Raw genomic sequence first — 96,287 nt, forward strand, 5'->3', positions numbered from 1 at the left:
GTTACCCCCTCCCGGCCGCCGGAGGCATCCGCCTCTTTTTACTTGCTAAACAACACTTCGACCTGCTCGGCTCCGTCTTTGCGGATGTCGATGCGGCCGATGATGCGGGCGTATTCGTGCAGGGCCTTTAAGCGTTGCATGACATCGTCGGCAATCTCCGGGGCCACCACCAGCATGAACCCCACGCCGCAGTTGAAAATCTGCAGCATCTCCGGCCAGGTGAGCTTGCCCTGCTCTTTTAACCAATCAAAGACCGGCAGCATCGGCCAGGACCCGAACCGGATATGGGCGGCCACGCCTTTGGGCAGGATGCGGTTGACGTTGTCGTAGAAGCCGCCGCCGGTGATGTGGACCATGCCCTTGATGTCGAAATCGCGCAGCAAATTGAGCACGGTCTTGACGTAGATGCGCGTGGGGGCCAGCAGGGCCTCGCCCACGGTCTGGGTGGAATTGGGCAGGGGATCGGTCGGGGACAAGCCGGAGTCGGCCAGGATCTTGCGAATCAGCGAATAGCCGTTGGAGTGCGGTCCCGAGGACTCGATGCCGATGATGACGTCATCGACGCCAATGCTCGAGCCGTCGACGATTTTGGCGTTGTCCACCAGCCCCACGCAAAAGCCGGCCAGATCGTAGACGCCGTCGGGATAAAACCCCGGCATCTCGGCCGTCTCGCCGCCAAGCAAGGCGCAGGACGACTCTTTGCAGCCGTCGGCAATGCCGGAGACGACCTGGGCGGCCAGATCCACCGAAAGTTTGCCGGTGGCAAAATAGTCCAGGAAAAAGAGCGGCTTTGCCCCCTGAACCAATATGTCGTTGACACACATGGCCACAAGGTCGATACCGATGGTATCGTGCTTTTCCATGTCGTGGGCGAGTTTGAGCTTGGTGCCCACACCGTCGGTGGAGGCTACCAGCACCGGGTCGGCCATGGCTCCGGCGTCGAGTTTGAATAGGCCCCCGAAGCCGCCAATGTCGGAGAGCACGCCCTTGCTGTAGGTTCCGGCCACAATGGACTTGATGCGCGAAACCAGGGAGTTGCCGGCGTCGATGTCAACGCCTGCGGCTTTGTAGGCTGCCGATCTGTCGGCCATGGGGTCGCTCCTTGCGAGAAATGCAAATGAAAACACGTCATGCTAGCCGTTTTATCGGCGAAGTTCAAGGGAAGCCCGCCCCCGGCCGCCGGACTGCGGCCCTGGCCCTGGCCCTGGTTGTCGCCGCCACCCTGCTTGCTCCAAGGCCGGCCCCGGCTGACGGCATGGACGGTTCGCCGCCGGTCGAGTACGGCCCGCCGCCGGCTGCGCCCTCGGACTCCGCCTGGGACAACAACGACGAGTCCCGCCGCGATGTGCGCCTGGGCAATGTGGACCACATGCGCCTTGGCCGCGAAGATGACGGCAGCGTCATCATGGAAGTCCGGCCACGCCCCAAACAGACCCAGGACCAGCAGCAAGTCGGCCCCTTCTACATCTATCCGCAAATCGGCAACATGCCCGGCCAGCAGACCGGCCAGCAATCCGGACAACAAGCTGGACCGTCGCGTGGACAACCCGGCCAGCCCGGCTCTATGGGCCAGCCAGGACAATCAGGCCAGGGACGAGGCCAGCCCGGACAGCAAGGCCAGCCCGGCCAGCAGCCGGGGATGTCCCGGGCGGCTCCCGGCAGTCAGGGCAATCCGGGAAATTTCGGCAATACTGGCGCCAATTCCGGGTTCGGCCAGTCCCCTGGTTCGCCATCCGGCCAGGGAACCGCAACCGGCCAATGGCCGGCCGGCTCCGGTTCCTAGTGCCGCAGCCTTCAAAAATCCGGTCGCAATTTTTATTACCGCTTGTTGTGATACAGCCCTTTCTCGTTCCTTGATGCAGCCACTGCCCTCGTGGCTGCGACACGGGTCCCAAACCCAAGGAGGCCGCCATGCACCCTGCCGCCCTCTGGAAAGCCCTGCCTGACGGGCGCGTGTCCTGCCGGCTGTGTTCGCACTTCTGCCGCATTGATGTTGGCCGCCGGGGCCTTTGCGGGGTACGCGAAAACCATGACGGCGCGCTTTATACCCTGGTCTACGACCGGGTGGCCGCCGCCAATCTCGATCCGGTGGAAAAAAAGCCGCTGTACCACTTCCTGCCCGGCACCACGACCTTTTCCTTTGGCACCATGGGCTGCAACCTGTCCTGCTCCTTCTGCCAGAATTATTCGTTGTCCCAACCGCCGCGCCAGGGCAAGGCCATTACCGGCGAGCGGGCCAGTCCGGCCGATCTGGTGGCCGCAGCCCGCCGTAGCGGTGCGGCCTCGGTATCCTACACCTATTCCGAGCCCACGATCTTTTTCGAGCTGATGGCCGATACGGCCGATCTGGCCCGGGCGGCGGGCCTTAAAAACATCCTGGTCTCCAACGGCTTCCAGAGCCGGCAGTGCCTTGACGCCCTGGCCGGGCGCATCGACGCGGCCAACATCGACTTAAAGGCCATGCGCCCGGATTTCTACGAACGCATCTGCGGGGCGAAGCTGGCCCCTGTGCTCAAAAACCTCGTGCGCATCCGGGAGCTTGGCTGGTGGCTGGAAGTGACGACCCTGCTCATACCAGGCGTCAACGACAGCCCTGGGGAGCTTTCGGAGCTGGCCGGTTTCCTGGCCAAGGAGCTCGGGGTGGACACGCCCTGGCATATCTCGCGGTTTCATCCCGATTTCGCCATGCGCGACCGGCCCCCGACGCCGCCGGAAAGTCTGGCCCAGGCCTACGACCTTGGGCGCGAGGCCGGCCTTCGCTACGTGTATGTCGGCAATGTGCCGGACCAGGAACGCAGCACCACCTTCTGCCCGAACTGCGGCGAACGGCTCATCGAGCGCCAGGACATGGGACTTCAGGCGGCGCGAACGGCAGGCGGCCGCTGCTCCTCGTGCGGCGCGCCCATCGCCGGCATCGGCCTGCCATGACGGTTTGTCGTGGCGACGGACGGGCAGAATAGGCTGCCGCTCACGATTGTGCCGCTCCTGCCCTTGCCAGGGCCAGGAAGTTGCAGTAACCAATGCCCTCTTCCGTCGGGGCGTGGCGCAGACTGGTAGCGCGCCTGCTTTGGGAGCAGGATGCCGGGTGTTCAAATCACCTCGCCCCGACCAGTATATTTCAAGGGGGATAGACCGTCTTTGGCCTGTCCCCCTTTTTTTGGCTAGCCGGGCTGGACAACCTATTGACCAACCGTTCAGGATCACAAGATAAATCTTGGCAATATTCGGGTTGGATGCGGGCCGTAAACAGACAGACTGCGGGCTGTGCCAGGTGAAATAATCCGGCAAAACGACCCGCACAGCCGTTTTATCAACCAAATTTGGCACCTATTTCGTGATGCCGCAAATGCACACTGCCTTGCCGATGAGGCTCCCCGCAAGACCTCGGGACAAATCTGCATCTATTGATGCTGGTTAGTTGCTCTGATACCAAGCGGTATGTTCAATGCGCCACGTCGCTGCCGGGCGTGTCCGGCCCGTCAGTGATCGCCCCTTTTAAACCACCCCGACTGACGGCCCGGGAGTGGCTCGTTTGTGCAGTTGCCGCCTGGGGATTCCTCTTCGATAGCTACGAACTGCTTATGCTGCCGCTCATCATACGCCCGGCGCTCATGGAACTTGGCGGAATCCGACCCGGCTCGCCAGAATTCACGTTCTGGTTCGGAATGCTCTTTTACATCCCAGCCATAGCGGGCGGCACCTTCGGACTTCTTGGCGGCTACCTCACCGACCGCTTTGGCCGGCAACGAATACTGACGGCAAGCATCATGCTGTATGCGATCTCCTCGTTCCTGACAGGGTTCGCGACGACCTTGACCATGCTGCTTGTCCTGCGTTGCCTCGTTTTTATCGGCATATGCGTGGAATTCGTGGCTGCGGTTGCCTGGCTGGCTGAATTTTTCCCCGAACCACGCCGACGCGAGGCCGTCCTTGGAACCACCCAAGCCTTTTCTTCGGTCGGGGGACTGCTGGTGGCCCTGGCAGGAGGCGTTGCATCCTCCTTGGCGAGCGGACGCCCCATCGAGATCTTGGGATGGTTCCTCTTGCCGCCGATGGCCTTGCCGCCAATCGGCCTCCCGGATTTGTTGTCGTTTCTCGGACACATCGACAATCCCCACGCCGATTGGCGCTATACGCTCATGTCCGGCCTTCTGCCGGCCCTGCCGCTTCTTCTGGTGCGGCCTTTTCTGCCCGAGTCCCCGCCCTGGCTGGAAAAACGCCGCACCGGCCGCCTTGGCCGGCCAAGCGTAGCCGCCCTGTTCTCCCCGAAGCTTTGGCGCACCACCTGCCTGGTCACCGGCATGTTCATGCTGAGTTTCGCCGCCGCCTTTGGGGCCATGCTGCAAGCGCCGCAGATCGTGCCCGGGCTGCCCGAGACCCGGGCCGCTGTGGCAGAGGCCCACGGCAAACTGCTTTCCGCGCAAGATCAGGCGTCGCTTCGCGCCCAGTTCGCAGCGGCGGGATTCTCCGAGGACGAAATCGAGCAGAGGGTGTTCGCCGAAAAACGCCGCGTCGCCGGCCCGGTGGAACAGGGAATCGCGGCCCGGGTGACCACATTTCAGGAGATGGGGGGAATTGGCGGGCGGTGCGCCCTGGCGGTGCTGGCGGTCTGGATTGTCAGCCGCAGGAGGCTTCTGCGGTTTTTCCTGATTCCGGCAACGGTTATTTTGCCGATGACCTTCGCCTGGGCCGGCACCACGAGCCTGCCCGCCTTCGAAAGCGGTCTGTTTCTCGCGGGATTTTTTATTATCGGCCAGTTCAGCTTCTGGGGAAATTATCTCCCCCGGGTCTATCCACTGCACTTGCGGGGCACAGGGGAAAGCTTCGCGGCCAACGTCGGCGGACGCATGCTCGGATCGTGCTTCGCCGCCCTGACCCAATGGCTCGCCGCCGTCCTGCCCGTCGCCGCCGCCCATCCCGCCCGGGTCGCCTACGCCGCCGCCGGAGTCGCCTTCCTGGTCACCCTGGCCAATCTGATTGCCTCACGCTGGCTGCCCGAGCCCGCCTCAGGGCTCCTGCCCGAGGACGCGCAAGACCTTTGAGGACGGCGCGACAGCCCATGCGGAAAAATGCTGGACCATCCCGTGCCCGGCTCGCTCAGACATCCCCGCGCACCCGGCCAAGGCATTTTACGGCCAAAGCCGTCAGCTGTTGCCGGTCGGTCTTGCCCCGAGGCGTCACCGGCCACTGCGCAATGGCCAGGCAAGCCACGGGCACCGACAGAGCATCCACCCTGTCGGCGAGGTACCGGAGCAGCGTTTCGGCCCCGGGATCGGGGCCGGCCGTTCGATAAAAGGCCACAGGAACCTGCCCGGCCTCGGCATCGGGAGCCCCCACCACCACGGCCTCGGCCACCCCAGGATACCCGGCCAGGACGTCGGCCACCAGGGCGGCGGCCACCTGGACGGCATGGCGCACGATGATGTCTCCGCTGCGCCCGAGAAACCAGTAGTCGCCCTCGGCGTCGCGGCGCATGCAATCGCCCGTATCGTACCAGCCGGTTCCGATGGCCCGATGGGTGGCCATGGTGTCGTTGAAATAGCCGGCCATCATGTTCGCCGAGGTGACGAGGAGGCGTCCGGGACTGCCCTCGGGAACGCCCTGCCCGGCGTCGTCCACAAGCCGCATGGACACGTCGCCAACGGGCCGGCCGACGCAGCCGGGCTTGTCCGTTTCGCTTGGCGCGACCACGGCCACAAGGCCTGTTTCAGTCAGGCCGTACAGGTTGCAATACGGCCGGCCGGTGATTCGCCGGGACGCCTCGTAGAGGGCTTGTCCCGGCGCGTCGCCGCCGCTGAGCCAAAATCGCAGCCGCGAATGGTCAACCCGGGCGGCGGCCGGATCGGCAAACAGCTTCCGGGCGTAACTGGGCATCACGAGGCAATACCCAGGGCGGACCTCCCCATAGAGACGCCAGAACGCGGCCGGGTCCGGATTTTCGGCCAGCACGACGGTCCCGCCCTGGCGCAGCATGGCCAGCACCTGGAACACCAGGACCACTGGCCGGTGGACAGCGAAAACGGCCACGGTCGTGTCGGCCGTGACGCCCAGGGCCTGGACAAAGGCTTCCACCCGTCGTGCGAGCCGCTCCTGGGTGTGCGCGACGGCCTTGGGCCGGCCGGTGGAGCCGGAGGTGTAAACGAGCAGGCAGATCGGGTCCGGGACGGTGCTCCGGGGCACAGGGGCGCTCGGAGTATGGGCGAAAAAGGAGTCGTAGCCGACGGTTCCCGGTTCGGGCCGACCGAGGCAGACCGTGACGGCCAGTTGCTCCCGCGTCTCGGCCGGGATGGCTGCACCCAAACCGGAAGCCAGGACAAGGCCCCTGGCCCCTGTCTGCCCGATGATCTCTGCTTGCCGGGTCGGCGGCGCGTCCAGCAAAAGAGGAACGAGGACAAGTTCAGCCCGGCAGGCGGCCAGGATGACGGTAACAAGCTCGATGGAGTTCGGGAGAAGAACAGCAAGCCGGTCGCCCGGAGCAAGACCGAGGCTTGAAAGCCAGGCGGCCAGCCTGCCTGCGTCTGCCACCAGTTGGGTATAGGTGACGTGGCGCGGCCCGCAACAAAGGGCCACGGCCTCGGGTAGCTCCGCTGCCGTGGCGGCGACCATGCGGAAAAGGGGCATGGAACACTCCTTGGCATGTTCCCATGCCCGTGCCGCCGCAGGTTTTCACCTTGTAAGCCCTGGCGACGCTTTCACCGAAAGGCTACTTTTCCGAGAACTCAGCCGGATCGGCATTACTGCTTTTCCCAATCTTTTCACGCAGGGATTTGCTGTACGCAGCAGTCTTCGCCTCGCCTGTCTTGTTGTTGTATTTGAACTTGAATTCAACATCATTTGGCAAGTCACAACCATATAAACTCCATTCAGCATCGTCTTTTATGCTGGTTGGAGTGCAAAGATTTTTTTTCATGTCGGCAAGGATATCTTCTTTATCCCTGCCGACAACGCGGATAATCCTGGCGTAGTACTTCCCATCGATGAACGCATATGCGATGGCCGGCGACGCCTTCTGATGCACGGGAAGGCGGCAAATTCCAACATAATTGTAGTAGGAAACGCCTTCTTTCTCCGTATACAATATGAAATTGCCATCGTCGATATCGCTTAACTTTGCACCGAAATCAAGTTTTCCGCACTCAAAAGCCTGAGCTTGCTGGGACAGCAGAGCAGTGAAAACAAAAACTACAACAAAAATGAACGAACGCATAACTCCTCCATTGTTTGTTGGACTGAACCAATCTCCATATACCACTACACAACTCTCTTTCCACGATCAGCATCGATTCAGAATTGTCCCATAGCAATACAAAAACAGACTGATCTGGGATGGAAGCATGACTCCAGCAAAAACAGCAGAGCCATGCTTCCGCATCGTTGGCAACAAATCGAGATACGATAACAGTATTGAGAAATATCGCATGGCTTGCGGCGACAGTCAATAAAGAGAGTGATGCGCTGAGGCCCGAGACGCAATAGGCAAGGGTTCACACGTTTAAAAAAAATCCCGAATGCTTCCCCTTTGCACCGCATCGTCTCAGTGCCAAGCGGACAGACCATGCTCAACGGATATCCGGCCGGCAAAGCCCTTCGCTCGTCAATCGGAATGGCTGGTTCGCGGCGGATAAATCTCTAGGGAGGGGGAGACAGTCGCGGGCTGCCCCTGTTCCCCTCCTGCAGGCAAATCCCGAGGACTTTGGGCTGCAAGGGCTGGAGAACCGGGGACTGGACAACCGCCCAGGCTGCTCCCCCTACGGCGTGGCGCCGAGGAGTAACAGCAGGGGCCCCTGCAGATAGGCACCCGCAGGGTGATAGGAGCCGATCAGTTTGAGACTGGCGGTCTTCGAGAAATCATCACCCGAAAAGCCATAGCCTGACAGGGTCATTGTCGCATTGGAGGTGTTTCCGCTGATTTGCCCCAGCAAGGAAGTGAGCACGCCGTTACTGATCGTGTCAAACAGGACAGAGCCTTCAGGGGTTATTGACCCGAGTTGCGTAAAGAACTGGACCGCACTGCCGGTCGGGCCATGGCCTTCGCCCAGGAAAAATCCATTACTGTACTGGGTAATGGTAAAACGTCCGGGATTCTCTGATCCAAACAACGCCTGGCTTGTTATTTCCCATACCGTATTGGCTGTCCAGGCCCATTCAGGGGATGTGCCGTAAGCGGTCGACACTTCCGAGGCTTGCGGCGGCGTGAATACCGCCGGGTCATAGGGCGTCATATAGGCCCAATGCGTCAAGAGCAGGCCGGTCCCGGTGATCATTTGCATTTCCATCAACGGGATATCGCCAAGAGACTGCATCCTGCCGACGCCAAGGGTCGTCACGCCGGAGGTTGTGTCCGTGAAGGTTATGCGAATGTCTCCATTGGCAGCGACTGTCCCGGACATTGCGCTGGTGCTGGTCGATGTGGTGGCGGGCTGGGCCAGATCCGCTCCGGACGCCACATACAAGGTGGCGCTGCTTGTGCCGGAAAAAGATCCGTTCACCACCGGGCCAAGAGCCCAGAGCGTCTGATCGCCTGTAAGGATTGGCGGCGGCACGGTAAAGCTGTTGGGATTTACGGCGGCATAGGCGACCAGATATGGAACGGGAACATACCAGCTCGTGTTTGAAAGCAGGGCGTCCCATTGGGTGCTTTGGGCCAGGGCGACTCGCGGTCCGCTGTACAAAACGATGCCCAGAAGCAGCAAGCCAAGGACGGCCAGACCCGCGCACCGGTTTGCGTGGCCTGTTGTTGCTGGAGGTACTTTCATGATGCACTGTCCTTTGGCCCTGCAATCGTTCGACAATCATGGTCCGGCTTGTCCGCGGACGCAGCTGTAACGGCTTTCGCTTGCAACCCAGGATACCTGTTGCGTGCGCTTCGGGAAGGAGAGCCCGGAACCGCGCAGCAAGCCCCTGTCGGCGGGAGCCGAAACCCCTTGCCTCGAGCTTGTGTCTGCGCGTCAGACTCCCGGTTGATCGTTACCCTAAAGTGCATCCAATAACCACCCAAAGGCTCTTAAAACCAATTCTCTGCAAAATGCGCATTGGTCAGGCGGAACCGTCTCCCGGACGGCCGGGAAGCCACTCCCCCTGGCGGCGTCGGGCACCAGGACCTTCCCTCCCGGTCCCGGCCGCCGTTGCGCCCCCGGGATCAAGGCCAGACCGGTTTGCGATTTTGCTATACCATACCGGCCACCCGGACGCCGGGTTGGGTGTTCCGGTTCTCGGCTGCAGGCAAAACAACCGCCGTCAAGCGCCGCGCCTCCTGCCACACCTTGGTATGGACCGGGCGGATTGCCCTTGCCCTGTGCATCTGCATCCAGTAACAATGGAGAAACCGCTGCGAACTCTTCGCAACAACATTCTATTGCTTGGAACACTATCCCAAACGAACCACAAGAGGATAACAGCAATGAATGGATTCCCATATGAAACACAGATGATGATACGCTTATTGCTGGCCCTGATCTGTGGCTTTTGTCTTGGCTACGAGAGGGAACGGCATGGCGTCAGCGCTGGGCTTCGCACCAATATGCTCGTGTGTTTGGGCTCAGCCCTGATAATGATCATATCAAAATTTTTCATTTTCAAGACGGATGAGGCCATGGGAAACGTGGCCATGACTTTTGATCCAACGCGCATTGCGGCTCAGATCGTGACCGGCGTCGGTTTCCTCGGAGCCGGAGTCATCCTCAAAGACAAGGGCTCTATCCGAGGCCTGACCACAGCGGCCACCCTGTGGTTTAATGCGGGCGTTGGCATGGCGCTCGGGGCTGGCATGATATTTATCCCATTGTTTTGCACAGCAATGGGACTGGCCGCGTTGACTGTTCTGAAACGATTTCAGAAAAAAATACGGCGCGACACCTTCAGAGTGTTGACCGTTACCTGCCAGGAGTCGGAACGGCCCCTGGAATCGCTGTTGGCTATTTTTTTTCAGAACGGAAACTGGGCATTGAGTCTCTCAATCTGGACAAGGTCCGGGGCGGCCTGTCCACCTATCGGTTCAATCTCAGATGCGACTGGTCAGATATGGATTCCATCATCACGCTTCGCGATTTGGCTGCATTTGAGTTTGTCAGCAAAATAAAACTCACCTAGCAGCAACGCTGCATCCTCCCTCATGCCGCCTGTCTGCCCCATGTTCTTTTACGAAGCATGGTTTTGGTCGTCGAGTCGGCCAAAATGGGCCTGGGGCCTCGTCGGGTGCCCCCACGGCCGGCGGCAGCCACCGGGCTCCAGGGCCGCAATGCCGCGAAAGGCCCCCTGCGGCGGCACGACGCCGGCCAGCCGCCCCTTTGCAGACAGCAAAAGCAGGCCGGGCGGCATCGGGCCCCCTGCCCGTGCGACTTGGTGTTATAACGAGACGATAATCCTAGGCTTGGCTGTTAAATGGGGGTAATGTGAACGTGTCGGGCCTCTACAAAAAGGCCTGAAAATCGGCCACCTGTCTTCCGGAAATGACGCAGGCCGGGCGGTTTTCTGGGTGCGCCCGCCGGTTTCCGAAACAGTGCCGTACCCAGCCGGGGTGTCCTGCAGTCTGTTGCGGCGCATCATGGCATTCCTCAAGGTTTTCACAGGAGTGAAGGTCATGCCGTCCACATCTTTGAAGCGTTGGCTTCTCTATTCGGGAATCCTGGCCTGCCTCGGCGGCGCCGCCCTCGCCTGGTATTTCTATGCCAAACCCGCTGCAACCATCGGCTTTGCCTCAGGAAACGGCCGCATCGAGGCCACAGAGGTGCTCATCTCCACCAAACTGGCCGGACGACTGGCCACGGTCCTGGCCAAGGAAGGGGATGACGTCGCCCAGGGGCAGGTGTTGGCCCAGATGGACACCACGGTCCTGGAGGCCAATCTGCGCGAGGCCAAGGCCGCCATCGGCCAGGCGACGTCCAGGAAAGCCAGCGCCGTTGCCGCGGTCGACCAGCGGCAAAGCGAAATCGCTGCGGCCGAGGCCCTGGTGGCCCAACGCATAAGCCAGTTGCATCTCTCGGCCAAAGAGGAAAAGCGGACCCGGCAACTCTACCAGGGCGACTTCATCACCGGCGAAAAAATGGACGTGGACAAGACCACCACGGAAACCAACAACGCCCAGGTGATCGCGGCCAAAGCCCAGCTCCAGGGGGCCCAGGCCGCCCTGGAAGCGGCCAAGGCCGGGGTCCTCGAGGCCCAGGCCGCCATCGAGGCAGCCATGGCCCAGGCTGCCCGGTATCAGGCCGACATCGAGGACTCCACCCTGACCGCGCCAATTAACGGCAGAGTGCTCTACCGGCTGGCCGAGCCGGGCGAGGTGCTGGGTGTCGGCGGCCATGTCCTGACCCTGCTCGATTTAAGCGACGTCTACATGACCATGTTTTTGCCCACCTCCCAGGCCGGCCGGATTGCCCTGGGGGCCCAGGCGCGCATCGTGCTGGACGTTCGCCCGGATGTGTCCATCCCGGCCCAGGTCACCTTTGTGTCGCCCCAGGCCCAGTTTACGCCCAAGGCCGTGGAAACCCACTCCGAACGCGAGAAGCTCATGTTCCGGATCAAGGTCACGATCCCGCCGGAACTGTTGCTGGCCTATGCCAGACAGGTGAAAACCGGCCTGCCCGGCGTGGCCACCGTGCGCCTTGACCCCGACGCCCCCTGGCCGGCAACCATGCCGCCCCTGGTTGGCGAAAAGAAGAAGACCGGCCAATGACGTCCCCCGGCGTTGCCCGGCTGGCCGGCGTGTCCTTGCGCTATGGGAAAACCACAGCCCTGGACGCCATCGACCTGGAGATCCCGTCCGGCTGCATGGCCGGCCTGATCGGCCCGGACGGTGTTGGCAAATCAAGCCTCCTGGCCCTTGTTTCCGGCGCACGCCGCATCCAGGCCGGCACCGTGGCCGTGCTTGGCGGCGACATGGCCGATGCCGGCCACCGAAACGCCCTTTGCCCGCGCATCGCCTACATGCCCCAGGGCCTGGGCAAGAATCTGTATGCAGCCCTTTCCGTTACCGAGAACCTGACGTTTTTCGGCCGTCTCTTCGGCCAGGACCGGGCCGAGCGGGAAGAACGCATTGCCACGCTGTTGGCCGCAACCGGGCTGGCCGCCTTTGCCGACCGCCCGGCCGGCAAACTCTCAGGCGGCATGAAGCAGAAACTCGGCCTGTGCTGCGCCCTGATCCACGATCCCGACCTGCTGATCCTGGATGAGCCGACCACCGGCGTGGACCCCCTGTCCCGGCGGCAGTTCTGGCGGCTGATCCAAACCATCCGGGCCGGACGTCCGGGCATGAGCGTGCTGGTGGCCACGGCCTACATGGAAGAGGCCGAGAGCTTTGACTGGCTGGCGGCCATGGATGCCGGGCGCATCCTGGCCCAGGGCAGCCCGCAGGAGCTGTTGGACCACACGAAAACACCCGACCTTGAGACGGCTTTTATCGAACTGTTGCCCCAAGACAAGCGCCAGGGGCATAAGGCCCTGGTCGTCCCGCCGTTTGTGGTCCGGGAGGGCGAGCCGCCGGCCATTGTCGCCAAGGGCCTGACCATCCGTTTCGGCACGTTTACAGCCGTGGACCATGTGGATTTCGAGATCCGGCGCGGCGAGATCTTCGGGTTTCTCGGCTCCAACGGCTGCGGCAAGACCACGACCATGAAAATGCTGACCGGCCTTTTGCCGCCAAGCGAAGGGGAGGCCATGCTCTTTGGGCAAAAGGCCGATGCCCATAATCTGGAAACGCGCAAGCGCGTCGGCTTCATGACCCAGGCCTTTTCGCTCTACAGCGAGTTGACCGTACGCCAAAACCTCACCCTGCACGCCCAGCTCTTCCACCTGCCAACGGCCGAAATTGCCCCGCGCGTGGCCGAGATGCTGACCCGGTTTGATCTGACCGATCAGGCCGACACCCTGCCGGACCAACTGCCCCTTGGCCTGCGCCAACGCCTGTCCCTGGCCGTGGCCGTCATCCACCGGCCCGAGATGCTGATCCTGGACGAGCCGACCTCCGGGGTGGACCCCGTGGCCCGGGACAGTTTCTGGGAGCTTTTGATCGATCTCTCCCGCAACCAGGGCGTTACCATCTTTATTTCCACCCATTTCATGAACGAAGGCGAACGCTGCGACCGGATTTCCCTGATGCATGCCGGCCGGGTGCTGGCCAGCGACACCCCGGCGAAGCTGGTCGAGCAGCGCGGCAAGTCCAACCTGGAGGACGCGTTCATCGACTGCCTGGAGGAAGCGACCGGCAAGGAACAGACGGCCGTCCCGGACCGGCCTGCGGCAGCCCCCTCGCCGCCGCCCCAGGCCAGCCCCCGGACAGGCTCATACGACCTCCGTCGCAGCCTGCTGCGCCTGTGGGCCTACGCCGACCACGAGACGCGGGAGATGCTGCGCGATCCGGTCCGGCTGGTCGTTTCCCTGCTCGGGTCGGTGCTGCTGCTGTTTGTCCTGGGCTATGGCATCACCTTTGATGTGGAGAATCTCAAATTTGCCGTTCTGGATCGGGACCAGTCGCCGGAAAGCCGGGACTACATCCAAAACATGGCCGGCTCCCGCTATTTTATCGAGCAGCCGCCCCTGGCCGACGCCGCCGAACTCGACCGGCGCATGGCCGGGGGGGACCTGAGTCTGGCCCTGTCCATCCCGCCGGACTTTGGCAAGGATCTGCGGCGGGGACGGGTGGTTGAAATAGGCGTCTGGGTGGACGGGGCCATGCCCTTTCGCGGGGAAACCGTGCGCGGCTATATTGAGGGATTAAACACCCTGTACCTGCAGCAACTGGCCCTTCGCACCCAGGGCGTCGTCACCGGGATGCCGGCGGCCGGCACGCAGGTGCGCTACCGCTACAACCAGGATTTCCGCAGCCTCTACGCCATGGTTCCCGGGGTCATCCCCTTGATGCTGATCTTTATTCCGTCGATCATGATGGCCCTTGGGGTGGTGCGCGAGAAGGAACTGGGTTCCATTACCAACCTCTACGTCACGCCGGTGACCCGGCTGGAATTTCTTCTCGGCAAGCAACTGCCCTATGTGGCCGTCAGCATGGTCAGTTACTTCGGGATGATGGCCGTTTCCGTTTTCGTCTTCGAGGTGCCGCTCAAGGGCAGTTTCCTGCTCCTGAGCGGCGCCGCCCTGGTCTTCGTGACGGTCACCACCGACATTGGCCTGCTGATCTCCTCGTTTGCCAAAACCCAGATAGCCGCCCTGGCCCTGACAGCCATTTCGACCCTGCTGGTCACGGTCACGTTTTCGGGCCTGACCACCCCGGTTTCCTCCCTGCAAGGACCGGGGGCGTTTCTCGGGGCGGTCTTTCCAGTCACCTTTTTCATCAATATCTGTCGGGGAATTTTTACCAAGGCCCTGGGCTTTGGGGAGCTTTGGCCCAACTTTCTGGCCCTGGCCGCCTACGCCCCGGCCCTGACCCTGTTAAGCGTCGCGTTACTGCCCAAACAGGAGAAATGACCATGCGCCGTCTGGTCAATATCTACCGGCTGGGGACCAAGGAGTTTTACAGCCTGTGGCACGACAAGATCCTGCTGGTCGTCATCTGCTGGGTCTTTACCGGCGGCATCTATGTGATCGGCACGGCCACCTCCCAGGAATTGCACAATGCCCCCATCGCCATTGTGGACGAAGATGCCTCCAGCCTCTCGGTGCGCCTCATCCAGGCCTTTTACGGTCCATACTTCCAGACGCCCAGTCTCATCCCCTTGACGGCCATGGACCATGAGCTCGATGCCGGGCGCTCCATCTTTGTCCTCGACATCCCGCCGGATTTCGAGCGGGACGTGCTGGCCGGCAAACAGCCCGACATCCAGGTCAATATCGACGCCACCTGCATGTCCCAGGCCTTTATCGGCGCGGTCTACATTCAAAACATCCTTGCCAATGAAGTGGCGGCCTTCGTCGCCTGGGGCCAGGAGACGCCAAAATCGCCCATCACCCTGGCCACCCGCGTCAAGTTCAATCCCAACCTGACCAGTTCGTGGTTTGGCAGCGTCATGGAAATCATCAACAACATCACCCTGCTCTCCATCCTGCTCGTGGGCACGGCCCTGGTGCGCGAGCGCGAGCACGGGACCCTGGAACATCTGCTGGTCATGCCGCTTTCGGCCACGGAAATCTTGCTGGCCAAGATCTGGCCCACAAGCCTCGTCATCCTGGTGTCCGTCACGATCTCCCTGTACGGCGTTGTCCGGGGAGCCCTTGGCGTGCCGCTGGCCGGGTCCATCCCCTTGTTTCTTTGCGGAACATTGCTGCAATTTTTCGCCACCGCCTGCATCGGTATTTTCCTGGGCACGATTTCGCGCAACATGCCGCAATTCGGGCTGCTCATGATCCTGGTCATTTTGCCGCTGCAAATGCTCTCCGGCAGCATCAGCCCGCGCGAGAGCATGCCTGTTGCCGTCCAGGACATCATGCTGGCCGCACCGACCACCCATTTCGTCAATCTGGCCCAGGCGATTTTGTATCGCGGTGCGGATTTCAGTCTGGTATGGCCGCGCTTTGTCGCCATTGCCGCCATCGGCGCAGTGTTTTTCGGGCTGGCCCTGGCGCTTTTCCGCCGGAGTCTGGCCCAGTCACGCTAAGGTGCCGGCCGACGCGTTGCCTGCGACGGCAGGCGAAACAGACTTGGCCCGTTTGGCGGCCAACTCCGACAGGAGGGAGAACAGACATGCACATCGATCTGACTGGAAAATTGGCCATCGTCACCGGCTCGACTGCTGGCATCGGATTGGCAATCGCCAAGGGGCTCGCCGCAAGCGGCGCAACGGTCGTTGTCAACGGCCGCTCGAAACAGGCGGTCGAAAGCGCCCTGGAAAAGCTCGCCCGCGACCTTCCTCCGGGCCGGCTGCTCGGATTCCCCGGCGACCTAGGCGACGCCAAGGGCTGCCAGGCCCTGGTCGCCGCCCATCCGGATTGCGATATTCTCGTCAACAACCTGGGGATTTACGGACTGCAGGATTTCTTTGAGATCCCGGATTCGGAGTGGACCCGCTTCTTTGAAACAAACGTCATGTCCGGGGTGCGCCTGTCCCGGGCCTATCTGCCCCAGATGGCAAAAAAAGGCTGGGGCCGGGTGGTGTTCCTGTCCTCGGAGTCCGCGCTCAACATCCCGGCGGAGATGATCCACTACGGCTTTACCAAAACCGCCATGCTCTCCATCGCGCGCGGCCTGGCCAAGCGGATGGCCGGCACCGGCGTCACGGTCAATTCGGTGCTGCCCGGCCCGACCCTGTCCGACGGCCTGGCCGCCATGCTGGGCGATGCGGCGGCCGCCAAGGGGCAAAGCATCGAAGAGGCGGCAACGGCTTTCGTCATGGCCAATCGCCCCTCCTCGCTGCTGCGCCGGGCCGCGACGGTCGAAGAAGTCGCCAACATGGTCGTCTATGCCTGCTCCAAGCAGGCTTCCGCCACCACCGGGGCCGCCTTGCGGGTGGACGGCGGCGTGGTCGAGTGCCTGTAGGAGCCTTGGCCGGGCAACGAGCCTGCCTCTGAAAATGCAGGGCAGGCTCGCCGCGGCCTGGCGGCAGGACCGGCTGGCAGCCAGGCCGCGGCGGATCTGGCGCAGGCTTCTCCGTATGCCTTGCCCGCCGCCGTTACTCCGCCAGGGGAAAAAGGAAATCGAACGTCGAGCCCTGGCCGGGTGTGGAGCTGACCCGGATGGTTCCGCCCAGGCGTTCCACCTCGGCCTTGACCGCAGACAGCCCCACCCCGCGGCCGGACAAGGCGCTCACTTCTTCCTTGGTGGAAAACGAATCGGCAAAGAGCAGGCCGTAAACCTCCTGCGGGGCCATGTCCCGGGCCTTGGCCGGGGAGACAAGGCCCTTGGCCACGGCCAGTTGCAACACCCTGGCCGCGTCTATGCCCTGCCCGTCGTCAGACACCCGCAGGCAGACCGTATCGCCGGATTGCTCGATGACGCAGGCAATGCGCCCCTGCTCGCGCTTGCCATTCTCCAGACGGTCCTCGGGCGTTTCAATGCCATGGTCGATCATGTTGCGGATGACGTGGACCAGGGACTTGACGAATTTCTGGACGAGCTCCTTTTCCACGAACACGTCATCACCGCTGACGCGAAGCGGTTCGACCGACTTGCCCAAACGGGCGGCCAGGGCCTGGAGATAGTCCTGGTATTCGGCCACCAGGCTTTTTAAGGGGCAAAGCCGCAGCCGGCGCAGGGCCAGCAGGATGCCCCGGCGCTCGGGGCCATCCGGCAGGCCAGCCACCTGGGCCTCGACAGCCTGCACCATTTCCGCACTGACCTGGAACCGTTCGTCCTTCTCGAAAAAGGACTTGCCGAGGATATCCGCCAGGATGTTCACATCATCCCGGGCGATGGCCCGGCCATCCCAGCCGGCCACGATCCCGGCGAGCGACTCCTGGTCCGGGGCCTCGGGCCGGGCGACCAGTGCGGCCAGCTCGTCCTCAATGACGTGCAGATTGGCGGCCGTATTGTGCAGGCCCAATTGGGCGAAATCGCCCTTGTAGGTGTGCATCAAACGGAAAATCTCGGCCAGGGCCGCCCTGGGCTCGGCAATCTCCTGGGCCATGGCCCGGGCCTCGCCCGGGACGAAACGGTAAAATTCCTCAAGGGCCAGATTGACGTCGGATTGTTTGGTCAGGGCCTTGGCCACCATCTTGACGTTGTTGCGCTCCTCGGTCATGCGCGCTTCAAGCTTTCGTTTCTCGGTGACGTCCGTCAAAATCAGCATCATCTTTTTGTGGTCGCCGTGGGGAATGATCTTGTAGGCCACGCTGACGGTCTTGCCGTAGATGCCGAACTCCGGCGGCAACAGGGAGAGGTAGACCTTTTCCCGCAGGGACTTGCCCGAGGCAAAGATGCTCTCGAACACCCGGGCCATGGTCTGGATGGTTTCCGGGGAAACATGCTTGGCCATGAGCTCCAGGAAATTGCGGCCCTCCATGGGCACGCGAAAGATCTGGACGCATTCCAGACTGTATTCGCCGGACACGGCCAGATCCTGTCCGAACGACAAAAAGCCCTGGCCGGCGTTGTCCATGAGGTTTTTTATCGACTCGTTTTTCTCGCGCAGCTCCAGGCTTTTCTCCTCGATCTGCCGGCGGTTGCGGATCTCGGTCTCGTTGGCCTCGTGCAGGATCTCTTTTTGCCGCTTTAAAAGTTTGATCTCCACTTCCCTGTTCTGCGACAGCTCGATCATGAAGCGTTTGACGCTGACCACGCCGGAGAACTTCTCATTCTCGGTGATGACCACGAGGTCGTAGAGCTGGTCATGGGGTCGGTTCATGGCAATGAGGCCGATGGTGGCGATATCCACCGAGACATCCACCACCAGCGGCTGGGTGTTCATGATGAGCTTGATGGGCCGGCTCATGAACAGGTCCCGGCCATAGAGCGTGCCGATCTTCTGGTAGAAATCGTTGCGCATGATCAGGCCGGCCGGGGCGTGGTTCTCCACGATGACCACCCCTTCGGCGCTTGGATGCTCGGTGAAAAAGCGGTGCACCGCCAGACCCGGGTCAGCCGCCGCAAAGGTCCGGGTCTGCTCCACCAGATTGCCGATGGATTGGTCTTCGGCCGAGTACGCCTCCTGGTCCATGTCCAGGTCCTTCAAGGCTGTCGCTTCCATGAACCCTCCGTACGTCAGGGTTGGGGGCTTGGGGTGGCCTGGATTATTCGCTTAACAGTTCGGTCACCGCTTCCAGGACTTTTTCCGGCTCATAGGGCTTGGTGATATAGTGGCGCGCGCCGCTGTTGATCGCCTCCAGGATCTTGGCCCCCTGGCCCAGGGCGCTGATCATCATCACCCGGGCCTGGGGATCGTGGCCGAGGATGGCCTTGAGGCACTCGATGCCGTTGAGCTTGGGCATGGTGATGTCCATGGTCACCATGTCCGGCCGCAGGGACAGGTACTTCTCCAGGCCGTCCTCGCCGTTGACGCCCTCGCCCACCACTTCATGCCGGGCGCTTTGCAGGATGTTTTTGAGGCTGGTGCGGGACACGATGGAATCGTCCACAATGAGTATGCGGGCCATGGCTGGTTCCTTTTTAGCGATGATTGAAAACAGGCGAGCCGACGCCGATAAAGAAATCGAACTGCCCAAAAGACAGGGCGAAGGGAATTTTGTAGGCCGCGCCCACGGACTTGAGGCTGCCGCTGTGCTTGTATTCCGGGGGCAAAAGCTCCAGTTCGACCCATTCGTTGGACAGCTTGGAGAGGTACAGGCCATTGTGGACGTTCATGAACTCGCCCAGCGAATCCTTGGCCACCTCGTCCATGCCGGACACGGCCATCTTGGCGAAGCGGGAGGCAAATTCAGCCATGGCCGGCTCAGGTCCGGCAACACCGGTGAAAAACTTGAAGCGGCCTTCGATCTCCTGGTAGATCAGGCAGTCGAATTCCTCCAACTGGACCTTCCGGGCTTCCTCCAGCAGGATATGGTCATCAATAAAGCGGACCAGATTGCGGACGAACAGGGCGAAATAGTCCACGTACATCTTGGCGTCGCCAAGCTCGGGCAGGTGCACCAGGGCCTGGGTGACGGTGTCGATGTCGTTGGTTTTAAGCGCCTCGAACTCCTTGGCCGAAAGCCCGGAATCCTTTTTGTAGTCCTCCAGGTAGCTCTCAAAGGTCTCGAAGGTCATGATGCCCTGGTCGATAAGGGCCTGGCTGATAAACAGGTGGCGCTTGTTTTGCTGGCCAAGCAGGACCGAGAGCTTCTCCTGGTCAAGGATGCCCCTATCGATGGCGATCTCGCCGAAACGCTTGTCGATCGTGGATTGCAGGTTGTGGACCTCTTCAACCTGGGCTGCGGTCATGTACCCGGCGTCGATGGCCAGGACACCCAGTTTGACGCGCACGGAATCCTGCAACGCCAGCACGTCCCGCATCTGCTCCAGGGTGATGCAGCCGCGTTTGCGCAGGTAATTCCCAAAAAACTGACTGAACATGATACACACTCCTTGAAAATATCGGCCAGACCGCTGGCCAAATGGCCGTATTGCCGCCACACCATCGTATTCCCCGCGCGACTTATGGTCGCATGCTGACTCCTGCACTGCGTGCGCAATATCCCGGGAGCCAACCCGGCCTGTCTGAAGGCGAAGCCCCCGCGGCAGCCGGCGGCTAGCCCGCCTTTCTCCTGGCCCCGGGCTCGGACGCACAACCGCAAGCCGAGTCCTCGCGCATGATGAGATTCTTTTTCAAATCCCGGTAATATTCCAACTGGTAGGATTGCAGGAGCTTGAGCAGTTCCAGGCAGCCCTCGGCCCGGACATCCCGCCAGCGGGCCTTGTGGCCCCTGCCCAAGGCGGAAAGAAATTGCACCCCGACCTCGGGACAGGCATCGGCATCGTCGGGCACCCGGGAGTTGCTGACCTTGGCGATAAACTCATAGCCGTGCTCCTGGTCCGGCTCCTGCCCCGGAAAGGAGAGCCTGGCCAAAAGGCGACAGCCTTGTTCCAGCCACTCCATGTGCTCCTCGAACAAGGGCCTTGGCAGGGCCAGGCGCATGCCGCCTGCCGAGATGTTTTTCAACACCGCCTGCACCGCGTCCGCCTGATCGGTCAGTTCAAGCAGCAGGCGTTGCTCCACCAGCCGGGACTGGCTCTCGTTCTTGCTTTTGCTCACACCCCAGACCGACAGGCTGGGCAGATGGCGCCGGTGCAGTTTGAGGCGGATGTTGCGGCGTTGTTCGAGGACCGTGATGCTGGCCGGCATGGCCACGGTGATGGTTTTCAGGTCACCGTGGATTTCGGTGATCCGCCCTTGAAATTTGTGGAGCCTGGGGAACTTGTCGCTGTGGGTCTGCAGGAGAAAGCGGAACGGGAACTCCTGTTTTTCCCATATTTTGCAACAATTGTGATTGGGTCCGCGGCAGGCCAGGACCACGCTGTTGCCCTTAACCCCCTGGCAAACCATGTAGCGAAACGGCTCCATGGCCTTGTCCGGATCGATCGTCAGCTGGAATATGGCCTGCTGTTGCGCCGCCAGACCCAGGAGATTTGCCGCCATGGGGTCGGGCCTCTTTTGCCTGGACGAAAAAAGCGAAAGCAAACGCTTTAAGGAATCGTACATCTCCATCGCCTCCGCTCGTCAGTCGGAGGATGGTATAGGGGGTGAATATTGCGGACCGGTGAAAAAAAAGTGACCGATCAAAATGACCTGCAATCTCTATAAAACCCCTCTCCCCCGGTGCGGCAAAACCGGCGAATGCCCTGGCCGACAGGCCAGGCGCACAGAAGCCCCGGCCCGGCCTGTCGGCAGGAACGAAAAAGCCGCCTCAAAAGGCGGCGACGGCCTGTCCCAGGCCAACAACGACAACGGGGGGAGTCCTACCCGATACGGACGCCACGCCGGGCAAGCAGCGTGTAGGTTGCATAGGAACCGGCAACGGCAAAAAGCAGCGGATAGAAGAAATCATGGGCAAAGTGCGTGAACTCAAAGGCCAGCACCAGGGCGGTGACCGGCATATTGAGCGAGGAAGCAAGGAACGCTCCAGCGCCGATGATGGCCAGACTGGCCGGCTCGATGGGGGGCAGGGCAAGGTTCCAAAGGCCGGCGCTCATGGTGGCCAGCATGGCCCCAAGGGCCAGGCTTGGCGTCAGCAGGCCGCCGGCAGCGCCGACACGCAGGCTGGCTATGACAAAAAAGAATTTGAGCAGGAAGAGCACTGCGGCCAAATTCGGGGAAAGGGCATCATAGAAACTGAGTTGGATCGGGCCTCTGCCGTTTCCCAACAGTTCCGGGTAGGGAATGGCCAGTGTGCCGAGCAGGACAAAATGCACCAGGCACAAGACGATCATGCGCCAGTCTTGCGGCGCATGACGCCTTGCAGCCGCTGCGCCTCGTGAAAAGGCAAAGGCGGCCATGCCCAACAACGGCCCCATCACCAGGGACCAGGCCACAAGGGAAACGGAAATCGTTTGTTGCGAAAAATGGTATTGGGTCGCATCCCCCAATCCAATCCAGGCAATCATGGACGCGATTCCGGAGGTGGCCATGGCCGGCAGCACCGCCGAGAAGCGAAAGGTCCCAAGCAGCACTTCCAGCGTAAAGAGCATCCCGCCAACCGGCACGTTGTACACGGCGGCGAGTCCGGCCCCGGCTGCAGAAGCGACGAGAACCCTGGATTCCTGGCTGGTCAGGTGGGCAAACTGGGCAATTTTTCCGGCGCAAACGGCTGCGAGTTCCCTGGGCGCGACTTCCCGGCCAAGCGGCGAACCGAGGGCCACGGTGACAATCTGCAACAGGGCATGGCAGATTGTGGCAACGACAGGCATCCGGTGGTCGTCGTGAGCCTCGACCGCCTGCGAAATGGAGACAAGGGGCCGGCAGAACCGGCGAACGCTCCACCAGCCAAGGCCGGCGACAAGCCCGCAGACTCCAAGCACAACCACCCGACGAAAGGGGGCGGCATCGGACACGCCCTGCAAAAAGCTTTCTGCCCCATGGGGCTGGTACATGTCATAGCCAAAGGCAATATGCTGTATGGCATGCAGCAGCAAAGCCAGACCCATGCCGCCGAGGCCGGCAACAATGCCGGTCACTATGGTCACGCCCGCAAGCACGGGAAGGGATGAGCCGTGTTCTTTGGGGGCAGCACTGCCGCTTCGCGTCATCACCATAAAACGTCCCATGCCTGACTGGAATAGGGCCCATAGCGGGACCGAGACTAAAAGCTGTAGCCCAACGACAGTTGTCCGCCAAGCCCGGCGCTGCCTGCGCCGTCGCCGACAACGACATTGCCCCTGGCCTCCAGGCTGAGGGCATGGCGTCTGGCCGTGATACCCAGGCCGGCCGTCAGGAGATCGTGGCTGTCAAAGGCCGATTTCTGGCTCACGGCGAAGCCGTAGCGCGTTCCCGTGCTGGCGACCTGGGGATTGCCAAGATAGCGCTCATAGCGAAGCGTGGCCGTGGGCGCCAGGCTCCAAGCGCCGAGAATCTGCGGCTCAAGGGCTGCGTCGAGGTCAAGCAGGAGGCTTGCGGCGGTATTGTCGAGGCCATGGACGCCAAGCGCCGCTTCACTGCCGCTTTCCGTGAAAGCGCCAAGGGTCTGGCTCGTCACCCGAACCCCGGCCTGGGGCGTGAGCGTTACCGGCGAAAAAGCAATGACATCGCCCAAACCGGCCAGACCGCTGAAAAGAGCGCCGTTGGCCTGTCCGCTGGCGGCTCCCAGGCCGCCGCCCAGGGGGCGGTTGCTTCGGTAGTCCACCCAGCCGCCATCGACCCGCCCCACCACGTACGGACCGGCTTCCAGGCTCGAAAAACCGTAGCGCCCGCCGAGGGTGGCCATAACCGTATTGACCGTGGCCGTGGCCGCCGCACTCTCGACCGTGCCGGAGGTGTAGCCAAGCCCAAGGCTGGCACTCCCCCGATCACTTAAGCGGGAGGTCGCGCCGATAAGCGTGCCGGCGCTGCGTTCCGTGCTGGGGGAAATACCCGCCCGGCCCTGTGACCAGAAGCCGCTGCCCATCCCGGCCAGCCACATCCGGGCCTGCCCCGGCACGAGTTCCCGGCTGTCCGTATAGGGCGCGAGGGCCGCATCGATCCACCGGGGCTGGCGCAGCAGATACGAGGCCGCATCGGCATGGACCTGGCCGCCGACCTGCCTTTGGACGCCGCCAAGGGTGCCGGCGTCCACGGAGGACTGCAGATAGTAGTTATAGGCGGTATAACGGCCGGACAACGAGGAATTCTGCAAGGCGTTTAAGAAGGCTGCGCCGGAAGCATCATTGCCGGAATAGACGGTTTGTCCGGGCAGTATGGCATAATTGACCATCTTGCCCCGCAGCACATAGATGTCTTCCAGACTGAGGCCCAGGCCCTGGATCAGGTAGCCGTACATGGAGCCATACGAAGCCGTCACCTGATCGAGGGCCGCCTGGAGATACCCGGAATTGACGCCGAAAAGCGGGGTCAGGTCTACGCCGCGCAGTTCCGGAACCGCCGCCGCCAGGGCCGCCGCCTGGGCATCGATGGTCCCGGCCAGATAGGTATTCGAGGCCAGATAGTCGTTTAGGAGGGTGGTCGAAGACACGCCGGCAATGCTCTCCAACAGGGCCGCCACCCAGCCGGTGCGGTCCTTGCCCATGGAACAGTGGAACAGATCCGGGCCGGTGTCATGGGCCAGGGTCAAAAGGACGGTGCGAAAACCTTCCCGCTCGACCGGATTGGTCACAAAGGTCTGATAGCCGCTCTGGCCGACACTGAGGAGAGACGCCAGGGAGACGCTGGACGGGAGCATGGACGGCATGCTCGACGTGCCGATGACATTGATGTTGGTATAGACGGCTCCGGCCGGCACCACGTCGGGTGTCGCGCTGATCTCCGCAGGGGTGCGCAGGTCGATAACCCGGCCGATGCCCAGCCCTGAAAGGGTGGTCCAATCCGCGCTGTCCAGGTCAAGGACATTGGAACGATAGAACACGCCGGTACGCATCACGCCAAAGTTGCTGGTCAGGTTGGCAAAGCCGGTCCCGCCGGCACTGGCCGAAATACCGGCAATATCCCTGAAGTTCTCGGCTGTCGTGAGAATCGGCGTGCCAATGGCCTGCTGCGCCGAGGCCGTGGCCCAGGGCAGGCAGGCGCCAAGGGCCAGAGTACAAAGGACACGACGCACCCCGACAAGCATTGTACACAGAGACACGTTACCCACCTCGTTTGTTGCGATGTATCCGTTACGCCAATCGGGCCGGAGGCCTTCCCCGGCCTGACGCCCTGGCCCTGCGGCGCTCTTTGCCGCCGCCACGTGGCCGGCCTGTCAGCACAGCTTTTTCCAACATGCGCCCCCCACCCCGCCCTAACTTTGGCCAATGACGCCGCCTCACAGGCCGGGGTCGGCGTTTGGCCACGGCGCGGCGCTCAGGCTCCGGTTGCCGCCGGGGCGGCTTTGGCCGGCATCGGCGTCCCGGATGCCGCCAGTTTCGCCTGCATCTGCGGGCTAAGCGGCACCACCAGTTCCCCATTGTAGGTGCCGGTTGGCAGGTAGGGCATGGGGTTGGAGGAAATCGCCGGATTGACGATAAGCTGCATGGCGGCCACGGCATGGGAACGGGACACGGCGGCCAACGACCCGTCCTCAAGCTGGGGGCCGGCATTGACGGTCACGATGGAAACCGTGCCGTCGCTGTTGCGCACGATGTCGAAAGTGCGAAACTGCTGGGGGAAGTCGCGCAACGAGGCGGTCTCGACCTGCCAGAAGCCGAGTTCCGGACGGGTCTGGTCCGGGGAGGGAAAGGCAGTGACCGTGTTGTAATGACGATGTCCGGCGATCCACAACAGAAGATTGGGATAGCTGTGGAGCTTGGCGAAAAGCGCCTCTTCCGTGACATAGGCCTTGTCCCACCAGCTCATGAACGCGCCCGGCTTTTCCACGCCGATGGGGATGTGGGCGGCGATAATCATGAGCTTGCCCTCGGCCTGCCCCGCATCCAGTTCGCCGACCAGCCAGTCCCAGCGCTTCTTGTCCACGCTGCCGTGCCAGAGAAAGCCCCGGCCGGAAAAGTCCTCGTTTTGCTGGGTGTCGTCCAGGACGATGACCTTAAGCGGCACGTCGGCTTTGGGCTCGAAGCTGTAGCAGGCAAAGTCGGCATCGACATTGGCCTGGGTAAAGCCGTGCCCGACCGGTTGGGAGGAGGTCTTCAAAAATTCGCCCATCCACTCCCGGCGGGTCAGGGGCCGGCGGTCCGGGTCCGGGACGACCTTGGGCGGGCTGGCAAAGTCGGTCACCGGCCCGGAATCGATCACCGTGCCGTAAGGGGTGCCGCCGTCGATGGTCCCCATATAAAAGCCCCGGCTGTCCATGCCGTCGACCAGGATGTTGCCGAGGTTTAAGACCGTATCGCCGAGGCAGGCCTGACGCAGATAGTCGTCCACCGGAGCCGAGCCCAGCCAGAAGTGGTCGTGGTTGCCAAGGGCCTGGTACCAGGGAATGGACCGGTGGAGCCCGGCGGCCTGGAAGGGTTTTTGATAGTCGATGGTATCGGCCCCGGCATGGTCTCCGGAACTGGGGGTGATGGGCTTGCCGTCCAGGATGTCGACGTACCAGCGCAGTTCGTTGTAGAGCGTGCTGTTGCAGGCATCGCCCAGGGAGATGCCGAAATCGATGGGGTCCTGGGCATTGAGGGCGTTTATGGCCTGCACTGCCGCGTCAAACACCTGGGTGGTATAGAGCATGACCGGGGAATAGGCCGAGGAAATATGCCGCACAAGGCCGAGGCCGATCAACTGGGCCGGCGACTGCTTGTCCGTCAGATGGATGTCGCTGATGGTGAAAAAGCGGATCAGCCGCGCCGCCCGGGCCGCGCCCTGGCCGCTGTAGCCAGACGGCATGAGGTCCAGCCTTTTGGGGCAGTCCAGCCCCGGGGCAAACGTAAAGACGCCATAGCCATACCGGGCAAATTGGCCGATGTCCGTCGGCGACAGGGCCGGGGACGCGGCAGGCACCGGGACGGCGACCACGGTCCGCTCCAGGCTGGTCCAGGGAATGACCGCTGCGACCGCCGGTTTCGGACCGGGCATGGCGTAGACGCCGCAGGCAATGCAGGCCGCGCCGGCCGCGCCGGTCTTCAAAAAGGCTCTTCTCGACATCGCCATGGTTTTTCTCCGATGGGGCCGTAGGATTTCTGTTTGGATGCCACGCCCCAGAGCATGAAAAGCCCCCGGAAGCCGGCAGCAACGCCGCCGGGCTGCCCGCAAACCGGCCGGCTCCTGCCCTCTTTCGCGGCGGCTTGCCCGCCTTATTCCCAGGCGAAAATGCGCTTCCAGTCCTTTTGCATGCTGATGACGACCCAGCCTCGTTGCGCTGCTTCCGCCATCAGGGAATCAGGGAACGTGCCGACCTTGGACTGGGCGCCGTAGGCGTATTCCCGGGCGGCGTCATCGTGGTGCACGAGCATCATAAGGCGCACCCCGCCGCCGGCCTGGGTGTATTCGAGCATCTCCTTGTCTCCGTCCGAATTGCCAAACGCGGCCTGGGGACGCCGGCCGACCATGAGCTGGATGCCCTCGGGCTTGCCCGGACCGACATTGTTGAGCAACAGCCGCGGCTCCTCGGTGAGGATCGGCTTGCCCTTGGCGTCATAGCTGAATTTGGTGGCATTCATGGTGCCAACCACCTGCTCGGGCGGGATGCCGTAGACCGGTTCGGCGTAGGCGCGCAAAAAATCCTGGCCGCCGCCGGTGACGAAATAGGTCTTGTAGCCATTTTGGCGAAGGAGCTGCATCACTTCGAGCATGGGCTGGTAGACAAGTTCGGTGTAGGGACGATGCCAGCGCGAATCCCGGGCCGTTTCCAGCCACTGCCGCACCTGCCCCCCAGCTCCTCCACGGTCATGCCGGTCATCGTGGCGGCGTAGACCTTCACGATGTCGCTCATGGGCAGGCCAGCCAAGCGCTCCAGACTGCCGGACAGCACGGACTTGAAGGGCTCGGTGTCGGCCAGTTCCGGTTTCTCCTGGGCCAGCGCCCGCAGCCGGGCCAGACAGTAGAGCATCGGCGTATACATGGGCTGCTCGACCCAGGTCGTGCCGTCCTGGTCAAAGGTGGCGATGCGCTCGTTTGGCGGGACGTAGCCCGGATTCGAGGCATCGGTGGTGGTGCGCACAAAGGCCAGGATCGCCTGTTTGGCCGGCCCCTCGTTCCAGGATGGCAACGGGTCGGGCTGGGCCAGGGCGGCAGTGGCGGCAACAAGCAGGAAGCACAGGACCAGGGCGGCCTGGCGATATGGGAAAAGAGCCACACGCAAAGGCGTCAACCGGGTAGCCATGATATTCCTCCACTTGGATTGGTGATCGCCGACAGCCGGAGACCGGGCTAAAACAGTTCGGGAGTAATTGGGATGATGGACACTTGTGCGGGTCGCGGCCACGGCCGCAACCCGCGTAAGCAACCCGCCCCAAACGCCCCCTGCCCGATGCGCTGGCCGCAAGCGGGTCCGGCCAGTCCGGGGCAGGAAACCGACCGGACCAACCAGAAATTAAAAGCTGACGCTCAGGCCGATATCCCCGCCATAGCTGACCGTTTGCGGATTGAAGACCGTGGCCGAAGCCGCGCCCCGCACCATCACCCGCTCGCTTATCCTGTAGGTCGATCCCGCCGAGACGGTCGCCCAATCGGTTTGGACCGGGGCGGCGGCCAGGGAATACGGCGCGGCCGTGGCGGAGGTGAGGGCGGCCCGGACCTTGCGCTCGCTTTGGTCCACCAGCTCATGATTCCACTTGGCCTCGGCAAACGGCCGCCAGCCGGCCACGGCCACCGAGACGCGCCAACCGAGCTGGCTTATGGCCGAATCCCGGAGCTGCTCGCCAAACGACAGGGCGGTGACGCCGTTGCTGCCGGTCAGCCCGCCACTGGTCCCGGTTTCGGCAAAGCCTTTGAGGCGCACTCGCTGCAGCACCAGCCCGGCCACCGGGCCGGTGGCGACCGGTCCAAGCGTGATGTCGCCCCCGGCCCGAAGGGCCAGGGCCAGGGACGTTCCCGTGGTGTCGGCGCTGTTGCGGTCGGTAAAAAGGCCAAGGGCCACGTCCCGGACAATGCTGTCCTGGTACCAGCCATAGGAAGCCACGACATTGCCCCAGACCGGGCCGGCCTGATAGGCTGTGTAGAGGCTCAGGGCCTGGTCGTTTTGGTCCACGTGGCCGCCGCCCATGGAAAACTGCTGGGTCTGGGTCCCGGCCGTGAAGGCCGCGCCCAGGATCAGCCCGGACGGCGTCTGGTAATCCGCGCCAACCGATCCGGTAAACGGCGTGCCAAAGACGCCGGGAAAGCCCGAAGCATTGTGGAGATCCAAAGCGCCCGCGCCGCCGCCGAGCCAGACGTTGAATCCGGTCGGGCCGCGGTGCTGGCCGGACAGGTCGATCTGGCCCTGCAGGGTGGCTGCCCGGGCCAGCCCGCCGGCAACCGGGAGTTCGGCCAAAAGCGACATGAGGCGCGGGGCCGTCAGCAGACTGGTTTCGTAATCCGACTCGATCCGCTGGCCGGCCGTGGTCAGATGCTTGCCGTCGATAAACAGGTACGTCTGCAACTGGACCGGGGTGATGTCGGACCAGTCGGTGACCAGGGCGCTGACCGGGGACGGGGCATTGGCCGCCAGCACCGAGGCCGGGGTAAACCCGAACAGGCCGGGGTTGGTGGCCACGAACCGGAACACGCTGTCGAGGTCGGCCGGAACAAAGCGCACGCCCGCAGCCGTCAGGTCCGACCATTTCGTGGCCCCATAGGCCGTGGTCAGGGCGTAGGCGTCGAGGTTGGCCGCCGGGACGATGCCGCCCGAACCGGTGAGCACGGTTGTGTAAAACGAATTGGGAACCACAATGGTGCGCGCCCCGGCAGCCTGCAGAGCGGCCACGCCGGCCGTCAGTTCGGCCGCCACGCCGCTTAAATAGGTGGGATTGGCCGCGATCCAGGCCGAGCCCTGGTTGATGACGAAGGACACGTCGTTGTTGCCGCTGCTAACGACATACAGGCCGCCCGGGTTGGCAACGCCGCCGACCGAAGCGAGATAATTGGCGATCTGCCCGGTGGTGGACACGTTCCCGGGCAGTTGGCCGGAAGCGCCCGTGCCGCCGGCCGTGGCACTGAGCAGCGCCGTATAGGCGCTGCCGTTGGCGAAATTGGTTCCGCCGAGGCTTACGGGTGCGGCCGAGAGGCCAAACCGCCCGGCCAGCATGGTGCTGGCCATCACCCCGGGTCCGGAGAACCCGCCGCTGGCCCCGTCGGCAACAGCAGCGACGACCTGTGCATCGACGGATGCGTTGCCGCTCGACGTATAGCGAAAGTAGCCGCTATCCAGTGTACTGTCGCCCAGGCCGATAAATTGATTGAACGCTCCTGTTGCGCCGGCCGGACCGACGGCAAAAAGAGAGAAAAGGAAGAGGCCAAGGGCCAGGATAGGCGACCTGAACTGGTGCATGGCGGCGGCTCCAAGGCCGCCATGGCGGCGGCCGCTGTCTGATGCAGACCAAACGTTTTAATGACATCCACTTAAGTGTGCTGTTTTACAAGCATATCGTACTTGCGACACAGAGTAAAGCCCATACCGGGCCGCCGCCCTCAGGGGACGGGGCCACAGTCCTTTCAGAGGCCATGAACTTCAAGAGGGATTTCCGGAATAATCCACCAGCGACTCGGGCTTCCCGCAGTAAAGCCGCGCCCCGGTGTCCCTTGTCCTTTTCCGGTTCGGCCCGGCCAAACCACCCGCCGCCAACGCTGCATTCGTTTCGCGGGTCCTGGAAATGCGGACGGCCTGATTCTGACGGAATCAGGCCGAATCGGCATGGATGGTTACTGCGGGTAAAGACGGAGGGCCTGGTGCTGCGCCACGGCAGTGACGCCGGCCGGCCCGGGCACAGTGATGGTCTTCAGGTCGCGATGAATTTCCGGGATCCGTCCCAGAAATCTATTGGTACAGACTAATTGAACAAGAGGTACACGATTACCAGGATTATGGTCGGCACACCAAGGATCCAGGCCAATAAATACTTCCCCATGGTAAAACCCTCCAGGTTTGTTCTTTTGTTTGCCGCAATGAAAACGTCGGATACCTTTTTGGCGTCGTCACGGCATACAAAAAATCCTTATCAAGGCTGTTACCACAGGGATTCGTTCCCTGGGTAGTTTTATTTTTATCCAGGCATTGAAATGTGTTTCTCGCCCAGACCACTCCTGACGCAATTTTGGTCGGAAAAAAAACAAAGCCCAGGCTTTCCGGGGGAAACCGGGAGCCGTGGGCTTTGTTCTTGTTGCGAAAAAAAACGCCCGCTCCGCAACGGCACAGGACACCGTCGCGGCCGGCAGGAAGGGAACTTCCGCCTGCAGCTGCCGGAGGGTCTATTTTTTGGGTGCGGCCTTGGCCTTGGGGGCCGGTTTTTTCTTGGGCTTCGCGGGCTTTTTGGGCTTTTTCTTGGGCAGTTTGCCTTCCTCGGCCAGCTTGAAGAGCTTGCGCTTTTTCGAATCAAAGCTCAGCGCCGTGTTGATGGCCGCCAGGGCCAGGGCCGAAATGGTCAAAATGACCACCAGCCCCTTTTGCAACTGCCACTTCTGGTGCTCCACCATCTCCGCCACCCAGCCCTGGCCGAAACGCTGGAAGGCATAAACCATAAGCGGCACCAGTACGAGTGACAACCCCAGGCTCGCCACCTCCATCCACATGAAATTGCGCCCAAAAAGCATGGTGAAAAAGGTCGTGTCGCGGACAAGGCGCAGCGTGATGAGCCGGGTGCGCAGGGTCTGGATTCGCTCGTCCACCTCGGGGATGCTCTCACGGCTTTTGCGGAAATTGGCGGCCTCGTCCATGGGCGAGGTGCGCATCCAGTTAATCCGGGTGGCGCAGTAGTTGAAATCCTTGTTAAATTCGCGCAACAGCGTGGGAAACGGAAACCACGCCGCCTCCCTCTGGATGCCCTTTAAGTCCTCCACCTGCCGGTCCTGTTTGGCCCGCATGGCCGCCAGTTCCACTTCGATGGCCTTTTTGACTTCGCCCTCAAAGGCGTCCACCCCGTTGACCAGACGCTTGAAGGCCACATAGTTGCTGACCTTGCCAAGCGTCGTCAGGACTTCGGCCCTGGCCGTGGCCTCGGCCAGATACGGGTCTTCCTCGAGAAACCGGCCGCGCACCGACTCGGTCAGCTCGGCCAGGGTGGCCAGCCGGCTCCTGGCCTCTTCCCGGGCCGCGCTCCAGACCCGCCACAAGGCCGCCAGCACCTGCAACCGGCCACGTTCCAGTTCCGGGTCGAGCATCACCCGGTTAAACGTCGGCGCATCCGCCGTCACCAGGGGGAGCAGATACTGCAAGCCCTGGTCGATAAAGCCCATCTTTACCAGACACACACCCTGGCGGTAGACCGGCTCCAGCCACTTGGGATTTTCCCGAAGCGTTTCGCGGTAATGGGCAATGGCACTGTGGCTGTCGCCCTGGATTTCCGCAGCCCGGGCCTCCAGGAAATGAAAATAGCCGCGTTGCAGGGCCGTATAGCATTGCCGGCCCGACTCCTGCCAATAATAGACCGCCTTGGTCCAGTCGCCGGCTTCCATGGCCTGGAACCCTTGCAGCGACTTGGGCTGGTAGGCGCGGGGATACTTGCCCAGGGCCTGGGTCATAAGCGCTTCATAGTTTTCCGCATCGTCGCTGCGAAGGGCAGCCAGAGCGCCCCAGAAAAACTCCCCCTCGCGCTGGCCAAGCTGGGCCAGGCCATCGGGCAGGATCTTGCCCTTGCTGCGCCATACCAGCTCCAGGAAGCGGGTCTGAAACGGCATCCCGGTCTCGAAAAGGGACTGGTAAAACAAAGACGGCGCATCATTCCCGGCCAGCAGGCGGGCCGATTCCGTGGCGAAATCAGCAGCCAGGGCCGTGTCCAGGCCCTGGGACAAGGCCTCCAGCCCGCCCATGTCCACATCGCCAAAAAGCTCCCACACCTCAGGCTTGGGCGCACTGAGCAGTTTGGACGGGCAATGGCGCGGGGTGTGGTTGTTAAGCCCGCAATAGAAACACGGCTTGGCGTCCCCGCCGGACAGGGCCGAAGGGAGCGGCACGGCCAGTTCGCCTTTCGGTTCCTCGTCGGCGGCGTCTTCGGCCCCCTCCACCTGGACCAGGCTGACGTTGCACCAGTCCTCGACATTGATCCCGCGCGACAGCGCCCGGGCCTCGTGGATGATGAAGTCGTCGCCAAGCAGAAAGGCCGAGCGGTAGCTCATGTGGGGATAGTCCGGGCTCATCTGGTCCCAGTCAAGGCCGAGCCGCCTGGGCAGGTCCTTGCCCAGGGTGCGGCCCTTGGACGAGGCCGCAGCCATGACGCTTGGCCAGTAATGCCCCTGCTCCCCCTCTTCCTTAAGGCGCATGATCCGGGCGATGGTGTCGCGGGTCCAGGACCGGAACTTGCGAAGGCCCGACAACTCGAAAATGAGAAAGCCTTCGTGGCGGATGAATTTGACGCCCAGGCGCTCGACGATGTCGAGGAGTTCCTCGGCGATGTTGCGCCAGCCCTCGGCCGTGTTGCGGCTCAAGGGATCGCCCAGGGGACGCAGCACGCAGTACCAGATAAGCCCCGGATCATAGGACAGGGCGGTATCGGCCTCCAGCCGCTCGAAAGCGACCCGGGCCAGGCCCATGGTGGGCTTGGTGTGCTGGCCCGACAGCCCCGGAAGATGGGCCAACTGCTGCTTGAGGTTGGGGTGGAGCAGGATTTCCAGGGTCTCGCCCGGCGAGACATGCTGGCGCGAGAGCTCCACGGACATGGTCAGCGAGCGCTCGAATTTGGGGCTGACCAGCATGGCTGCCGGCACCGCCTCCATGAAAAGGCGCATGGCATTGACCTTGCCCCAGACCTGGATGCGCCCCAGAGCCCGCAGGCCCTCCTCGCTGAAAAAAAACCACAAGGCCTGGCCGTAGGCGTCGGCTATGCGAAAACCGCCGTAGTCCTCGAGCATGGTCGGGATGCCCGGATCGAGTTCGCCGTCCCAGACCACCCAGATGCAGATGCCGTTATGCACCATGCGCGTGGTCGGAATCTGGGGCAGCTTCTCCAGCAGATTGGCGATGTAAAACGTAGACAAGGGCGAAATTCTCCCTTACTTGCCGCTGATGGACATATCAAAAACCATTGCGGCGCTTAAGGCTCAGCCGGGCTTTCTGGAGAAAGTCGGCATGGTACTCGTGCATAACGGCATGGCCCGGGCCACATCCCGCCAGGGAGCCCCGGTGGCCTCCCTGGAAGTCCAGGTGGATGCGGACCTGGTGGAAGCCATCCGCCAGGAAGGCGAAGCCATGCCCGGCATGTTCCGGGTGCTGGTCGAAGCCAGGGCCGGCACCTTTGCCCCCGGCGACGACCTGCTTTTCATCATCGCTGCCGGCGATATCCGGGAAAACGTCCTGGCTGCCCTGACCCACACCCTGACGCGTATCAAAGCCGAGGCGATTACCAAACGGGAAGTCGCGCCCTAGGCTTTTCCCCCGGGCCGCGCCTCCCTGTAGGGAGCCGGCCGGACCAGTCAGCCGCAAGCCGCCCCGCCCTGCGCGGGCGGCCGGCTTTGGTGCGCCCCGGCGGCCAGCAGGGCCGCCTCCATCAGGGCCGACACCCGCGTCGCCTCTTCCGGCCTGTCGCGCTTGAGACAGCCCGTCACATACACCCGGACCTTGCGGCGCAGTTCTTTTTCAATGCAATCCCGATGCCAGGGCGTTATTTCCGGCCGGCCCAAAAGCCCGATCATGGACCGGATGCGAAAGAGGTCCTGGCCGATGTACATGGTCGAGAGCTGATCCCCCCGCCCGCCGTGGCGTACGGCCAGATATTCGTCCACCAGCCCAATCGGGTGTCGCAGCAGGGTGCGCAGCCACAGGTCATAGTCTTCGCAGGCCGGGAGGCTTTCGTCAAAAAGCCCGATTTCCTCAAAAAATCCCCTGGCAAACATCGTTGTCGAGGGGCTGACCAGACACATATCCAAAGCTGCCTCAAAAAAGAACCCATCCGGCTTGCCATGTCTGGCCACGGGATTGACCCGCCGGCCGCCGCGCATCCATATTTCCTGGGTCTGGCTGATGACATGGCCGCTGGCCTGCATAGAGGCCAGTTGCCGGGCAGTCTTTTGCGGCAACCACTCGTCATCGGAATCAAGCAGGGCGATATAGTCGCCGCGAGCCACGCCAATGGCGACATTGCGCGCCGCCGACACCCCGCCGGGCGTCTGGCGGCGGATGACCACCAGCCGGGGATCGTCCAGGGCGGCAAGGAGCGCCGGGGTGTTGTCGGTCGAGGCGTCGTCGACCACGATGATTTCCAGGGCCGTCCAGGTCTGGGCCAGGGCCGAGGCAATGGCCCGCGGCAGCAGCCCGGCCCGGTCCCGGGTGGGGATGATGACCGTGACCAGCGGTCCGGCCGCAGGCGACAGGGATGCATGCGTCATGTTCCCGACACTACATGGCCGGGCCGGGCCTGCCAAGGCCGCCTCTTTCCCCACGGCAGACAACCGGGCATACTGGGGCAAACGCCGCCCGCAAAGGAGCCGCCATGCCCCCCGTCCACCTCGATCCCGTGCGCGCCTACCGCCAGACCCTGGCCCCGCGGCCCGGCGAAACAGCCTTCCAGGTGGTGGTGGCCCAGACCGATCTGCTGGTCGTAGCCGAACGCGATTTGTCCAGGGAAATAGCAGATTTCGTCTCCGCCCTGCGCGCCCGGCTCTCCACCTACCTGCTGCTCCACCCTGATTTCCAGCACAGCCTCGTGCCTGTGGCCGCAACCGACGACGCCCCGGACATTGCCCGGGACATGGCCGAGGCGGCCGCGCGCTTTGGCGTCGGCCCCATGGCCGCCGTGGCCGGGGCCATGTCCCAGGCCGTGGCCGACCATTTTGCCGGGCAGTCGCCGGAACTCTTGGTGGAAAACGGCGGCGACGTGTTTTTAACCGGCCGGCGCGAACGCATCGTGGCCCTTTTGGCCAAGCCCGTGGAAGGGGCGCGCCTGGCCCTGCGCTTTGGCCCGGACGCCCTGCCGGCCGCCATCTGCGCCTCCTCGGCCACGGTCGGCCCATCCTTAAGCCTTGGCCGGGCCGACATGGTGACGGTGGTGGCCGACCGGGGGGCCATCGCCGACGCCGCCGCCACGGCCCTGGCCAATCTCTTGGTCACGGCCGATGATATGGAAGGCGTGCTGGCGGCGGCCGAGGGCATGGCCGGAAGGGGCGTTCGCGGCGCGTTTCTCCAACTGGGCGAACTGGTGGGACTGGTCGGGGACCTGGAACTGGTGGCCTTGGAGTAGGCCGATGCCGTTGCCAAACCCATTGCCTGTGCAATCAGACACCGGGCTGACCAGATTCCAGGAACTGAGGGTCAAAATGGTAACGGCGACAAACCTGACAAATTTCCTGTCCTCCAGATGCGCACGTGTGTAGATTGTAAAGAGGTTTAGCGGCAATATATGAGGCTGATATCCTTTCGCTTTAAGCTAGCACTTGCTGGCGGAGTCTTCGGGGCAGTTCTTGCGTTTTTAATCAATAGCATATTGGACCCAGAGGCGTTTGCTAAATGGCTAATTCTTGGCATAGGGATACTATCTGGATTTGAAGCTGGTTACAGTTTGGGTGAATTCAAGGCTGTACAAAAGAATCATTCCACGATGCTTGATTCAAGAACAACATCCCCAAAATTTATCATATTTCTATCCTGCGGCATGACACTTGCCGGATTATTCTGCATAATATATATTGACCGGTCTGTTAAGACGATCATTTCTACATTGTTTTTTATTTAGTTCAATATATTTAATCTTGGAAAAGAAGTGAGTCGAAATTGTCGACGTCGCAACTTAGCGCTATCCATGACGTCTTACACTTACTTGTCAAATATTGCCAATTTGTTAATTTGGGTATGGTAGGTACTGGCGAACGTTCAATGCTTGGTGGCATGACAATAATTGGAACTGGCATTGCTGCCATCGGTGCAATTTCTTCCCTCACAGCCGGGGATTCAGCAGACATTGCTGTCGTCGGGACCCTAATGATTCCTGTTTTTGTAGGTGGTTCCTTTAATACTTTACATGGTGCGCATAGCATCGTAGAGGGTTTTCCGATCACGGCACTGACCATGACAATAAACAAGACCAAGGATCAGAGCAAAATCCACCAGTGGCACCTTGTCCTTAGATTTGTGCAGTCTCTTACAGTCAACACAATAGGTTGTAACCTATATGGCAATCGATAATAAGCGCTCAGATGTTTCCGCTAAAGTATTCACTACCTCTGTGTCGTTCACAGTATCAACGATAGTTTGCAGCATGGTACTCGCCATTGAATTCGCCCTCTTTATGCTAATTCTCCCTAGGCTTAATTCACAGCCTTTGGAAATTGCAATATTCTCTACTATGGTCATTATTGCCATACTATGCGGTGTGATATCATTTACGCGTGCGCGCAAATATCTAAAAAAAACTACCCGTAACATTTGATAAAAAACGTTATAATTTCTGCAGCCCATAGCTGTTGCCTTCTTAAAGCCATAAATAAGACCTTTCCGCCGGCGATAGCTAGGCAGTGATGACTGTTTTCGTCTTAAGGCGGCACAGCACCCAACAGGGTCTACCGTTTTCCCTCTACGTCTACGACACCGTCGGCCAGCTGCCCCAGGTGACCAAGGACGGGGCGGTCGTCGAAGCGCACGCCTCCGCCGGGCCGGGCACCGGCTGCACCGTCGAGACCAACGCCCTGTACGGGCTGGCCAATCGGGCCAGCGCCTACAATCCTGGCAACCGCCCGCGACCGCGCACAAAAAAAGCAGACGCCGGACTTTTCAGTCCGACGTCTGCCCGGCCAATGGCGGCCTCCCCCTAGCTGGTGCTTGTTCTCTGTTTTCGAGTCTGCCTGCCGGCTCCACAGGGCGCCTGGTGTTGGTCGCCGGAGCGTGTGGCAGGGCTGCCCTCGAAGGGGGCCTGAAGGGGAAATCCTTGTGTGCGGCGCTCGTTAGGCCCGCATCTGGTCGATGGTGCGCTCCAACTCCCGGCCAAGCGGGGTTTTCAGGGACAGATGCTTCTCCAACGAAGTGATGCCCTTGACCACCGTGGAATGGCGGCGATTGAACCGGTTGCCGATGTCGGCCAACGACAGGTCGGTGTGCTGCCGGGCCAGCAGGAAGGCCGTGTTGCGGGCCAGGACAAGCTGGCGCTTGCGCGATTTGGACTTGAGCTGGTCGGGCGAAAGCCGGTAGACGTCGCAGACATAGGTCACGATGTCGTCGATGGTGCGCGGCGCGGCGTCCACGTCGTAGTGGCGAAGGACCTCCCAGGCCAGATCGACGGAGATGCGGCAATTGAGCAGCCGGGCCTTGAGCGCCAGATTCTGCAGGCAGCTTTCGAGTTGGCGCACATCGGCCGAGAGCTTGTCGGCCAGAAGCGTGGACACGTCCTCGGGCAGGAGCACCTGATGAATAGCGGCCTTGCGCTCCAGGATGCGCCGGCGCGTCTCCCGGTCGGGCTTGTCGATGACGGCCAGAAATCCGGAGTTGATGCGCGATAAGAGCTGGTTGTCCAGGCCGGCCAGTTCCTTGGGCAAAAAGGAGCTGGTGAAAACAAGACGGCAGCCCCGTGAATTGAGCGCCTTCAAGGTATTTAACAGCTCGTCCTGGATGCGCGGCTTGTCGCGGAAGAAATGGATGTCCTCCAGAAGAAGCACATCGACGTTTTCCCGGAACGCGGCCTTGAACTGCTCCACCTGCCGGGTCTTGATCGCCATGATGAGCCGGTTGGCGAATTCCTCGGCCGAGAGGTAGGCCACCCGCGGCTGGCGCTGGCTCGGGTCGCTGTGGCACAGCCGCCGGCCCATGGCCTGGATGAGATGGGTCTTGCCCAGGCCCGGGGCGGAACTGATGAAAAGCTGGTCCGCCGTCAGCGACATGTCGCAGATGCCCCGGCTGGCAGCGTAGGCCAACTCGTTTGAGGGGCCGACCACAAACTCGTCATAGCTGAAGCGGAAGCGGTCGGCGGCCAGTTCCGGGGCGCGCGGGGCCACGGGCAGGGTCAGCGAAGCGGCCACCGGACGGGGTCCGGCGGCTTTGGGCGTCTCCTGGCGGCGGCTGCGGGGCGCGGCGCTTGTCGGCTTGGCTTCGGCGACAAGGACCTGGGGACGGCTGCCCATGACCACGGCAGCGGCTTCGGCAATGGAATCGCTCAGTCGTTCCCGCACCCAGGAGGCCACGAAGGCGTTGGGTGCGTCGAGTTCAAGGACGCCGTCGCGGGCCCGGGCCGCAAGCGGTTTGATCCAGAGGTTGAAGAGTCCGGGGCTCAGAGTCTTTTCGAGCAGCTCTTTGGTTTGTGACCAAATCGTTTCCATGGGGCGCACACTACGGCCGGGGGGCGGTCGGGCAAAGGACGATTAGGGACCGCTTTTCCCAGGCCGCCCTTTTTGTTCTCTACAATGCAAAAGTCCGGAATCAATTAGAATTTCCGCCAAGCCAGGAGAACCGTGGGATTTTGGGGGACCGCGCCAGGCCGCCTGTGGCCTGGGTTTTGGGGGAACGGATTTTTTATGCACATCTGTGAAAGGTTTTTAAACAGGCTAATCAGCATTTATCTTGATATTGCTCAATGACAGTCAAAATATTTCATCTTCCAACATGCATGTTTTGGGTTGACCTGCCCATAAATCCGCTTGGCCCTTGCCTTTGCGCCGCACAACACCCTCTGGTGAACATGCACATGACACGAACAATCTGCTTATTTTATTGGCAAAAAAAGATTATCCCGCATTTTCCGGCCTTTTTGACGCCAAAACGAAAAAACCCGCCACTTTCGTGGCGGGTGGGAAAAAATGCTCCAGAAAGCCGGAATTCGGGAATTACGACGAAATGGAACCAGTTTGCTGAAGACGCGGGTAGCGGCCGCAGCCAAAACGCTCGGACTCCGGGCAATAGCCCAGGCGCTCGCAGCGCGCCCCGGCCCGGGCAAAGATCACCGGCAGCGCCTCCCGGCAAAGGCCCAGCATGGCCAGGGCCATGGCCCGGATCTCCCACTGGGCCCGGGTGCAGCAGCGCAGTTCGAAAAAGTGCAAGAGCGACCGGCAGTTCATGGTCACGACAACCTTCGTCTCGCAGGCATTGGGCAACACGAACCGGGCATCCTCGTTGGCCTTGTCCCCCCGGCCATGGCGGGTGAGGATCTCCTGCAGCTCGGTATAGGCCGCAGCCGCCTGCTCCATGGCCGCCTCGTAGCGCGTCCGGGCTTCAGGGAGGGCGGCAATCTGCGGCGGCAGGACATAATCAAAGCCCACCGCGTCCACATAGCGCTGGGACTGCTGGGAATAGCTGGCGATGCGGTGGCGCACGAGCTGGTGCGACAGGGCCCGGGACACCCCGGCCACGGCAAATGTGAAGGAGACGTGCTCTATGGGCGATTCATGGCCGGAATCCAGGATGCGGGCCACGAACGCGGCCTGCTTTTCCGCCGTTATCTCGCCGGACAACAGGCGCGGCCACATATCGGCCACATACCCGGGATGGTAACATTGGCGAAAGGCGGCATAGATCAGGGCCAGGGCGTCGGGGGTGTGGGCGAGCAGCTCCACGGAAAGCCGCGTTTCGGGCATGGTCGTATCCTCTGCGTCACTTAAATCAACTGCATCTTGAGATGGGCATAGGCCTTGGCCGTGGCCACCCGGCCGCGCGGCGTGCGTTTGATCAGTCCGCACTGGATGAGATAGGGTTCGTAAATCTCCTCCAGGGTGCGCACCTCTTCGCTTATGGCCACAGCCAGGGTTTTGACCCCGACCGGGCCGCCTTCATAATGGTTGATGAGCGTCTCCAAAATCTTGCGGTCCATCTGGTCCAGGCCGCTTGGGTCGACGTCCAGGCGCAGCAAGGCGGTCTTGGCCAGTTCCTCATCCAGAACGGCCGCCCCGGCCACCACGGCGAAATCGCGCAGCCGGCGCAACAGCCGGTTGGCGATGCGCGGTGTGCCCCGGGAGCGCTGGCCGATGGCCAGAGCCCCGGCCGGGGTGATGCCGATGCCGAGAATGGCGGCGGCCCGGGTGACGATGCGGGCCAGTTCGGCCGGATCGTAAAATTCCAGGCGAAAGATCACGCCAAACCGATCGCGCAAGGGCGAGGTCAAAAGCCCCAGGCGGGTGGTGGCCCCGACCAGGGTGAACGGTTCGAGGTCGATGCGCACCGTCCTGGCCCCCGGCCCCTGGCCGATAATCAGGTCGAGCTTGAAATCCTCCATGGCCGGATAGAGGATTTCCTCGACCGCCGGCGGCATCCGGTGGATCTCATCAATAAAGAGGATGTCGCCCCGGCGCAGATTGGTGACAATGGCGGCCAGATCGCCGCAACGCTCAAGGACCGGCCCGGTGGTCTGGACCAGATTGACGCCCAGCTCCGAAGACATGATCTGGGCCAGGGTGGTCTTGCCAAGGCCGGGAGGACCGTAAAGCAGGCTGTGGTCCAGGCTTCGGCCCTGCTCCATGGCGGCCTGCAAAAAGACGCGCAAATTGGCCCGCAGATCGTCCTGGCCGATGAAATCATCCAGGCGCGAGGGGCGGATGGTGTCGTCGGGAACGGGCGTGGCGGCCACGATGCCGTCCGGCGGACAGAAGTCCTTGTCCATGCTCATGCCTTGGCCGCCGCCAGCCGCTTGAGGGCCTGCCGCAGCGCCCCGGCCACATCGAGATCCGGCTCGTCGTCAAGCACCCCGGCGGCCACGCGCCGGGCGTCGGCCTCGGGATAGCCGAGATTGGTCAGCCCGGCCACCACATCGCCAAGGACGCCGCCGGGCAGGGCCGCGCCGGCGGCCGGCCCGGCGACCGGAGCCCGGCCTTCGAGCTTGTAGGACAGCTCGATAAAAATGCGTTGGGCGCTTTTCTTGCCGATGCCCGGCACCCGGACCAGGGCCTCGGCGTCGCCGGCGGCCACCACCCGCAGCAGGTCGTCGGTGGAAAACTGCGACAGGATGGCCAGGGCCGTACGCGGCCCGAGCTTGCTGATGCTTATAAGCGCCCGGAAGGTCTCGCGGTCTTCGAGGGTGGCAAAGCCGAAGAGCTCCAGGGCGTCCTCGCGCACCACGGTATGGACGAACAGGGCCGCCTGCCCGCCAGCGGCCGGCAGGGAGGCCGCCACCGGGGAGGGCAACTCCAGCTCGTAGCCCACCCCGCCCGGGGTCAGCACAATGGCGAAGCGGTCGCGCCGGGCCAGCACCCGGCCCTCGATATAGCCGATCATCGCGCCCCGCACAGGCGGGTCAGCCGCCTTTGGTTCAGATGGCACACGGCCGCGGCCAGTGCGTCGGTCGCGTCCACGGTGAAAGTTTCCCGACATGCCAGCACCCGTGTCACCATGAAGGCCACCTGGGACTTCTCGGCCCGTCCCGTGCCCACAAGGCTTTGTTTGATCAGCGTCGGCTCGTAGGAAAAGACCGGCAGCCCGGCCACGGCGCAGGCGGCCAGGGCCGCGCCCCGGGCCTGGCCGAGTTTCAAGGCCGTGGCCGCGTTTTTGGAGACGAACACGTTTTCCACCGAGGCTTCCGTGGGGGCATATTGTTTGATGAGGTCGGCCACGGCGGTAAAAATAACGCCCAGGCGGCTGGGGAAATCGGGCTGTGAGGCGGTGCGCACGACGCCGGCACCGAGCAGTTCGAGCACGCCCGAGCGTTCGCGCACAAAGCCGTAGCCTGTGATCCGCGAGCCGGGATCGAGCCCGAGGATGATCGTATCGCCGCCCTTGTGTTCCATGCCCGTGGTCCTACCTTTTGTCCGGCCTCACGGCTAGCCCCAATACACCATCGCCCCCGGCAGCAAAAGGTCCGGGAGGCGGCAACCTCCCGGACCCGTATGCGCCGTGCGGCGCAGCAACGTGCGCTGCCACATCAAACATACCCCAGGTGGGATTCCAAAGGGCTCAGCCCTTTGGCCGCCGGAGGCACTCTTTCTCTTTTCTCACTCCAGCCCGGCCGCAGGAGGCACTCTTCCTTCCCTCTCCGGCTCCTGCCCTAGCCCAACATCTCGTCGGGCAGGTCGCCGTTGCTGTGGACTTTCTGCACGTCTTCGTTGTCTTCGAGCATATCGATCAGCCGCAGGAGCTTCTGGCCGTTTTCCAGATCCAGGGCCACGACGTTGGCCGGCACCATGGCGATTTCGGCGTCGTCCGACACCATGCCGGCGGCCTCGAAGGCGACCCGCAGCGGCTCGAAATCGGCCGGGGCGCAGTGCACTTCCCAGACGTCGCCCTCGTCCATGATCTCTTCGACGCCGTGCTCCAGGCCGATTTCCATGAGCTGGTCCTCGGTGAAGGATTTGGGGAAGGAGAACACGCCCTTTTGGGAGAACATCCAGGACACGCAGCCGGATTCGCCCATGGCCCCGCCGCCCTTGGAGAGCATATGGCGCACTTCGGCCACGGTGCGGTTGCGGTTATCCGTGGCCGCCTCGACCAGGATGGCGACGCCGCCCGGACCATACCCTTCGTAGAGCACCTCTTCCAGGTTTTCGCCGGCCAGCTCGCCGGTGCCCTTCTTGATGGCCTGCTCGATCTTGTCCTTGGGCAGGTTGACGGCCTTGGCGGCGGCGATGGCGGATTTGAGCCGCACGTTCAGGGCGGTGTCGGCTCCGCCGGACCGGGCGGCCAGCATGAGTTCCTTGGTGACTTTGGTGAAAAACTTGCTCTTCTTGGCGTCCTGGACCGACTTGCGGGCCTGAATGTTGTGCCATTTGCTATGTCCGGCCATGGTTTCTCCTTGAAATATACCGGGGTTTCGCCCGGGGGATGCGTCTTTTGCTGCCTGGGGGCCTGTTCAATCGGCTGCCGTCGCCTCGCCCGGCGGCAACGGCGAGGGGGCGGGATCGTCAGGCTGCCCCACCGGCGCATGAAAACCGGTGGCCACGAAAAAGATTTCCTTGCTCTCGGGCCGGGAGCTCTTGGGCTTGGCCACGCGCACCTTGGAAAAATACAGCCGCAGCCCCTTCTGGTAGGCCTGGAAATCCGGGCCCTGGAAAATCTTGACCACGAAGGAGCCGCCGGGTTTGAGCCGGGCCACGGCCACGGACAGGGCCGCCTCGCACAGTTCAAACGACCGGGCCTGATCCGTGAACTTATGCCCGATGGTGTTGGGGGCCATGTCGCTTAAGACCACGTCAAAGGGGCCGTATTTGGCAAAGGCCTCGAGGATGTCCGGCCCGGGGTCGAGCATGTCGCCTGTGAGGTAGGTGACGTTGCCGGAAAAGGCCGTGCCGGCCGGCTTGAGGTCGATGGCCAGCACCCGGCCCTGCGGGCCGACGCGTTCGGCGGCATACAGGCTCCAGGAGCCGGGGCAGGCCCCGAGATCCAGCACAGCCGCGCCGGGAACGAGCAGGCGCGATTGTTTTTCGATCTCCTTGAGCTTATAGACCGAACGCGCCGGATAGTTCTCCTGCTTGGCCTTATTGAAATAATGATCGCGATACGTTTTCATGACGGGCAACCCCGATACCGTTTACCGAACAAGCTTTCAAGGAAAAGACGCAGCCATGGCCAGTTTAAACCGTCCAGCGCGCCCAAGCGTCATTGATGAAACAGGCGGGAAGCGCACGCTGGCCGGCGGTCCCGGGGCCTTTGCCGCTTTTGGGGACGGTGACAGATTGATTTTTCTCGGCCTTGGCCCGGACCCGGCCGATGCCGTGACCCTGGCCGACGGACGGCCCGCCGCCTATGTCGAATGCCCGGCCTTTGCCGCGGCCATGGGGCCGGCCTTTGCCGCGGCCATCCCGGACTCCTGGCCGCGCCTGGACCCGGCCGAACTGACCCCCAATCGGGTCGGCGCGTCCCGCTTCTATCTCTATCGGCAAAACACCCGGCTTTTCCCGTCGTTTTGGGGACCAATCTGGGGCCGGGTCCAACTGGCCCTGCTGCCGCGCCCGGAGACCGTGCCGGCCAGCCCGACCGTGCTGCTCTTTCGTTCCCCGTCCGGGATGCTCGAACCGCAACTGGCCCGGACCCTGGCCGGCCTTGGCCGGCCCGTGGCCGACATCCCGGCCGGGGGGAGCACTACAGCCGTGGCCGCTCTCCTTTGCCGGGAAAAACCGGCCCTGGCCCTTTGCGTCAACGGGGCGGGGCTTGACGACGACGGGCTGGCGGCCGAACTGCTCGAGGCTGCCGGGGTGCCGCTTTGCCTGTGGTTTGTGGACAACCCGTTTCATGTGCTTGGGCGCTTTGCCAGCCGGTTCTGGCAGCGGGCCCTGCTTTGCGTCACGGACGACAGCTTTCTTTCGCCGCTCAAAGCCCTGGGTGCCGCCCGCGTCCTTCATCTGCCCCTGGCCGCCTCGGACCATTTCTTCGGAGCCTCACCGGCTCCGGGCCTGTCCGACCGGGCGGTCTTTGTCGGGCGAAGCGCCTTTGCCGGCCGCGATGCCTTTTTCGCCGGCTGCCGGATTCCCGGCACGCTGGCCGACCATGCCCGGGAAATGACGCTGGCCGGGGAACGGCCGGACTTTTTCTGGTGGACGCGCTCCCTGGGCCTTGGGGCGCTATGGCCGGGAAAGGCCGCCCGGCAGGCCGGCTGCGGCGCCGAAGCCGCGGGGCTGGCCCAGCGCACGGCCGTGCTGGCCGCGGTCGGGCACGGTGCCGCGCTCACCGTCTACGGCGACCCGGGCTGGCGGGACCTGCTGCCGCCGGGAATCGAGGTGCGCCCGCCAATCGATTACTACGGCGCGCTCCCGGGGCTCTATGCCGGGGCCGGGGTGTCGGTCAACGTCACGAGCCTGCTTCTGCCCCGGGGACTGACCCAGCGCCATTTCGACGTCTGGGCGGCCGGCGGCTGCCTTCTGACCGATGCCACGCCGGGACTGGCCCTGTTCCCGGCAAAACTCACCGCCCCCATAGGCTATGCCGCGCCGGCCGCAGCCGGCCCGCTCGCTGCCGCGCTCCTGGCCGATCCGAACCGGCGCCAGGATCTGACCGCCGCCTGGCAGGAACACATCATTGCCGGGCACCGCTACGCCCACCGCCTCGCCGCCCTGCTCGGCCGCCTGTCCGACCCCTGAAATCCCGCCGACTTATTTGACCGGCAAACGCCAGGACGGATCGTAGCGCCCCTGCCTGGGCCGTCGCGAAGTGCCCCCGTGCAGGCCGCGACGCACCAGATAGAGCAGCCGCCGGCTGAACTTGGCCGCCCAGGCATCGCAGGCCTTGTCCAGGCGGATGCGCTCGACCAGCGTTTCCGCCCCGTCCGGCAACCGCTCGCGCCTGGCAATGCGCCGACGCAGGGCGTAGTGCCCAAGTTCGTCAACCAACACCATGGTTTTTCGGAAGTCGCGGATGGAACGGTTGATGAAAATATGGTAGCGGCCGTCGCGAAACAGTAAAAATCCCCAGCTATCAATGTCATCGACCTCGGTGACCACGAGATCGTCGCGCCTGCCGGCCATGTCAATCAATCGGGCCAGAAGTCCAGCCATACGCGCTCCTTTGCCGGCCCTGTCGCCGACCTCCCCCTAGGATAAACCCTTGGTCACTGCCGTCAAGCCGCCAGGGACGAGGCTTGCCCCCTGACAGGCCGCATGGTAACGCCATTGAGGCAGCGCACACCCCTGTTTGGCCCGATGTATCCAAGGCCCCCATGGCACTTCTCGAATACCGGCAATGCCCGCATTGCGGCAAAACCACCTGGCAGGAATACGTTCCCCGGGTCAGTTCGGCTGATTCCTACTGGCGTTGCCGGGATTGCGGCGACCGGCGCACGGCCAAGCGCATCTGCGTCGGCGATGCGGCCCTGCTCCACCGGGGCCGGCTGCAGGCCGAAGGTGTCTGCGCCGATGTGCTCATCGTCGACATCAGCCGCACCGGCGCAAAACTGCGCCTGGACGAAGAAATGCCCGTCGTGCTCACATGCGAGCAAAGCGTGCTGTTTAATCCCAAGCTCCAGCCCTTTGGCGAACTGGCCCAGTACATCCAATGCCTCGTGCGCTGGACGGATGGCAGTGCGTTCGGCCTGCTTTTCAAGCAACCGCTGACGATCTCGTCCAGCGACATCATGCGTATCGTCAAGAATTGAACAGTCTGCCTGCCCGGACATTGCCTCCGGTCCGGCAAGCGGCTATGGTCGCCAAGGGTCCGGAATCCTCCGGGCCATCCCCCAAGCCAAGGCGCGGCGCGGCGTATGATGGACTACGAAAAGATTCGGCACGCGGCAAAAACCGGCGACAAGATTCTCGAACTGGCCCTGTCCATCGGTCTTGACCCGGCCCGGCACACCATCAAAGAACTGGCCGATAAATTGCTGGCCCGCGCCCTGGCCGAAAGCGGCCGCGACGACGGCTGCAAGCCGTAGGACGAGAAGGACGGGAGCAAGAGAAAAAAAAGAATGCCTCCGGCGGCCAAAGGGCTGAGCCCTTTGGAATCCCACCTGGGGGTTTATTTGATTTGACCAGGTGCGTTATCGAGTCGATGCGTGAAAGTTGCACAAAAAAAGCCCGACGAATCCGCCGGGCTTTCTGCTATCCGCCACAGCGGACACACTATTCCAGATCGATGATGACCGGGCCGAGGATGTTGCCCACGGGATGGGACAGAAATTCCTCGCGTTTGATTTCCTTGCCGTCGTAAAGCATACTCTCGATATGGATGATTTTCTGCATCCAGACGTTGTTCTCGATGGTTTTCGGGATCTCCGTCTCGGTAATGCGGGCGGTGATCTTGTCGATGTCTATTTCCTCGACGTCGCTGAACGAATAGGTGTGGATATACTCTTCATTGAAGCCGAAGCAATAGAGCAGGTTGTTCTTGACGTGGGGCTGAAAGATCTTCTTGGCCGGATGGCTCTTGACCTCGCAATTGATCTTGCTTAGGCTGACCCGGAGCTTCTCCCTCTCATTGACAATGATGTAGACGACGGGACGATTGCTTTCCAGCAGGTCCTCGCCCGAAGAGTGGATGTTGTTGTCCGCTCCATGATAAATGTATTCGATGTAGCGTTCCCGGTTGGCTTCCCTGGCCTCCCGCACCACTTCCTTCTCAATGTAGGAATAAAAAATTCGCTGACCGAAACCCTTGATCTCAATGGTAAACTTCATCCTCCGCCTCCTGAGCAGATTCCGTGGTGTTCCGGCCTTGTCCGGGAAACGGCCCCAGTCCTTGCGGCCCGGCTATCGTATGGATGTTACGCCGCTTTCGCCTCGCGGTCAATTTGTCGTCAGCGGATTGGTCCTTGCCGCTGTCCTGGCCGTCGCCATCCCGGCCCTGGCCGGCGATCCGGGCGCGGCCGTCACTCCGTTGCTCGGCGTGGCCTACCGCGACGACGGCGTGGACGACCCGGCCGGCCGCCATACCCTTTTTGCCAACCAATCCGCCACGTTCCCCGACCGGGGCTACAACTGCAGCGGCTTTGTCGTGACCGCCTCCCGGGGCATCCTCGGCCGGCCCCTGCCCCTGGAGGCCATGCGCCGCGACCGCAAGGGCGATTCCGGCAAGACAGCCCCGGCCGGCGAGGACTGGGATTTCGGCTATGACCTGATCTTAAACGTCACCGACGGCCTGCCCAGGCGCGTGCTGCTGCCGGCCGGCCAGACGGCCCCTGCGGCTCCGGAAGCCCTCGACGCGGCCCGGTTTCGCGGCTTTCCCCTGCACGACGCCGCGGCCTGGGCCTCGGTCCTTGGCCAACTGCGGCCCGGCGAAATCGCCTATGCCACGCTCAGCAAGGAAATTACCGGCCGGCTCTACTATTACCACGTCGGCCTGCTCTATGCCGACGCTTCGGGCCGGGCCTATTTTGCCCACGCCACCCCGGGCAAGGGCAGCCACCGCCTGGAGCTGACCTCCCCGGCCGGCATGGCCGCCTTTAAGAAGGAATTTGCCGAAAAGCGTTTCGGCGAAAAATGGATCCTTCTCGTCGCCGCCCCCCTGCCCCGCTGATATTTCCATCGGGCGAAGGCCCCTTGCCCATTTTGGAGGGCCGAGGCCCCCGGCCACCGGAGCAACGGTGGTTCCCGTCAAGCGCAAACACCAAATGTCACGGCTCCGGCCCTTTCTCCTCTTTTCTTGCGCAACTTTCGCGCATCGACTCGGCAACGTGGCCGGTCAAATCAAACTCCCCCAGGTGGGTTTCCAAAGGGCACTGCCCTTTGGCCGCCGGAGGCATTCTTCCTCTTCCCCCTCTCTCCCTACCTACACCAACTTTCACCCCACCGGAAAAAGCCGGGCTCCGTCGGCTGCGTCTTCCACCCGGTAACCCAGGGCCTCGATGGCCTGGCGCAGGGCATCGGCCCGGGCGAAATCACGGGCCTCCCGGGCTGCGGCCCGCTCGCCGCAGAGCCGGGCCGCCTCGGCCGGCCACAGGGCGCGCGGCGCCGGCAGGCGGGTGGCGTCGAGCAGGCCCAGGGCGCTGTCGGCCTGGGCCAGGCCGGCCAGCAGCCGCGCGGCGTCGCCCGGAGGCAGGGAACCTGTGGCCAGGGCGGCATTGGCATAGCGGCAAAAGGCAAAAAGGGCCGGCCAGAAATGGTAGACCGACAGATCGTCGGCCAGGAACGTTTCCAGGGACGCCTCCAGGCGCTCGGCTTCACCGGCCGCAGCCAGTCCCGGCGCGGCGTCATTGGTGGCGGCCAGGGTCAGGTTGGCGGCCAGTTCCTGGATGCGGCTGCGGTTTCGCTCCCACATGGCCAGGGCGTCAGGGGTGGCGGAAAGCGGCTTGTGGTAGCTCGTGGACAACAGCCAGGCCCGGATGGACAGGGGATGGACGCCAAGGGCCAGCAGATCGTCCAGGCGCGGCACGCCTTCGATGCCTTCCCGGCCCGACACCCGGCCGCCGGCCAGCCAGGCCGCCGGGGGAAAGCCCGGCCCCGCCGGGCCCAGATGGCCCGGAGGTTTTCCAGATGGGGAAACGTCTTGTCCTCGTCGGCCACGACCACGGTCACGGCCGGCAGGGTCTTGGCCGCTGCCGCCGCCATCTGCAAAAACCAGCTCGGCCGCACATTGCCCCAGGGTGTCACCAGGATATCCCCGGCCTTGAGGTCTTTGAGGCTCACGCGCTTAAGCAGGGTGAAATCCCGGGGATGGTCCTTGGCGTAGGAATCGAGGTCCACGGTCTTGCCAAGGGCCAGCTTGGTCATGTCCAGGCCAAGCAGCCGGCCGTAGGCCTTGTCCCGGGCCACGTCGAAATAGACGCTGCGCAGCTTTTCGTAGGCCAGCCCCTTGTCCATGAGCTTGCGGGTCATGGACAGGGATTCCTCCAGGGCGTCGCCGGCCAGGGGAAAGACGGCCCCGGCCACGCCCAAAAGCGCTGCATAGCCGGCCACGCGCTCCCGGGCCGTGGCGGCAAATTCCCGGCACTTGAGCCCGGCCGCCCGGGAGGCTTCCAGGCAGCGGTCGTCGAGATCGGCCAGCCCCACGGCCAGGGTCGGCCGGCCCCCGCCCCGGACCAGGGCCCGGGCCAGGACGTCGAGGACGACCACCCGCCGCCAGGCGTCCAGGTCGCCGGGATCGGACAGGGGCGGACCAAAGGTGAAAAGCCCTGGCGAGGCGGCGGCCGGGTCGAGATAGACCGGCGAGGCCGGCCCGACGCTGCCAAGGGCCACGCCCTTTTTCTCGGGCGCGGCAAAAAGCGTGGTGGAGAGGTAGCGCTCGCCGCTGTCGGCCAGGATGACCACCACAAGGCCCGTGGCCAGTTCCGAGGCCAGCCGCGTGGCCGCAGCCATGGCCGCGCCGCCGCTCATGCCGATCAAAAGCCCTTCCTCCCGGGCCAGACGCCGGGCCATGGCAAAGGCCTCGTCGTCCTCAACCGGCACAATGGCGTCCAGGGCGTGCTTGTCGAAGATGCCCGGCGGATAGGACTCCTGCATGTTTTTAAGGCCCTGGATCTTGTGGCCGGGCCTGGGCTCCACGGCAATGACCTGGCAGGCCGAGTTCAACTCTTTGAGTTTCTTGACCAGTCCCATGGCCGTACCCGACGTGCCAAGGGCCGCGACCACGTGGGTGACCCGGCCTTCGGTCGCCTCGAAAATTTCCACGGCCGTGGCCGCGTAGTGGGCCTCGATGCTGGCCGGATTGTTGAACTGGTCCATGAGCACGTAGCGCTCGGGTTCCTCCCGGGCCAGCCGGTAGGCCTCCTCGATGGCCCCGTCCGTGCCGAGGTTGCCCGGGGTGAGCACGATCTCTGCGCCGTAAGCCCGCATGATGCGCTTTCGCTCCTCCGAGGCCGAGGCCGGCATGAGCAGCTTCAACTTGTAGCCCTTGACGGCGCAGACCATGGCCAGCCCGATGCCGGTATTGCCGGAGGTGGCCTCGATGACCGTGCGTCCGGGCGTCAATTCGCCGGCGCGCTCGGCCGCCTCGATCATGGCCAGGGCCACCCGGTCCTTGATGGAGCCGCCGGGGTTTCGCATCTCGATTTTGGCGCAAACGGTCACCGCCGGGTTGGGAGAAACCCGGCCCATGCGCACAAGCGGGGTCTGGCCGACCAGGGACAATACGGAATCATGAATCATGGCACGCCTCGCAGGATAAAGCCCGGTCATGGCCGGACAGGAAACGTGGTAGGCAAAAAATCGTCAACCGGCAAGAGTGGCAGGAAATTTGCTTGAGGCCAGGCAGCAAACCAAGGATGGGACCATGGAGATCAACAAGTACCTTGCCGACAATCTCGCCTGGCTGGCCGAGTCCGGCGACCCGACGGGCCGCTGGCTGGCCGGCTGCAATCCTGATCCGGCCATCGTCCACGAGCGGCTTTTCCGCAATCCGGGCGGCGTCATCGACTGGCGCATGGACGACGGGCAAAGCCTTTTTGAGAAGCTGCCGCCGCCGTTTTTCTACAAGGACTGGCGGCCCACGGAAAAGCTCGAAGGCGCAGCCACGATCATCATCGGCACGGCCCTTGGCTATGGTCTCAACCATGTGCTGACCGGCACGCCCAACTCCCACAAGGTGCTGGTAGTGGAACCGCGGCCGGAAATGCTGCTGGCCTGCCTGGGACAGACCGATTATCGGCCGTTTCTGGCCCATGGCAAGCTGCGCTTCGTGCCGCCCGAGGCCCCGGCCATCGAAGCGGCCCTGCAAACTCTCGACGTCAGCTTCCTTTTCTCACGGATTTTCCTGCGAAACGACATGGCCTGCAAGCAAATGGGGCCGGAATATTCCCGGCTCACAGCCCTGGTCAAAGCCAAGCTCGAAAGCCTGTCCGTGGAACTGACCACGCTGCGCCAGAAGCAGGAAGTCATGGTCGGCCACGAGCTTCGCAACTACGGCCGGGCCATGGACGAAGGCAGTCTGGTCCGGGTGGCCGGCATGGCCAAAGGTTTGACAGCCGTGCTCCTTGGCGCCGGTCCGTCCCTGGCCGACTTCGCCCCGCTGCTGCGCCGCCACCGGGACAAGGGCTTTTACGCCGCTGCGCTGCAGACCCTGCCGGCCCTGGAACGCCTGGGCATCAAGCCCGACCTGTGCCTGGCCATCGATTATAACGACAACATGGTAAACAGCCTGGAGAATCTGACCGACCCGGACTTTGCCGCCGACATTCCCTTCATCTATTCCACCAAGATGGCTCCGGCCGTCCTGGCCCGCTATCCCGGCCCCAAAATTCCACTGTGGACCCAGGGCGGCATCGGCACCTACGTGCTCAAGGACCAGGAGCTGGTCCTCGACGCCGGCGGCAACGTCTCCGTCACCCTGGAACGCTTTCTCACCTGGGCCGGGGCCGAACGCTTCATCCTGGCCGGCTGCGACCTGTCCTGGAAGGGGTCGAGCACCCACGTCGCCGGCCACCACAACGCCGGCTGGGTCCATACCTACAACCCGCAGGAAGACGTGAAGCTGGCCAACCAGCAGGGCGAGGCCATCTACACCCACCTCGGCTTCCTGGCCGCCAAACGGGACATCGAAAAAGACATCGCCACCTCCCGGGCCGGGTTTTTCAACCTCTACGGCGGCGGCGTCGTCATCGACGGAGCCGTCAACATCGGCCCGGACGACCTGGAGTCCGGCGAACTGCTGGCCAGCCAGGGCATTGCCAAACAGGTGTTCCTCGACGCGCTGGCCCGGGCTTCGCGGCCCTGCACCCGGCCGGTGTTTTCGCCCAAGACCGACGCCTGGGCCACATCGCTTAAAAACGCCTCGCGGCGGCTGGAAAAGCTCGTGCGCAAGGCCGACAAGCACCAGGGCGAAATCCGGCAACTGCTGTCCCAAATCCAGTTCTTCACCCGGCATGACCCGCTGTACATGCCCTATCTGTACAACGAGATCATGGACCTGGCCGGGCTGGTCCAGACCAAGGCCCGCTACGGCGTCAAGGAATTGGCGACCTTCAAGGCCATCCGCCAACGCATCCTGGCCAAGACCCGGGAAATAGACGTCTGCCTCGCCCCGTCCGGGTCATGGGCGGCGTAGAGAAAGAGGAAAGAGGGAAGAGTGCCTCCGGCGGCCAAAGGGCAGTGCCCTTTGGAAACCCACCTGGAAGACACGTTTTTTTGGGGGGGAAGTGGCCGGGCGCGACCGTTTGGAAATTTTCCCCTTTGCAGGGGTCCGGGGGGATCATCCCCCCGGCCGCCGGAGGCATTCCCCCTTCTTCCTCTTCCTCTGCTCTCACACTTACTTCACACCAGCCGCGTCCACGATGGCGCGCAGTTGACGGGCCGCAGCTTGCGGGTCGGCTGCCGAGCACACGGCTGACACCACGGCCAGCCCGGCCACGCCCGTGGCCATGACTGCGGCGGCATTGGCCGGGGCCACTGCGCCGATAGCCAGCACCGGGACCTCGGCCAGGGCCAGCATCCGGGCCAGCCCGGCCAGCCCCTGGGGCGCGCCGGCATCCTTTTTGGTCGCCGTGGCAAAGACCGGCCCGGCCCCGAGGTAATCGACCGGCATCCCCCTGGCGGCCCGGGCCTCGTCCTCGCCGGTGACGGACAGCCCGATGATCCGGTCCGGCCCGATAAGGGCGCGCACATCGGCCGGATGCATGTCGTCCTGGCCCACATGCACGCCGTCAGCCCCGGCCGCCAGGGCCACATCCACCCGGTCGTTGATGACAAGGCGCGCGCCGAGCGGACGGATGCAGGCGGCCAGCCCCCGGGCCAGTTCCACGAATTCGCGGGTGGTGGCGTTTTTTTCCCGCAGTTGCACAAGGCGCGCCCCGCCGGCCACGGCCCGGCCCACCACGTCAAACAGGTCGCGGCCTAACAGTGCCGCCCGGTCCGTGACCAGACACAGACCCAGGTCGAAAACCGGCCGGCTCATGCCAACACCCGCACGCCGGCCGCGATGTCGGCCTCGGTCAGATTGTACACCACATCGAGAAAACGCACGGCCAGACTGCCCGGTCCGGCCACACCGGCAGCGGCCAGGGTCCCGGCGGCGGCCATGACGGCCATGGCGTGGACCGTGGCCGAAAGCCGGTTGGGGTTGACCGCCAGAAAGGCGCCGACAAAGGCCGTGGCCGTGCAGCCAAGGCCCGTGACCCGGGTCATCATCACGTGGCCGCCGGCCAGCTCCACTGCATCGCGGCCGTCGGTTATAACATCGACCTCGCCGCTGACGCACACCACGCAGCCCAGGCCCTGGGCCAGGGACGTGGCCGCCTTGATGGCCTCGCGGCTGGAATGCTGGCTGTCTGCGCCCTTGGAGGCGACATTGCTGCCGGCCAGATAGAGTATCTCCGAGGCATTGCCCCGGATGGCGGCCAGGCGCACGGATTCGATGATGGTTTTCGCCACCTCCCGACGCCGGCTGGTGGCCCCAACAGCCACCGGATCAAAGGCCACCGGTACCCCGGCCTCGCCGGCGGCGGTGGCCGCCGCCACCATGGCTGCCACGTTTTCGTCGCCCGGCGTCCCCATATTGCACACCACGGACCGGGCCAGCGCAGCCAGTTCGGCGGCATCGGCCGGATGATGGGTCATGGCCGGCGACGCGCCAAGGGCCAGCAGGGCGTTGGCCGTGACATTGGTGACCACGTTGTTGGTGATGTTGACAACCAGCGGGGCCTGCTCGCGGATGCGGTTCAAATCGGAAAAAACAGCGGCAGCAAAATCCATAGCGATTATCCGGGGTTTTGAGGTTGGTGGGGGCATGACCCGGCTGAAACTAGCCTGGGCCACGCCCCTTGGCAACGCCCGCATTGACTCCGGCTTCGCATAGGCTATATTGCATCATGCCCCGCCGTGACAGCCACATTGTCCTTCTTGCGGTTCTTGCCTGGACAACGCTTCTGGGCCTTCTCTTTGCCATTCAATACCAGTCCGACCGCCAGAGTACCCAGACCATGATGTTGCAGGCAGCCCGGGGCATCTTTCAACAGATTGTCATCACCCGGGAATGGAACGCCGGGCACGGCGGCGTGTACGTGCCGGTCACCGGGGAAACCAGGCCCAATCCCTATCTTCCTGCGGAAAACCGCAGCCTGACCACCACCGACGGCCAGCAACTGGCCTGGATCAATCCGGCGTACATGACCCGGCAGATTTCCGAGGTGGCCGGCAAGCGGGACGGCATCAGCCTGCACATCACCAGCCTCAAGCCCCTGCGCCCGGAAAATGCGCCCACCCCCTGGGAAACCCGGGCACTCTGGGACTTCGAGGAAGACATCCCGGAAGCCTACACCCTGGATCAGCCTCCGGACGGGCCGGTCTTTCGCTATATGGCCCCCCTGCCGGTCACCGAATCCTGCCTGCCCTGCCACACCCGTCAAGGTTATCAGCTTGGCGAGGTGCGCGGCGGTATCAGCGTCAATTTGCCGGCCGGCTATTTCATCGCCGCCCAATCCGCCGCCCTGGGCGGCACCGCCGGGCTGTACACCCTGATCTGGCTGGTCGGGGCGATCAGCACCGGCGTCGGCACGGCCACCATCCTGTCCGGCAAAACCCGGGCCGAGGCAGCCAGCCGGGCCAAGTCCGCCTTCATGGCCATTTTGAGCCATGAACTGCGCACACCCTTAAACGGGGTCCTGGGCATGTTGGGACTGGCCCGCTCGACCGAACTGACCGAGGAACAGCAGTCCCTGCTGGCCGATGCCCAGGCCGCCGCCCAGACCATGAATCTCCATGTCCAGGAGCTGCTGGAACTGGCCGGTCTGGAAAACGGCCAGGACCTTCTACAAAAGACCTGCTTTTCCCCGGCCGTACTCCTGGCCGAGGCCACCGCCCCCTTTGCCGCCGCTGCCCGCAGCAAAGATCTGGCTTTCTCCGTCGCCCCGGACCCCGCCTTGCCGGCGCACCTTGTCGGCGACGGGGCGCGGTTTGTCCGCATCCTCGGTCTTGTGCTGGATAACGCCGTCAAATTCACCGACTCGGGGAGCATCACCGTGGCCCTGGCCCCGGGCGGCCTGGAGGACGGGCGCTACGTCCTTTCCGCCACTGTGGCCGACACCGGCTGCGGCATCCCCCCGCCGCGGCTCACCGCCATCTTCGAGCCGTTTTTCCAGGATGCCGACATCCTCACCCGGCGCTTTCCCGGCCTGGGCGTGGGACTGACCATTGCCCGCCGCCACGTCGAGATTCTTGGCGGGACGCTGACCGCCGACAGCCGCCCCGGCAGCGGCTCGACCTTCACACTGCGTGCTCCTTTTGAGACGAGAGGCGACGAGCGTAGAGAAGAGGAAGCGTGCCGGCGGCCGGGGCATGCGTGGGAGAAGAGGAGGAATGCCTCCGGCGGCCGGGGGATGATCCCCCCGGACCCCTGCAAAGGGGAAAAATGGAAAGGGGGTGATTTGCTCTTTCAGTCGGCCGGAAGTCAGAACTGCATCCCAACGCAACAGCCTGTCACCCACGACCACTCCCCATAAAAACCCTTTGCCTTTCAGGTGGGATTCCAAAGGGCTCAGCCCTTTGGCCGCCGGAGGCACTCTTTTCTCTTCCTCTTCCTCTTCACCTTCCCCTTCTCTCCCTCTATCACGCAAAAAAGGCCGCTTCCTTGCGGATGCGGCCTTTCGTTGGTCGGCAATGTGGGATCTAGACAAAGACCAGGGTATCGTCCCGGGCGTCCACGGTGACGGTCTCGCCGTCGGCCACCTGCCCGCCGATGAGCGCCTTGGCCAGCGGCGTCTCCACATGGGCCTGCAGGTAGCGCCGAAGCGGCCGGGCTCCGTAAACCGGATCGTAGGCTCCCTCGGCAATAAAGGCCTTGGCCGCGTCGGTTAAGACCAGCCCGATCTTGCGGTCGGCCAATCTGGCCCGCAGTCCGCCGAGCATGAGTTCCACGATGGCTGCGATCTGCTCGCGCAAAAGCGGCTTGAAGAGCACGGTCTCGTCCACGCGGTTCAGGAACTCCGGCCGGAAGTGCCCGCGCAGGGTGTTCATGACCGCTTCGGACACGCCTTCCTTGAACTCGCCCGAGGGCAGGATGCCGTCGAGCATGTACTGCGCCCCGATGTTCGAGGTCATGATGATGATCGTGTTCTTGAAATCCACGGTCCGGCCGTGGCTGTCGGTCAGCCGGCCATCGTCGAGGATTTGGAGCAGCGTGTTGAACACGTCGCTGTGGGCCTTTTCGATTTCGTCGAAGAGCACCACGCTGTAGGGCTTTCGCCGCACGGCCTCGGTCAGCTGGCCGCCTTCGTCGTAGCCGATGTAGCCCGGAGGCGCGCCGATCAGCCGGGCGACGGTATGCCGTTCCATGTATTCCGACATGTCCAGGCGCACCATGTTGTCTTCGGTGTCAAAGAGTGCTGCGGCCAGCGTCTTGCAGAGCTCGGTCTTGCCGACGCCGGTCGGGCCAAGGAAAATAAACGACCCGATGGGCCGCCCCGGGTCCTTGAGCCCGGCCCGGGCGCGCAGCACGGCGTCGGCCACGGCGGTGACGGCCTCGTCCTGGCCGATCACCCGGTCGTGGAGCACATCGCCCAGGCGCAGGAGCTTTTCCCGTTCGCTTTCGAGAAGGCGCGTCACCGGGATGCCGGTCCAGCGGGAGATGACCATGGCGATATCGTCCGGGGTCACTTCCTCGCGGATCATGCGCGTGCCGCCCGTGGCCTTGGTGATGGCCTCTTCCTGGCCGGCCAGATCGCGCTCCAGGGTGGCCAGCCGGCCATAGCGCAACTCCGCCGCCCGATTGAGGTCGTACTCGCGCTCGGCCACCTCAATGGCCTGCCGGGTCTTCTCGATGTCTTCCTTGAGCCGGCGCAGATCGTCCACTCCGGATTTTTCCCGCTCCCACTGGGCAACGAACCCGCCCTGGTCCTCCTTGAGATTGGCCAGCTCCTCTTCGAGCTTTTCCAGCCGTTCCCGGGAGGCCTTGTCGGTTTCCCGGCGAAGGGCCTCGCGTTCGATCTCCAGCTGCATGACCTTGCGGTTAATGAGATCAAGCTCGGCCGGCAGGGAATCGATCTCGGTGCGGATCATGGCCGCGGCCTCGTCCATGAGATCGATGGCCTTGTCCGGCAACTGGCGGTCGGCGAGGTAGCGCTGGGACAGCACGGCCGCCTCGACCAGGGAGGAGTCGCTGATGCGCACGCCGTGGTGCACTTCAAAGCGTTCCCGCAGCCCGCGCAGGATGGAGATGGTGTCCTCCACCGTCGGCTCGTCCACGAAGACGGGCTGGAACCGGCGTTCGAGGGCCGGGTCCTTTTCGATGTTCTTGCGGTACTCATCGAGGGTCGTGGCCCCGATGCAGTGGAGTTCGCCCCGGGCCAGCATGGGCTTGAGCAGGTTGCCGGCGTCCATGGACCCTTCGCCCTTGCCCGCGCCGACGATGGTGTGGATCTCGTCGATAAAAAGCAGGATGCGCCCTTGCGACGTTTCCACGTCTTTCAGCACGGCCTTGAGGCGTTCTTCGAACTCGCCCCGGTACTTGGCCCCGGCAATGAGCGCGCCCATGTCCAGGGCGAAGATGGTCTTGTCTTTGAGGCCCTCGGGCACGTCCTTGTTGACGATGCGCATGGCCAGGCCTTCGACGATGGCGGTCTTGCCCACGCCGGCCTCGCCGATGACCACGGGATTGTTCTTGGTGCGCCGGGAAAGGATGCGGATGACCCGCCGGATTTCCTCGTCGCGGCCGATGACCGGATCGAGCCGGCCCTTTTTGGCGTCTTCGACCAGATCGCGACCGTACTTGGACAGGGCCTCGTAGGTGCCCTCGGGATCGGCCGAGGTGACCCGCTGGCCGCCGCGGATTTCGGTCAGGGCGGCGAGAATGCGGTTTTTGTCGATGCCAAGGGCCTTGTTCACCTGTCCGGCCAGGGTCGAAGGCGGTTCGTCGCAAAAGGCCAGGAACAGGTGTTCGACGCTGACGTATTCGTCTTTGAGGTGCTTGGCCAGATCCTGGGCCTTGACCAGGATTTCATTGAGGCGCGGGGCGACGTAAATCTGTCCCGGAGCCGCGCCCGGACCGCTGACCTTGGGCAGACGGCCAAGGCCGCGTTCCAGTTCGGCCAGGTAGGCCTGGGTATTATACCCGGCTTTGTCCAGGATGCGGGGCACCAGCCCCTGGTCCTGGGTCAACAGGGCGTAGAGCAGATGCTCGGCGTCCACCTGCTGCTGGCTCATGCGCACAGCAACATTCTGGGCTTCGCCGATGGCCTGCTGGGATTTCTGGGTAAACTTATTGAGATCCATACAATGTCCTCCTCCGTGGCTGCATCAGAGATAAGAACGCCGGCGGAAATTGCAACAACCCAAAACAATTTTTTCTGTCAACGAGCGAAAACTTCAAAAACACTTGACCGTTTCTTGGTATGTCTCAGCTATAAGAGTCGATGCAGCTCATTGACCTTGCCTTCAAGATACTCGATACGCTCCAGCAGATCGACAACAATGCTTGCACCCAGGAGCGGCAGCTCGAAATCGCGCTTGATGCGGTCGAGCTTGCGCAATCTGTAGACGTCCCGGCTGCGAAACAAAAACGCCTCGGACGTGGTGCGTTCCGGCGTGATCCAGCCAAGTTCGATAAGCTCCCCCACCACCGCAGAATCGAGTCCGGTCAACTCCTGGACCTGGGCCAGACTGAGACGCTCGGACCGGGCGGGGAGGCTGCCGGCAATAACGATGTGCTTGATCTCCATGGCGACCTCTCTTGGCCCTAAAACGGCCGGGGGTTGAAATCAGAGGCTTGGGCCAGCTTTTCCCAGAGTTCCCGCTCCTCGTCCGTGAGGCTGCCCGGAACCTGCACCATGAGCCGCACCAACTGATCGCCGCGCTTGCCCTGGCCCCCCAGGCCCTTGCCGGCCAGACGGAGCTTGCGGCCCGACGACGAACCGGCCGGGATGGACATCTCCACGGCCCCGTCCAGGGTCGGCACCCGGACCTTGGCCCCAAGGGCGGCCTCCCAGGGGGCCAGGGGCAGATCCAAAATGACGTTGCCCTCTTCCAGCTTGAACAGGGCATGGGGCATGATCCTGACCTTGAGATAGAGATCCCCGGCCTTGCCCCCGGCCCGGCCGGCATTGCCCTGGCCGGAGAGACGGATTTTCGCCCCGTCGCGCACGCCGGCCGGAATGGACACGCTCAGGCGCTTGGTGCCCAGGCGCGGCGCACCATCAGGACCGATGGTCTGCTCCTGGAAAGCCACTTCCTTGGCCCCGCCGAGGTAGGCTTCCTCCAGGGTCAGCTCCAGGCTGGCATTGGCGTCGGAGCCGCGCGACGGTCCCCGGGAATAGCCCCCGGCCCCGCCAAAACCGCCCGCGCCGCCAAAACCGCCGAAATCCCCAAAGGACCCGCCCCGGTCCTGGCGTCCGCGAGGGCCGGCCGCCCCGCCCACGCCGCCGAAAATGGTCTCGAAAAAGTCGGAAAAGGCCCCGGCGTCGAACTGCTGGCCGCCCTGGCCGCCGAAGTTGTACTGCACGTTTTCAAAGCCCGGCGGACGCTGGAAATTCTGGCCATGCTGCCAATTGGCCCCCAGCGAATCAAAAAGCTTGCGCTTCTCCGGGTCTTTTAGGACCTCATAGGCCTCGCTGCACTCCTTGAACTTCTTTTCCGCGTCCGGATCGTTCTGATTGAGGTCAGGATGGTGCTTGCGGGCCAACTTCTTGAACGCCTTGGATATTTCTTCCTGGCTGGCAGCCTTGGTCACCCCCAGGATCTTATAATAGTCTTTGTATTCAACGCTCATAGGGGCTTTCTCTCCCGTTTTCCCGGCTGGTTTCCCGGCAAGTTTACATAATAAGCCGACATCGGACTGCGTCAACCATCCCGGTCGATTCTCCAGCCGGACCGCTGCCCTGGCAGTATTACACCAGGGCCGCGGCAAAGGCCATAGGCTCCCGCCCGGCCGGGCTTGCCGGATGCGAGCCAGGCCGGGCCCCTGGCGGCACAGGCGCCCGCCAGCCAGCACCCCGGGCCGGACCAGACTCGTCCGGCCCGGTCCCGGCTTGCCAAGGGCGATGGTTGCCTATAGCCTCTCCGGCCATGTCGAAGAAAGAAGATCCAACAGCGTTTCGTCCCTTTGCCGGCGTCTTCAAGGGCGTTAAAGTGGCCCGAAAAAAAGACCTGCCGCCGGCCGTGGCCAAGGCCGTGGCCGCCGCTTCCAAACCGGCCCAGCCGCAACAGGCCGACGAATCGGATTTTTTGCGGGCCATGAACGGCGTGGCCAAGCTCGATCGGGAGAAAAGCGGCGGCCGCGACATCCGGCCGGTGACCCCGCTGCCGCCGCCGCCCTCGCCGGCCGATGAAGAGCAACAAGCCCTGGACGCCCTGCGCGATCTGGTGGCCGGCCGGGTGGAATTCACCCTGGAATACAGCGACGAATACGTACAGGGCTTTGTCAACGACCTCGATCCCAAGATCTACCGCCAATTGCGGGCCGGCCAGTTCTCCCCCGAAGCCCACCTCGACCTGCATGGCTTTACGATTGACCAAGCCAAGCTCACCCTGCTCCACTTCGTGCGCGAACACTATATGGCCGGCAAACGCTGCCTGCTTGTCATCCCCGGCCGGGGCTCCAATTCACCCGGCGGCCTGCCGGTGCTCAAGGAAGAACTCAAATCCTGGCTCACCCACGACCCCCTCAAACGGGCGGTCCTGGCCTTCAGCACCGCCCTGCCCCGCCACGGCGGCACAGGCGCACTCTACGTGCTGCTGCGCAAATTCAAAAAGACCAAAGGAAAAGTGCGCTTCGAAAAGGACTGGCCGGACTTCGGCTAGGCGTGGCGTGAGAGAGAAGGCGAGAGGGAAGGTGAGAGGGAAGGTGAGAGGGAAGAGGAAGAGTGCCTCCGGCGGCCGGGGGGATGATCCCCCCGGACCCCTGCAACGAAAGAAGTGTGTAAAGGGGTCTTGGCGTTGGCTGGTAATTCGGTCGGCCGGGGACCGGAACAGCCGAAGCATGCCCTTGATCCGGGCCACCGTCGCTCCGGTGGCCGGACGGCGGGTCAGCCGCCCCGGCGGGGGGCAGCGGGCGGAGTCGGGGCCGGAACGCCTTTGCGGGGCGCCCAGGTGCGGGCCATGGCCTGCATGGACTCGATCTGGCGCTTGGACAGGGTGGCCTGGATCTGGTCGCGAAGGGCCGTGGCCGCAGCCTTTTCATCCTCCGGCAGGTCGGCGGCGGCAACAGCCAGCAAGGACCAGAAATAAGCCTTGACCGGGTTGGCTTCGATGCCCTTGCCGTAGAGTTGCAGGGTGGCAAGCAAATACTGGGCCCCGCCCTTGCCGCCAAGGGCCGCGTCGGTGAGCTGCTTGACCGCCTCTTCGAAATTCTGGGGCACGCCCTGGCCGTAATAGAAAAGCTTGCCCAGGCAATACTGGGCCTCGGGACTGCCGGCCACAGCAGCCTTTTTAAACCACTCCGCCGCCTTGGCATAATCCTGGGCCACGCCCTGGCCGGTATAGTACATGGCCGCGATCTGGTTTTGCACCGTCGTGTCGCCGGCCATGGCCAGGGGCAGAAATTCCTCGAAAGCCCGCGAATAGTCCCCATCCCGCCAGGCCGCCCGGCCTTCCTCCAGCCCGGCCCGCACCGGCCCGGCCTGGACCAGACAGACCACGGCCGAAAGCGCGGCAACCCCGGCCCGGATAAAACGCAACCCGGCCTCAGCCATTGCCGCCCCCCTGCTCTGCCGCCTGCGGCGTACAGGGTGGTTCCGGCACGCTGGACGAACTTTCCAGATCCACCCCGAGGATGACGTAGCGCAAAATGAAGACCGACACCGGCACGCCGAGCACCATGCCCCACAAACCGAAAAGCTTGTGCCCGACATAGAGGATCATCAGCGTAATGAGCGGACTGATCTTGAACATGGCGGCCACAATGCGGGGATTTAAAATATAGGTCTCAATGGTGTGGACGATGATGATCATGAAAATGGCCCACAGGGCATGGTTGGGCCCGGTGGTGTTGACGGCCACCAGGACGATGGGGGCCGAGGAAATAAAGGTGCCGAGCACCGGGATCAGGCCGCAAAAAAACACCACCGTGGAGAGCAGCCCCACCGGCTCGATGCCGAGAATATACATGCCAAGGGCGGTCAGCAGGGTGTTGAGGCCGGCAATCATCATCTGGGCCCGAAAGCCCATGCCGACCACGATGGCAAAACGCACCACGCTCCTGGCCGTGACGTCGTAGATGTCACGCAGCCGGGACTCGCGCAGGGCAATGGTCTTGGCCTTCAGGTTGGGGAAATCGAGCATGATGAGAAAACTGAACAGCGTGCCCAAAAGAAAGGTCGAGACGTAGGTGCTAATCTGGTTGAAGGAATTGACAGCCAGGGAAAAAAGCGTCTCGGCCTTGACCCCGACCAGGGCTTCCAGGGCTAGGTAGTCCTTGACCTTGGAGATGGGCGCAGCCATGTCCGGGGCAATCCAGGCCCAGTTGTCCAGGTGCTTGCGCAGGGTCTCCAGGGTGTCGGGCAGCTTTTTGAGGAACGACGAGGACTCGGCTCCGATCTTCGGCACCACCGTGGAAATGATGGTCAGGACCACGGCCAGAAAGACAATATAGACAACGACGGCCCAAAGCACCCGGGGCCACCGGGTCTTGGCAGCCAGCCGTTCGATGGGGCCGTTGAACAGGAAACACAGGATATAGGTGATAAAGACCAGCCCGAACAGGCCGTAGTAACTGGTCAGCCACACCAGACCGAAAAAGGCTGCCCATATGGCCAGGGTCTTGTTGGTGCGAAAAATCTGGGCGATGTCGAATGGCATAGGTCCGCCTGGGTAGCACGTTTCAGGGTGGGCGACAATCGCGGACAGGCCCGGTCTGGCGACGCCCCGGGCGTCGTGGCAGACGTTATTTTCGCAGCAGCCACAGGAGCAGACTGGCCAGGGCGCTGACCACCAGACAGCTGACCCACGGGAAATACACGGAAAACCCCTCGCCCTTGACGCGCACGTCACCGGGCAGCCGGCCCAAAGGCAGGCGTTCGAGCAGGCTTCGCACCACGCCCGGCCGCTCCGCCAGCATAAACACAAGCCCCAGGGCTGCAAGCAGCACCCCGACGATCAGAAGCATCTTGCCGGTTGTCGCGAACATGCGTATGTCCCCTTGTCCCTTTTTTCCCAGGGACGCTATCCTACATAAAAAGGACCGAAACGCCTTGAACCTACCCCCGTTTCGTCTGGAGCGTTTTTTCGCCCGCCACGAATTCACCGCTCCCTATCTGCTGTGTGTCTCCGACGGCGAATCGTTAAGCGTGGCCGAACTGCTGGCCCTGGCGCCCGGCGGGGCCGAAGGGCTTGGCGCGGTCCACCTGGGCTACACCGATTCCAAAGGTTCGCCGGCCCTGCGACAGGCCATTGCCTCGCTGTATACGACCATCGAGCCTGAGGACGTGCTGGTCCATGTCGGGGCCGAAGAGGCCATTTACACCTTCATGACCACGGCGCTGACAACCGGCGACACCCTGGCGGTGACCACGCCATGCTACCAGTCCCTGTCCGACATCGCCACCGCCCTGGGCTGCCGGGTGGCGCCCTGGCGCTGCGATCCGGCCTGCGGCTTTGCCCCGGACATGGCGGCATTGGAGCCGCTGCTAGGTGCCACGACCAAGGTCCTGGCGGTCAATTTTCCCCACAATCCCACAGGCTACCTGCCCACTCCGGAAGCCTTTGCGGCCATCGTCGCCACGGCTGCGGAGCATGGCGTACGGGTCTTTTCCGACGAGGTCTACCGTTTCTCGGAAGCCGCGGGCGTTCCCGCCCTGCCGGCGGCCTGCGACCTCGATCCCCGGGCCGTGTCCCTGGGGGTCATGTCCAAGTCCTTCGGCCTGGCCGGCCTGCGGGTGGGCTGGGTGTGCTGCCGGGACCGGGAGATGCTGGCCCGCATGGCCTCGGCCAAGGACTACCTGTCCATCTGCGGCTCGGCCCCATCGGAATATCTGGCCACCTGCGCCCTGACCGCCCGGGAAACACTGCTTGCCCGCATGGGGACGCTCCTTGATGCCAACCGCCGGCTGCTTGGGGAGTTTTTCCTGGAGCACGCCCATCTTTTCCATTTCGTGCCCCCGCGCGGGGGCCTGACCGCCTTTCCCGGGCTTTGCCAGGGCAGGGCCGATGTCTTTTGCCGGGAACTGCTGGCTGCAACCGGCGTCCTGCTCCTGCCCGGCAGCCTCTATGGCGAAGACTGGCCGGAACACTTCCGCATCGGCTTTGGCCGGGCCGATTTTGCCGAAAACCTCGAACGACTGGCGGCATTTTGCCAAAATTGGGACCCGGCGGCGGCCGGCCGGCCGGTCTGATTTACAGGGTTTTATGCCCGGCCTGTCTTGAATTTTGCAGAAGATTCGGACACAAGGGCGTGACACGTTCACGGCGTTAAGGGTACGTTCCCTTGTTATTTGTCACCTCCAACCCCCGGAGTCTTCCATGGTCAAAAAACTTGTCCTGGCCCTCGTGCTTGTCGCCATGACCGCTTCGCCGTCCCTGGCCAAAACCATTGTCTTCGCCACCGACGCCACCTGGCCGCCCATGGAGTTCGTGGACAGCAACCACAAGATCACCGGACTGGCCGTTGATCTCATGGAAGCCGCCGGCAAGGAAGCGGGCTTCACGCCCGAATTCAAGGCCGTGGCCTGGGACGGCATCTTCGCCGGACTGGCCGCCGGCAAGTACGACGCCATCTGCTCTTCGGTCACCATCACCGACGACCGCAAGAAAAGCATGGACTTCTCCACTCCCTACATGACTGTCAAGCAGGCCCTGGTCATCCCCAAGAAGTCCGATGCCAAGTGCATCGAGGACATGAAGGGCAAGACGCTTGGCGCCCAGATCAGCACCACCGGCCACTTTGCCGTGAAAAAGTCCGAAGGCGTCAAGGACAAGTCCTATGACGAAGTCGGCCTGGCCTTCGAAGACCTCTTCAACGGCCGCATCGACGGCGTTGTCTGCGACGATCCGGTCGCCAAGCTCTATGCGCTTAAAAAGGACAACTACAAGGACGCCCTGAAGATCGCCTGCATCATCCCGGCCGACGACGAGATGTACGGCGTTGCCGTGAAAAAGGGCGACAAGGAAACCCTCGCCCTGATCAACAAGGGCCTCGAAGCCGTGAAGCAGAAGGGCATCGAGAAGGAAATCCTCAAGAAGTGGCTCGGCACGGCTGAGTAGCAAACCGGCAATGCCGACACCGTCCGCCGGCCCTTTGGGCCGGCGGACGCCCTCGAGTGGACAAGGCTCATGAAACACCAAGGCAAGTGTCCTGTGGAAGAACCCCAGGTCGTCATCGACGTCGGCGACGGGGCGGCCATTCCCAAACCCTCAGACAAAGGGCTGGTTTCAGCCTGGCGGCTGTCGTTTGCCGGCGCACTCATCGTGCTCGGCTACCTGCTCGTCTTCCACCCCGATCCGTATCTGCGCATCTTCAAGTTCATCCCCGACGGCATTCTGATCACCTTCCAGGTGACCGTCTGCTCCATCGCCCTGGCCCTGGTGTTCGGACTGATCACCGGCCTTGGCCGCATTTCACGCAACAAATACGTCAATCTCGTGGCCTCGACCTATGTCGAGATCGTGCGCGGCGTGCCGCTTTTAGTCCAGCTCTTCTATATCTACTACGCCCTTGGCCGCATCGTGCAGGTGCCCGACCTGCTGGCCGCCGTCCTGTCCATGAGCGTGTGCTACGGGGCCTACATGGGCGAAGTGTTCCGGGCCGGCATCCTGGCCATCCCGGTGGGACAGACCGAAGCGGCCCGCTCGCTTGGGTTCAACCGGGCCCAGACCATGTACCACGTCATCCTGCCCCAGGCCTGGCGCACCATCTTGCCGCCGGTCGGCAACGAGTTCATTGCCCTGCTCAAAGACACCTCCCTGGTTTCCATTCTCGGCGTGGCCGACCTGCTGCGTCGCGGCCGGGAATTCGCCTCGGAGTCGTTTATGTATTTCGAGACCTTCACCATGGTGGCCGTGGTCTACCTGATCATCACCCTGGTTCTCTCCAAGCTTGTGAGCATCATGGAGGAGCGTCTGTCGCACCATGTCAAACGATAGCCCGATCATCCGCATAGCGGACGTCAGCAAGTATTTCGATGCAGTGGCCGCCTTGTCCCATGTCAGCCTGGACGTGGGACAAGGAGAGAAAGTCGTCATCATCGGCCCGAGCGGCTCGGGCAAGTCGACGCTTTTACGCACGATCAACCGGCTCGAAAACATCAGCGCCGGCCGGATTGTGGTTGACGGCTTCGATCTTGACGACAAGACCGTGGACATCAACAAGGTGCGCATGGAAGTGGGCATGGTCTTTCAGAGCTTCAACCTCTTCCCGCACAAGACCGTGCTGCAAAACCTCACCCTGGCCCCGATAAAGCTCAAGGGCATGGATCCGGCGGAAGCCGACGCCATGGCCCGGCGGTTGCTCGACAAGGTGGGCATCCTGGAAAAGGCCGACGTGTTTCCGGCCAAGCTTTCGGGCGGCCAGCAGCAGCGCGTGGCCATTGCCCGGGCCTTGGCCATGAGCCCCAAGATCATGCTTTTTGACGAGCCGACCTCGGCCCTTGATCCGGAGATGATCGGCGAGGTGCTCGACGTCATGGTCAAGCTCGCCCGGGAAGGCATGACCATGGTCTGCGTCACCCACGAAATGGGCTTTGCCCGGGAAGTGGCCGACCGCATCGTCTTCATGGACGAGGGGCAGATTCTCGAAATCGCCACGCCAGCGGAGTTTTTCACCAGCCCCCGCCATCCGCGCACCCAAAAATTCCTGGAACAGATTCTCTAGCCCGTGCGACTTTTATTCGCCAAAAGGCTGCCCCCGGAAACGGAGGCAGCCTTTTTTGCCTGGTGCGCCGCAGGGCGTCGCCGGGGCATCGGCCTGGAGCGACAGGCTTACTGCTGCCGGCTGCACGGCCCTTCGTGGCCTTCGTGGCTGCCCTGGCGTTCGTAGTCAGTGAGATAATCCAGAAGTTTTTTGGTCGTGGCCGCGGTCTGGCTGTCGCCAACGCCCTCAAAGCCGGCAATGGCCCGATTGTACCAGGACTTGGCCGCTTCCAGATCGCCAAGCAGGTGGCAGATGATGCCGAGCTGGTGGCTGGTCTTGGCCTCGCCAACGACGTTGCCGTGCTTTTCCTCGAGAGCCAGCGCCCGCACGTACCAATCCCGGGCGGCCTCGTAGTCCTCGCCAAGCTGGGCCACCACGCCGAGCTGGTGGCAGGTGACGGTCATGCCGCCGTCGAGGTCTTCGCGTTCGCTGATGGCCAGGGATTTTTCCAGCCACTGCCGGGCCTCTTCCAGGTCGCCGGCTTCCTGGCTGGTCAGGCCCAGGTTGTGGCTGGTCATGGCCACGCCGATGTCGTCGCCAAGGGCAGTGAAGGCGGCCAGGGCCTGGGTGAAGCCGTCTTTGGCGGCCTCAAGTTCCTTGCGTTCCAGGGCTTCCAGGGCGCTTTGGTGCAGGGCCTCGGCCTTGGCCGCTTCCGGGGAAAGGGCGTCGTCTGGTGTGTTCAAGGCGTCCTCCTCGCCGCTCTGGCGCGGATCAGGCGCACCGGCCGGCGGTGGTTGCGTTTATGTCTTGGCTGACCGACCTTGGTGCCGTGCAGCGGCTTGTCCGGTCAAGCCTTTTTCCGCTCAGGCTCCGGGTTCCGGCTTGGCCTTGGGCGGGCGCAGGAAATCGAGCACCCGTTTTTCCGCCTCGCCGGCCGCCTCGTCGCCAAGCCCCGCCGCCTCGTCCCGGGTGACGTAGTGGATGGCTCCGCAGGGGCACATTTCGGCGCAGGCCGGCTTTTTGCCGCGCTGGCGGCGGGAGGCGCACAGGTCGCACTTGACCACGGTCACCCCCTTGTCGGTCTCGAAAATGGCCATGTAGGGACAGGCCAGCATGCACTGGCGCGATTCACAGCCCCGGCACAGCATCGGGTCGAGCACCATGGCCCCGTCCACGTCGCGCACAATCGCCCCGCGCTTGCAGACCTTGGCGCAATTGGGTTCGGCGCAGTGGCGGCAATACAGCGGCGCCATGAACCCGGAAGCGGCCCGGATCATGTGGATGCGCGGCATATCGCCCACGAACCGGCAGACATACTCGCATGTCTCGCAGCCGATGCACTTCGAATAATCAATAAAAAGCGTCTTCCCGTCATCCATCCCGCACACTCCCCTCCCGCCTGCCGGCGCAGCACTTGCTCTTCCCGCCCTGCCCCAGGCAATAATGCAAAGGGGCGTCTTTCCCGCTGGCCGCCGCAGCCGGCGGCTCGTCCTGTCAAGCGACCGTATGCCAGCCAGGGCCAGGGCACCCTTTACAAACAACTTCCCCTTTGCAGGGGTCCGGGGGGATCATCCCCCCGGCCGCCGGAGGCCTCTTCCTGCCTTTCTTCTCTTTTCCCCACCTACCGCCCGCGTACGCGCGGCGCGTCGCGGAACTCGCCGCCGGGGAAGCGGTCGGCTTCGCGGCTTATCAGTTCATCGCCGGCGAATTCCGTCTGGCGGTTCTGGGCCTTGAGGTCGAGCCACTGGGCCAGGGACCGGGCGGCGCGCAGCCCGGAATAGATGGCCTTGCCGATCTTGCTTGGGCCGGTGAGGGCATCGCCGGCCACGAACACGTTGTCGATGGCCGTCATGTTGAGCCAGCGCACCTCGCCCTTGCGCACGGATTCGAGGCCGAGTTCCTTGGCAAAGGGCGGCGTGGCCACCTCGCCGATGGCCGCCACCAGCAGATCGGCCGGCAGTGTCTTGAGTTCACCGCCCTGGCGGTAGGACAGGCCGGCGAGAGTGGTTTCACCGAGGACGGCCTCGGGCAGGCAGCGCTCGTGCCAGGTGACGCCGGCCGCCTCCAGCCGGTCGATCTCGAGCGCCCCGCAGGGGGCTTCGCTGCGGCTGCGGCGATAGAGCATATCGACCGAGGCCGCGCCCAGGGCCACGGCTCCGTGGGCCACGTCCACGGCCGAGTGGCCGGCTCCGATGACGATGACCCGTTTGCCGGCCACATCCGGGGCCTTGACGCCGGGGGCGCAGTAGTGGGCGGCCCGGATGGGAAAGAGAAACTGCAGGCCCGAGAGCACGCCGGGCAGATCCTCGCCCGGGACGCCAAGGCGGCGCGAGCGCCAGGAGCCGGTGGCGATCATGATGGCTTCATGCTTTTTGATCATCTCGCCCAGGCCCTTGACCTCGTTGCAGAAATGGTCGCCTTCTTCCTCGAAAAGCGGCGCGCTGCAACAGATCTTGGTGTGGGTGTGGAAGATGACGCCATAGCGCCGGGCCATGCGCAGGGTGCCGGCCTCGATGCGCTCGCGCGGGATGCGGTGGCCGGGGATGCCAAAGAGCATGAGCCCGCCCGGACGCGGCATTTTGTCGTAGACTTCCACGGCATGGCCCAGGCACGACAGGTAGCCGGCCGCAGCCAGCCCGGACGGTCCGGCGCCGATGATGCCGACCGAAAGGCCGCTTGGGGGCGGCGGGTCGCCGCACAGGAAATTGAAATTCATGGGTTCCATGGCTGCTCCGGGTTTGGGGCAGCCTACGCCAAAGGCCGGGCCGGTTCAACGACGCAACGGGTGACTTTTACTCGTGAATATGCGAACAACCTCGCCCCGCAGGGAAAGGGAAGGACGCTTGCCATGACGCATATTTACGCAAAGCTTGTCGGTTCGGCCGTGCTGTGGGGCGGCACCTGGGTGGCCGGACGGCTGCTTGGCACGTACATGGGACCGTTTTCCGCGGCCTTTTTGCGTTTCGCCCTGGCCTCGGTCTTTCTCTATTTCCTCACCGCCCGTATCGAAGGCCGCTTCCCCAGACTGGCCAGACAGGACCTGCCCTGGCTTCTGACCCTGGCGGCCACCGGCATCTTCGCCTACAACGCGCTTTTTTTCGCCGGCCTGCGCACGGTCCCGGCCGGCCGGGCCGCGCTGATCGTGGCCTCGATCCCGTCGGTGGTGGCGCTTTTTTCCGGCCTGCTCTTTCGGGAAACCTTTGCGCCGCTTAAAATCGCCGGCATCGTCGTGTCCTTTGCCGGGGTGGGGCTTATCGTCTCCGGCGGCGACCCGCTGGCCCTCCTGGCCAAGGGCCTTTCCTCGGGCGACCTGTGCATTTTCGGCTGCGTGGCCGCCTGGGCCGCCTATACCCTGGCCGGCAAGAAGGCCATGGAACGCATAGCGCCCTACAGCGCCGTCACCTGGTCGTGCATCCTGGGGGCTTTGATGCTGTTGCCGCCGGCACTTTTCATGGGCCTTTCGCGCGATGTGGCCAATGCCGGCCCGGTGGCCTGGGGGCTCATCGCCTTTTTCGGCATCCTGGCCACGGGATTCGGGTTTTCCTGGTATTACGAAGGGGTCAAGGCCCTTGGGCCGACCAAGGCCGGGGTGTTTATCAATCTCGTGCCGGTGGTGGCCGTGTTCCTGGGCTGGCTTGTGCTGGACGAACCCCTGTCCCGGGCCCTGGCCCTGGGCGGCCTACTGGTGCTTTTGGGCGTGTGGCTGACCAATCGCCGGCGGCCATCAGAGAGGCGCGTCTTGCCTTCAGGCCGATGAGAGGCTAATGCAGGCCCATCCTCCCCCTCTGTGGAGTCCCCGGTCATGGAAATGCAGACAATCCCGGCAACGGTCCTCATCGTTGACGACGCCCCGTCCAATCTGGCCATCCTCACCGAGACGCTGCGCGCGGAATTTGACGTGCGCATAGCCAGCAGCGGCATCCAGGCGCTGCAGTTGGTGGATGAGAGCCCGCCGGACCTGATCCTGCTCGATATCGTCATGCCGGACATGGATGGCTACGAAGTCTGCCGCCGGCTCAAGGCCAGGGCCGCCACCCGCAATATCCCCATCATCTTTCTGACAGCCAAGGGCGACGTGTCCGACGAGACCATGGGTCTGGCCCTCGGGGCCGTGGACTACATCGTAAAACCGGTCAGCGTCCCCATTGTCCAGGCCAGGGTGCGCACCCATGTGGAGCTCAAGCGCCGGGGCGATCTGCTGGAAACCCTGTCCATGCGCGACGGCCTGACCGGCATCGCCAACCGCCGCCGCTTTGACGACTGCCTCGGCCGGGCCTGGCGGCAGTCGATGCGCGGCGCCACGCCCCTGGCCCTGATCATGGCCGACATCGACTGTTTCAAAGCCTACAACGACACCTACGGCCACATGGCCGGCGACGAATGCTTAAAGGCCGTGGCCCGCACCCTGACCGGCGCGCTCAAGCGTCCGGGCGATCTGGCCGCGCGCTTTGGCGGCGAGGAATTCGTCATGGTGCTTGAGGATACCGACATCGGCGGCGCGCTGCATCTGGCCGAAACCATGCGGGCCGCTGTGGAGGCGCTTGGCCTCGAACATGCAGGCTCCAGCGTTGCCCAGTCGCCAACCAGGGTGCTGACCATCACCCTCGGTGCCGCCGCAATCGTACCCACCCCGGCCTTCACCCCGGAAGCGCTCCTGTGCCTAGCCGACCGCAAGCTCTACGAAGCCAAGCAGGCCGGTCGCAACCGGGTGCTCGGCATCCAACTCTCCTGACCCCGCCCGGGCGGCGTCCGGAAGGCACGGCAGGGCGGGCAGACCGCCCCGGCCGGCCCGGATTCCTCTTGGCCGTCACCCCGGCAACACCGGCCGGACGGCGGACACGGACACGCCGGTCTGCCCGCCGCACCTACGGACCATCCGCCAGCCCTGCCGCCATCGGCCTTGATCGCCGGGGGCTTGTCTGTTAGTCCTTTTCGGTTCCGAATCGTTGATGCGCCAGTGCGCGCCGGACCTCCCGGCGTCGTCGGATACGGCCATGGCCCGATACTGCCACCTTCAACCCCGGGAGCGACCCATGCGCAAACGTTTTGGCCTTCTTCTGGCTGCTCTGGCCGCCTTTGTCCTGTGCTTCGGCGGCTTGGCCCAGGCTGAGGAAAAAGTCTACGTCAACGGCATCGACTTCGGTTTTCCGCCCTTCGGCTTTGTGGACAAGGCCGGCAAACCCACCGGCTTTGACGTCGAGTCCATGGACTGGATCGCCAAGAAGATGGGCTTTAAAATCAAACATCAGCCCATGGACTGGGACGGCATCATCCCGGCCCTGCTCGCCAAAAAAATCGACATCATCGCCTCGGGCATGAGCGCCACGGCCGAACGCGCCGAGAAGGTCGACTTCTCCATCCCCTACTACGAAGTCACCCAGGTGCTCGTGGTTGGCGACAAGGAAACCGCCCCCCTGGCCGATCTGCTCAAGTCCGGCAAAAAGATCGGCATCCAGCGCGGCACCGTCACCGCCAAGCTGCTTGAGGGCCTCGTCACCCAGCCCGGCTACAAGTTCGAGCTGGTGCCCTACGACTCCACCGACCTGTCCATGGAAGACGTGAAAATCGGCCGCATCGCCGGTTCCGGCATGGACAGCACCATTGCCAAGGAAATCATGAATGCCCCGGGCTTCAAGGTCGCCGGCACCTTCGACGCCGCCCCCGAGAAGTACGGCTACGCCATGCGCAAGGAAGACAAGGAGTTCCAGGACAAGGTCAACAAGGGCCTCAAACTCCTCATGGCCGATCCCTACTGGGGAGAGCTCAAGGCCAAGTACGGCCTGTAAACCACTGCCCGACGTTGCCGGGTCCGGTCCGCCCCAGGCGGCCCGGACCCGGGCGACTCCCCCCGGACGTTTTTCATGGAAGGATTTTTCAAAGCCGCCCAGGCCAGTTGGGACGCCCTGCCGTATATCCTCGGCGGTCTGTGGTGGACGGCCGGGCTCATCATCGGGGCCATGTTCGTCGGGTTTCTCCTGGGCGTGCCCCTGGCCGTGGCCCATGTCTACGGCCGGCCGCTTTCGCGCAAACTCGTCGCCGGCTATGTCTGGCTCTTTCGCGGCGTGCCCATCCTGGTCCAGCTCTATCTTTTTTATTTCGGCATCATGGCCTACCTGAGCGAACTGCCGGCCCTGTCCTTTCTGCCGCTCTCCTCAGGCTTTCTTTCGGCCGTCATCGTCCTTGGCCTGACCAGCGCCGCCTACCAGTCGCAGATTTTCCGCGGCGCCATGAACAGCCTGCCGGCCGGACAATTGCGGGCCGCCAAGGCCCTTGGCATGAGCGACGCCGTGGCCATCCGCTCCATCGTGCTGCCGCAGGCCCTGCGGCTGGCCATCCCGGCCTGGTCCAACGAGTATTCCATTTTACTCAAGGACTCGGCCCTGGCCTTTACCATCGGCGTGCTGGAAGTCATGGCCCGCACCCGGTCCGTGGCCGCCACCACCCACCAGCCGCTGCCGCTTTCCCTGTTGGCCGGGGCGCTCTTTTTCTTTCTCACCTGGGCCGGCATCAAGGCCCTCAAACGCCTCGAAGCCAAGGTGCGCATCCCCGGATACGCGCACCAGGGAAGCCTGTAGCATGGATGATCGGGTCATTTTACGCCTGGAGAACATCGTCAAGACCATCGGCGGCCAGCGCATCCTCGACGATGTCTCGCTTTCGGTCAAAAAAGGCCGGCTCAAGGTCCTGATCGGCCCGTCGGGCGCCGGCAAATCCACGCTGCTGTCCTGCATCAATTTCCTGTCGCCCCCGGACTCCGGCACGGTGTCCCTGGACGGTGTGCCGGTCAACGGCAAGAGCAAGAAGGAACTCCTGGCGCTTCGCCAGCAGGTCGGCATGATCTTTCAGGATTTCAATCTGTTCGACCACTTGAGCGCTCTTGACAATGTGCGCGTGGCCCTGATCAAGGTCAAAGGCCTGGACAAGCGCACCGCCACCAACCGGGCCATGGAAGAACTCGCCCGGGTGGGACTGGCCGACAAGCCCTCGCTTTATCCGGCCCAGCTCTCCGGCGGGCAGAAACAGCGCGTCTCCGTGGCCCGGGCCCTGGCCATGGACCCCAAGGTGCTGCTTTTGGACGAACCCACCTCGGCCCTTGACCCGGAATTGATCGGCGAGGTCTTGACCGTCATCCGCGACCTGGCCGACGAGGGTATGACCATGGTCATGGCCACCCACCAGATCAGCTTTTCAGCTTCGCTGGCCGACGAATTCCTGTTCATGGAAAAGGGCCGCATCGTGGAACGCGGCACCCCGGCCACGCTGCTCGCCCGGGAATCCGGCAGCCGCACCCAGTCGTTTTGCGCCAAGCTCAGCGAACTGGCCGGCGACGGCCACTGCGAGATCGCCCCTCCTCCCCGGGCGTAAGGAACGGCGCAGCAGCATATGGACGGTTTTTTCACCTTCGCCGCCGAGCGTATCATCCCGACCCTGGACGCGGGCCTGTGGACGAGCATCCTGATGATCATCCCGGCCTCGCTTCTGGGCGTCTTCATCGGCGTCTCGGTCGGGGCCATCCGGGTCTACGGACCACGGCCCCTGGCCCGGGCCTGCGACGGCTATGTCTCGCTGTTTCGCGGCACGCCGCTCGTGGTGCAGCTCTATTTCTGGTATTTTGCCCTGCCCTACGTCACGATAGGCGGCGTCTCCCTGGTCCTCTCCCCCATCTGGGCCGCCATCGTCGGCTTTGGCCTGTGCAGCGGGGCGTACCAGTCCGAGTACATCCGGGGCGGGCTGCTCTCGATCAAGCACGGGCAGTTGCGCGCCGCCCAGGCCCTGGGCATGACGCCCTTTCAGACCATCCGCTCCATCGTCATGCCGCAAGCCTTTCGTCGGGCACTGCCGGGCTGCGGCAACGAAATCGTCTACCTGATCAAGTATTCCTCGCTGGCCTCCATCATCACCGTCAGCGACCTGACCGGCATGGGCCGCAGTCTGGCCAAGTCGTCGTTTCGCAATACCGAGGTCTTTGTCGTGGTCGGGCTGTATTATCTGGCCCTGGTGACCGTGGCGGCCTTCGTGTTGCGGGTCGTGGAGAAAAAGCTGGAAATTCCGGGCTTTGAAGTCAAACGGGACGAACAGTCATGAGCCTGGACCCGGGGCTGCTGCACCTGCTTGGCCGGGAACTCGGCCCGGGACTGACGACCGCGCCCGAGGCCCTGACCGCTGCCGCAACCGACGATTCCGGCCTGTTTTTGCCGCCTGACGCTGTTTTTTTTCCCGAAGACGCCGCCGCCGCCAGCCGGCTTATGCAGTTGGCCGGCCGCCACGGCTTTTCCGTCACCCCGCGCGGGGCCGGCACCGGGCTGGTTGGCGGCTGTCTGGCCGAAACCGGCGGTGTGGTGGTGGATCTCTCCCGATTAAACCGCATCACGGCCATCGACACGGCCAACCTGTGCGCCGTGGTGGAAGCGGGCGTGGTGACCAAGACCCTGCGCGACGCCGCAGCGGCCGTCGGGCTTTTTTATCCGCCCGATCCGGCAAGCTATGCCACCTGCACCATCGGCGGCAACGCCGCCACCAACGCCGGCGGCCCGGCCTGCGTCAAGTACGGCGTCACCCGCGATTATGTCCTGGGACTGACCGCCGTCCTGCCTGACGGCGAGATCGTGCATACCGGCACGGCCACCCGCAAGGGCGTGGTCGGCTATGACCTGGCCAGCCTGTTTGTCGGCTCGGAAGGGACCCTTGGCATCATCACCGAACTGACGGTCAAGCTCATCCCCCACCCCCGCGAGGTGCGGGCCGTGGCCGCTCTTTTCACCGATGCCCGGGCGGCTGTCGGGACTGTTGCCGCGGTCATGGCCGGCGGGGTGTCGCCCTGCGCCCTGGAGCTCATGGACCGGGCCTGTCTTGGCATTGTCGAGGAACTTCTGCCCTTTGCCCTGCCCGGCGGCGAAGCCGCCCTCCTGCTCCTTGAGGCCGACGGCGACCCGGATCAGGCGGCCCGGGACATCGGGCGCATGGAATCCATCTGCCGCGACCGGGGGGCGCTGGCCATCCTGCCGGCTGCCGACGCCGCCCGCCGCGACGCCCTGTGGGACATCCGCCGCCAGATTTCCAGCCGCATCCACGAAAGCGCCCCGGTCTACCTGTCCGAGGACGTGGCCGTGCCCATCGCGCGCATCCCGGACCTCATCGACGCCCTGCCGGAACTGGGCCGACGCCATGCCCTGGCCGTCTACGCCTTCGGCCACGCCGGCGACGGCAATATCCACGTCAATATCACCGGCGAGGCCGGCTGCCGGGAGCGCACCCACGCCCTGGCCCACGACCTCATCGGCGTTGTGCTCGACCTTGGCGGCACCATGTCCGGCGAACACGGCATCGGACTGGCCAAACGCCCGTTTCTGTCCATGGAGTTGTCGCCGCGTTCCATCAGCCTGCAGCGCGGCATCAAAGACGTGTTCGACCCGGCCGGCATCATGAATCCCGGCAAGGTGTTTCCCTAGCCACCCCCTTTCCTCCCGAACGCCCTTGCCTCCCCGTCCTGCCCTTGGCACCACCCGGAGCAACGGCGGTTCCCGTCAAGCCCAAGCGCCGGCTGCCCCGGTCTGTAAGCGACCGGACGAACTGCGAACGCCAAGAACTTCCTTGAAAAACTTCTCCCTTTGCAGGGGTCCGGGGGATCATCCCCCCGGCCGCCGGAGGCATTCCCCCTTTCTTCCCTTCCCATCACACCCGCTGCACCCAGAACTGGTACATCTCCAAAAATGTATCCGGGTTATCCTCTTCGAATGCGTGCCAGTTGGACAGGTCGGTGGCGGCCGGGTCCTGCGGGAAGCGCGCCCGGTAGGCGGCCAGGACCGGCGGGTCCACTTCGATGCCAAGGACGGCCAGGCCGTTTTCCAGGCAAAAGCCCTTCAGTTCAAGCAGGCTCAGGCAGTGTTCCTGCACGTGGAAAAGCAGGTCGCGGCAGCCGCTGACGCTGAAAAAATCCCCAAGCAGATAGCGGCCCCAGCTCGGTTCCCAGGGCATGTCGAGGAGCTCCTGGCGAAAGGCCCGGATGGTCTTGGCCGAACCGTCGAGCCCCCGGGCCGCGATCAGCTCCCGCACCTTGGCGATGCCCCGGCGGGCGAGGCGGCTGTAGAGGCCGATACGCATGATGCCGCCCGGGCGAACCAGCGGCACGAGCGCCCGCCACCCTGCTGCCGGGTCGGCCAGATGGTGGAGCACGCCCGAGGATTCGACCAGATCAAAACGCCGGCCAAGCTCGCCAAGGCGCAGCAGGTCGGCCTGGGCGTATTCGATGTTGGCAACGCCGAGCTCCCGGGTCTTTCGCCGGGCATAGCACAGGCTGGTCAGGCTCAGGTCAACGGCCAGGACGCTTGCCCCCTGAAACACCCGGGCCGTTTCCAGGGAATGCTGGCCCGTGCCGCAGCCGGCGATCAGCACGTCAAGCGTCGGGCCGCCGGGCACATTGTCCAGGGCAGCCCGGGGAAAGCGCTCGCGCAGATGGGCGGCCAGGGTCACGGCCGCGCCGACCGGGGCCGGGCGCACCCAGCGCGGATAGGGGTTTTCCTCGTATTGCCGGCGCACCAGCCGCGACACCTCGTCCTCGATGGGGGTCAGTTGGCGAATGCTGCCGCGAAGCCGCTGCTCCTCGGCATGCCTGACAAGCTGCTGCGTCAGGACCAGGGCAACCGGCTCGGGCCAGGACCGGGCCAGCAGGCGCTCGGCCTGGGGCAGGCTGTGGAGCGGGACAAAGGCGGCCACGGCCACCAGCCACAAGGCCGGCACAGGCAGGTCCCGGTCCAGGGCCTCGGCCAGCCGCGCCGTCAATTCGGCCACACCGGCCGCTTCGGCCGCGGTGACGTCAAAGACGTATTCGTTGATCCGGCACTGCCGGGCCAGGGCCGCGTAAAAGGCGGTTTCGCGGTCATTGCAGCCGCTGTCCGCCACGGCTGGGCCGGCCTGGACAGCGGCGTCCAGCAGCACGGCCCGGGCCAGGGTGAGAAAGCGTTCCAACCCGGGCGAGGCAATGGGGGCGGCATCGAGCAGGGCAGCAAAAAGCGCATCCCCGGCCACGCTGGCCAGCCCCGTGGGGCCGTACAGGGACGTGGCATCCAGCCGGCCGGGCCAGGCAGCCAGCGCCCGGCCCACACAGCCGCCAACCACCACATCGGCTTCGAGCATGGGGGCGACGACGGCCGCCACCTCGGCGCTGCGGCCCCAGGGTTCGGCCAGGGCGCGCAGGATGCGCCCCCGGCGCACCGAGCCTTCAGGCGGCACCGGCAATCCCCGCAGACAGGCGACAAAAAACCGGCGCATCTCCGGGCACTCCCCGGCGTCGAGGGCGGCCTCGACCACAGCCAGGGCCCCGGCCGGATCGTTGCGCAAGAGCAGGCAGTTGATGAGAAGAATCCGGGCCTCGCCCATCTCCGGGGCAAGGCGCAAGGCCCGTCTGGCGCAGTCCTCGGCCTCGGCGCTGCGGCCAAGCGAAGCCAGGGCCACGCCGTAGTTGGCCAGGGCATAGGCATAGTCCGGGGACAGGGCCAGGGCGGCCCGGTAGCGGACAAGAGCCTCCTCGGGCCGGCCCAGGGCATAGAGGGTATTGGCCAGGTTATACAGGGTGTGGGGCTGGTCCGGGGAAGCGTCCAGGGAGGCTTCGTACTGGGCCGCCGCCTCTTCCAGCCGCCCGACAGACTCCAGGGCGTTGGCGAGATGGTTGTGGGCAGACACGGTGGCGGGACTGATTTCCAGGGCGCGGGTAAAGCTCATCATGGCCTCATCGGTGCGCCCCAGGCCAAGCAGCGCCAATCCAAGGTTGCTGTGTAGCCCTGCCTCGCGGGGCGACAGATCGAGAGCCCGGCGAAGCGGCGGCAGGGCCTGCTCGCTTCGGCCCTGGCGGAGCAGGGCGGAACTGAGCACGCTCCAGCCAAAGGCGTCACCGGGATAGCGCGCCGTCAGGTGCGTGGCCCGTTCAATGATTTCCGCCAGCCGGCCGCTTTGAAACAGGGCCGCGACATCCTGTTTTTCGGTCTGGCTCAACTGTCCCCGTGCCGCCTGGGTCCTGCCCGCCTGCATCATCCACCCCGCCCGGTTGCGTGTTGCCTGGGATACGCCCTGCCCACTTCGCCGCTGCCTGGTCGAATGCTGCGCCCGGAGCCTGTGCTGCCGCTACGGACGTGAAACCTGATTTTCCTGCAACCGTAACCTATTTTGCGGCCGGGACCAAGGGGGCGCAGGGCAAAACCTGCGCTCCCTGCCGGCGGAGGACAGCAGGGAGGCATCCTCCGGCGGTTGCCGACCGGGCCAAGACGGGCTAAGGATTCCCGGAACTTGCCTGACAAGGAGGCCGGAAATGGCCGCGTTGCGCTTGGCCCTTGGCCAGATCAATCCCACGGTGGGCGATGTCGGCGGCAACGCCGCCGCCCTCCTGGCCCGACTCGAGGCGGCCAGGGCCGCCGGGGCCGATATCGTTGTTTTCCCGGAGATGGCCGTTTCAGGCTATCCACCGGAAGATCTGCTGCTCAAGCCCGATTTTGTGGCCGCCTGCATGGCCGCCGCCCAGGACATCGTCCGGGCCAGCCTGGGCCTTACCGTCATTTTCGGCTGCCCCTGGCTCGACGGCGATCTGGTCAATGCCGCCATCATCGCCCACGACGGGACCATCGCCGGGGTGGCGGCCAAACGCTTCCTGCCCAACTACGGCGTCTTTGACGAGAACCGCTATTTTGCCACGGGCCGGGGCACCACGGTGTTCGACCGGGCCGGCTTTGTCTTCGGAGTGAGCGTTTGCGAGGACATCTGGTACCCAGACGGCCCGCCCACGGAACAGGCCAAACATGGCGGGGCAAGACTGCTCATCAACATCTCCGCCTCGCCCTACCACATGGACAAAGGTGCGGCCCGCACGCGGATGCTGGCCACCCGGGCGGCCGACAACGGGGCCTTTGTGGCCTATGTCAATCTTGTCGGCGGCCAGGACGAACTGGTCTTTGACGGCCAGAGTCTGGTCTTTGGCCCGGACGGCGTCCTCCTGGCCCGCGGGCACCAGTTTGCCGAGGATCTGGTCGTATGCGACCTCGACATCGACCAGCCCACCCGGCAACGCCTCCTGGACCCGCGCTGCCGCAAATGGGAGCCGCTCCTCCCGGCCTGCTGCCCGGCCCGGGTCGTCCTGCCGGGACTGCCGGACCGGGCGGCCGCGCCCCGGCCCGCGCCTGTCGGACCGGCCATCGCCCCCTGTCTCGACCCGCTCGAAGAAGTCTACCGCGCCCTGGTCGTGGCCACCCGGGACTATGTGCGCAAATCCGGGTTTTCCGGGGTGACCCTGGGCCTTTCCGGGGGCATCGATTCCTCCCTGACCGCGGTCATCGCCGCCGACGCCCTTGGCCCGCAAAACGTGCTGGGCGTGGCCATGCCCACCCGGTTTTCCTCCGATGACAGCCTGGAAGACGCCGAGGCCCTGGCCGCGCGCCTGGGCATCGCATGCAAGACCGTGGTCATCGAACCGATTTTCCAGGCGTTTCTCCAGGCCCTGGCCCCGCTTTTTGGCGACCGTCCCTTTGACGTCACCGAAGAGAACCTGCAGCCGCGCATCCGCGGCACCCTTTTAATGGCCCTTTCCAACAAATTCGGCCGGCTGGTGCTGACCACGGGCAACAAGTCGGAAGTGGGCGTGGGCTACTCCACCCTCTACGGCGACACGGCCGGCGGCTACGCCGTCATAAAAGACGTGCCCAAGACCCTGGTCTATGCCGTCTCCCGCTGGCGCAACGCCCAGGCCGGCACGGACCTCATCCCCGAACGCGTGCTGGTCAAACCGCCCACCGCGGAACTGCGGCCAAACCAAAAGGATTCGGATTCGCTGCCGGAATACGACGTCCTTGATCCGGTCTTGCGGGCCTATGTGGAGCTTGGCCTGTCGCCCACGGCCATGGTGGCCCGCGGCCTGGATACGGCGGTGGTGGACCGGGTGACGCGGCTGGTGGACCGTAACGAATACAAGCGCCGCCAGAGTCCGCCGGGACCGAAAATCACCCCGCGCGCCTTTGGCAAGGACTGGCGGCTGCCCATCGTCAACCGCTACGCCCCCGAGCGCGGTCCGGCCGGGACGGATACAAAAAAATTAAGGACGAAGCCTTGCGGCGGCCGACTGCCGTGGCTCCCAAGGGCCGGAGGCCTGTCCCCGAAAAATTGCCTCCGGACCACAACGCCAAACGCCCGGACAGGAAAACCTGTCCGGGCGTTTGGCGTTATCGGCACGGGATGCACTATTTTTTAATGCGCCGTTCCCAAAGCTTCATTTCCTTCATCTTCTTGCGGCGTTCCCGCTGCAACTCCTTGCAGACCAGGGGCATTTTCTTGGGATAGCCCCACTTCTCGCGGTAGGTCTCGGGAGTCAGGCCGAATTTGGAAAGATGCTTCTTGGTCAGGATCTTAAAGGCCTTGCCTGACTCGAGGCAGATGATGCTGCGCTCGCGCACGGCCTTTTTGGGATCAACAGCCGGTGTGGCCGCCGGTTCCTCGACAACAGGCCCAACCGAGCCGGTGGCGACGAAGCCGCGAATATCATCGGCCAGCCGACGCACCATGGAGGTGATTTCATCCTCGGACATATTGCGAACGCTAGCTTGCGCTTTAACGATTTCCAACGCTTCTCTCAAAAAATCATCCATGGGTACTCCTCGCTTGCTTTGTGGTCTCATAATGCAAGACCCACAATCATTTCAAATCCTACATCGGCCAGGGTGGTTATGCAAGAACAATATTTCGATATGATTTGAAACGCATAAGGGCCAGTCCAGCCTGTTGCTGCAAGCCTCCGCAACAGGCTGCGCGCCGACTTTGCGCACCCAAAAAGTCAATTCATAAGCAGACGATGAAGGGCCAGAAAGGGCGAACACCCTCGCAAGCAACATCTCGTGCGACACAAAGGCAACCTGGTGAAAGGATCCGAGGGCAACGAGATTCTTTCACCAGGCCGCACCCCCGTCAACAAAGGAAACGGGGGAAATCCCGAGCGCTAGACTTGAATATCCGGATCAGGAACAAGACCGGAAGTATCGCGCCGCCAGCTGCCTTGGGCGTAGCGGACGCCGAGTTGCTTGAGTTCTCGTCTGTGCCCGATGCTTTGTACACCTTCCACTGCAACATCCATCAGGAGGTTGTCGGCAAATTGCACCAGTGAGGCCATGGCTTCCTGGCGTTTGGCACCATCCCAATGCCAGGGCATCTGCCTCGGATCGACCCGCAACATATCGGCCGGCAGCACTTCCATGAACCGGGCCGGCGGATTGTCCATGTCGAAATTGTCGAGCAGCACCCGGGCTCCCCCGCGCTTGGCCGCGACCAGGGTGTCGATGGCCCGGGCCGGGTCGACCAAAAGGGCTGCAACATCGTACATGATGATGACGCGGCCGGTCTTGACCCCGAAGGATGCGCCAAGGCCGGCAGCCGAAGTGGTCAGATCGCCCCGGACCAGATAGGCGGCCGGTTCCCGGACTTCGCTGCCCCAGGCTCCCAGGACATCGTGGCCCGGGGTTTGGAGGGAAGGCAACGCCGTGCCGGCCAGGAAGGACACCGGGTCAAGCCGGGCCTGCCTGTTGCGGGCGGCCTCGATGCCGGCCACGCCGCCGTTGCCCAGGTCCACCAGAGCCCGAAAATAGATTGGCCCCCGACCGGCAGTTGCGCTGCAGGCGGAAGCATAGGGGACAGGTCTGCCCGACTGGGTTCGCGAAAAGGTATGCGCCATATGCTCCATCCAAGTGATGGGCATCCTTTTCAAGAACCAGTCCAATTCGATTTATCTGGTTTTTGGGACAGATACCAAAACCGGCCTATCCTCTTTCCAGGACAGGCTCCTGAGTTGAGGCAATTAATCCTGAAAAAAGGACAGCTCAGCCTGTGCCCGTGGTCAGCCGGGCCAGAATCGACAGCGAGGTGGTCAGCAGGCGGCCGCGCAATTCATCAGGCAGTCGCCAGATGGTCATGGCCATGTAGGCCCCAAATCCCGTCAGCGCCACAATGTCGAAAAATAAAATGATGCGCTTTTGCATGTCCGCCTCCCGGGGCAGTTTTTTCCCCATAAAGGACTCCTAGCAACCTGCGTTCCGAAACCGCGCCCGTAGACCTCCCGACCGCCCTTTGCTATGCCGCCCCCATGCCGCAATCCGCCAAACATCGCTTCTGGCTGGCCACCCTTGGCTGCAAGGTCAACCAATACGAGGCCAGGGCCCTGGCCGAAGCCTTTGCCGCCAGGGGCTATGCCCCGGCGGCCGACGTTGCCGAGGCCGATCTCGTCGTGTTGTTGTCCTGCGCCGTGACCGCCCGGGCCGAAGCCGAAGGCCGGCGCCTGACCCGAAACCTCGTCCGCCAGGCCCGTCCGGGAGTCCGGGTGGTGGTCACCGGCTGCGCCGCTGTGGTCAGCCCGCGCGCCTTTGCCGACCTGGGCGCCGTCCCGGTCCCGGACAAGGGCCTTCTGGCCCGGGCCCCGGCCGAAGCCGCCTCGCCAAGCCCCCGCCCGGCCGGCCTGTTCCCGGCCCTGGCCGTCACCGGCTACGACCGGGCCAGGGCCTTGGTCAAAATTCAGGACGGCTGCTCCCACGGCTGCTCCTATTGCATCGTCCCCAGCGCCCGGGGCGCATCGGTCTCCCGCCCCTACCCGGACATCGTGGCCGAAGCCCGGCGCCTGCTGGCCGCCGGCCACCACGAACTGGGGCTGACCGGCATCAATCTCGGCCATTTCGGCCCGGACCTGTCCCCGGCCATGACCTTCTGGCAGCTTGTGGCTGCCCTGGAAACAGATCTCACCGCCAGCCACGGCAATTGTTTCCGCCTGCGCCTGGGGTCCCTCGACCCGGCCATGCTGACGGAGGAAGGCCTGGACGTCCTGGCCGCCAGCCGCAGCGTCTGCCCCCATCTGCACATTTCCCTGCAAAGCGCCGACCCGGAAACCCTGACCGCCATGCGCCGCCGGCCGGGCGATGCCGCGGCCGTGTCCTCTTTTGTGGACAAGATGCGTATGAAATGGAATCGCCCGGCCCTGGGCCTGGATATCCTCACCGGCTTTCCCGGGGAATCCGAAGCCGCCTGTGCCGCCACCGCCGCCTTCCTGGCCGCCATGCCCATCACCTACGCCCACGTCTTTCCCTATTCCCGCCGTCCGGGCACGCCGGCCGCCGCCATGGCCGGCCAGGTGGGCAAGGAGGCCAAGACCGAACGGGCCAAGGCCCTTCGCGCCATTGCCGCAGCCAAGAGCGCCGCGTTCCTGGGCGAACTTGCCGCAGCGCCGCAGCTGACCGTGGCCATTGAGCGCACTGCGCCGGCGGCCGGGACCTGCGAGGCTTACGTGGACTGCCGTTTTGCCACTGCGCCGGATGCGCCCCTTGGTGCGCTTGTGGCGGTGCGGCCGGTCGGCATCGACGGGGAATGCCTGACGGTTGTTCCGGCGGCCGGGGAGCGGAGATGAGCCGGCCCCATGCGCCGCTGCCGGCCAAGCTGGTCGTCTCGGTCCTGTCTGCCGGGCTGGACCAGTGCTGGCAGCCGGTCCTGGCCGGTCTGGCCGAGCGCTTCGGCCCGGTGGAAATCGCCTATCCGGCCATGCCTTTTATCCACACGGCCTATTATAATGACGAGCTTGGCGTGCCGCTGGTGCGCCGGCTGTTGTGTTTTGCCGGACTTGTCCCCCAGGAGGCGCTCGGAGGGGCCAAGCAGGCGACCAATGCCCTGGAGGACCAGCTTACCCGCCCGGACGGCCGCCGCCGGGTCAATCTCGACCCGGGGCTCCTGACCTGCGAACGCTTCGTCCTGGCCACGGGCAAGAATTTCACCCACCGCATCTATCTCGGGGACGGCATCTTCGGCGACTTGACCCTTGTCTTTCAGGCCGGCTCCTGGCAAACCCTGCCCTGGACGTTTCCCGACTATGCCGCGCCGGACATGCTGGCGCGCCTGACCGACATCCGCTGCCGCTACCGCCGGGATCTGCGCGAACGCGCCGTCCACACACCGTCCCCCCAAAAGGAGCCCCCATGCCCAAAAGCATGACCGGATACGGCAAAAGCCGCCTTGAGTCCGACGCCTTCACCCAGGTCTGGGAAGTGCGCGCCGTCAACAGCCGTTTTCTCGACCTCAAATGGCGGTTGCCGCTCTTTCTGCGGCCCAGCGAAGCGGCCCTGGAGCGCGTGGTGCGCGAGGCCGTGGCCCGGGGACGCCTGGAAATCCATCTGGAATTTTCCCCCAAACGGGTGGACATGTGGAAGGCGACCCTGAACACCGGCCTGGCCGGGGCCATGCTCGACGAACTCACCGCCTTTGCCGCCGAGCGGGGCGTGCCCTATACCCCGGACCTCAACCGGATGCTGGCCATTTCCCATCTGTGGCAGGAAGACGCCGTGGACCCCGATCCCGATCTCTTCGCCACCCTGGCCGAGGGGCTGCGCCAGGCCCTGATCGATTTCAACGACGCCCGGTCCCGCGAAGGCCGCGCCCTGGCCGACGACCTGCTCACCCGGCTGGCCCGGCTCAAGGACTGGCAGGCGGCCATCGAGGCCGGCGCGCCGGCGATTGTGGCCGAGCGCACCGAGCAGCTCGTCACCCGCATCACCGCCCTGCTGGAAAAGGTCGGCCACGAGCCGACCCAGGACCGCCTCCTCCAGGAGACCGCCATTCTGGCCGACAAGCTCGATGTGTCCGAAGAGATGACCCGCCTTTGCGGCCACATCGCCCGGCTTGAGGGACTCCTTCGCGAAGGCGGCGAAATCGGCAAGAAGCTCGACTTCCTGATCCAGGAAGCCTTCCGCGAGATCAATACCTGCGGCAACAAGGCGCAAAATCTCGACATCAGCCGGCTGGTGGTGGATTTCAAGGCCGAGTTGGAAAAATGCCGGGAGCAGGTGCAAAACCTCGAATAGCCCGGCCGGTCTTTTCATCGGCCCGGTTTCCTGTATGCTCAAGCGGGCGCGCCCGGCGCGCCCGCTCCGTTTGATCCGTCAGCCAAGGGCAAGGTGACGCCATGGCCTCCGGCCTTCTCAACATCGGTTTCGGCAATTTCGTCGCCGCGGCCCGGGTCACAGCCATCGTCAACCCGGCCTCCTCGCCCATGCGTCGCCTGCGTGAAGAGGCCCGCGCCGACAAGCGGCTCATCGACGCCACCCAGGGCCGCAAAACCCGCTCGATCATCATCACCGACTCCAATCATATCATTTTGTCGGGTATCCAGGCCGAAACCCTGGGCACCCGGTTCGAAGCCCAGGAGGAAGACCATGCCGGCTAGACGTTTGGGAATGTTTCTGGTCATCTGCGCCCCGTCCGGGGCCGGCAAGTCCACCCTGATCAAAAAACTGTGCGCCGAATTTCCGGCCATCTCCTTTTCGGTGTCGGCCACCACCCGGACCCCGCGTCCGGGCGAGCGCCCGGGAGTCGACTACCACTTCCTGTCCCGGGAGGAATTTCTCGCCTGGCGCGAGGCCGGCAAGCTGGCCGAATGGGCCGAGGTCCACGGCAATTTCTACGGCACGCCGCTTGAGCCCGTGCACTGCGCCCTGGCCGAAGGACGCGACGTGCTCTTTGACGTGGATGTCCAGGGCGCGGCCCAGCTGCGCCAGAGCCTGGGCCGGGACGGGGCCTACATCTTTATTTTGCCGCCCTCGCGGACCGAGCTCTACCGCCGCCTGTCCGGGCGGGGCACGGATTCCCCGGAAGTGGTGGCCCGGCGGCTGGCTGCGGCCCAGGCCGAACTGGCCGACGCCCCCCTTTTCGATTACTGGGTGGAAAATGCCGCACTCGACGTCGCCTATGACGATCTGCGGGCCGTCTATATCGCGGAAAGACGCCGGCCGCGCTGCCATCCCGACTTTCTGCGCGACCTGCTGTCCCAGTGGGAGGCCGCCATCTAGTCCCGGGACGTGTATCCCCTGCGATAGTCGGTGCTGGCACGGGCCGTTGACCGCATTCCCCTTTCCCTGGTAATTCGGCCGAAACAGGTTATAAAACCGCCCGGAAGCCATGAATCAAAACAATCACGACGCCCCGACCAGCCCTCCAGCCGGCCGCAAGGATGCTGCTTCACCTGCGGGCAAGCCCCGGGAGCGCATCAAGGGCATCTTTTCCACCCAGGCCATCCAAAAGGTCGGCACCGGCACCACCACCCGCCGCACCATCCAGAAGATGTATTGGTTTGTGGAAGAAGACGACAAGCACGTCCTGGAAATCCAGCCGCTCAACAAAAATTACGTGCCGTCCGGTCCCAAACGGAACATTTCGCTGGACGAGTTGCTGGAAAAGTTTTCCCCGGAACCGGAATTCTACGTCTCCACGGTCTATCCGCGCCTTCGCGAACTGAACATGGTCATCCAAAAAGGCGAGCGCCACCGGGAAAAGGGCGAGTCGTTTAGCGCCGAGCTGGAATTCGGCCAGGCCCTGGCCGTGGACGAGGACAACATCCGGGCCAATTTCGGCCTGGGGCTGACCTATCTCGAACGGGGCGAAGCCAACAAGGCCGACGATATCTTCCAGCGGCTGGTCCGCCTGGATGCCGCTTTTGACAAGGACCACAAGCACCTGTTTAACGAATTCGGCATCAATCTGCGCAAGAACAAGATGACCGACCAGGCCCTGGAATACTACAATCGGGCCGAAGAACTGGCGGTTCGCGACGACAACCTCATGTTCAACATCGCCCGGGCGCATTTCGACAAGAAGGAGTATGCCCAGGCCATGGACTACCTGCAAAAGGCCCTGGCGCTCAATCCCGACCAGCCCGAAGCCAGAAAGTTTGCCGAATTTCTCGTGTCCAAGGGGCTGGTCAAGGCCGATCTGCCCGCCGCATCCTCCCCCTCCGCCGAAGCCTCGCCGGCCGAAGATGCCGCCATGGCCGAAGCTGCCGCCGATACGCCCGGCCTTGTCGCCCGCGACGACACCCTGTAGCCTCGTCCGGACCATCCGGGTCGCCACCTCGCCAAGACCCCTGCCGAACACCTTGCCTTGCCGGCCGCACCGGGGCATCCTGCCAGGCCGCCGGGTCTGCCCGGTCTGCCCTGGAGGCTTTTGTGCGCAAAAAATGGATTTTCCCCCTGGACGGGCCGCCGCTGGCCCAGGCCGCCGCCCTGGCCGACACCCTGGGCATCTCTCCGGCCATCGCCGCCCTGCTGGCCAACCGGGGCCTGGACACGCCCGAGGCCATGGACCGCTATCTTTCGCCGGGTCTGCGCCACCTCATGCACCCGGGCGAAATCCCGGGCCTGGACGCCGCCGCCGGCCTGCTGGCCCAACAAATCGCCAGGGGCCGCACCGTGGCCATCTGGGGTGATTACGACGTGGACGGCATCACCGGCACGGCCCTGCTCGTTGATTTCCTGCGCGAACACGGGGTGAGCCCCCTGTGGCGGCTGCCGGTGCGGGCCGAGGAAGGCTACGGGCTCAACATCGCCGGCATCGAGGAACTGGCCGCAGCCGGGGCCGGGGTGCTCATCACCGTGGACTGCGGCATCACCTCGGTGGCCGAGGTGGCCCGGGCCAAAGAACTGGGCCTTTGCGTCATCGTCACCGACCACCACCTGCCCGGTCCCGAACTGCCGCCGGCCGACGCCGTGGTCGATCCCAAGCTGGCCGACGGGCCGGGGACCGATCTGGCCGGCGTCGGCGTGGCCTTTTTCCTGGCAGCAGCGCTCAATCGGCTGCTTCCGGGCGAGCCAAGCGACATCCGCCGGCTGCTCGATCTGGTGGCCATGGGCACCCTGGCCGATGTGGTGCCGCTTCGCGGCCCCAACCGCATCCTGGCCAAAAACGGCCTGCTCCTTCTGGGCGAAGCCCGCCGGCCCGGCATCCATGCCTTGAAGGAAGTCAGCGGACACAATCCCAAGGCCAACCTGGGCGCGTCCCAGGTGACCTTCGGGCTGGCCCCGCGCATCAACGCCGCCGGCCGCATGGGCCGCCCGGACGCCGCCCTGGACCTGCTCCTGGCCCCGGACCTGGAGACCGCCCGGCCCCTGGCTGCCGATCTCGACGCCGAGAACACCCGCCGCCGGGCCGAGGAGGATGCCATCCTGGCCGAGGCCATGGCCCAGGCCGAGGCTGCGCCGGGGCGCTTTGGCCTGACCCTTTTCGCCCCCCACTGGCACCAGGGCGTCATCGGCATCGTGGCCTCCCGGGTGGCCGAGCGGCGCTACCGGCCAACGCTCATTCTCACCCATGACCCGGCCAAGGGCCTGCTCAAAGGCTCCGGCCGTTCCATTCCCGAATGCGATCTGCACGGCCTGCTGGAGGAAATCGCCGACAGCCTGCGCACCTTTGGCGGGCACAAGCAGGCCGCCGGCCTGTCCCTGGTCCCGGACAACCTGCCGCTGGTGACCGAACGCTTCGATGCGGCCGCAGCCCGCGCCCTGGGCCATACCGTGCCCCAGCCGTCCCTGCGCCTGGACGGGGAACTGTCCTTTGGCGAGGTGACCGCCACCCTCATCCGGGAGCTGGGGCTGCTTGAACCCTACGGCTGCGGCAATCCCGAACCGGTCTTTGCCTCGCCGCCGGTTGCGGTGCAGTCCAGGCGGACCTTTGGGGAAAACCACGTGGCCCTGACCCTGCGCGACCAGACCGCCGGCGTGACGTTTAAGGGCAAGGCCTGGCGCATGGCCCGGGACATCGGCCAGGACATGGCCGGAACCACTGTCCGGGTGGCCTACTCGCCTAAAATAACCTATTTTTCCGGCGTCCCGGAGATCGAACTGCGTCTTCGCGACCTGGCCGGGCCGGACGCCTGAGTCGTCCCGTCCCCGGGATGCCCGGCCGCGCCCGCAGTGTCTCGCCTTGAAGGCAGGCCGCCCGACCTGTCACCGTCGTTTCAGGTCGGGCGGCCTGCCTTGAACGAAAACCGTCATTGTTTTCGTTTGGTTCACCTATTCCTCCCCATTCCTGCCGCGTAAAAAAAATTTGACTGGTGTACAAAAACGCCACATTTTTCTATTGCTAAATTGTAATTTATTACATTATTGAAAGGCCAAGCCAGCGGGACGCCACTCGCCGGCGGCGTCGGATGCCTCACGCGCCTGTGAACATTTAGGAGGAAGGTTTTTATGAAGCGCATGACTGCTTGGGCCTTTATGGCCGCACTGGTTCTGAGCCTGGCCGGAGTGGCCCAGGCTGCCACGGAAGTGAAGATGACCGGCGACGCCCGTATCTATGGCGTGTTCTTTGCCAATCACAACTTCACCGGCTGGAACACCGCCAGCTGGGATGACAACAACGGCGCCTACAGCAGCGCCGGCACCCAGACCGAAGACCGTTTCCAGATCTGGGAACGTTTCCGTCTGCGTTCCGACTTCGTGGCCAACGAGGCCGTCAAGTTCCGTCTGGGCATCCTCGTGGAAGACACCTGGGGACATGGCACCCTGACCGCCGCCAACCCCACCACCTCCATCAAGGTGTACCAGGCCTTCCTGCAGTTCAAGCTGCCGGATTGCGATATCGAAGTGTCCGCCGGTCTGCAGGACCTGTCCCTGCCGGCCAACGCCTTCTTCACCGACTCCGTGGTGTTTGGCGGAGACCGCGCCGCCGCCCTGGTGGTGACCGCCCCGCTGGTCAAGGACACCCTGTCCGTGATCGCCGGCTACTCCCGGATGCTCGACACCAACCGCACCTACGACACCACCACCACCCAGGTCGACGACGAGCTGGACCTGTACTTCCTGGCCCTGCCCATCACCCTCGATGGCTTCAAGGCCACGCCCTGGGGCGCCGTGGCTGTGGCCGGCAAGAACGCCGGCTACTTCAACGCCGGTTCCGCCGACTACCTGCTGTCTGCCGGTGCTGTCTTAAACGGCCTGAGCAACGCCCAGAACACCTACTGGTGGGCTGGTTCCACCTTCGAGGTGACCGCTCTTGATCCCGTCAAGTTCTATGCCGATGTGATCTACGGCGCCGGCGCCAACTCGGATCGCAAAGCCTCCAAGCGCCAGGGCTGGTTCGTGGACCTCGGTGCCGAGTACACCGGTTGGGACGTGCTGACCCCGCAGGTCTTCGGCTGGTGGTCCACCGGCGAAGACGGTTCGGTCCGCAACGGTTCCGAGCGTCTGCCGCAGATCCTCCCCAACTGGGGTCCGGGCAACAGCTTCCTGTTCGACGATTCGCAGGAGCTCGGCAAGGAATCCAACATGGGCGCCAACCCGGTCGGTGCCTGGGGCCTTGGCGCATCGCTTAACAACATCTCGTTTATCGAAAAGCTGTCCCACATCCTGACCTTCACCTACATGCGCGGCAACAACCAGCCCGGGGCCATCCGCAAGATGAACCTGCTGCTGGGCAGCAACCCGTACTACACCATGGGTCGTGACCTGACCACCGAGGAGTCCCTCCTCTCGGTCAACTTCGACACCAAGTACATGATCTACGAGAATCTGGCCGCTGTCATGGAGACCGGCTGGGCCCACGGCGACTTCCAGTCCAGCGTCTGGGGTCATCGTCTGGCCAGCAAGGCCCGCGAAGGCGATGCCTACAAGGTTGCTTTCGGCCTGACCTACAAGTTCTAGTCTCTGTCGCGGCGCAGCATGTCATCCGACACCAGGCCGGGTCCCTTCGGGGGCCCGGTTTTTTTGCCTACTCACTGATTTGTCGGATGGGCGCCACCCGGGGAATCCTGGTAAAAAAATTTTTACTTTTGTATAAAAAGGCCCCGTCACCATATTGCCAATTTTCCGGTCCCGCTTTACAAGCGAGTGGCGTGGCAGGCGATTAGCCCTCGCTGCCCATGTGCCGGGGATTTCCGGCGACGAACCATTTTTTTGGAGGAAGGAATCATGAAACGTATTTTGACCATCGCCCTTGTCGCGGTGTTCGCCCTTGGCGCTTTCGCCAGCGCCCAGGCGGCCACCGAGGTGAAGATGACCGGCGACGCCTTCGTCTACGGCACCTTCAATGCCAACCAGAACTTCACTGGCTGGAGCACCGGCAGCTGGGACAACAACAACGGTGGCTACACCGGCGCCGGCACCCAGACCGAAGACCGCTTCCAGATCTGGGAACGCTTCCGCCTGCGCACCGACTTCGTGGCCAACGAGGCCGTGAAGTTCCGTCTGGGCATCAAGGTCCAGGACACCTGGGGCCATGGCACCTTTACGGCTGCCAACCCGGCTGTCTCCATCGAAGTCTACCAGGCCTTCCTGCAGTTCAAGCTGCCTGGCTGCGACATTGAAGTGACCGCCGGTCTGCAGGACCTTTCCCTGCCCCAGACCGCCTTCTTCACCGACTCCGTGGTGTTCGGCGGCGACCGCGCTGCCGCCCTGGTCGTCAGCTCCCCGCTGATCCCGGACACCCTGGCCGTCACCGCCGGCTTCGCCCGCATGCTCGACAAGAACCGCACCTACGACACCACCACCACCCAGGTGGCTGATGAGTTCGACGTCTATTTCCTGACGCTGCCCATCACCCTGGAAGGCTTCAAGGTCACCCCCTGGGGCGCCCTGGGTGTTGCCGGACGCGATGCCAACTACTTCACCGCCGGTTCCTACGGCCCCAACTCGAGCTTTGCTGACAGCCTGCTGTCCGCCGGCACCTTCCTGACCCCGACCGGCATGCGCAACGCCCAGAATGCTTACTGGTGGGCCGGCGGCACCTTCGAAGTGACCGCTCTTGACCCCATCAAGCTGTATGCTGACGTGATCTACGGCGCCGGCAACCAGGGTGATCGCAAAAAGGACCAGCGCAGTGGCTGGTTCATCGACGCCGGCGTCGAGTACACCGGCTGGGATGTCCTTACTCCGCAGGTCTTCGGCTGGTGGTCCACCGGCGAAGACAGCTCCAACCGCAACGGTTCCGAGCGTATGCCTTCGATCCTGTCCAACTGGGGCCCGGGCAACAGCTTCCTGTTCGACGATTCCCAGGAACTGCTCAAGCAGGGCAACATGGGCGTCAACCCCATCGGCTCCTACGGTATCGGCGCTTCGCTCAACAACATCAGCTTCATCGAGAAGCTGAGCCAGCGCGTGACCTTCGTGTACCTGCGCGGCAACAACTCGCCCAACGCCATTCGTGGCCTCAACGCGCTCATGGGCAGCAACCCCTACTTCACCATGGGTCGCGACCTGACCACCAATGAGTACGTCATGGGTGCCAACATCGACACCACCTACCAGATCTATGAGAACCTGTCGGCCGTCATGGAAACCGGCTGGGCCCACGGCCAGTTCCAGACCAGCGTCTGGGGCCATCGCCTGGCTGCCAAGTCCCGCGAAGGCGATGCCTGGAAGCTCGCCGCCGGTCTGGTCTACAAGTTCTAACAATCTGACACGTTACGCGTAAGGTCTTCTGCAAGGCCGGGTTCCTCCAGGAACCCGGCCTTTTTTTTCCTTCCCAGCCATGTCCTCCCTGGTAAAATTTTTTTTACCTTTGTATAAAAAAGACCCGTTAGCTTCTTGCCAATTCTCCAGTCCCGCTTTACAACCGAATCGTGTGGCAGGGGACTCGCCCTCCCCGGCCAAGCGCCAGCGATTTCCGGCTTCGAACCACTCTCTTTTGGAGGAAGGTATCATGAAACGTATTCTGACCATCGCCCTCGTCGCGGTGTTCGCCCTTGGCGCCTTCGCCAGCGCCCAGGCGGCCACCGAGGTGAAGATGACCGGTGACGCCCGTATCTACGGCGTCTTCTTTGCTGACCACAACTTCACCGGCTGGAACAACGCCGCCTGGACGTCGAACACCCCGACGTACACCGGCGCCGGCAGAAAGACCGAAGATCGTTTCGAGATTTGGGAACGCTTCCGCCTGCGCACCGACTTCGTGGCCAACGAGGCCGTGAAGTTCCGCCTGGGCATGAAGGTTGAAGACACCTGGGGTCATGGCACCCTGACCGCCGCCAACCCGGAAGTCTCCATTGCTGTCTACCAGGCTTACCTGCAGTTCAAGCTGCCTGGCTGTGACAACATCGAAGTGACCGCCGGTCTGCAGGACGTTGATCTGCCGATCAGCAAGATGTTCTACGGCAACCCGGTCTTCGGCGGCGATCGTATCGCGGCCCTGACCGTCAATGCCCCGATCATCGACAAGACCCTGGGCGTCATCGCCGGCTTTGGCCGTCTGGTTGACACCAACCGCACCTACGACACCACCACCACCCAGGTGGCTGACGAACTCGACGCCTACTTCCTGGCCCTGCCCATCACCCTGGACGGCTTCAAGGCCACCCCCTGGGGAACGGTTGTCGTGGCCGGCAAGAACGCCGGTTACTTCACCACCGGCGGTTCGACCTTCGGTTCGCAGTCCTTTGCTGAGAACCTGATCTCCGCTGGTTCCCTCGTCACCCCGGCCCTGTGGAAGAACGACCAGAACGTCTACTGGTGGGCTGGTTCCTCCTTCGAGGTGACCGCTCTTGATCCCGTCAAGTTCTACGCTGACGTGATCTACGGCGCGGCGCCATGTCCGATCGCAAGAAGAGCAAGCGCCAGGGCTGGTTCATCGATGCCGGCATCGAGTACACCGGCTGGGACGTGCTGACCCCGAAGGTCTTCGGCTGGTGGTCCACCGGCGAAGACGGCTCCACCCGCAACGGTTCCGAGCGTATGCCCCAGGTCCGCCCCAACTGGGGACCGGGCAACAGCTTCCTGTTCGACGATTCGCAGGAACTGGCCAAGAACTCCAACATGGGTATGAACCCGATTGGTGCTTACGGCCTGGGCGCTTCTCTTGACAACATCACCTTCATCGAGAAGCTGACCCATCGCCTGACCTTCACCTACCTGCATGGCAACAACTCGGCCAAGGCCATCCGCAACCTCAACGCGCTGATGGGCAGCAACCCCTACTTCGTGATGGGTCGCGACCTGACCATGAACGAGTACGCCATGGGCGTGAACTTCGACAACAAGTACATGATCTATGAGAACTTGGCCGCCGTCATGGAGACTGGCTGGGCCCACGGTGAATTCCAGTCCAGCGTCTGGGGTCACCGCCTGGCCGAGAAGTCCCGCGAAGGCGACTCCTGGAAGGTCGCTTTCGGCCTGACCTACAAGTTCTAAATCGGTTCTCCGGAAATCAATGGCGCAAGCCGGGACCTTCGGGTCCCGGCTTTTTTTATGTCGCCGGACAGGCCGCGACGGTTACGCCGCCGGCTGCCGCAGCCGCACAGCCCACCGACCTTGGCCGAACAGGCCCGCGTTTGGAAGCGCTACGAGGGATTTGCGGGTGTTCATGGCCGCGTGGCGCAAAAGCCGGCACCGTCGCCACCCTCTCGGCGGGAAGTTACCGGCCCGGTTTGCACACGAGCGGCAAGACCGTGCCCGAGAGCTCCTGCAACAGGCCGGCACTGTCCAGGCTGCGGCCGCCCGGCGCGGTCAGAATCGGAACCTGCCCCCGGGACAGGAAAGCTTTGACCTCGGTTACGGGCACGGCAAAGCCCACCTCGGCCATGCCCCCGCCCACCTGCCCGCGAACGGCCTCGGTATCGCGTCTGGCCCGCACCACGCCGGCCACCCGACCGCCGGCATCGAGCAGCGGTCCGCCGCTGTTGCCGGGAAGCACCTCGGCACTGATGGCCACATCACCGGGAACGCCCGCACCCGCAGCCAGTTCCCGGGTCTGCCCGGAGGTGATGCGAAGCTCCCCGGTTTTGGCCCGATCACCGGGATAGCCGGCGGCATAGACCGGCGTCCCCGGCGGCAGTTGGCTGCCTTCGCGAAAGGACAGGACCCGGGACGGGGCCACGGCCAGCTTGAGCAGGGCCAGATCATGGGCGGCATCAAGGCGCAGCACCGTTCCGGCCACGGCCTGCCCATCGACCATGGCCACAATCCGGGTGCAGCCCGAGGCCACGTGGGCATTGGTCAGGACATGGCCCAGGCGGCTCACCACAAAACCGGTCCCGGTGCGCACCTGACCGGGCGGCAGCGGGGGGGGAGAAGGTTCTTTGGCCTTGCCGCTCCCGGCCCGCAGGGACTGGGCCTGGCCGGCGGCAGCTC

General features: G+C 63.7%; 80 protein-coding genes, 1 tRNA gene and 2 pseudogenes. 41 read left to right on the plus strand and 42 right to left on the minus strand.

Annotated elements, in window-relative coordinates:
* Positions 1-38: 38 nt before the first annotated feature.
* Positions 39-1,091 (minus strand): phosphoribosylformylglycinamidine cyclo-ligase, encoded by a 1,053-nt coding sequence (gene purM, locus DVDV_RS02300; RefSeq protein ID WP_075353115.1) that lies wholly within the window; start codon positions 1,089-1,091, stop codon positions 39-41.
* 26 nt (positions 1,092-1,117) lie between these two features.
* On the opposite strand from purM, the gene DVDV_RS02305 reads away from it, so the two are divergent.
* The 4 genes from DVDV_RS02305 to DVDV_RS02320 all read left to right on the plus strand — a co-directional run bounded on the left by DVDV_RS02305 (position 1,118) and on the right by DVDV_RS02320 (position 5,042).
* Positions 1,118-1,783, plus strand: coding sequence for a hypothetical protein (locus DVDV_RS02305; protein WP_075353116.1), 666 nt, complete (start codon positions 1,118-1,120; stop codon positions 1,781-1,783).
* Between the two features lie 128 nt (positions 1,784-1,911).
* Complete coding sequence (amrS, locus tag DVDV_RS02310; protein WP_075353117.1) at positions 1,912-2,928, plus strand: AmmeMemoRadiSam system radical SAM enzyme; 1,017 nt, start codon at positions 1,912-1,914, stop codon at positions 2,926-2,928.
* A 106-nt stretch (positions 2,929-3,034) separates the two neighbouring features.
* Positions 3,035-3,111, plus strand: a tRNA-Pro gene (locus DVDV_RS02315).
* A 371-nt stretch (positions 3,112-3,482) separates the two neighbouring features.
* Positions 3,483-5,042 carry an MFS transporter gene (locus DVDV_RS02320; RefSeq protein ID WP_254845198.1) on the plus strand — a complete coding sequence of 520 codons (1,560 nt, stop codon included), beginning with the start codon at positions 3,483-3,485 and terminating at the stop codon, positions 5,040-5,042.
* 55 nt (positions 5,043-5,097) lie between these two features.
* Here DVDV_RS02320 and DVDV_RS02325 read toward each other — a convergent pair whose 3' ends face one another.
* From DVDV_RS02325 to DVDV_RS02335, 3 genes are all read right to left on the minus strand, one after another.
* Entirely contained in the window at positions 5,098-6,621 is a 1,524-nt protein-coding gene (locus DVDV_RS02325; RefSeq protein WP_075353119.1) for a class I adenylate-forming enzyme family protein, read from the minus strand.
* An 82-nt stretch (positions 6,622-6,703) separates the two neighbouring features.
* Entirely contained in the window at positions 6,704-7,207 is a 504-nt protein-coding gene (locus tag DVDV_RS02330; RefSeq protein ID WP_075353120.1) for a hypothetical protein, read from the minus strand.
* Positions 7,208-7,748: 541 nt separating this feature from the next.
* Positions 7,749-8,756, minus strand: a complete 1,008-nt coding sequence (locus tag DVDV_RS02335; RefSeq protein WP_075353121.1) for a hypothetical protein — start codon at positions 8,754-8,756, stop codon at positions 7,749-7,751.
* Between the two features lie 644 nt (positions 8,757-9,400).
* Here DVDV_RS02335 and DVDV_RS02345 point away from each other — a divergent pair.
* From DVDV_RS02345 to DVDV_RS02370, 5 genes are all read left to right on the plus strand, one after another.
* The gene (locus tag DVDV_RS02345) at positions 9,401-10,078 is read left to right on the plus strand and encodes an MgtC/SapB family protein (RefSeq protein ID WP_254845199.1); all 678 of its coding nucleotides are present in this window, start codon (positions 9,401-9,403) and stop codon (positions 10,076-10,078) included.
* A 501-nt stretch (positions 10,079-10,579) separates the two neighbouring features.
* Positions 10,580-11,671, plus strand: coding sequence for an HlyD family secretion protein (locus DVDV_RS02355; protein ID WP_075353124.1), 1,092 nt, complete (start codon positions 10,580-10,582; stop codon positions 11,669-11,671).
* Entirely contained in the window at positions 11,668-14,415 is a 2,748-nt protein-coding gene (gene rbbA / locus DVDV_RS02360) for a ribosome-associated ATPase/putative transporter RbbA (protein WP_075353125.1), read from the plus strand. Before DVDV_RS02355 ends, rbbA begins: the two co-directional genes overlap by 4 nt.
* Entirely contained in the window at positions 14,412-15,542 is a 1,131-nt protein-coding gene (locus DVDV_RS02365) for an ABC transporter permease (protein ID WP_217694114.1), read from the plus strand. Before rbbA ends, DVDV_RS02365 begins: the two co-directional genes overlap by 4 nt.
* 86 nt (positions 15,543-15,628) lie before the next feature.
* A complete protein-coding gene (locus DVDV_RS02370; protein WP_075353127.1) occupies positions 15,629-16,420 on the plus strand; it encodes an SDR family NAD(P)-dependent oxidoreductase in 792 nt (263 codons plus the stop codon).
* A gap of 133 nt (positions 16,421-16,553) precedes the next feature.
* Here DVDV_RS02370 and DVDV_RS02375 read toward each other — a convergent pair whose 3' ends face one another.
* The 11 genes from DVDV_RS02375 to DVDV_RS02420 form a co-directional block, all read right to left on the minus strand.
* Entirely contained in the window at positions 16,554-18,566 is a 2,013-nt protein-coding gene (locus DVDV_RS02375; RefSeq protein ID WP_075353128.1) for an ATP-binding protein, read from the minus strand.
* 43 nt (positions 18,567-18,609) lie between these two features.
* Positions 18,610-18,972 (minus strand): response regulator, encoded by a 363-nt coding sequence (locus DVDV_RS02380; RefSeq protein ID WP_075353129.1) that lies wholly within the window; start codon positions 18,970-18,972, stop codon positions 18,610-18,612.
* Positions 18,973-18,985: 13 nt separating this feature from the next.
* Positions 18,986-19,888, minus strand: coding sequence for a hypothetical protein (locus DVDV_RS02385; RefSeq protein WP_075353130.1), 903 nt, complete (start codon positions 19,886-19,888; stop codon positions 18,986-18,988).
* Between the two features lie 175 nt (positions 19,889-20,063).
* Positions 20,064-20,951: a PilZ domain-containing protein gene (locus DVDV_RS02390; protein ID WP_075353131.1), complete on the minus strand. Its 888-nt coding sequence runs from the start codon at positions 20,949-20,951 to the stop codon at positions 20,064-20,066.
* A gap of 320 nt (positions 20,952-21,271) precedes the next feature.
* Positions 21,272-22,564, minus strand: a complete 1,293-nt coding sequence (locus DVDV_RS02395) for a chloride channel protein (RefSeq protein WP_254845200.1) — start codon at positions 22,562-22,564, stop codon at positions 21,272-21,274.
* A gap of 47 nt (positions 22,565-22,611) precedes the next feature.
* Positions 22,612-24,585, minus strand: a complete 1,974-nt coding sequence (locus tag DVDV_RS02400) for a tyrosine-protein phosphatase (protein ID WP_083634563.1) — start codon at positions 24,583-24,585, stop codon at positions 22,612-22,614.
* Positions 24,586-24,800: 215 nt separating this feature from the next.
* Positions 24,801-26,534: a TIGR03768 family metallophosphoesterase gene (locus DVDV_RS02405; protein WP_075353133.1), complete on the minus strand. Its 1,734-nt coding sequence runs from the start codon at positions 26,532-26,534 to the stop codon at positions 24,801-24,803.
* 143 nt (positions 26,535-26,677) lie between these two features.
* The gene (locus DVDV_RS23110) at positions 26,678-27,247 is read right to left on the minus strand and encodes an HAD family hydrolase (protein ID WP_254845201.1); all 570 of its coding nucleotides are present in this window, start codon (positions 27,245-27,247) and stop codon (positions 26,678-26,680) included.
* Entirely contained in the window at positions 27,163-27,705 is a 543-nt protein-coding gene (locus tag DVDV_RS23115) for a hypothetical protein (RefSeq protein ID WP_254845202.1), read from the minus strand. The genes DVDV_RS23110 and DVDV_RS23115 overlap by 85 nt, the downstream gene beginning before the upstream one ends.
* Positions 27,706-27,915: 210 nt before the next feature.
* Complete coding sequence (locus tag DVDV_RS02415) at positions 27,916-29,850, minus strand: autotransporter outer membrane beta-barrel domain-containing protein (RefSeq protein ID WP_075353134.1); 1,935 nt, start codon at positions 29,848-29,850, stop codon at positions 27,916-27,918.
* A gap of 917 nt (positions 29,851-30,767) precedes the next feature.
* Positions 30,768-33,488, minus strand: coding sequence for a M48 family metallopeptidase (locus DVDV_RS02420; protein ID WP_075353135.1), 2,721 nt, complete (start codon positions 33,486-33,488; stop codon positions 30,768-30,770).
* Between the two features lie 28 nt (positions 33,489-33,516).
* Here DVDV_RS02420 and DVDV_RS02425 point away from each other — a divergent pair, with 28 nt between their 5' ends.
* On the plus strand, positions 33,517-33,876 hold the full coding sequence (locus DVDV_RS02425) for a molybdenum cofactor biosynthesis protein MoaE (RefSeq protein WP_075353136.1): 360 nt from the start codon (positions 33,517-33,519) through the stop codon (positions 33,874-33,876).
* 47 nt (positions 33,877-33,923) lie between these two features.
* Here DVDV_RS02425 and DVDV_RS02430 read toward each other — a convergent pair whose 3' ends face one another.
* Complete coding sequence (locus DVDV_RS02430) at positions 33,924-34,835, minus strand: glycosyltransferase family A protein (protein ID WP_075353137.1); 912 nt, start codon at positions 34,833-34,835, stop codon at positions 33,924-33,926.
* A 104-nt stretch (positions 34,836-34,939) separates the two neighbouring features.
* Between DVDV_RS02430 and DVDV_RS02435 the strand changes: the two genes are divergently transcribed.
* Positions 34,940-35,686, plus strand: coding sequence for a UPF0280 family protein (locus tag DVDV_RS02435; RefSeq protein ID WP_075353138.1), 747 nt, complete (start codon positions 34,940-34,942; stop codon positions 35,684-35,686).
* Between the two features lie 1,273 nt (positions 35,687-36,959).
* Positions 36,960-37,253: a hypothetical protein gene (locus DVDV_RS02440; protein ID WP_075353139.1), complete on the plus strand. Its 294-nt coding sequence runs from the start codon at positions 36,960-36,962 to the stop codon at positions 37,251-37,253.
* Positions 37,254-37,382: 129 nt separating this feature from the next.
* Here the strand turns inward: DVDV_RS02440 and DVDV_RS02445 are convergent, their stop codons facing one another.
* From DVDV_RS02445 to DVDV_RS02475, 7 genes are all read right to left on the minus strand, one after another.
* Positions 37,383-38,747, minus strand: coding sequence for a DnaA/Hda family protein (locus DVDV_RS02445; RefSeq protein WP_075353140.1), 1,365 nt, complete (start codon positions 38,745-38,747; stop codon positions 37,383-37,385).
* 504 nt (positions 38,748-39,251) lie between these two features.
* The gene (gene thyX, locus DVDV_RS02450) at positions 39,252-39,998 is read right to left on the minus strand and encodes an FAD-dependent thymidylate synthase (protein WP_075353141.1); all 747 of its coding nucleotides are present in this window, start codon (positions 39,996-39,998) and stop codon (positions 39,252-39,254) included.
* A 20-nt stretch (positions 39,999-40,018) separates the two neighbouring features.
* Complete coding sequence (ruvB, locus tag DVDV_RS02455) at positions 40,019-41,023, minus strand: Holliday junction branch migration DNA helicase RuvB (RefSeq protein ID WP_075353142.1); 1,005 nt, start codon at positions 41,021-41,023, stop codon at positions 40,019-40,021.
* The gene (gene ruvA / locus DVDV_RS02460; RefSeq protein WP_075353143.1) at positions 41,020-41,628 is read right to left on the minus strand and encodes a Holliday junction branch migration protein RuvA; all 609 of its coding nucleotides are present in this window, start codon (positions 41,626-41,628) and stop codon (positions 41,020-41,022) included. The genes ruvB and ruvA overlap by 4 nt, the downstream gene beginning before the upstream one ends.
* A complete protein-coding gene (gene ruvC, locus DVDV_RS02465; RefSeq protein WP_075353144.1) occupies positions 41,625-42,137 on the minus strand; it encodes a crossover junction endodeoxyribonuclease RuvC in 513 nt (170 codons plus the stop codon). Before ruvC ends, ruvA begins: the two co-directional genes overlap by 4 nt.
* Positions 42,138-42,394: 257 nt before the next feature.
* Positions 42,395-43,129, minus strand: a complete 735-nt coding sequence (locus DVDV_RS02470) for a YebC/PmpR family DNA-binding transcriptional regulator (protein ID WP_075353145.1) — start codon at positions 43,127-43,129, stop codon at positions 42,395-42,397.
* 66 nt (positions 43,130-43,195) lie between these two features.
* On the minus strand, positions 43,196-43,852 hold the full coding sequence (locus DVDV_RS02475; RefSeq protein ID WP_075353146.1) for an RlmE family RNA methyltransferase: 657 nt from the start codon (positions 43,850-43,852) through the stop codon (positions 43,196-43,198).
* Positions 43,853-43,907: 55 nt separating this feature from the next.
* On the opposite strand from DVDV_RS02475, the gene DVDV_RS02480 reads away from it, so the two are divergent.
* Complete coding sequence (locus DVDV_RS02480; RefSeq protein ID WP_075353147.1) at positions 43,908-45,419, plus strand: glycosyltransferase; 1,512 nt, start codon at positions 43,908-43,910, stop codon at positions 45,417-45,419.
* A 12-nt stretch (positions 45,420-45,431) separates the two neighbouring features.
* Here DVDV_RS02480 and DVDV_RS02485 read toward each other — a convergent pair whose 3' ends face one another.
* On the minus strand, positions 45,432-45,833 hold the full coding sequence (locus tag DVDV_RS02485; RefSeq protein WP_075353148.1) for an ImmA/IrrE family metallo-endopeptidase: 402 nt from the start codon (positions 45,831-45,833) through the stop codon (positions 45,432-45,434).
* Between the two features lie 161 nt (positions 45,834-45,994).
* On the opposite strand from DVDV_RS02485, the gene DVDV_RS02490 reads away from it, so the two are divergent.
* Together DVDV_RS02490 and DVDV_RS22645 are read left to right on the plus strand one after the other, a co-directional pair.
* Complete coding sequence (locus DVDV_RS02490) at positions 45,995-46,429, plus strand: pilus assembly protein PilZ (protein ID WP_075353149.1); 435 nt, start codon at positions 45,995-45,997, stop codon at positions 46,427-46,429.
* A gap of 105 nt (positions 46,430-46,534) precedes the next feature.
* On the plus strand, positions 46,535-46,705 hold the full coding sequence (locus DVDV_RS22645) for a hypothetical protein (protein WP_175577050.1): 171 nt from the start codon (positions 46,535-46,537) through the stop codon (positions 46,703-46,705).
* A gap of 187 nt (positions 46,706-46,892) precedes the next feature.
* Here the strand turns inward: DVDV_RS22645 and DVDV_RS02495 are convergent, their stop codons facing one another.
* Complete coding sequence (locus DVDV_RS02495) at positions 46,893-47,447, minus strand: hypothetical protein (RefSeq protein ID WP_075353150.1); 555 nt, start codon at positions 47,445-47,447, stop codon at positions 46,893-46,895.
* 79 nt (positions 47,448-47,526) lie between these two features.
* Here DVDV_RS02495 and DVDV_RS02500 point away from each other — a divergent pair, with 79 nt between their 5' ends.
* Positions 47,527-48,285: a hypothetical protein gene (locus DVDV_RS02500; protein WP_254845203.1), complete on the plus strand. Its 759-nt coding sequence runs from the start codon at positions 47,527-47,529 to the stop codon at positions 48,283-48,285.
* A 264-nt stretch (positions 48,286-48,549) separates the two neighbouring features.
* Here the strand turns inward: DVDV_RS02500 and DVDV_RS02505 are convergent.
* Positions 48,550-50,852: pseudogene (locus DVDV_RS02505) on the minus strand (cysteine synthase).
* 124 nt (positions 50,853-50,976) lie between these two features.
* On the opposite strand from DVDV_RS02505, the gene DVDV_RS02510 reads away from it, so the two are divergent.
* Complete coding sequence (locus DVDV_RS02510; protein WP_075353152.1) at positions 50,977-52,746, plus strand: motility associated factor glycosyltransferase family protein; 1,770 nt, start codon at positions 50,977-50,979, stop codon at positions 52,744-52,746.
* A 201-nt stretch (positions 52,747-52,947) separates the two neighbouring features.
* On the opposite strand, the gene thiE is transcribed toward DVDV_RS02510, so the two are convergent.
* Positions 52,948-53,592, minus strand: coding sequence for a thiamine phosphate synthase (thiE, locus tag DVDV_RS02515; RefSeq protein WP_075353153.1), 645 nt, complete (start codon positions 53,590-53,592; stop codon positions 52,948-52,950).
* Positions 53,589-54,389, minus strand: a complete 801-nt coding sequence (gene thiM, locus DVDV_RS02520) for a hydroxyethylthiazole kinase (protein ID WP_075353154.1) — start codon at positions 54,387-54,389, stop codon at positions 53,589-53,591. The genes thiE and thiM overlap by 4 nt, the downstream gene beginning before the upstream one ends.
* A gap of 116 nt (positions 54,390-54,505) precedes the next feature.
* Between thiM and DVDV_RS02525 the strand changes: the two genes are divergently transcribed.
* The gene (locus tag DVDV_RS02525; protein ID WP_075353155.1) at positions 54,506-56,134 is read left to right on the plus strand and encodes a DUF3365 domain-containing protein; all 1,629 of its coding nucleotides are present in this window, start codon (positions 54,506-54,508) and stop codon (positions 56,132-56,134) included.
* Between the two features lie 166 nt (positions 56,135-56,300).
* Here the strand turns inward: DVDV_RS02525 and clpB are convergent, their stop codons facing one another.
* The 3 genes from clpB to DVDV_RS02540 all read right to left on the minus strand — a co-directional run bounded on the left by clpB (position 56,301) and on the right by DVDV_RS02540 (position 60,393).
* Positions 56,301-58,901, minus strand: a complete 2,601-nt coding sequence (clpB, locus tag DVDV_RS02530; RefSeq protein WP_075353156.1) for an ATP-dependent chaperone ClpB — start codon at positions 58,899-58,901, stop codon at positions 56,301-56,303.
* Between the two features lie 128 nt (positions 58,902-59,029).
* The gene (locus DVDV_RS02535) at positions 59,030-59,347 is read right to left on the minus strand and encodes a chaperone modulator CbpM (RefSeq protein ID WP_075353157.1); all 318 of its coding nucleotides are present in this window, start codon (positions 59,345-59,347) and stop codon (positions 59,030-59,032) included.
* Positions 59,348-59,364: 17 nt separating this feature from the next.
* Positions 59,365-60,393 (minus strand): DnaJ C-terminal domain-containing protein, encoded by a 1,029-nt coding sequence (locus DVDV_RS02540; RefSeq protein ID WP_075353158.1) that lies wholly within the window; start codon positions 60,391-60,393, stop codon positions 59,365-59,367.
* Between the two features lie 296 nt (positions 60,394-60,689).
* On the opposite strand from DVDV_RS02540, the gene DVDV_RS02545 reads away from it, so the two are divergent.
* The gene (locus DVDV_RS02545) at positions 60,690-61,424 is read left to right on the plus strand and encodes a Smr/MutS family protein (RefSeq protein WP_075353159.1); all 735 of its coding nucleotides are present in this window, start codon (positions 60,690-60,692) and stop codon (positions 61,422-61,424) included.
* Positions 61,425-61,648: 224 nt separating this feature from the next.
* Here DVDV_RS02545 and DVDV_RS02550 read toward each other — a convergent pair whose 3' ends face one another.
* The 3 genes from DVDV_RS02550 to DVDV_RS02560 all read right to left on the minus strand — a co-directional run bounded on the left by DVDV_RS02550 (position 61,649) and on the right by DVDV_RS02560 (position 63,747).
* Positions 61,649-62,314: a tetratricopeptide repeat protein gene (locus tag DVDV_RS02550; protein WP_075353160.1), complete on the minus strand. Its 666-nt coding sequence runs from the start codon at positions 62,312-62,314 to the stop codon at positions 61,649-61,651.
* Positions 62,307-63,419, minus strand: a complete 1,113-nt coding sequence (locus tag DVDV_RS02555; protein WP_075353161.1) for an AI-2E family transporter — start codon at positions 63,417-63,419, stop codon at positions 62,307-62,309. The genes DVDV_RS02550 and DVDV_RS02555 overlap by 8 nt, the downstream gene beginning before the upstream one ends.
* An 85-nt stretch (positions 63,420-63,504) precedes the next feature.
* Positions 63,505-63,747 carry a DUF2905 domain-containing protein gene (locus tag DVDV_RS02560; RefSeq protein ID WP_075353162.1) on the minus strand — a complete coding sequence of 81 codons (243 nt, stop codon included), beginning with the start codon at positions 63,745-63,747 and terminating at the stop codon, positions 63,505-63,507.
* 64 nt (positions 63,748-63,811) lie between these two features.
* Between DVDV_RS02560 and DVDV_RS02565 the strand changes: the two genes are divergently transcribed.
* The 4 genes from DVDV_RS02565 to DVDV_RS02580 all read left to right on the plus strand — a co-directional run bounded on the left by DVDV_RS02565 (position 63,812) and on the right by DVDV_RS02580 (position 67,425).
* Positions 63,812-64,951 carry an aminotransferase class I/II-fold pyridoxal phosphate-dependent enzyme gene (locus DVDV_RS02565; RefSeq protein WP_075353163.1) on the plus strand — a complete coding sequence of 380 codons (1,140 nt, stop codon included), beginning with the start codon at positions 63,812-63,814 and terminating at the stop codon, positions 64,949-64,951.
* A 127-nt stretch (positions 64,952-65,078) separates the two neighbouring features.
* Positions 65,079-65,819: a basic amino acid ABC transporter substrate-binding protein gene (locus DVDV_RS02570; protein ID WP_075353164.1), complete on the plus strand. Its 741-nt coding sequence runs from the start codon at positions 65,079-65,081 to the stop codon at positions 65,817-65,819.
* A 69-nt stretch (positions 65,820-65,888) separates the two neighbouring features.
* The gene (locus DVDV_RS02575; protein WP_075353165.1) at positions 65,889-66,698 is read left to right on the plus strand and encodes an amino acid ABC transporter permease; all 810 of its coding nucleotides are present in this window, start codon (positions 65,889-65,891) and stop codon (positions 66,696-66,698) included.
* Positions 66,685-67,425 (plus strand): amino acid ABC transporter ATP-binding protein, encoded by a 741-nt coding sequence (locus tag DVDV_RS02580; protein ID WP_075353166.1) that lies wholly within the window; start codon positions 66,685-66,687, stop codon positions 67,423-67,425. The genes DVDV_RS02575 and DVDV_RS02580 overlap by 14 nt, the downstream gene beginning before the upstream one ends.
* 107 nt (positions 67,426-67,532) lie before the next feature.
* On the opposite strand, the gene DVDV_RS02585 is transcribed toward DVDV_RS02580, so the two are convergent.
* The 3 genes from DVDV_RS02585 to DVDV_RS02595 all read right to left on the minus strand — a co-directional run bounded on the left by DVDV_RS02585 (position 67,533) and on the right by DVDV_RS02595 (position 70,129).
* Positions 67,533-68,147 (minus strand): tetratricopeptide repeat protein, encoded by a 615-nt coding sequence (locus DVDV_RS02585; protein ID WP_075353167.1) that lies wholly within the window; start codon positions 68,145-68,147, stop codon positions 67,533-67,535.
* Positions 68,148-68,267: 120 nt separating this feature from the next.
* Positions 68,268-68,783, minus strand: coding sequence for a 4Fe-4S dicluster domain-containing protein (locus tag DVDV_RS02590; RefSeq protein WP_075353168.1), 516 nt, complete (start codon positions 68,781-68,783; stop codon positions 68,268-68,270).
* Between the two features lie 242 nt (positions 68,784-69,025).
* The gene (locus tag DVDV_RS02595) at positions 69,026-70,129 is read right to left on the minus strand and encodes an FAD-dependent oxidoreductase (RefSeq protein ID WP_075353169.1); all 1,104 of its coding nucleotides are present in this window, start codon (positions 70,127-70,129) and stop codon (positions 69,026-69,028) included.
* Between the two features lie 123 nt (positions 70,130-70,252).
* Here DVDV_RS02595 and DVDV_RS02600 point away from each other — a divergent pair, with 123 nt between their 5' ends.
* The 7 genes from DVDV_RS02600 (at position 70,253) to DVDV_RS02630 (ending at position 76,853) form a co-directional block, all read left to right on the plus strand.
* A complete protein-coding gene (locus DVDV_RS02600; protein WP_075353170.1) occupies positions 70,253-71,161 on the plus strand; it encodes a DMT family transporter in 909 nt (302 codons plus the stop codon).
* A 45-nt stretch (positions 71,162-71,206) separates the two neighbouring features.
* On the plus strand, positions 71,207-72,136 hold the full coding sequence (locus tag DVDV_RS02605; RefSeq protein ID WP_075353171.1) for a diguanylate cyclase: 930 nt from the start codon (positions 71,207-71,209) through the stop codon (positions 72,134-72,136).
* 301 nt (positions 72,137-72,437) lie between these two features.
* Positions 72,438-73,190: an ABC transporter substrate-binding protein gene (locus tag DVDV_RS02610; protein WP_075353172.1), complete on the plus strand. Its 753-nt coding sequence runs from the start codon at positions 72,438-72,440 to the stop codon at positions 73,188-73,190.
* Between the two features lie 75 nt (positions 73,191-73,265).
* Positions 73,266-73,979 carry an amino acid ABC transporter permease gene (locus DVDV_RS02615; RefSeq protein WP_075353173.1) on the plus strand — a complete coding sequence of 238 codons (714 nt, stop codon included), beginning with the start codon at positions 73,266-73,268 and terminating at the stop codon, positions 73,977-73,979.
* Position 73,980: 1 nt separating this feature from the next.
* Positions 73,981-74,769: an amino acid ABC transporter ATP-binding protein gene (locus tag DVDV_RS02620; RefSeq protein WP_075353174.1), complete on the plus strand. Its 789-nt coding sequence runs from the start codon at positions 73,981-73,983 to the stop codon at positions 74,767-74,769.
* An 18-nt stretch (positions 74,770-74,787) separates the two neighbouring features.
* On the plus strand, positions 74,788-75,489 hold the full coding sequence (locus DVDV_RS02625; protein ID WP_075353175.1) for an amino acid ABC transporter permease: 702 nt from the start codon (positions 74,788-74,790) through the stop codon (positions 75,487-75,489).
* On the plus strand, positions 75,486-76,853 hold the full coding sequence (locus DVDV_RS02630; RefSeq protein ID WP_254845204.1) for an FAD-binding oxidoreductase: 1,368 nt from the start codon (positions 75,486-75,488) through the stop codon (positions 76,851-76,853). The genes DVDV_RS02625 and DVDV_RS02630 overlap by 4 nt, the downstream gene beginning before the upstream one ends.
* A 223-nt stretch (positions 76,854-77,076) precedes the next feature.
* Here the strand turns inward: DVDV_RS02630 and DVDV_RS02635 are convergent, their stop codons facing one another.
* Positions 77,077-79,392 (minus strand): tetratricopeptide repeat protein, encoded by a 2,316-nt coding sequence (locus tag DVDV_RS02635; RefSeq protein WP_254845205.1) that lies wholly within the window; start codon positions 79,390-79,392, stop codon positions 77,077-77,079.
* Between the two features lie 313 nt (positions 79,393-79,705).
* On the opposite strand from DVDV_RS02635, the gene DVDV_RS02640 reads away from it, so the two are divergent.
* Entirely contained in the window at positions 79,706-81,631 is a 1,926-nt protein-coding gene (locus DVDV_RS02640) for an NAD+ synthase (RefSeq protein ID WP_083634566.1), read from the plus strand.
* Here DVDV_RS02640 and DVDV_RS02645 read toward each other — a convergent pair.
* The 3 genes from DVDV_RS02645 to DVDV_RS02655 all read right to left on the minus strand — a co-directional run bounded on the left by DVDV_RS02645 (position 81,621) and on the right by DVDV_RS02655 (position 83,435).
* Positions 81,621-82,025, minus strand: coding sequence for a MucR family transcriptional regulator (locus tag DVDV_RS02645; RefSeq protein WP_075353176.1), 405 nt, complete (start codon positions 82,023-82,025; stop codon positions 81,621-81,623). The genes DVDV_RS02640 and DVDV_RS02645 overlap by 11 nt on opposite strands.
* 347 nt (positions 82,026-82,372) lie before the next feature.
* Positions 82,373-83,101: an EAL domain-containing protein gene (locus tag DVDV_RS02650; protein WP_075353190.1), complete on the minus strand. Its 729-nt coding sequence runs from the start codon at positions 83,099-83,101 to the stop codon at positions 82,373-82,375.
* Between the two features lie 145 nt (positions 83,102-83,246).
* Positions 83,247-83,435 (minus strand): hypothetical protein, encoded by a 189-nt coding sequence (locus tag DVDV_RS02655; RefSeq protein WP_075353177.1) that lies wholly within the window; start codon positions 83,433-83,435, stop codon positions 83,247-83,249.
* A gap of 74 nt (positions 83,436-83,509) precedes the next feature.
* Here DVDV_RS02655 and DVDV_RS02660 point away from each other — a divergent pair, with 74 nt between their 5' ends.
* From DVDV_RS02660 to DVDV_RS02705, 10 genes and pseudogenes are all read left to right on the plus strand, one after another.
* Positions 83,510-84,817, plus strand: a complete 1,308-nt coding sequence (locus DVDV_RS02660) for a radical SAM protein (protein WP_075353178.1) — start codon at positions 83,510-83,512, stop codon at positions 84,815-84,817.
* Positions 84,814-85,395 carry a DUF4416 family protein gene (locus DVDV_RS02665; RefSeq protein WP_075353179.1) on the plus strand — a complete coding sequence of 194 codons (582 nt, stop codon included), beginning with the start codon at positions 84,814-84,816 and terminating at the stop codon, positions 85,393-85,395. The genes DVDV_RS02660 and DVDV_RS02665 overlap by 4 nt, the downstream gene beginning before the upstream one ends.
* Positions 85,380-86,261, plus strand: coding sequence for a YicC/YloC family endoribonuclease (locus DVDV_RS02670; protein ID WP_075353180.1), 882 nt, complete (start codon positions 85,380-85,382; stop codon positions 86,259-86,261). Before DVDV_RS02665 ends, DVDV_RS02670 begins: the two co-directional genes overlap by 16 nt.
* Before the next feature lie 101 nt (positions 86,262-86,362).
* The gene (locus DVDV_RS02675; protein ID WP_075353181.1) at positions 86,363-86,623 is read left to right on the plus strand and encodes a DUF370 domain-containing protein; all 261 of its coding nucleotides are present in this window, start codon (positions 86,363-86,365) and stop codon (positions 86,621-86,623) included.
* Positions 86,613-87,245 (plus strand): guanylate kinase, encoded by a 633-nt coding sequence (gmk, locus tag DVDV_RS02680; protein WP_075353182.1) that lies wholly within the window; start codon positions 86,613-86,615, stop codon positions 87,243-87,245. Before DVDV_RS02675 ends, gmk begins: the two co-directional genes overlap by 11 nt.
* 109 nt (positions 87,246-87,354) lie before the next feature.
* On the plus strand, positions 87,355-88,275 hold the full coding sequence (locus DVDV_RS02685) for a tetratricopeptide repeat protein (RefSeq protein WP_075353183.1): 921 nt from the start codon (positions 87,355-87,357) through the stop codon (positions 88,273-88,275).
* Between the two features lie 122 nt (positions 88,276-88,397).
* Positions 88,398-90,104, plus strand: coding sequence for a single-stranded-DNA-specific exonuclease RecJ (recJ, locus tag DVDV_RS02690; protein ID WP_075353184.1), 1,707 nt, complete (start codon positions 88,398-88,400; stop codon positions 90,102-90,104).
* A 312-nt stretch (positions 90,105-90,416) separates the two neighbouring features.
* Complete coding sequence (locus DVDV_RS02695; RefSeq protein ID WP_075353185.1) at positions 90,417-91,868, plus strand: outer membrane homotrimeric porin; 1,452 nt, start codon at positions 90,417-90,419, stop codon at positions 91,866-91,868.
* A 267-nt stretch (positions 91,869-92,135) separates the two neighbouring features.
* On the plus strand, positions 92,136-93,614 hold the full coding sequence (locus DVDV_RS02700; protein ID WP_075353186.1) for an outer membrane homotrimeric porin: 1,479 nt from the start codon (positions 92,136-92,138) through the stop codon (positions 93,612-93,614).
* Between the two features lie 250 nt (positions 93,615-93,864).
* Positions 93,865-95,348 (plus strand): annotated as a pseudogene (locus DVDV_RS02705) (outer membrane homotrimeric porin).
* Between the two features lie 223 nt (positions 95,349-95,571).
* Here the strand turns inward: DVDV_RS02705 and DVDV_RS02710 are convergent.
* On the minus strand, positions 95,572-96,287 hold a 716-nt coding region (locus tag DVDV_RS02710), incomplete at its 5' end, for a S1C family serine protease (protein WP_139311487.1).

The organism is Desulfovibrio sp. DV (assembly GCF_001936595.1).
GTDB lineage: Bacteria > Desulfobacterota > Desulfovibrionia > Desulfovibrionales > Desulfovibrionaceae > Solidesulfovibrio.

Bases quoted from the DNA above. Each gene is read 5' to 3' on its own strand.
- purM (WP_075353115.1), bottom strand. From the start codon at position 1,091: ATGGCCGACAGATCGGCAGCCTACAAAGCCGCAGGCGTTGACATCGAC.
- DVDV_RS02305 (WP_075353116.1), top strand. From the start codon at position 1,118: ATGAAAACACGTCATGCTAGCCGTTTTATCGGCGAAGTTCAAGGGAAG.
- amrS (WP_075353117.1), top strand. From the start codon at position 1,912: ATGCACCCTGCCGCCCTCTGGAAAGCCCTGCCTGACGGGCGCGTGTCC.
- DVDV_RS02325 (WP_075353119.1), bottom strand. From the start codon at position 6,621: ATGCCCCTTTTCCGCATGGTCGCCGCCACGGCAGCGGAGCTACCCGAG.
- DVDV_RS02330 (WP_075353120.1), bottom strand. From the start codon at position 7,207: ATGCGTTCGTTCATTTTTGTTGTAGTTTTTGTTTTCACTGCTCTGCTG.
- DVDV_RS02335 (WP_075353121.1), bottom strand. From the start codon at position 8,756: ATGAAAGTACCTCCAGCAACAACAGGCCACGCAAACCGGTGCGCGGGT.
- DVDV_RS02345 (WP_254845199.1), top strand. From the start codon at position 9,401: ATGAATGGATTCCCATATGAAACACAGATGATGATACGCTTATTGCTG.
- DVDV_RS02355 (WP_075353124.1), top strand. From the start codon at position 10,580: ATGCCGTCCACATCTTTGAAGCGTTGGCTTCTCTATTCGGGAATCCTG.
- rbbA (WP_075353125.1), top strand. From the start codon at position 11,668: ATGACGTCCCCCGGCGTTGCCCGGCTGGCCGGCGTGTCCTTGCGCTAT.
- DVDV_RS02365 (WP_217694114.1), top strand. From the start codon at position 14,412: ATGACCATGCGCCGTCTGGTCAATATCTACCGGCTGGGGACCAAGGAG.
- DVDV_RS02370 (WP_075353127.1), top strand. From the start codon at position 15,629: ATGCACATCGATCTGACTGGAAAATTGGCCATCGTCACCGGCTCGACT.
- DVDV_RS02375 (WP_075353128.1), bottom strand. From the start codon at position 18,566: ATGGAAGCGACAGCCTTGAAGGACCTGGACATGGACCAGGAGGCGTAC.
- DVDV_RS02380 (WP_075353129.1), bottom strand. From the start codon at position 18,972: ATGGCCCGCATACTCATTGTGGACGATTCCATCGTGTCCCGCACCAGC.
- DVDV_RS02385 (WP_075353130.1), bottom strand. From the start codon at position 19,888: ATGTTCAGTCAGTTTTTTGGGAATTACCTGCGCAAACGCGGCTGCATC.
- DVDV_RS02390 (WP_075353131.1), bottom strand. From the start codon at position 20,951: ATGGCGGCAAATCTCCTGGGTCTGGCGGCGCAACAGCAGGCCATATTC.
- DVDV_RS02395 (WP_254845200.1), bottom strand. From the start codon at position 22,564: ATGGTGATGACGCGAAGCGGCAGTGCTGCCCCCAAAGAACACGGCTCA.
- DVDV_RS02405 (WP_075353133.1), bottom strand. From the start codon at position 26,534: ATGGCGATGTCGAGAAGAGCCTTTTTGAAGACCGGCGCGGCCGGCGCG.
- DVDV_RS23115 (WP_254845202.1), bottom strand. From the start codon at position 27,705: ATGGCTACCCGGTTGACGCCTTTGCGTGTGGCTCTTTTCCCATATCGC.
- DVDV_RS02415 (WP_075353134.1), bottom strand. From the start codon at position 29,850: ATGCACCAGTTCAGGTCGCCTATCCTGGCCCTTGGCCTCTTCCTTTTC.
- DVDV_RS02425 (WP_075353136.1), top strand. From the start codon at position 33,517: ATGGACATATCAAAAACCATTGCGGCGCTTAAGGCTCAGCCGGGCTTT.
- DVDV_RS02430 (WP_075353137.1), bottom strand. From the start codon at position 34,835: ATGACGCATGCATCCCTGTCGCCTGCGGCCGGACCGCTGGTCACGGTC.
- DVDV_RS02435 (WP_075353138.1), top strand. From the start codon at position 34,940: ATGCCCCCCGTCCACCTCGATCCCGTGCGCGCCTACCGCCAGACCCTG.
- DVDV_RS02440 (WP_075353139.1), top strand. From the start codon at position 36,960: ATGACTGTTTTCGTCTTAAGGCGGCACAGCACCCAACAGGGTCTACCG.
- DVDV_RS02445 (WP_075353140.1), bottom strand. From the start codon at position 38,747: ATGGAAACGATTTGGTCACAAACCAAAGAGCTGCTCGAAAAGACTCTG.
- thyX (WP_075353141.1), bottom strand. From the start codon at position 39,998: ATGCCCGAAACGCGGCTTTCCGTGGAGCTGCTCGCCCACACCCCCGAC.
- ruvB (WP_075353142.1), bottom strand. From the start codon at position 41,023: ATGAGCATGGACAAGGACTTCTGTCCGCCGGACGGCATCGTGGCCGCC.
- ruvA (WP_075353143.1), bottom strand. From the start codon at position 41,628: ATGATCGGCTATATCGAGGGCCGGGTGCTGGCCCGGCGCGACCGCTTC.
- ruvC (WP_075353144.1), bottom strand. From the start codon at position 42,137: ATGGAACACAAGGGCGGCGATACGATCATCCTCGGGCTCGATCCCGGC.
- DVDV_RS02470 (WP_075353145.1), bottom strand. From the start codon at position 43,129: ATGGCCGGACATAGCAAATGGCACAACATTCAGGCCCGCAAGTCGGTC.
- DVDV_RS02475 (WP_075353146.1), bottom strand. From the start codon at position 43,852: ATGAAAACGTATCGCGATCATTATTTCAATAAGGCCAAGCAGGAGAAC.
- DVDV_RS02480 (WP_075353147.1), top strand. From the start codon at position 43,908: ATGGCCAGTTTAAACCGTCCAGCGCGCCCAAGCGTCATTGATGAAACA.
- DVDV_RS02485 (WP_075353148.1), bottom strand. From the start codon at position 45,833: ATGGCTGGACTTCTGGCCCGATTGATTGACATGGCCGGCAGGCGCGAC.
- DVDV_RS02490 (WP_075353149.1), top strand. From the start codon at position 45,995: ATGGCACTTCTCGAATACCGGCAATGCCCGCATTGCGGCAAAACCACC.
- DVDV_RS22645 (WP_175577050.1), top strand. From the start codon at position 46,535: ATGATGGACTACGAAAAGATTCGGCACGCGGCAAAAACCGGCGACAAG.
- DVDV_RS02495 (WP_075353150.1), bottom strand. From the start codon at position 47,447: ATGAAGTTTACCATTGAGATCAAGGGTTTCGGTCAGCGAATTTTTTAT.
- DVDV_RS02500 (WP_254845203.1), top strand. From the start codon at position 47,527: ATGGATGTTACGCCGCTTTCGCCTCGCGGTCAATTTGTCGTCAGCGGA.
- DVDV_RS02510 (WP_075353152.1), top strand. From the start codon at position 50,977: ATGGAGATCAACAAGTACCTTGCCGACAATCTCGCCTGGCTGGCCGAG.
- thiE (WP_075353153.1), bottom strand. From the start codon at position 53,592: ATGAGCCGGCCGGTTTTCGACCTGGGTCTGTGTCTGGTCACGGACCGG.
- thiM (WP_075353154.1), bottom strand. From the start codon at position 54,389: ATGGATTTTGCTGCCGCTGTTTTTTCCGATTTGAACCGCATCCGCGAG.
- DVDV_RS02525 (WP_075353155.1), top strand. From the start codon at position 54,506: ATGCCCCGCCGTGACAGCCACATTGTCCTTCTTGCGGTTCTTGCCTGG.
- clpB (WP_075353156.1), bottom strand. From the start codon at position 58,901: ATGGATCTCAATAAGTTTACCCAGAAATCCCAGCAGGCCATCGGCGAA.
- DVDV_RS02535 (WP_075353157.1), bottom strand. From the start codon at position 59,347: ATGGAGATCAAGCACATCGTTATTGCCGGCAGCCTCCCCGCCCGGTCC.
- DVDV_RS02540 (WP_075353158.1), bottom strand. From the start codon at position 60,393: ATGAGCGTTGAATACAAAGACTATTATAAGATCCTGGGGGTGACCAAG.
- DVDV_RS02545 (WP_075353159.1), top strand. From the start codon at position 60,690: ATGTCGAAGAAAGAAGATCCAACAGCGTTTCGTCCCTTTGCCGGCGTC.
- DVDV_RS02550 (WP_075353160.1), bottom strand. From the start codon at position 62,314: ATGGCTGAGGCCGGGTTGCGTTTTATCCGGGCCGGGGTTGCCGCGCTT.
- DVDV_RS02555 (WP_075353161.1), bottom strand. From the start codon at position 63,419: ATGCCATTCGACATCGCCCAGATTTTTCGCACCAACAAGACCCTGGCC.
- DVDV_RS02560 (WP_075353162.1), bottom strand. From the start codon at position 63,747: ATGTTCGCGACAACCGGCAAGATGCTTCTGATCGTCGGGGTGCTGCTT.
- DVDV_RS02570 (WP_075353164.1), top strand. From the start codon at position 65,079: ATGGTCAAAAAACTTGTCCTGGCCCTCGTGCTTGTCGCCATGACCGCT.
- DVDV_RS02575 (WP_075353165.1), top strand. From the start codon at position 65,889: ATGAAACACCAAGGCAAGTGTCCTGTGGAAGAACCCCAGGTCGTCATC.
- DVDV_RS02580 (WP_075353166.1), top strand. From the start codon at position 66,685: ATGTCAAACGATAGCCCGATCATCCGCATAGCGGACGTCAGCAAGTAT.
- DVDV_RS02590 (WP_075353168.1), bottom strand. From the start codon at position 68,783: ATGGATGACGGGAAGACGCTTTTTATTGATTATTCGAAGTGCATCGGC.
- DVDV_RS02595 (WP_075353169.1), bottom strand. From the start codon at position 70,129: ATGGAACCCATGAATTTCAATTTCCTGTGCGGCGACCCGCCGCCCCCA.
- DVDV_RS02600 (WP_075353170.1), top strand. From the start codon at position 70,253: ATGACGCATATTTACGCAAAGCTTGTCGGTTCGGCCGTGCTGTGGGGC.
- DVDV_RS02605 (WP_075353171.1), top strand. From the start codon at position 71,207: ATGGAAATGCAGACAATCCCGGCAACGGTCCTCATCGTTGACGACGCC.
- DVDV_RS02610 (WP_075353172.1), top strand. From the start codon at position 72,438: ATGCGCAAACGTTTTGGCCTTCTTCTGGCTGCTCTGGCCGCCTTTGTC.
- DVDV_RS02615 (WP_075353173.1), top strand. From the start codon at position 73,266: ATGGAAGGATTTTTCAAAGCCGCCCAGGCCAGTTGGGACGCCCTGCCG.
- DVDV_RS02620 (WP_075353174.1), top strand. From the start codon at position 73,981: ATGGATGATCGGGTCATTTTACGCCTGGAGAACATCGTCAAGACCATC.
- DVDV_RS02625 (WP_075353175.1), top strand. From the start codon at position 74,788: ATGGACGGTTTTTTCACCTTCGCCGCCGAGCGTATCATCCCGACCCTG.
- DVDV_RS02630 (WP_254845204.1), top strand. From the start codon at position 75,486: ATGAGCCTGGACCCGGGGCTGCTGCACCTGCTTGGCCGGGAACTCGGC.
- DVDV_RS02640 (WP_083634566.1), top strand. From the start codon at position 79,706: ATGGCCGCGTTGCGCTTGGCCCTTGGCCAGATCAATCCCACGGTGGGC.
- DVDV_RS02645 (WP_075353176.1), bottom strand. From the start codon at position 82,025: ATGGATGATTTTTTGAGAGAAGCGTTGGAAATCGTTAAAGCGCAAGCT.
- DVDV_RS02650 (WP_075353190.1), bottom strand. From the start codon at position 83,101: ATGGCGCATACCTTTTCGCGAACCCAGTCGGGCAGACCTGTCCCCTAT.
- DVDV_RS02655 (WP_075353177.1), bottom strand. From the start codon at position 83,435: ATGGGGAAAAAACTGCCCCGGGAGGCGGACATGCAAAAGCGCATCATT.
- DVDV_RS02660 (WP_075353178.1), top strand. From the start codon at position 83,510: ATGCCGCAATCCGCCAAACATCGCTTCTGGCTGGCCACCCTTGGCTGC.
- DVDV_RS02665 (WP_075353179.1), top strand. From the start codon at position 84,814: ATGAGCCGGCCCCATGCGCCGCTGCCGGCCAAGCTGGTCGTCTCGGTC.
- DVDV_RS02670 (WP_075353180.1), top strand. From the start codon at position 85,380: ATGCCCAAAAGCATGACCGGATACGGCAAAAGCCGCCTTGAGTCCGAC.
- DVDV_RS02675 (WP_075353181.1), top strand. From the start codon at position 86,363: ATGGCCTCCGGCCTTCTCAACATCGGTTTCGGCAATTTCGTCGCCGCG.
- gmk (WP_075353182.1), top strand. From the start codon at position 86,613: ATGCCGGCTAGACGTTTGGGAATGTTTCTGGTCATCTGCGCCCCGTCC.
- DVDV_RS02685 (WP_075353183.1), top strand. From the start codon at position 87,355: ATGAATCAAAACAATCACGACGCCCCGACCAGCCCTCCAGCCGGCCGC.
- DVDV_RS02695 (WP_075353185.1), top strand. From the start codon at position 90,417: ATGAAGCGCATGACTGCTTGGGCCTTTATGGCCGCACTGGTTCTGAGC.
- DVDV_RS02700 (WP_075353186.1), top strand. From the start codon at position 92,136: ATGAAACGTATTTTGACCATCGCCCTTGTCGCGGTGTTCGCCCTTGGC.